The sequence below is a fragment of the Demequina sp. genome (genome assembly GCF_049841215.1).
Lineage (GTDB): Bacteria > Actinomycetota > Actinomycetes > Actinomycetales > Demequinaceae > Demequina.
Genome location: NZ_JASGEO010000016.1, coordinates 1 through 91,350 on the forward strand (window position 1 = coordinate 1; position 91,350 = coordinate 91,350).

General features: G+C 67.0%; 109 protein-coding genes and 2 tRNA genes. 50 read left to right on the top strand and 61 right to left on the bottom strand.

The features are described 5' to 3' along the window. Nucleotides 1-1,398, bottom strand: a 1,398-nt coding sequence (locus QM618_RS08915; RefSeq protein WP_428097296.1) for a tyrosine-type recombinase/integrase, incomplete at its 3' end; no start/stop codon positions are given. Nucleotides 1,399-1,669: 271 nt separating this feature from the next. Then, nucleotides 1,670-1,743 (bottom strand) — tRNA-Gly (locus tag QM618_RS08920). A 64-nt stretch (nt 1,744-1,807) separates the two neighbouring features. On the opposite strand from QM618_RS08920, the gene QM618_RS08925 reads away from it, so the two are divergent. Next, nucleotides 1,808-2,725: a hypothetical protein gene (locus QM618_RS08925; RefSeq protein WP_428097299.1), complete on the top strand. Its 918-nt coding sequence runs from the start codon at nt 1,808-1,810 to the stop codon at nt 2,723-2,725. Here QM618_RS08925 and QM618_RS08930 read toward each other — a convergent pair. Together QM618_RS08930 and QM618_RS08935 are read right to left on the bottom strand one after the other, a co-directional pair. Further along, a complete protein-coding gene (locus QM618_RS08930; protein WP_428097302.1) occupies nt 2,659-4,695 on the bottom strand; it encodes an alkaline phosphatase family protein in 2,037 nt (678 codons plus the stop codon). The genes QM618_RS08925 and QM618_RS08930 overlap by 67 nt on opposite strands. A 3-nt stretch (nt 4,696-4,698) precedes the next feature. After that, on the bottom strand, nt 4,699-5,613 hold the full coding sequence (locus QM618_RS08935; RefSeq protein WP_428097305.1) for a hypothetical protein: 915 nt from the start codon (nt 5,611-5,613) through the stop codon (nt 4,699-4,701). A 94-nt stretch (nt 5,614-5,707) separates the two neighbouring features. Here QM618_RS08935 and QM618_RS08940 point away from each other — a divergent pair, with 94 nt between their 5' ends. Together QM618_RS08940 and QM618_RS08945 are read left to right on the top strand one after the other, a co-directional pair. Then, entirely contained in the window at nt 5,708-6,511 is an 804-nt protein-coding gene (locus QM618_RS08940; RefSeq protein ID WP_428097309.1) for a DUF4190 domain-containing protein, read from the top strand. A gap of 25 nt (nt 6,512-6,536) precedes the next feature. Then, the gene (locus tag QM618_RS08945; RefSeq protein ID WP_428097312.1) at nt 6,537-7,355 is read left to right on the top strand and encodes a hypothetical protein; all 819 of its coding nucleotides are present in this window, start codon (nt 6,537-6,539) and stop codon (nt 7,353-7,355) included. Between the two features lie 210 nt (nt 7,356-7,565). Here QM618_RS08945 and QM618_RS08950 read toward each other — a convergent pair whose 3' ends face one another. Continuing rightward, entirely contained in the window at nt 7,566-8,030 is a 465-nt protein-coding gene (locus QM618_RS08950) for an SRPBCC family protein (RefSeq protein ID WP_428097315.1), read from the bottom strand. Next, nucleotides 8,027-8,365 carry an ArsR/SmtB family transcription factor gene (locus tag QM618_RS08955; protein ID WP_428097318.1) on the bottom strand — a complete coding sequence of 113 codons (339 nt, stop codon included), beginning with the start codon at nt 8,363-8,365 and terminating at the stop codon, nt 8,027-8,029. The genes QM618_RS08950 and QM618_RS08955 overlap by 4 nt, the downstream gene beginning before the upstream one ends. Nucleotides 8,366-8,453: 88 nt before the next feature. Here QM618_RS08955 and QM618_RS08960 point away from each other — a divergent pair, with 88 nt between their 5' ends. Further along, nucleotides 8,454-9,308 (top strand): MerR family transcriptional regulator, encoded by an 855-nt coding sequence (locus QM618_RS08960; RefSeq protein WP_428097322.1) that lies wholly within the window; start codon nt 8,454-8,456, stop codon nt 9,306-9,308. 184 nt (nt 9,309-9,492) lie between these two features. After that, complete coding sequence (locus tag QM618_RS08965; protein ID WP_428097327.1) at nt 9,493-9,717, top strand: DUF6458 family protein; 225 nt, start codon at nt 9,493-9,495, stop codon at nt 9,715-9,717. 185 nt (nt 9,718-9,902) lie between these two features. On the opposite strand, the gene QM618_RS08970 is transcribed toward QM618_RS08965, so the two are convergent. The 7 genes from QM618_RS08970 to QM618_RS09000 form a co-directional block, all read right to left on the bottom strand. Continuing rightward, nucleotides 9,903-11,243, bottom strand: coding sequence for an MFS transporter (locus QM618_RS08970; protein ID WP_428097330.1), 1,341 nt, complete (start codon nt 11,241-11,243; stop codon nt 9,903-9,905). A 504-nt stretch (nt 11,244-11,747) separates the two neighbouring features. Continuing rightward, nucleotides 11,748-12,710, bottom strand: coding sequence for an NAD(P)-dependent alcohol dehydrogenase (locus QM618_RS08975; protein ID WP_428097333.1), 963 nt, complete (start codon nt 12,708-12,710; stop codon nt 11,748-11,750). Then, nucleotides 12,707-13,339 carry a DUF4386 domain-containing protein gene (locus tag QM618_RS08980; RefSeq protein WP_428097336.1) on the bottom strand — a complete coding sequence of 211 codons (633 nt, stop codon included), beginning with the start codon at nt 13,337-13,339 and terminating at the stop codon, nt 12,707-12,709. The genes QM618_RS08975 and QM618_RS08980 overlap by 4 nt, the downstream gene beginning before the upstream one ends. 120 nt (nt 13,340-13,459) lie before the next feature. Next, nucleotides 13,460-13,690 (bottom strand): helix-turn-helix transcriptional regulator, encoded by a 231-nt coding sequence (locus QM618_RS08985; protein WP_428097339.1) that lies wholly within the window; start codon nt 13,688-13,690, stop codon nt 13,460-13,462. Further along, a complete protein-coding gene (locus QM618_RS08990) occupies nt 13,690-14,193 on the bottom strand; it encodes a hypothetical protein (protein ID WP_428097341.1) in 504 nt (167 codons plus the stop codon). The genes QM618_RS08985 and QM618_RS08990 overlap by 1 nt, the downstream gene beginning before the upstream one ends. Then, nucleotides 14,190-14,618, bottom strand: coding sequence for a hypothetical protein (locus QM618_RS08995; RefSeq protein ID WP_428097344.1), 429 nt, complete (start codon nt 14,616-14,618; stop codon nt 14,190-14,192). The genes QM618_RS08990 and QM618_RS08995 overlap by 4 nt, the downstream gene beginning before the upstream one ends. Nucleotides 14,619-14,722: 104 nt before the next feature. After that, on the bottom strand, nt 14,723-15,568 hold the full coding sequence (locus QM618_RS09000) for a TetR/AcrR family transcriptional regulator (RefSeq protein ID WP_428097347.1): 846 nt from the start codon (nt 15,566-15,568) through the stop codon (nt 14,723-14,725). A 135-nt stretch (nt 15,569-15,703) separates the two neighbouring features. Between QM618_RS09000 and QM618_RS09005 the strand changes: the two genes are divergently transcribed. From QM618_RS09005 to QM618_RS09030, 6 genes are all read left to right on the top strand, one after another. Next, on the top strand, nt 15,704-16,684 hold the full coding sequence (locus QM618_RS09005; protein ID WP_428097351.1) for an ATP-binding cassette domain-containing protein: 981 nt from the start codon (nt 15,704-15,706) through the stop codon (nt 16,682-16,684). Next, nucleotides 16,681-17,493: an ABC transporter permease gene (locus QM618_RS09010; protein WP_428097355.1), complete on the top strand. Its 813-nt coding sequence runs from the start codon at nt 16,681-16,683 to the stop codon at nt 17,491-17,493. The genes QM618_RS09005 and QM618_RS09010 overlap by 4 nt, the downstream gene beginning before the upstream one ends. A gap of 181 nt (nt 17,494-17,674) precedes the next feature. Then, nucleotides 17,675-19,288 (top strand): ABC-F family ATP-binding cassette domain-containing protein, encoded by a 1,614-nt coding sequence (locus QM618_RS09015; protein ID WP_428097358.1) that lies wholly within the window; start codon nt 17,675-17,677, stop codon nt 19,286-19,288. A 9-nt stretch (nt 19,289-19,297) separates the two neighbouring features. Further along, on the top strand, nt 19,298-20,041 hold the full coding sequence (locus QM618_RS09020; protein WP_428097362.1) for a class I SAM-dependent DNA methyltransferase: 744 nt from the start codon (nt 19,298-19,300) through the stop codon (nt 20,039-20,041). Next, nucleotides 20,041-20,364, top strand: coding sequence for a TfoX/Sxy family protein (locus QM618_RS09025; RefSeq protein WP_428097366.1), 324 nt, complete (start codon nt 20,041-20,043; stop codon nt 20,362-20,364). The genes QM618_RS09020 and QM618_RS09025 overlap by 1 nt, the downstream gene beginning before the upstream one ends. Before the next feature lie 66 nt (nt 20,365-20,430). Further along, nucleotides 20,431-21,381, top strand: coding sequence for a hypothetical protein (locus QM618_RS09030; protein ID WP_428097370.1), 951 nt, complete (start codon nt 20,431-20,433; stop codon nt 21,379-21,381). A 10-nt stretch (nt 21,382-21,391) separates the two neighbouring features. Here the strand turns inward: QM618_RS09030 and QM618_RS09035 are convergent, their stop codons facing one another. The 5 genes from QM618_RS09035 to QM618_RS09055 all read right to left on the bottom strand — a co-directional run bounded on the left by QM618_RS09035 (nt 21,392) and on the right by QM618_RS09055 (nt 25,780). After that, nucleotides 21,392-22,120 (bottom strand): hypothetical protein, encoded by a 729-nt coding sequence (locus tag QM618_RS09035; RefSeq protein WP_428097373.1) that lies wholly within the window; start codon nt 22,118-22,120, stop codon nt 21,392-21,394. A 187-nt stretch (nt 22,121-22,307) separates the two neighbouring features. Then, nucleotides 22,308-22,901: a DUF6518 family protein gene (locus QM618_RS09040; protein WP_428097376.1), complete on the bottom strand. Its 594-nt coding sequence runs from the start codon at nt 22,899-22,901 to the stop codon at nt 22,308-22,310. 4 nt (nt 22,902-22,905) lie between these two features. Beyond that, entirely contained in the window at nt 22,906-23,838 is a 933-nt protein-coding gene (locus QM618_RS09045; RefSeq protein WP_428097379.1) for an NAD-dependent epimerase/dehydratase family protein, read from the bottom strand. A 74-nt stretch (nt 23,839-23,912) separates the two neighbouring features. After that, complete coding sequence (locus QM618_RS09050; protein WP_428097382.1) at nt 23,913-24,509, bottom strand: TetR/AcrR family transcriptional regulator; 597 nt, start codon at nt 24,507-24,509, stop codon at nt 23,913-23,915. 230 nt (nt 24,510-24,739) lie between these two features. Next, a complete protein-coding gene (locus tag QM618_RS09055; protein WP_428097385.1) occupies nt 24,740-25,780 on the bottom strand; it encodes an aldo/keto reductase in 1,041 nt (346 codons plus the stop codon). Nucleotides 25,781-25,835: 55 nt separating this feature from the next. Between QM618_RS09055 and QM618_RS09060 the strand changes: the two genes are divergently transcribed. Further along, nucleotides 25,836-26,243 (top strand): MerR family transcriptional regulator, encoded by a 408-nt coding sequence (locus QM618_RS09060; protein ID WP_428097390.1) that lies wholly within the window; start codon nt 25,836-25,838, stop codon nt 26,241-26,243. Between the two features lie 2 nt (nt 26,244-26,245). On the opposite strand, the gene QM618_RS09065 is transcribed toward QM618_RS09060, so the two are convergent. The 3 genes from QM618_RS09065 to QM618_RS09075 all read right to left on the bottom strand — a co-directional run bounded on the left by QM618_RS09065 (nt 26,246) and on the right by QM618_RS09075 (nt 28,242). Further along, entirely contained in the window at nt 26,246-27,001 is a 756-nt protein-coding gene (locus QM618_RS09065; RefSeq protein ID WP_428097395.1) for a hypothetical protein, read from the bottom strand. 40 nt (nt 27,002-27,041) lie between these two features. Further along, nucleotides 27,042-27,788 (bottom strand): hypothetical protein, encoded by a 747-nt coding sequence (locus tag QM618_RS09070; RefSeq protein ID WP_428097398.1) that lies wholly within the window; start codon nt 27,786-27,788, stop codon nt 27,042-27,044. Nucleotides 27,789-27,885: 97 nt separating this feature from the next. After that, a complete protein-coding gene (locus tag QM618_RS09075) occupies nt 27,886-28,242 on the bottom strand; it encodes a YciI family protein (protein WP_428097401.1) in 357 nt (118 codons plus the stop codon). Nucleotides 28,243-28,326: 84 nt separating this feature from the next. Between QM618_RS09075 and QM618_RS09080 the strand changes: the two genes are divergently transcribed. The 3 genes from QM618_RS09080 (at nt 28,327) to QM618_RS09090 (ending at nt 29,675) form a co-directional block, all read left to right on the top strand. Next, nucleotides 28,327-28,971: a DsbA family oxidoreductase gene (locus tag QM618_RS09080; protein ID WP_428097404.1), complete on the top strand. Its 645-nt coding sequence runs from the start codon at nt 28,327-28,329 to the stop codon at nt 28,969-28,971. Nucleotides 28,972-29,092: 121 nt separating this feature from the next. Further along, complete coding sequence (locus QM618_RS09085) at nt 29,093-29,440, top strand: YciI family protein (RefSeq protein ID WP_428097407.1); 348 nt, start codon at nt 29,093-29,095, stop codon at nt 29,438-29,440. After that, entirely contained in the window at nt 29,427-29,675 is a 249-nt protein-coding gene (locus tag QM618_RS09090; protein WP_428097409.1) for a DUF4287 domain-containing protein, read from the top strand. Before QM618_RS09085 ends, QM618_RS09090 begins: the two co-directional genes overlap by 14 nt. Before the next feature lie 25 nt (nt 29,676-29,700). Here QM618_RS09090 and QM618_RS09095 read toward each other — a convergent pair whose 3' ends face one another. After that, nucleotides 29,701-30,108, bottom strand: a complete 408-nt coding sequence (locus QM618_RS09095; RefSeq protein ID WP_428097412.1) for a DUF1801 domain-containing protein — start codon at nt 30,106-30,108, stop codon at nt 29,701-29,703. 28 nt (nt 30,109-30,136) lie between these two features. Beyond that, nucleotides 30,137-30,790, bottom strand: a complete 654-nt coding sequence (locus QM618_RS09100) for a hypothetical protein (protein WP_428097415.1) — start codon at nt 30,788-30,790, stop codon at nt 30,137-30,139. A 59-nt stretch (nt 30,791-30,849) separates the two neighbouring features. On the opposite strand from QM618_RS09100, the gene QM618_RS09105 reads away from it, so the two are divergent. Together QM618_RS09105 and QM618_RS09110 are read left to right on the top strand one after the other, a co-directional pair. Then, the gene (locus tag QM618_RS09105) at nt 30,850-31,200 is read left to right on the top strand and encodes an ArsR/SmtB family transcription factor (RefSeq protein WP_428097419.1); all 351 of its coding nucleotides are present in this window, start codon (nt 30,850-30,852) and stop codon (nt 31,198-31,200) included. A gap of 11 nt (nt 31,201-31,211) precedes the next feature. Next, nucleotides 31,212-32,180 carry an SRPBCC family protein gene (locus QM618_RS09110; RefSeq protein WP_428097422.1) on the top strand — a complete coding sequence of 323 codons (969 nt, stop codon included), beginning with the start codon at nt 31,212-31,214 and terminating at the stop codon, nt 32,178-32,180. On the opposite strand, the gene QM618_RS09115 is transcribed toward QM618_RS09110, so the two are convergent. Genes QM618_RS09115 through QM618_RS09135 form a run of 5 tightly spaced genes read right to left on the bottom strand, consistent with a single transcriptional unit; the run spans nt 32,177 to nt 35,332 of the window. Continuing rightward, nucleotides 32,177-32,497 (bottom strand): TfoX/Sxy family protein, encoded by a 321-nt coding sequence (locus QM618_RS09115; RefSeq protein ID WP_428097425.1) that lies wholly within the window; start codon nt 32,495-32,497, stop codon nt 32,177-32,179. The genes QM618_RS09110 and QM618_RS09115 overlap by 4 nt on opposite strands. Before the next feature lie 9 nt (nt 32,498-32,506). Further along, entirely contained in the window at nt 32,507-33,256 is a 750-nt protein-coding gene (locus QM618_RS09120) for a putative protein N(5)-glutamine methyltransferase (RefSeq protein WP_428097428.1), read from the bottom strand. Nucleotides 33,257-33,276: 20 nt separating this feature from the next. After that, complete coding sequence (locus QM618_RS09125; RefSeq protein ID WP_428097431.1) at nt 33,277-34,047, bottom strand: ABC transporter permease; 771 nt, start codon at nt 34,045-34,047, stop codon at nt 33,277-33,279. After that, nucleotides 34,044-34,769 (bottom strand): ABC transporter ATP-binding protein, encoded by a 726-nt coding sequence (locus QM618_RS09130; protein WP_428097435.1) that lies wholly within the window; start codon nt 34,767-34,769, stop codon nt 34,044-34,046. Before QM618_RS09130 ends, QM618_RS09125 begins: the two co-directional genes overlap by 4 nt. Next, nucleotides 34,766-35,332: a TetR/AcrR family transcriptional regulator gene (locus QM618_RS09135; RefSeq protein ID WP_428097440.1), complete on the bottom strand. Its 567-nt coding sequence runs from the start codon at nt 35,330-35,332 to the stop codon at nt 34,766-34,768. The genes QM618_RS09130 and QM618_RS09135 overlap by 4 nt, the downstream gene beginning before the upstream one ends. Nucleotides 35,333-35,390: 58 nt before the next feature. Between QM618_RS09135 and QM618_RS09140 the strand changes: the two genes are divergently transcribed. Further along, on the top strand, nt 35,391-35,819 hold the full coding sequence (locus QM618_RS09140; protein WP_428097443.1) for a cupin domain-containing protein: 429 nt from the start codon (nt 35,391-35,393) through the stop codon (nt 35,817-35,819). A 3-nt stretch (nt 35,820-35,822) separates the two neighbouring features. Further along, the gene (locus QM618_RS09145) at nt 35,823-36,038 is read left to right on the top strand and encodes a hypothetical protein (protein ID WP_428097446.1); all 216 of its coding nucleotides are present in this window, start codon (nt 35,823-35,825) and stop codon (nt 36,036-36,038) included. A 12-nt stretch (nt 36,039-36,050) separates the two neighbouring features. On the opposite strand, the gene QM618_RS09150 is transcribed toward QM618_RS09145, so the two are convergent. The 3 genes from QM618_RS09150 to QM618_RS09160 form a co-directional block, all read right to left on the bottom strand. Beyond that, nucleotides 36,051-36,392 (bottom strand): hypothetical protein, encoded by a 342-nt coding sequence (locus QM618_RS09150; protein WP_428097449.1) that lies wholly within the window; start codon nt 36,390-36,392, stop codon nt 36,051-36,053. Nucleotides 36,393-36,445: 53 nt separating this feature from the next. Then, nucleotides 36,446-36,814 (bottom strand): hypothetical protein, encoded by a 369-nt coding sequence (locus tag QM618_RS09155; RefSeq protein ID WP_428097452.1) that lies wholly within the window; start codon nt 36,812-36,814, stop codon nt 36,446-36,448. Between the two features lie 114 nt (nt 36,815-36,928). Further along, nucleotides 36,929-38,356, bottom strand: coding sequence for a DHA2 family efflux MFS transporter permease subunit (locus tag QM618_RS09160; RefSeq protein ID WP_428097455.1), 1,428 nt, complete (start codon nt 38,354-38,356; stop codon nt 36,929-36,931). 80 nt (nt 38,357-38,436) lie between these two features. On the opposite strand from QM618_RS09160, the gene QM618_RS09165 reads away from it, so the two are divergent. From QM618_RS09165 to QM618_RS09190, 6 genes are all read left to right on the top strand, one after another. Beyond that, the gene (locus QM618_RS09165) at nt 38,437-39,057 is read left to right on the top strand and encodes a TetR/AcrR family transcriptional regulator (protein ID WP_428097459.1); all 621 of its coding nucleotides are present in this window, start codon (nt 38,437-38,439) and stop codon (nt 39,055-39,057) included. 9 nt (nt 39,058-39,066) lie between these two features. Next, nucleotides 39,067-39,393 (top strand): YciI family protein, encoded by a 327-nt coding sequence (locus QM618_RS09170; protein WP_428097464.1) that lies wholly within the window; start codon nt 39,067-39,069, stop codon nt 39,391-39,393. 230 nt (nt 39,394-39,623) lie between these two features. Then, nucleotides 39,624-39,956, top strand: coding sequence for a PadR family transcriptional regulator (locus QM618_RS09175; protein WP_428097467.1), 333 nt, complete (start codon nt 39,624-39,626; stop codon nt 39,954-39,956). Beyond that, complete coding sequence (locus QM618_RS09180) at nt 39,953-40,324, top strand: DUF1048 domain-containing protein (RefSeq protein WP_428097470.1); 372 nt, start codon at nt 39,953-39,955, stop codon at nt 40,322-40,324. The genes QM618_RS09175 and QM618_RS09180 overlap by 4 nt, the downstream gene beginning before the upstream one ends. Continuing rightward, nucleotides 40,321-41,094 carry an ABC transporter ATP-binding protein gene (locus QM618_RS09185; RefSeq protein WP_428097474.1) on the top strand — a complete coding sequence of 258 codons (774 nt, stop codon included), beginning with the start codon at nt 40,321-40,323 and terminating at the stop codon, nt 41,092-41,094. Before QM618_RS09180 ends, QM618_RS09185 begins: the two co-directional genes overlap by 4 nt. Next, nucleotides 41,091-41,852, top strand: a complete 762-nt coding sequence (locus QM618_RS09190; RefSeq protein WP_428097478.1) for an ABC transporter permease — start codon at nt 41,091-41,093, stop codon at nt 41,850-41,852. Before QM618_RS09185 ends, QM618_RS09190 begins: the two co-directional genes overlap by 4 nt. Nucleotides 41,853-42,041: 189 nt before the next feature. Here QM618_RS09190 and QM618_RS09195 read toward each other — a convergent pair whose 3' ends face one another. The 3 genes from QM618_RS09195 to QM618_RS09205 all read right to left on the bottom strand — a co-directional run bounded on the left by QM618_RS09195 (nt 42,042) and on the right by QM618_RS09205 (nt 44,653). Beyond that, nucleotides 42,042-42,290, bottom strand: a complete 249-nt coding sequence (locus QM618_RS09195) for a hypothetical protein (RefSeq protein WP_428097482.1) — start codon at nt 42,288-42,290, stop codon at nt 42,042-42,044. 264 nt (nt 42,291-42,554) lie between these two features. Beyond that, the gene (locus QM618_RS09200; protein WP_428097486.1) at nt 42,555-43,943 is read right to left on the bottom strand and encodes a sensor histidine kinase; all 1,389 of its coding nucleotides are present in this window, start codon (nt 43,941-43,943) and stop codon (nt 42,555-42,557) included. A 26-nt stretch (nt 43,944-43,969) separates the two neighbouring features. Then, nucleotides 43,970-44,653, bottom strand: coding sequence for a response regulator transcription factor (locus QM618_RS09205; protein ID WP_428097489.1), 684 nt, complete (start codon nt 44,651-44,653; stop codon nt 43,970-43,972). 181 nt (nt 44,654-44,834) lie between these two features. Between QM618_RS09205 and QM618_RS09210 the strand changes: the two genes are divergently transcribed. The 3 genes from QM618_RS09210 to QM618_RS09220 are packed head-to-tail and all read left to right on the top strand — an operon-like array spanning nt 44,835 to nt 47,943. Next, nucleotides 44,835-45,434, top strand: coding sequence for a DUF4956 domain-containing protein (locus tag QM618_RS09210; protein WP_428097492.1), 600 nt, complete (start codon nt 44,835-44,837; stop codon nt 45,432-45,434). Then, on the top strand, nt 45,431-46,192 hold the full coding sequence (locus tag QM618_RS09215; RefSeq protein ID WP_428097497.1) for a VTC domain-containing protein: 762 nt from the start codon (nt 45,431-45,433) through the stop codon (nt 46,190-46,192). The genes QM618_RS09210 and QM618_RS09215 overlap by 4 nt, the downstream gene beginning before the upstream one ends. Nucleotides 46,193-46,209: 17 nt before the next feature. Then, nucleotides 46,210-47,943 carry a carbohydrate-binding domain-containing protein gene (locus tag QM618_RS09220; RefSeq protein ID WP_428097504.1) on the top strand — a complete coding sequence of 578 codons (1,734 nt, stop codon included), beginning with the start codon at nt 46,210-46,212 and terminating at the stop codon, nt 47,941-47,943. 182 nt (nt 47,944-48,125) lie between these two features. On the opposite strand, the gene QM618_RS09225 is transcribed toward QM618_RS09220, so the two are convergent. Beyond that, nucleotides 48,126-48,590: an Lrp/AsnC family transcriptional regulator gene (locus QM618_RS09225; protein WP_428097509.1), complete on the bottom strand. Its 465-nt coding sequence runs from the start codon at nt 48,588-48,590 to the stop codon at nt 48,126-48,128. Between the two features lie 126 nt (nt 48,591-48,716). Between QM618_RS09225 and QM618_RS09230 the strand changes: the two genes are divergently transcribed. From QM618_RS09230 to QM618_RS09240, 3 genes are read left to right on the top strand one after another with little or no spacing between them, the layout of a single operon-like run. Further along, nucleotides 48,717-50,141, top strand: coding sequence for a DUF6421 family protein (locus tag QM618_RS09230; protein WP_428097512.1), 1,425 nt, complete (start codon nt 48,717-48,719; stop codon nt 50,139-50,141). Between the two features lie 7 nt (nt 50,142-50,148). Further along, nucleotides 50,149-50,868 (top strand): SDR family NAD(P)-dependent oxidoreductase, encoded by a 720-nt coding sequence (locus QM618_RS09235; RefSeq protein WP_428097517.1) that lies wholly within the window; start codon nt 50,149-50,151, stop codon nt 50,866-50,868. Further along, the gene (locus tag QM618_RS09240) at nt 50,865-51,935 is read left to right on the top strand and encodes a threonine aldolase family protein (RefSeq protein WP_428097521.1); all 1,071 of its coding nucleotides are present in this window, start codon (nt 50,865-50,867) and stop codon (nt 51,933-51,935) included. Before QM618_RS09235 ends, QM618_RS09240 begins: the two co-directional genes overlap by 4 nt. A 150-nt stretch (nt 51,936-52,085) precedes the next feature. Here QM618_RS09240 and QM618_RS09245 read toward each other — a convergent pair whose 3' ends face one another. Next, nucleotides 52,086-53,876, bottom strand: coding sequence for a cation:proton antiporter (locus tag QM618_RS09245; protein WP_428097526.1), 1,791 nt, complete (start codon nt 53,874-53,876; stop codon nt 52,086-52,088). Nucleotides 53,877-53,913: 37 nt separating this feature from the next. On the opposite strand from QM618_RS09245, the gene QM618_RS09250 reads away from it, so the two are divergent. After that, nucleotides 53,914-54,720, top strand: a complete 807-nt coding sequence (locus QM618_RS09250; protein WP_428097531.1) for an HAD family hydrolase — start codon at nt 53,914-53,916, stop codon at nt 54,718-54,720. On the opposite strand, the gene QM618_RS09255 is transcribed toward QM618_RS09250, so the two are convergent. Next, nucleotides 54,710-55,534 carry a lysostaphin resistance A-like protein gene (locus QM618_RS09255; protein ID WP_428097533.1) on the bottom strand — a complete coding sequence of 275 codons (825 nt, stop codon included), beginning with the start codon at nt 55,532-55,534 and terminating at the stop codon, nt 54,710-54,712. The genes QM618_RS09250 and QM618_RS09255 overlap by 11 nt on opposite strands. 148 nt (nt 55,535-55,682) lie before the next feature. Between QM618_RS09255 and QM618_RS09260 the strand changes: the two genes are divergently transcribed. Continuing rightward, nucleotides 55,683-56,171, top strand: a complete 489-nt coding sequence (locus QM618_RS09260) for a YdeI/OmpD-associated family protein (RefSeq protein WP_428097536.1) — start codon at nt 55,683-55,685, stop codon at nt 56,169-56,171. On the opposite strand, the gene QM618_RS09265 is transcribed toward QM618_RS09260, so the two are convergent. Continuing rightward, nucleotides 56,168-57,064 (bottom strand): LysR family transcriptional regulator, encoded by an 897-nt coding sequence (locus QM618_RS09265; RefSeq protein WP_428097541.1) that lies wholly within the window; start codon nt 57,062-57,064, stop codon nt 56,168-56,170. The genes QM618_RS09260 and QM618_RS09265 overlap by 4 nt on opposite strands. 78 nt (nt 57,065-57,142) lie before the next feature. Here QM618_RS09265 and QM618_RS09270 point away from each other — a divergent pair, with 78 nt between their 5' ends. Then, nucleotides 57,143-58,195, top strand: coding sequence for an aminotransferase class V-fold PLP-dependent enzyme (locus QM618_RS09270; protein ID WP_428097545.1), 1,053 nt, complete (start codon nt 57,143-57,145; stop codon nt 58,193-58,195). On the opposite strand, the gene QM618_RS09275 is transcribed toward QM618_RS09270, so the two are convergent. Then, the gene (locus tag QM618_RS09275) at nt 58,188-59,159 is read right to left on the bottom strand and encodes an NAD(P)-dependent alcohol dehydrogenase (protein ID WP_428097548.1); all 972 of its coding nucleotides are present in this window, start codon (nt 59,157-59,159) and stop codon (nt 58,188-58,190) included. The genes QM618_RS09270 and QM618_RS09275 overlap by 8 nt on opposite strands. Nucleotides 59,160-59,259: 100 nt before the next feature. Between QM618_RS09275 and QM618_RS09280 the strand changes: the two genes are divergently transcribed. Both QM618_RS09280 and QM618_RS09285 read left to right on the top strand, forming a co-directional pair. Further along, nucleotides 59,260-60,381 carry a methylated-DNA--[protein]-cysteine S-methyltransferase gene (locus tag QM618_RS09280; RefSeq protein WP_428097552.1) on the top strand — a complete coding sequence of 374 codons (1,122 nt, stop codon included), beginning with the start codon at nt 59,260-59,262 and terminating at the stop codon, nt 60,379-60,381. Then, the gene (locus tag QM618_RS09285) at nt 60,374-60,631 is read left to right on the top strand and encodes a DUF1905 domain-containing protein (protein WP_428097556.1); all 258 of its coding nucleotides are present in this window, start codon (nt 60,374-60,376) and stop codon (nt 60,629-60,631) included. Before QM618_RS09280 ends, QM618_RS09285 begins: the two co-directional genes overlap by 8 nt. Here QM618_RS09285 and QM618_RS09290 read toward each other — a convergent pair. Beyond that, nucleotides 60,621-61,250: a LysE family translocator gene (locus QM618_RS09290; protein WP_428097559.1), complete on the bottom strand. Its 630-nt coding sequence runs from the start codon at nt 61,248-61,250 to the stop codon at nt 60,621-60,623. The two genes, QM618_RS09285 and QM618_RS09290, sit on opposite strands and share 11 nt — an antisense overlap. A 28-nt stretch (nt 61,251-61,278) precedes the next feature. On the opposite strand from QM618_RS09290, the gene QM618_RS09295 reads away from it, so the two are divergent. Then, nucleotides 61,279-61,680, top strand: coding sequence for an FKBP-type peptidyl-prolyl cis-trans isomerase (locus QM618_RS09295; protein ID WP_428097562.1), 402 nt, complete (start codon nt 61,279-61,281; stop codon nt 61,678-61,680). Between the two features lie 70 nt (nt 61,681-61,750). On the opposite strand, the gene QM618_RS09300 is transcribed toward QM618_RS09295, so the two are convergent. From QM618_RS09300 to QM618_RS09320, 5 genes are all read right to left on the bottom strand, one after another. Continuing rightward, a complete protein-coding gene (locus tag QM618_RS09300) occupies nt 61,751-64,204 on the bottom strand; it encodes a GH36-type glycosyl hydrolase domain-containing protein (protein WP_428097565.1) in 2,454 nt (817 codons plus the stop codon). 70 nt (nt 64,205-64,274) lie between these two features. Next, complete coding sequence (locus tag QM618_RS09305; protein ID WP_428097569.1) at nt 64,275-65,051, bottom strand: ABC transporter ATP-binding protein; 777 nt, start codon at nt 65,049-65,051, stop codon at nt 64,275-64,277. Further along, nucleotides 65,038-65,919, bottom strand: a complete 882-nt coding sequence (locus tag QM618_RS09310) for an ABC transporter permease (RefSeq protein ID WP_428097574.1) — start codon at nt 65,917-65,919, stop codon at nt 65,038-65,040. Before QM618_RS09310 ends, QM618_RS09305 begins: the two co-directional genes overlap by 14 nt. Before the next feature lie 58 nt (nt 65,920-65,977). Beyond that, complete coding sequence (gene proC / locus QM618_RS09315) at nt 65,978-66,835, bottom strand: pyrroline-5-carboxylate reductase (protein ID WP_428097578.1); 858 nt, start codon at nt 66,833-66,835, stop codon at nt 65,978-65,980. Nucleotides 66,836-66,844: 9 nt separating this feature from the next. Beyond that, on the bottom strand, nt 66,845-68,071 hold the full coding sequence (locus tag QM618_RS09320) for a hypothetical protein (RefSeq protein WP_428097583.1): 1,227 nt from the start codon (nt 68,069-68,071) through the stop codon (nt 66,845-66,847). Nucleotides 68,072-68,147: 76 nt separating this feature from the next. Between QM618_RS09320 and radA the strand changes: the two genes are divergently transcribed. Beyond that, on the top strand, nt 68,148-69,539 hold the full coding sequence (gene radA / locus QM618_RS09325) for a DNA repair protein RadA (RefSeq protein WP_428097587.1): 1,392 nt from the start codon (nt 68,148-68,150) through the stop codon (nt 69,537-69,539). Between the two features lie 9 nt (nt 69,540-69,548). On the opposite strand, the gene QM618_RS09330 is transcribed toward radA, so the two are convergent. Next, nucleotides 69,549-70,145: a hypothetical protein gene (locus QM618_RS09330; protein WP_428097590.1), complete on the bottom strand. Its 597-nt coding sequence runs from the start codon at nt 70,143-70,145 to the stop codon at nt 69,549-69,551. Between the two features lie 57 nt (nt 70,146-70,202). Between QM618_RS09330 and QM618_RS09335 the strand changes: the two genes are divergently transcribed. Both QM618_RS09335 and QM618_RS09340 read left to right on the top strand, forming a co-directional pair. Further along, complete coding sequence (locus QM618_RS09335; protein WP_428097592.1) at nt 70,203-71,078, top strand: A/G-specific adenine glycosylase; 876 nt, start codon at nt 70,203-70,205, stop codon at nt 71,076-71,078. Between the two features lie 21 nt (nt 71,079-71,099). Further along, nucleotides 71,100-71,249, top strand: a complete 150-nt coding sequence (locus QM618_RS09340) for a hypothetical protein (protein ID WP_428097595.1) — start codon at nt 71,100-71,102, stop codon at nt 71,247-71,249. Here QM618_RS09340 and QM618_RS09345 read toward each other — a convergent pair. Then, a complete protein-coding gene (locus tag QM618_RS09345) occupies nt 71,246-72,259 on the bottom strand; it encodes an aldo/keto reductase (RefSeq protein ID WP_428097598.1) in 1,014 nt (337 codons plus the stop codon). The two genes, QM618_RS09340 and QM618_RS09345, sit on opposite strands and share 4 nt — an antisense overlap. 86 nt (nt 72,260-72,345) lie before the next feature. Here QM618_RS09345 and QM618_RS09350 point away from each other — a divergent pair, with 86 nt between their 5' ends. Next, nucleotides 72,346-73,566 carry a hypothetical protein gene (locus QM618_RS09350; protein WP_428097601.1) on the top strand — a complete coding sequence of 407 codons (1,221 nt, stop codon included), beginning with the start codon at nt 72,346-72,348 and terminating at the stop codon, nt 73,564-73,566. Between the two features lie 77 nt (nt 73,567-73,643). Here the strand turns inward: QM618_RS09350 and QM618_RS09355 are convergent, their stop codons facing one another. After that, nucleotides 73,644-76,202, bottom strand: a complete 2,559-nt coding sequence (locus QM618_RS09355; RefSeq protein ID WP_428097604.1) for an ATP-dependent Clp protease ATP-binding subunit — start codon at nt 76,200-76,202, stop codon at nt 73,644-73,646. A gap of 265 nt (nt 76,203-76,467) precedes the next feature. Here QM618_RS09355 and QM618_RS09360 point away from each other — a divergent pair, with 265 nt between their 5' ends. Both QM618_RS09360 and QM618_RS09365 read left to right on the top strand, forming a co-directional pair. Beyond that, nucleotides 76,468-77,076, top strand: a complete 609-nt coding sequence (locus QM618_RS09360; protein WP_428097609.1) for a hypothetical protein — start codon at nt 76,468-76,470, stop codon at nt 77,074-77,076. Continuing rightward, nucleotides 77,073-77,303 (top strand): helix-turn-helix domain-containing protein, encoded by a 231-nt coding sequence (locus tag QM618_RS09365; protein WP_428097613.1) that lies wholly within the window; start codon nt 77,073-77,075, stop codon nt 77,301-77,303. The genes QM618_RS09360 and QM618_RS09365 overlap by 4 nt, the downstream gene beginning before the upstream one ends. A 101-nt stretch (nt 77,304-77,404) precedes the next feature. Here the strand turns inward: QM618_RS09365 and dtd are convergent, their stop codons facing one another. The 10 genes from dtd to QM618_RS09415 form a co-directional block, all read right to left on the bottom strand. After that, nucleotides 77,405-77,830: a D-aminoacyl-tRNA deacylase gene (dtd, locus tag QM618_RS09370; RefSeq protein ID WP_428097616.1), complete on the bottom strand. Its 426-nt coding sequence runs from the start codon at nt 77,828-77,830 to the stop codon at nt 77,405-77,407. Between the two features lie 17 nt (nt 77,831-77,847). Beyond that, complete coding sequence (locus tag QM618_RS09375) at nt 77,848-78,186, bottom strand: DUF2516 family protein (protein WP_428097621.1); 339 nt, start codon at nt 78,184-78,186, stop codon at nt 77,848-77,850. An 18-nt stretch (nt 78,187-78,204) separates the two neighbouring features. Further along, a complete protein-coding gene (locus QM618_RS09380; protein WP_428097625.1) occupies nt 78,205-78,636 on the bottom strand; it encodes a type II toxin-antitoxin system VapC family toxin in 432 nt (143 codons plus the stop codon). Nucleotides 78,637-78,638: 2 nt separating this feature from the next. Then, the gene (locus QM618_RS09385) at nt 78,639-78,899 is read right to left on the bottom strand and encodes a type II toxin-antitoxin system prevent-host-death family antitoxin (RefSeq protein WP_428097628.1); all 261 of its coding nucleotides are present in this window, start codon (nt 78,897-78,899) and stop codon (nt 78,639-78,641) included. Nucleotides 78,900-78,927: 28 nt separating this feature from the next. Beyond that, the gene (locus QM618_RS09390; RefSeq protein ID WP_428097689.1) at nt 78,928-80,058 is read right to left on the bottom strand and encodes a YgfZ/GcvT domain-containing protein; all 1,131 of its coding nucleotides are present in this window, start codon (nt 80,056-80,058) and stop codon (nt 78,928-78,930) included. 33 nt (nt 80,059-80,091) lie between these two features. Next, nucleotides 80,092-80,625: an FABP family protein gene (locus tag QM618_RS09395; protein WP_428097633.1), complete on the bottom strand. Its 534-nt coding sequence runs from the start codon at nt 80,623-80,625 to the stop codon at nt 80,092-80,094. 132 nt (nt 80,626-80,757) lie between these two features. Next, complete coding sequence (locus QM618_RS09400; protein WP_428097639.1) at nt 80,758-81,114, bottom strand: DsrE family protein; 357 nt, start codon at nt 81,112-81,114, stop codon at nt 80,758-80,760. Between the two features lie 9 nt (nt 81,115-81,123). Next, nucleotides 81,124-81,585: a DUF4395 domain-containing protein gene (locus QM618_RS09405; protein ID WP_428097644.1), complete on the bottom strand. Its 462-nt coding sequence runs from the start codon at nt 81,583-81,585 to the stop codon at nt 81,124-81,126. 20 nt (nt 81,586-81,605) lie between these two features. Further along, nucleotides 81,606-82,037, bottom strand: a complete 432-nt coding sequence (locus QM618_RS09410) for a thioredoxin family protein (RefSeq protein WP_428097648.1) — start codon at nt 82,035-82,037, stop codon at nt 81,606-81,608. Nucleotides 82,038-82,048: 11 nt separating this feature from the next. Further along, nucleotides 82,049-82,786 (bottom strand): hypothetical protein, encoded by a 738-nt coding sequence (locus QM618_RS09415; protein WP_428097652.1) that lies wholly within the window; start codon nt 82,784-82,786, stop codon nt 82,049-82,051. A gap of 56 nt (nt 82,787-82,842) precedes the next feature. On the opposite strand from QM618_RS09415, the gene QM618_RS09420 reads away from it, so the two are divergent. Both QM618_RS09420 and nhaA read left to right on the top strand, forming a co-directional pair. After that, nucleotides 82,843-83,550, top strand: coding sequence for a winged helix-turn-helix transcriptional regulator (locus QM618_RS09420; RefSeq protein ID WP_428097655.1), 708 nt, complete (start codon nt 82,843-82,845; stop codon nt 83,548-83,550). A gap of 4 nt (nt 83,551-83,554) precedes the next feature. Further along, on the top strand, nt 83,555-84,772 hold the full coding sequence (gene nhaA / locus QM618_RS09425; RefSeq protein ID WP_428097658.1) for a Na+/H+ antiporter NhaA: 1,218 nt from the start codon (nt 83,555-83,557) through the stop codon (nt 84,770-84,772). 98 nt (nt 84,773-84,870) lie between these two features. On the opposite strand, the gene nth is transcribed toward nhaA, so the two are convergent. After that, nucleotides 84,871-85,542: an endonuclease III gene (gene nth, locus QM618_RS09430; protein ID WP_428097662.1), complete on the bottom strand. Its 672-nt coding sequence runs from the start codon at nt 85,540-85,542 to the stop codon at nt 84,871-84,873. Nucleotides 85,543-85,620: 78 nt separating this feature from the next. Here nth and QM618_RS09435 point away from each other — a divergent pair, with 78 nt between their 5' ends. Both QM618_RS09435 and QM618_RS09440 read left to right on the top strand, forming a co-directional pair. Continuing rightward, nucleotides 85,621-86,004: a hypothetical protein gene (locus QM618_RS09435; RefSeq protein ID WP_428097666.1), complete on the top strand. Its 384-nt coding sequence runs from the start codon at nt 85,621-85,623 to the stop codon at nt 86,002-86,004. Between the two features lie 14 nt (nt 86,005-86,018). Further along, nucleotides 86,019-86,735 (top strand): Crp/Fnr family transcriptional regulator, encoded by a 717-nt coding sequence (locus tag QM618_RS09440; protein ID WP_428097669.1) that lies wholly within the window; start codon nt 86,019-86,021, stop codon nt 86,733-86,735. 167 nt (nt 86,736-86,902) lie between these two features. On the opposite strand, the gene QM618_RS09445 is transcribed toward QM618_RS09440, so the two are convergent. Together QM618_RS09445 and QM618_RS09450 are read right to left on the bottom strand one after the other, a co-directional pair. Next, nucleotides 86,903-87,373, bottom strand: coding sequence for a RidA family protein (locus QM618_RS09445; RefSeq protein ID WP_428097672.1), 471 nt, complete (start codon nt 87,371-87,373; stop codon nt 86,903-86,905). Further along, complete coding sequence (locus tag QM618_RS09450; protein ID WP_428097677.1) at nt 87,370-87,531, bottom strand: hypothetical protein; 162 nt, start codon at nt 87,529-87,531, stop codon at nt 87,370-87,372. The genes QM618_RS09445 and QM618_RS09450 overlap by 4 nt, the downstream gene beginning before the upstream one ends. A 92-nt stretch (nt 87,532-87,623) precedes the next feature. On the opposite strand from QM618_RS09450, the gene QM618_RS09455 reads away from it, so the two are divergent. From QM618_RS09455 to QM618_RS09465, 3 genes are all read left to right on the top strand, one after another. Further along, entirely contained in the window at nt 87,624-90,221 is a 2,598-nt protein-coding gene (locus tag QM618_RS09455) for a penicillin-binding protein (protein ID WP_428097680.1), read from the top strand. Further along, nucleotides 90,221-91,105 carry a metallophosphoesterase gene (locus tag QM618_RS09460; protein WP_428097684.1) on the top strand — a complete coding sequence of 295 codons (885 nt, stop codon included), beginning with the start codon at nt 90,221-90,223 and terminating at the stop codon, nt 91,103-91,105. Before QM618_RS09455 ends, QM618_RS09460 begins: the two co-directional genes overlap by 1 nt. A 41-nt stretch (nt 91,106-91,146) precedes the next feature. Beyond that, nucleotides 91,147-91,220: transfer RNA gene (locus QM618_RS09465), tRNA-Pro, on the top strand. The last annotated feature ends 130 nt before the right edge of the window (nt 91,221-91,350 follow it).

Here is a 91,350-nt window from a genome sequence, read left to right on the forward strand (position 1 = left end):
GTTGAGTGCGGTGGCGATGAGGTGGTCGCGGGTGAGGGATGCGTGTTGGTAGAGGTTGGCGGCGCGGGCGGTGGAGTGGCCGATGCGGCGTTGGAGTTCTGCGGGGGTGGCTCCTGCTTGGGCGGCTAGGGTCGCGCCGGTGTGGCGGAGGTGGTGCCAGGTCAGGTCTGGTCTGCCGATCGCTTTGCGGGGTGTTCTGAGGGCGTGGGAGCGGGCTTGTGCGGTCACGGGTTGGCCGGTGGTGGTGGTGAAGATCAGGGCGTCGTGTCCGGTGTCGGTGTGGCGGGCGAGGTGGGCGCGGAGGGCGTCGAGGACGGTCGCGGGCAGGGCGACGGTGCGAAGGCCCGCGGCTGACTTGGGTGGTCCAAAGGTGACCGGTTGGCCGGGCAGCTCGACCAGGGCGCGGCGGACGGTGAGTTGACCGGTGGCGAAGTCAACATCGCCGCGGCGCAGCGCGAATACCTCGCCGGGGCGAAGGCCGGACCACGCGGCGACCAGGACCGCGGCGCGGTATCGGTCGGGCATGGCGGCGGCAAGGGCCGCGACTTCGGCGGGGTTCAGGGGAATGCGTTCGGCGTGGGCGACGTGACCGGCGCCGGGGATGCGGGCCGGGTTGGTGGCCAGGAGCCCATCGTTGACGGCCTCGGCCAAGATCGCGTGCACCAGGCGGTAAGCCTGCGCGGCGGCGGTCGCTCCCGCGCCAGGCCGGGCGGGCGTGGGTGTGGGTGTCGTGACGGTGGGCGAGCCAGCGGCCCGCCAGGCCGCCACAATGGCCGGGGACAAGCGCCCCGTGGCCTTCACATCGAGACCCTGACTAAGGGCCCACGCGCGCACCTGCCCGGCCTCAGTTGACGGGCGCGCCTCGACGTGTTGCCGGGGCGTAGCGCTCGGCGTAAAGGGCGCTCCCGCCCGCTTCCACGCGTCGAGGACGTGCCGGGGAATCTGTCCGCGCGTGCCTATGTCGATTCCGTTGGCGAGTGCCCACGCTCGAGGCGGGGCGATGCGGGCATGGCGCATACGAACCCGTGGCCGTGCCGGGTTTGACGGTGTGGTGCGGTAGCCCGCACTTACTCGGGCCTCGGTGGTGACGGCGGCGAACCATTCGCGCACGAGGGCGGCGGAGATTGCGGGCAGGGGAACGGGTCCGAGCTCGACGGCATGGCGACCGGTCCCGACCGGGGCCAGTAGCCACCGCTCGGCGAGGCGGACGTAGAGGTCGAGGGTGCGAGGTCGCAAGTGGGCGGCGCGGTGGCGTAGCCAGGTCTCGACGTAGTCGGCGAAGATCACACGGGCTCTTTCGGGTGGTGCCCATTGGCCGCGCAGCATGTCCGCACGGACCGTCACCAACCACGCCTCGGCCTCGGCCTTGGTCGCAAACGTCACGGGCGCGGACCGCATCCGCCGATCGGGACCGGTGTACCGGGCACGCCACCTACCGGACGCCAACCGCTCCACCGCACCGAAATCGCGGCGGGCTGGCCCTCGCTTTCGGGCGGTCATGAGGCGCCGCCTGGGGCGCAAAATGCGGCGAGACACGCCGAACGGGTCAAAAAACGTCGAGCACTCATCGCGGGGCCCTACTTCCACGTTATTCCACGGTGGCCCGGTTAAGTGCCCTGGCGGGCGGGGCCGGCTATTGCCGAACCCTGCCGATACCAGGGGTAATGCGTGGAGCGGATGACGGGAATCGAACCCGCGCTATCAGCTTGGGAAGCTGAAGTTCTGCCATTGAACTACATCCGCGATGTGGGTTCCATCCTAACCAAGTCCGGCAAAGGTCCCGTCCCTGCGGCGAGACAATGAAGACGTGACGGCTTCAGCAAACACCCGCGAGTTCGACCTCTTTGGTCCCTGGGTCGACGAGGTCGCATCGCCCGAGGACATCCCCAGGCTCTACCGCGGCCACCCGATCAACCTCGCCACCACCCGGCTCGTCCTCAAGGTCCCGCGCAACATTCCGCGCCGCGAGGCGCATGCAGGCATGGACCTCTACGACCACATGCTGATCGCACACGAGTACGACCTCGAGATCCTGAGCAGGCGCGCTCAGCACTCGGGATTCGACGCCACGCAGATCGCCTACGCAGACATCGCCGCCATCAAGGACGCGGTGAACCTGCTCGACGGCAGCCTCACCATCACCACCCGGCGCGGCTCGCACGTGGCAATCCCCTACAACGGCTCTGGGGGCAAGCAGATCACGGCCCTGGTCAACGTGCTGCGCGATCAGTTCCCGCGCTCCGCCAACGACAGCGAACGCCACACTCGCATGGTCGACGCGCACCTTCCGGGCCGCGACGGCGCGCTCATGGTGGACTTCAAGACCGCCGCTCGCGCCAACCCCAACCTCACGCCATGGGCGTGGCACGAGCGCCAGGCCGTCACCCCGTCCGCAGGAGGCATCGCGGGCGCCGCCTCCCGCCTCCTCCATCGCTTCTCACCCATGACACTGCACGGCGCGGTCATCGCCGGCGACGACGCGGCGATGGAGATCTTCTCCCGCCGCGACTTCCTTATCCGCGGGCGCGTCCCGGAGCTATCGTCGGGAAGGCTTGTGGTGCCGTTCGCCGCGGTTGACCAACTGGCGACCGCGCCCCACCCCGCCTACGCGGGCGTCACCGAACTCACCCTGACCGCAGGCGCCGCCGCGGTGAACATTCACGTCCCGGAGGGCTCCTCGGCGGAGCGCGCCATCGCGTCCGCGTTCTCCACGTCCGCGCGGTGACCTAGCGCCTCAAGCCAGCGCACCAGTTGCCGGTGCACGCTCTCGGCACCCTCCAGCAGGCCCGACGCTCCGCTCAAGTCCGCGTCCACGGTCCAGTCTGCGGGGTGCACCAGCAGCGGCCGGGTCTGCCAGCCGCCGAGGCCGCCGTGGCAGCCGACGAGCTCCTCAAATGCCGCCACCTCGCCAAGCGCGGGATCGAACACCGAGTTCACGTAGATGTCTGGCGCGGACGCGAACTCGCACACCCGCGCAAAGTCCGCCCGCGCGGCAGGGAAGTCCGCGAGCGGGTCCTCTCCGGTCACCGCTCCAGAGTCCAGCTGCACGGCCCCGTGCGCTCCCACGGCCACCGGGCCGGTGGCTCCCTGCACCACCACGAACGCCACGCCCGGATGGGTGGCGAGCGCCTCGATGAGACCTGGATGTACCGACTCAAGTTGGGCGAGCGACAGCCGCGATGAGGAATCCGTGAACCAGATTCCCCCCAGGTTGCCCGAGCCAACCACCGCAATACCAGGGGCGTCAGCGCTCCCTGCCGCAGCGTCGGGCACCGTGGGCGGCACCGCGCGGGCAACGACGCGCGCGGGAAGGGACTCACCAAGCCCCTCGATGAGCGAGCGCACGCGACCGCGCGCCTCGCCCTCCTGCTCGTCAACGGCCACGGCGCCGCCTCCCACGTGGGACGACACGAAGTCCGCCAAGGACACCCCGTAGCGCTGCAGGAACGTGGCGCCTTGCGACTGCCCGTGGTCGCTCACGAGCACGATGCGGTACCGCCGCGGCAGCTCCGCCCGCGCCGCGAGCGCCTCAAGCGAACCCACCACGCGGTCAAGCCCGTAGAGCGAGGCGAGCGACTCCGGCCGGGTGACTCCGGCATGGTGCGCGATCTCGTCGTAGTCCACAAAGTCCGCGTAGATGACCTTGCGCCCGCTCAGCATCGCGTCCGCAACGAGCGCGATGTTGAGGTCGCGCAGCAGCACATTCGTCACGCCGCGCAGCGCCACATACGGTCCGCCGCGGTGGATGCGCGGCTCCACGCCTTGCCGCCGCTGCCGCCGCGCCTGGAACAGTTCCTTGATCATCTCGCCAAGCGTGAGCGTCACCGCGCGCGCGAGCCCGGTTGGGTGCGTAAGGAAGGCGGCATAGCTGCCCGACGGCCCCAAGGCTCTCCCCTTGTTCTCCAGCGAGCTCATGGTGAGTTGGGCATGGGGCGCGTCGCCGTCGAAGAGGTTGGAGATCGAGATTCCGTCGTCGGCCAGGAGGCCGCGGCCGTTGCTCAGCCGCTCCTCGATCACGGCGGCGTCGGCGGGCTTGTTGGCCACGAGCATGCGGCCCAGTTCGCGGTCGTACCAGCGGAAGGCGGGGAGGTTCTCCGTGGTGCCGTGCAGGATTCCCGCCTGGCTTACGGGGGTGGTGGAGGGGACTCGCGCGGTCCACTCTGTCCACGAGTGGGTGCCGTCGCGAAGCCAGCGGGCGATCGTTGGGAGGTTGCCTGCGCGGAGCTCGTACTCGAGCACCGGAGCGGGGACGCCGTCGAGTTGCAGAATCAGCACGCCCTCGGCGTCATCCACCTCCGGCGCCGGTCGCCGCCGTGCCAGCCGCACAGCGTGGTCGATGAGGTAGTCGTCGCTACTCGCGCCCACCACCCAGAACAGCGCGGCCGCCACCGCTCCGTAGATCCACGACGCGAGGATCAGTTGCCACAGTGTCTCCACGTGCATGCCCGGCGTGAACGCCAGCGCCAGCCCAAGGATGACCGCCTCGGCGAAGAGCGCGGTGACGGCCGCGCCCGCCCAGCCAAAGCGTCGGGCAAATGCGGCGAGCAAGGGGCGCAGCGCCCACGAGACAGCGAGCACTAGGGCCGTCGCGGTGACATAGGACCACCAGTGATCGGCGCGCACGCCGGGCGACAGCCACACCGTGATCGCGATGGCGAGCAGCTGCGCGAGCGCCTCCGCGATGCGCCTGCGCATGGTCTAGGCCAGCGGCTTGGCGATGAGCGAGAAGCTCGCGGTGACCGTCTGGCCCGGCTGCACCAGCAGCAGGTTGGCGGAATGGATTCCGCGCTCTGCCAGGTTGAACGCGTCGTTCGCGTTGCTCACCGGCTCCACCGCGAAGAACGACTTGCCTTCGGGGATGTAGACAACGGCGTGGCTCAGCAGGTCGTCGGCCTCGATGTCGAGGTCAAGCACGCCGGGCCACGTGATGGTGGCGAGGGTGGGCGAGGTGCGCGCCGTGTAGCAATCGTCAACGAAGGCCCCGCCGATCTCGCGAGAGGCCCGGAAGTCAGCGTCGGGCCGTATGGCGCCGGCCTCACCGAAGGGGATGCAGCCCTCCGCGTCATAGGCCTGGTCCGTGTTGAGCTGGAGGTGCGCGGTGCGGCTGCCGGCCACCGAGCGCTCAAAGTACGGGTGGTGCCCAAAGCCCGCGGGGAACGTCTCGTGGTCGCTGTTCACGATGCCGTACGTCCAGGTGAAACGATCGCCGTCGAGCCGGTAGGTGAAGCGGGCCGTGAACGTCCACGGGAAGTTCACGCCGTAGACCTCGCGGGAGGCGAACTCGAGCACCGCGTGAGTGGCGTCTGCCTCCACGATGGTCCAGGGGTACTCGCTCGCCGTGCCGTGGATGGCGGTGCCGTCGCTGTGGTTGACGCGCAACTGGTACGTCTTGCCCGCCCACCGTAGTTTGCCGCCCGCGATGCGGTTGGACCACGGCACTAGGGGGTACGAGGCGGTGTCGGGGACGCTCGTGAGCGACTCCAGGGGGGTGGGGCGCAAGACGTCGTGCCACGCTCCGCCAACGTTGACGCGGCCATACGCGACCGAGCCGCCCGTGGTGGGCAACAGCCCAACCTGCCAATGGTCATTCGCGAGTTCGAGAATCTGGGTCATGGGGCCATTGTGGCGCACTCGAGAGCGGTGGCGCGTGACGCGCGACGGGGCCGATGGCTAGGGTTTAGGTAACTCACCTTCCTAGGGGGAAGCGATGTCAGACAACACGCCCAACGAGCCCGTCGAGCCCATCACGAGCGACACCACCATCCAGCCGGTGCCAGAGGTTCCCGCATCGATGGCCTCAGACCTAACGCCCCAGCCGGTTACCGACCAGCCGATGCCCGCCCAGCCGTCTCCCAACTTGCTCGCCGACTACCAGCACCCGGTTGGCTCCGCCTACGACCCCATGCCGCTGCAGGGAGAGATCGACGACTCCCGCAACTGGCTTGGCGTGGTCTCCCTCATCTTCGGCATCATCGGCGGCTCCATCATCGCGATCGTGTTCGGCATCATCGGCCTGAGCGCGGTCAAGAAGGGCAAGGCCACCAACCGCAGCATGAACGTGTGGGGCATCGCGCTCGGCGTGTTCTGGCTGATCGTGAGCATCGTGGCCACGATCGCCTTCGTTGTGTGGGTGGTGAACGAGTCCGACGAGATCTCGGCCGCCAGTGTTGAGGTGGGCGACTGCTACGTGAGCACCATCGAGTCCACCGGCACCCTCGAGGACGTGGACCCCGTGTTCGGCGAGTGCACCACCGCCACCAACGCCGAGGTCTACTTCATCACCACGTACGACGGCACGGCCACTCCTGGCGATGCGGATTTCGCCTCGGATGTGCAGGGCCTGTGCACCTCGGATGCCGCGATCGTCAATGTGGACGTTGACCTCGCCTCCGAGTACTACGTCGAGTACTACCTGCCCACGATCAACGAGTGGGACACGGCGGATCGCACGGTGGTGTGTGCGTTGTCGCTCGAGTCCGGCCCGGTAGATGAAGGCGTCATCGACGAGTAGCCGCGCACTCCTTGCCCTGGGGTGCGTGCTCGCGCTCGCGGGCTGCACCGCCGCCCAGGTGACGGAGAGCGCGGAGCCCACCGTAGCGTCGGGCCGCCTCACGGTGCCCGACGCTGTGGTGACGTTTCCGCGCACGCTTCAGGCCGCGCGGCTTGTGGAGGCGCAAGTGGTCACGTCGCGCGAGGCCGACGCGCTCGTGACGAGCGCGCGCCTGGAGTCGCCGCTGTTCGTTGACTCGCCCGCGCGCGACGGCGAGGTGCGGCTGTTCCCCGAGTGGAAGAACCGCGTGCGGGTGCCGCTCGGTACTGCCGTGTGCCCGGCGCCGCAGGGGGAGTCCGTGGTGGTGCTGCGTCTTGTTGTGGATGGGCGTGCTGTGACTGAGGATCTTGAGTTCGACGACTCGGTGCTGCGCGCGATCAACGCCGAGGAATGCGCGCAGGCGGCCGTGCTTGACGTGGCGACGCCGTCGTTTGGGCCCGTTACCAGGCAGGATGCGGCGTCGCTGGACACGACGATCGTGTTGACGCGGGGTGGCTCTGAGGAGGCCGCGCCGGTGTCGCTCACGTCGATGACGGGGAACATCGTCTACATCGTGACGTTGGATCAGGATGCTGACCGGATTCTTGCTGGCGGCGAGGCCTCGCTGGCGGTGCCCGCCGTGATCTCCGTGGGCCGGTGCGATCCGCATGTGTTTGCGGAGAGCAAGAAGACGTTTGTGTTTCCGGTGCGCCTTTCAGTGAGCGATCGCGATCCCTCATACGTCGAGATCCAGCCGGACGAGGTCACGCGTTCCGCGCTCCAGCAACTCTTCGACGACTGCGGCGAGGCCGAGCGCGGCGACTAGCGCCTTATGTGTGTCTCAGCACCACTTCTGAGCCTCCCTCCGCTCCCAGGTGTGCGTGAGCGCGAGGTGACGCGCTTACAGAACCCAGCCCGAGCGTCGGCCGGCCGAGATCCGTTACCCCGCGAGAGTGGTGCTGACGCGCACACAGGAGCCTTCAGAACCCGGAAAGTGGTTCTGACGCACACATAGGGCCGGAGGTGAACGCGGGGACTAGCTGGAAGCGGCGAGTTCGTCGAGTGCCTTCCCTATGTTCTCCACGAGCCACCCGGTGCCCTCTTCTCGCTTCTCGCCACCTTCCGCACCATCGAGGTGAATTCCGTGCTCGGTGAAGGTCATGAGGGTGCCGCCCTCGACGGGCTCAAAGGTGATGGACGTGGCGGAACCGGAGAGCGGCTCGTCGTTGAGCGTCATCACGTAGGTGTAGACGATGCGCTGGCCGGGCACGATGTCCGCGTAGGTTGCGTCGAACGTGGTGGTGATCCCGTTGCCGTGATCGGACCACGCGCGCTCGCGGCCGCCAACGCGGAAGTCCCACTCGTTGCTACCGGTGGTGAAGTTGTCGTGGTTGCCGAACCACATCGCCTTCTTCTTGGGGTCAGAGAACATCTCGAAGACCGCTTGCGGCGAGTGGGGGTAGGTGCGCGCAATCGTGAAGCTGTGGTGGGCGATGGTCATTGTTCTTCCTCCGGGGTTGGGTTGAGAGCGTCAAGCGCGGCGCCCAAGCGATCAAAGCGGGAGTGCCACGCGGCCTCGTGCGCGGCGATCCACTCGCGCACGTCTCTGAGACCATCGACAGACGGCTCCACAACTCGCGTGCGCCCCTCCTTGCGCGTGGTCACCAGCCCGGTGTCCTCGAGATAGTTCACGTGCTGCAGCACCGCGCTGAGGGTCATGTGGAGCGGCTCTGCGAGTTCGCTCACCGTCGCCGGCCCTGCACTGAGGCGGGTAAGCATCGCCCGTCGTCCAGGATCGGCGAGGGCTTGGAAGGTGCGGTCAAGCTGAGTGAGCATGGAAACCATGGTGCCCACAGCGTCGGGCAATAGTCAAGTGAATACTTAAGTATTCCCCGTTGACCCTCCCCTTGCGGGAGACTGCAATGTGGCTGTTGTGAACGAGGAAGAGCTTCTCAGCATCGGCGAGTTCGCCGCCCTGACCCGCCTGTCGATCAAGGCCCTGCGCCTGTACGACGACAACGGACTGCTCTCCCCCGCCCACGTGGACCCGGCGTCGAGCTACCGCTACTACCGGCGGAACCAGCGCAACCGGGCCATCCTCATCGGAGACTTGCGGCGCGTCGATGTGCCGCTGGCTCTCATCGCCCAGATCCTCGACGGCGACGCAGCCCTTCCCACCTTCCAGAACTGGTGGATCACCGAAGAAGAGCGTCACGTGAACCGTCGCGGCTTGGGCCTCTATATCAAAGCGCGATTGCGCAGAGAGGGGCAGCCGCCCATGGACATCCAGACCCGCACCGTTCCCGAGCGCAAGCTCGCCGTCATCTCCAAGGAGCTGTTCCAGCCCCAGCTCGAGGAGTTCATCATGAGCGCTTTCCACGAGCTGTTCTCGTGGGCAGAGCGCAACCCCGGCCTGCGATCGCTGCAGACCACTCGCGAGGACCCCACGTACGCGATCTTCCATGGCCCCGTGACGGCGGACGCCTCCGCGCTCGTCGAGGTCTGCATCGTGATCGACGGTCCCGCAGAGCCCGAGGGCCGCATCACCCTCAAGCGTGAGCCCGAGCACGAGGAGGCCTTCACCACCCTCACCCGCGAGGGGATCGAGTTCCCCAACATTCTCGCCGCGTATGACGCGGTGGCGATGTGGGTGGTTCAGAACGGCTCTCCCATCGAGGCGCTCCCGTCCCGCGAGGTTTACTTCGCGGACGTCATCAACGAGCCGATGGACGCCGAGGTCTGCGACATCGCCTACCCCTACGTGCCGAACGCCAAGTAGCGGCACCAGCGGTACCCGACCACAGCGTCGGGCCTGGTATTCGGGTGTTATCCCCTTCACTCGGAATACCGCGGCCCGACGCTGTGGTTGCCTTAGCGACCGGCCGTTGCCCCACCCGGGGGGCACGCCCGCGCTTGCCGCAAGGGTGCCGAGTGCCGGTGGGAATGGCTGAAAGGGAACCCTCATGATTCTCGGAGGCGGATTTTTCCTCATTGTTGTTGGTGCGATCCTGGCGTTTGCCGTCAAGGACTCGTGGGATGCAATCGACCTGACGATGGTCGGCTACATCTGCTTGGCCGCCGGTGTGCTCGCGGTCATCATCTCGCTGGTGGTCAACGGGCAGAACCGCAAGACCACGCATGTTGTTGACCAGCACGTGGACGAGCACCGGATCGACCCCAGCGCGTAGGTCGCCTGTAGCGACCGCGCGACCGCGCAACCCTGAAACCACAGGGATAGCATGTCGATCCGTCCCTCTGGAAGGTGAATATTCACCTTCCAGAGGGACGCTTTCGCGATCGGTCCCTCTGGTTCGCGCAACCGTTTGGCCGCCCGGGCGAGGGGCGCGCCCAACCCAGCCACAGCGTCGGGCAGCTAGCCCTGGCCGCGGGCGTTCTCTGCCTGCTGCTCGCTGATCTTGAGCTTGGCCTCTTCTCGCTGAGCGGCGAACGCCTCCGAGGTGGTGCGGCCGTACGCCACCCGCAGGAACGGCCGGTGCATCGCGTACGAGAGCTCAAGGTTCCAGTAGCGCTTTGACCACCACGCGGCGGCGAGCGCAACGATGACGGCGGCGATCGCGCCCACGCCGATGGCCCAGCGCGGGCCTAGCACCTCGCCGATCCAGCCCACGAGCGGCGAGCCCAGGGGAGTGGCGCCCATCAGCACCATCATGTACAGGCTCATGACGCGGCCGCGCATGGTGGGTGCGGTGGTGGTCTGCACCCACGCGTTGCACGTGGTGAGCAGCGTGATGCCGAAGAATCCTGCGGGGATCGTCAGGAGTGCGTACGCGCCGTAGGTGGGAGCGAGGGCCATGAGGCCAGTGCTCACGCCAAACATGCCGGCCGCGCCCACGATGTACCGGAGCCGTGGCCGGCCCCTTCGCGCGGCGAGCAGGGCGCCAACCAAGGAGCCGATGGCCATGATCGAGCCGAGGATGCCGTACTCGCCGGCGCCCTTGTCGAACTCGACGCGCGCCATGAGCGCGCTCGTCATCTGGAAGTTGAGGCCCAGGGCGCTCACCACGGCCACGATGACCATGATCACGATGATGTCCGCGCGTCTTCTGACGTAGCGCACGCCCTCGCGCACCTGGCCCTTGTGGCGGGCAACGCGCTCGTGCGGGATGAGCTCGCGGATGCGCATCACCATGAGCGCAACGATCGTCGCCACGAACGTGAGCCCGTTGATCATGAACACCCAGCCGGTGCCTACGGCCGCGATCAGCACACCCGCGATACCAGGGCCGATGAGCCGTGCCGCGTTGAAGCTCGCCGAGTTGAGGCCCACCGCATTGGGCAGGTTGGGCGCCTCGACCAGTTGCGTGACGAAGGTTTGGCGGGCGGGGTTATCGAAGGCGGAGACCACGCCGAGCAGGAACGCGAACGCGTACACGTGCCACAGCTGCACCGCGTCGGTGAGCACGAGCGTGCCGAGCGCCACACCGAGCGCGCCCGCGATGGCTTGGGTGACGATGAGGAGTTTGCGAGAGTCGAACCGGTCAACGATCACGCCCGCGTAGGGGCTGAACAGCAGGAATGGCAAGAACTGCAGGCCGGTGACGATGCCCACCGCGGTGCCGGACTCGTGGGTGAGGACCGTGAGTACCAGCCAGTCTTGGGCTACGCGCTGCATCCACGTCCCTATGTTCGACACCAGCCCGCCAGCGAGCCACAGGCGGAAGTTGAAGAACTTAAGGGAGGCGAATGTCTGCATCCCTTCCATTCTCTCCCCGTTCGCGCGGACCAGGTGACCACTCGGTCAGGAGGTGGGGTGGTTAGCGGGCCCGCGGTGCGGGCGGCGGGGCTCGGCAGGTGTGGACCCCGCTCCAAGCTGCGGCCCAATGCGTCCCTGCGGCCTTGAGCGCGTCGCATGGCGCGCATGCGACGCGCTGGGTGCCGCCAGGGCGCACCGGCGCGGTGGGGTTGGGGTTCGGCACGACGGCGCTGGGTTCGGCGCGGTGAGGTTGGGGGGTCGGCACAGTGACAGGCCCGACGCTGGGGCTGGGTTCGGAGGTAGGTGCACGGGGTGTGGGTGGTGACGCGCGGCGGGGCTCGGCAGGTGTGGACCCTGCTCCGAGCCGCGGTCCAGTGCGTCCCTGCGGCCTTGAGCGCGTCGCATGGCGCGCATGCGACGCGCTGGGTGCCGCCAGGGCGCACCGGGGTGCCCGGGGGAGGACGCACTGAGGTGCCCTGGGACGAGCGCACCGGGGCAAGTCCTCTAACCCATCGTCACGATGACCTTCCCGCGCGCGTGATGGGTACCCACTCGCGCGAGCGCCTCCGGCGCGTGCTCGAGCGTGAACATCGTGTCGATGAGCGGCGCGATGCGGCCGGCAGCCGCGTGGTCGCCAAGTTCCTCGAGCGCCGCTGGGGTGACGGAGGCGTAGAAGGTCAACACCCGTTGGGGCGCCACGATGCGGTGCCATTGCGCCTTGGCGACGCGCATGAGCGCGCCGCCGTCCGGCCCCTGCGTGCCGGCGTTGGGCAGAATCACGCCACCCTTGGGCACAACCCGCCGCCAGTCCTTGATCCGCACCCCGCCCGCATTGTCGAAGACGATGTCGTAGGGACCAGCAACCAACGGGTCTTCCGTCTCGTAGTCGATGACCCGGTCAGCGCCCAGTTGGCGCACCCGTTCCACATTGCGGCCAGAGCACACCGCAGTCACGTGCGCGCCGTGAACCTTTGCGAGTTGCACTGCGAACTGCCCGACGCCGCCAGCGGCTCCCGCGACAAGCACCCGTTGGCCTTCGCGCACCTTCGCTTTGGCGAGACCTCGCAGAGCCGTCACCGCCGCTACCCCAAGAGTCGACGCATGCTCAAAGCTCACCGAATCCGGAAGCGCCGCGAGCTGGTCCTCGGCGGCGAGCGCCACCTCGGCGAGGGTCGCAATGCCGGTGCCGAATACCGCATCGCCAACGGCCCACCGGCTCACGCCGGGGCCAACGCCGCACACCACCCCCGCCACGTCCATGCCCAGCGCCGATCGCCGAGGACGCACAAGCCCTAGCCCCGGGCGCACCATGCGTGGCACGCCTCGCATGTAGAACACATCCGCAGCGTTGATCGAGGCAGCGCGCACGGAAAGAGCCACCTGGCCCTTGCCGGGAGTTGGCACGGCCCCCTCACCAACCGTGAGTCGATCGGCCTCGCCGTAGTGCGAGTGAATCACCGCCCTCACGAGGTCGCCGCCTTGCCGCTGGCTACGGAATCCGGCCGGATTCCCCAGATCAGCAGGTACGCGATCATCCAAAACTCGCCAATCGAGGCAGGGAAGGAAAGCGCCTCGGTGAGCACAGCGTCGGGCAGGAAGATGGTGCTGAACGCGGAGGCGACGTAGCCAAACCCGCCCACCACCAGCACCCACCCGAGCGCTACGGGCATGCGCGCGGACTTCACCACCGCCCAGCCCATGGGGATGAGCCACAGGCCAAAGAAGATCGCGCCGGCGGCCCACGCGGAGGAGGACAGCTCGTGCAGCAGCGGCGTGAACTGGGGGTCATCGAGCGTGATGGCCGCCCAAAGGAACGACGCGCTCGCGAGAATCGCGGCCGCGTTGACGAGGCCGTACGACAGCACCCCAACGGCGGCGGAGCGGTTGATGGGCGCGAAGAGACGGTAGAACCACAGGGCCGCGACGGCCTGGGTGATGACGATGCCAAGCTCGAGCGCGAGCCCGATGCGCGCGAGGTCCAGATCGGGATCGTCGACGACGACCTTGGGGCGGACGATGAGGAAGCCAAGCATGCCGACGACGGCAAGGGCGAGGTACCACGCGCCGGTGGCGCGAGCGGTGCGGACGGTGTCCATGGAGACTCCTTTTTGGGTGAGTGGATTGAGGGTGTAGTTGGTAGAGGTCCGGTGCCGACGGCACGGGCCTTGGGTGTGGTGTCGTGTGGTGCGGAGGGCGCGCGCTAGGCGCGCGTCAAGTCAGTTCGCATCGTCCCCCTTGTACTGAAATACCTGGTCAAGTGGCAGTTGGAGCTCGTGGGCGATCTGGAACGCCATCTCCAGAGACGGCGAGTAGCGCCCCTGCTCGATGGCGATGATCGTCTGGCGGGTAACGCCGAGCCTCATCGCCAACTCCGCTTGCGTGAGGTCGCGCTCCGTGCGCAGATCACGGATGCGGTTGGAGACCCGCGTGGGCTTGGGACCGGCCATTACCAGCCTCGGCGATACGCGCGGATCTTCGTGACCACCTCGACGAGGGCGCCAACGCTGCACGCGAGGAACAGGAAGTTGCCAATCCAGAAGGTGTCCGCGTCGAGCATCGCGAGGGCAAGCGCCCCCACCACGGCCACGGACATCGCGGCGTAGCTGCGGCGATCACCGAGCCGCTTGATGTCGCGATCTCGCTCGTCGCTCGTGAAGTCCGGCTCTTGGAATCGCCCGCGGAACGCCTGCCACACCGCGCCGCCGATCGCGGCCGCGATGGTGCCAACGATGACGCCAACGATCGATGTGCCAATCGTGATGAGCATGGGGACCACCCACGCGATCTCGCTCGCAGGCCGCTGCGCTAGCTGCACACCCAGGTACGTAAAGTACGCGCCAGACGTGATCACCACGGCGATCCCATACGCCCATGCGAGCTTCTCGTCGCCGGTCATGGGGACGTGGTCGTCATCCTGCACGGTGGGCGGCGTCACATGTTCGCGGCTCATGCCGGCATCCCTTCCCGGTAGGCGGCGAGTGTCACGCCGCCGCTCGCTAGCGAGCCGAGGAACGAGCCAACGAACAGCACGTTCGCGGCCCAGAAGGTGGGCGCGTCGAGCGCGAGCATGATGAGCGTGGCCAACACGGCGAGGCCCGTGATGCCCGCACCAGCTGTCTGCGCATAGCGCTCGATTTCCTGATCGCGCATGTCCGTGTGCGCCTCGCGCCGCACGCGCAGCCACAGCGCGAAGAACACGAGCGCGTACAGCCCGCCGCCAATGATCAGGGACCACAGCATCGGCCCTTGCCAGGCGACATCGACCAGCGGGAGGTCGTCAGTGACCGCCCGGAAGATCACCACCGCCCAGTACGCGATGAACGTGATCACGCCGATGGCAGTGCCAGCGGCGGTGTAGCGCTCGGTGAAAGTCATGGCCTCTCCAATGTCAAGAATTGTTGACATGCCCGACGCTAGTGCGGGTTGGGAGGTCGTGTCAAGAATTCTTTACATGGGTGTGGGCGGCGGGCCAGCCTCGCCTAGACGGTCCCCGGCTCGTTGGACGTGGCAATGCCCGTAAGCAGCGCATCCACACCCCACGCGAACCGCGAGGTCTCACTTCCCAAGAACAGCTCGTCCTGAACCGCAGCAAGGTGCGGGTAACGCTCTGCGTCGCCAACCGCCTCGCGGAAGGCCTTGATGGTGGCGTCGGGAGCGGAGTTGCCGGCCGCGTCGGCCGCGTGCTCCGCCGCACCGGCCATGGTCCACAGCATGAGCATGTCGAGGCCGTGCGCGCGGCGCTTAGCGTCGATGCCGCCCTCGGCGAGCAGTCCCATCAGGTGATCGGCGAAGCGCAGGGTGTTGTCGCCAATCGGCCTGACCTCAAGCGCGGACCGCGCGAGGTCTGGGTACTTGAGGAGTTCCTCGGACAGATCGCGAAGCAACAAGGCGATGCGTTCGCGCCACGTCCCTTCCGAGACCGTGAGATCGATGTCGCCGACGATGCGGTCAAGCATGTGGCCATGGAGTTCCGCCATCGACCCCACGTGTGCGTAGAGAGACGCCGGGCCGGTGTTGAGCTCATGGGCCACCGCGCGCATCGTGACCTTGTCCAGCCCGCGACGCTGCATGATGCGCATCGCCACGTCCACGATCGCGTCTCGCGACAGGTTGCCGCGCGGGCGTCCGGGGCCGCGCCGCGCGCCGCCCCCAAACTCGCGCTCGCGCTCCTCGCGTTGAGCCTGCATCTGCGCTTGCTGCTTGGCCATCTCCTTGACCCATTCTTCGCGCAGTTCCTCGCGAAGGGCCCGGGCCTGCTCGCGGAACTCGCGGCGCAACTGGGCCGCCTCTGGCCCGTTTCGCCAGCTGTCTCTACCGTCCGCCATGCCCCAACCCTACGCGAAAGTGAGCACAAAATCGAACGCGTTCGAAAATAACTTGCACTTAACGAACATGTTCGCTTACGATCATGTTCGTGCCCATGGCGACCACGCCGTCGGGCCGTATCGAAAGGAGCGCCCATGTCGACTGAATGGGCTATCGAGGCGCACGGCCTCGTCAAAGACTTCGGCGAGCAGCGCGCGGTGGACCACGTGGATCTACAGGTGGCGCCCGGCATCGTCTACGGCGTGCTCGGCCCCAACGGCGCCGGCAAGACCACCACCATCCGCATGCTCGCCACCCTGCTGGGCCTCGACGGCGGCAAGGCCACGATCTTTGGCCACGACGTCGTCAAGGACGCCCACCGCGTGCGCCAGCTGATCGGCGTCACCGGCCAGTACGCGTCCGTGGACGAGACCCTCACGGCCATGGAGAACCTCGACATCTTCTGTCGCCTGCAAGGCCTCAAGGGCAAGGCGGTCAAGGCGAAGAGCGACGAGCTGCTCGCGTCCTTTGGCCTCACCGATGCCGCAAACAAGCCGCTGCAGAACTTCTCCGGCGGCATGCGCCGCCGCCTGGACCTGGCCGCGAGCCTCATCGCACGGCCGCCGCTCATCTTCCTCGACGAGCCCACCACGGGCCTGGACCCGCGCACGCGCGCCCAGATGTGGGACACAATTCGCGAGCTCATCAAGGCCGGTTCCACCGTGCTGCTCACCACGCAGTACCTCGACGAGGCGGACCAACTCGCGGACCGCATCGCGGTTATCGACACGGGCCGCGTGGTCGCCGAAGGCACCTCAGATGACCTAAAGGCCCTGGTAGGCAAGGCAGCGCTGCAGCTCACCCTCGGCGAGAGGGCCGACGCTGAGGCGGCTTCCGCGCTCGTGGCCAGGGTGACCGGCACGGCTCCCACGCTCTCGCCAGAGAGCCGCCGCGTCAACGCGCCGCTCACCGACACAGCCGTGGTCACCGACGTTCTCGTCGCCTTGCGCGACGCCGGCATCGAGGTCACCGAGATGTCTCTGCAAAAACCGAGCCTCGACGAGGTCTTCCTCACCATCACGGGCCATGTCGCCGAGCCCACGTCAGACACCGACCTCGAGGAGGCCCGCGCATGACCGCCGTCGTCACCTCCGGCTTTGACCGGACCCTTCCCAAGCACGTTCCGCTCGCGCAGACCTGGCGTGACACCCTGATCATGGCCAAGCGCTCGCTCGTCAAGATGCGCCGCACGCCCGAGCAGCTCATTGACGTCACGCTGCAGCCCATCATCTTCACGGTGATGTTCACCTACATCTTCGGCGGCGCGATCGCCGGCGACGTGAAGAGCTACCTCCCGCTGTTCATCCCCGGCATCCTGGTCCAGACGGTGCTCACGGGCGCCGCGGCCGCGGGCACCACACTGCGTGACGACATGGACAAGGGCATCTTCGATCGCTTCAAGTCCCTGCCGATGGCGCGCATCGCCCCGCTCGCGGGAGCGCTCGTGGGAGATTTGGTGAGGTACCTGATCGCGGCAACGATCACGTTCGTCATGGCGTACATCATGGGCTACCGCCCCGGCGGCGGACTCGTTGGAGTCGCCGCCACCACACTGCTGGTCATGGCGTGCGCATGGGCGCTGTCGTGGATCTTCGCGCTCATTGGCGTCTCCATGAAGTCGTCCCGCGGAGTGCAGGGCATCTCGTTCCTGATCCTGTTCCCGCTGACGTTCCTCTCGAACGCCTTTGTGCCCACCGAGACCATGCCCGGTTGGCTGCAGGCGTTCGTGCACATCAACCCGGTGACCCACATCATCAATGCGGCCCGCGATCTGTGCAACGAGGGCACGTTCGGTGTGGACGGCTGGTACGCGCTGGCCGGGGCGGCAACGGTGATCCTCATCTTCGCGCCGCTCGCGGTGCGCAAGTACCGAACGCACACGTAGCTCCTGCCAGCACCCAGACGGCGGCCGCCCTGTCGAGAGACACGCGGCCGCCGTTGACGTTTCCGCTACCCTTGAACCCGGAGGCGCCGCGAACGACGGCGAATACGTCATGACAGAGCTCTAGGTCGCCAGACCTCGCGTCTGGCAACGGTCCATCCCGTCCAGACCCCTCGGAGCACTCATGCACGCCCTTTCCCTTTCTCACGTTTCCTTTTCGTGGCCCGACGGCCGCCCCCTCTTCAACGACCTCACCTTCGCCCTTTCCCCAGGCCTGTCCGGGATCGTTGGGCGCAATGGCATCGGCAAGTCGTCTTTGTTGCGCCTTGCCGTTGGCTTGCTCCGCCCGACGGCGGGGCACGTCGAGCGCCCTGCTCGCCTCGCGTACGTCCCCCAGTCGGTGACGCTCGCGGTCGGTGACACCGTTGCCTCGGTGCTCGGCGTTGCCGAACGCCTTGCCGCGCTGCGAGCAATCGAGGCGGGCTCTAGTGACGCCGCCCACTACGAGATCCTCGCCGACGACTGGCTTGTGGAGGATCGGGCGCTCACCGTGCTGCGCTCGTTGGGTCTCGGTACATTGACGCTCGATCGCGCCGTTGGGGAGGTGAGCGGCGGCGAGGCGACCCTGCTCGCAATCGGCGCCGCGCTGATCGCCGAGCCCGAGGTGTTGCTCCTCGACGAGCCCACGAACAACCTCGATGCTCACGCTCGCGACCTGCTCGCGGCCGCACTCGCCACGCGCTCCGGGGCAACCGCTGTCGTCACCCACGACCGCGCGCTGCTCGCTGCAGTGGATCGCATCGGCGAGCTGAGAGAGCGCGATGACCGCACCACGGAATTGCGTTGGTTCGGCGGCGCGCTCCACGAGTTCGAGGCCTCCCTCGCGGCGGAGCGTGCGGCCGCCGAGCAGGCGGTCGTGACCGCGAGTGCCGACGTCTCCCGTCAGCACCGCGACCTTCGCGCCCGCGTCGAGGGCGACGGCAAGCGGCGCCAACGGGCGGCGAAGGCCAAGGCCAACGCCGAGGTCACCCGCGGCGGCGTCAAGGCCAAGCAGGACCAGGCCGCCAAGACCGAGGCACGGGTGTCCAAGGTGCACGAGGCCCGGCTCGAACGCGCGCGCGAGGCGCTCGCGACCGCCCGAGCAGCCATCCCACGGGATCGGAGCATCAAACTGGACCTACCAGGCACAACGGTGCCACAGCGTCGGGCAGTAACGGAGATACGTGGACTGGTGACGAGAACTGAAACCCCGCTCACCGCCCTTATCCAGGGGCCCGAGCGGATCCACGTGACCGGGCGGAATGGGAGTGGCAAGACCACGCTCATCGAGACGCTGCTGGGTGCTGTTGCGCCGGTATCGGGGGAGTTCGCGGTGCACGTTCCCGTTGGGTACCTGCCGCAGCGGCTCGATGTGCTGGACGACGCGGCATCGGTGCTGGAGAACGTGCGCCGGCGCGCGCCAGGGGCAACGCCTCAAGAGATCCGCGACCAGCTAGGAAAGTTCCAGTTCAGGGGTGCTGCGGCCGAGGCGCTCGCCGGGACCTTGAGCGGGGGGGAGCGATTCAGAGCGGCACTCGCGAGCGTGCTGCTTGCGCGGCCGGAGCCGCAACTGCTGATCCTCGATGAGCCAACCAACAACCTCGACTTCGAGAGCCAATCGCAACTGGTACAGGCGCTCGAGGGGTACGGCGGCGCGCTGCTGGTGGTGAGTCACGACCAGGCGTTCGTCGACGCGATTTCGCCGACGCGGCGGTGGTCGCTCGAGAACGGGGCGGTGCGCGATGAGCAGCTTTCGTAAGGTGGAGTCATGACCGATTACGACGACGGGCACTTCGACGAGGCGATTGCCGCGGAGTATGACGAAGGCGCCGCGTACATGTTCGCGCCCCAGGTGTTGGGGCCGACGGTGGACCTCCTCGAGCGGCTCGCTGGCGGCGGGCGCGTGCTTGAGTTCGCGATTGGCACCGGGCGCGTGGCGCTGCCTCTCGCCGCACGCGGCGTGGAGGTGCACGGGATCGAGATGTCGCGCCCCATGGTGGCCGCGATGCGAGCCAAGCTGGGGGGCGCGGACCTGCCGGTCGCGATTGGCGACATGACGTACGAGCGCGTCGAGGGGGAGTTCTCGCTCGTTTACCTCGTCTACAACACCATCGGCAACGTCCTCACGCAGGACGGTCAGGTTGCGGTGTTTGAGAACGCGGCGCGGCACCTGGTGCCGGGCGGGAGGTTCCTGATCGAGATTGAGGTGCCGGCGCTGCGGCGCCTCCCCCAGGGCGAGCGCTACGTCGCGTTCAACCTGCTGCCGGGCTATGCGGGCGTGGACGAGTACGACACTGTGAGCCAGTCGTTGCTGTCGCACCACATCTCGGTGCGCGCCGACGGAACGGGCACGGAGAACGTCACTCCGCAGCGCTATGTGTGGCCGTCCGAGCTGGACCTGATGGCGCGCATAGCAGGCATGACGCTTGAGAATCGCTGGGAGGATTTCGAGGGGACACCGTTCACCTCGGAGTCCCAGAAGCACGTGTCCGTGTGGGTCAAGGAGGACTGATGGCAGCAGATCCTGAACTCGTAGAGCGCCTCCACGCGCTCCTCGCCGCGGAGCCCGCGCTCGAGCTCAAGAAGATGTTCGGCGGCGTCGGCTTCATGGTGGACGGGCACCTCACGGTATGTGCCCTCAGCGGTGGGGGCCTGATCGCGCGCGTGGGCCGAGAGGCGGTCTCCGGCTTGCTTGGACCTGCCGTGGAGCAGATGGTCAATGGCGAGCGGCCGATGACCGGCTGGGTGCGCGTCTCGCAGGAGGCGTGCGAAGACGACGATGAACTCTCCGCGTGGGTCCGACGCTGCCTGGAGTTCGTGCGAACCCTCGACTAGGTGAAGCCCTAAGGTGGTAGCGATGGATTCGCGCGACGCGCGCTAGAAGACCGTTGGGGGCATGTGGTGGACGCGGGAACACTCACAGCGGGCATTGTGGGACGACGCTTTCTCCTCGAACTCGCCTCCAGGATGTGTGAGGGAGGCGCCGACCTCTCGAGCACACTGGCCGCAGCTCCCGCGCCTACGCACGTGCGCCAACTGCGCGAGGCCCTCTACGAGTCGTTCCAAACCGCTATCTACTGGGGCCCGCGGGACGATCGAGACGAGCTTTCTGACTCGCCAGGTCTCGCCGACGCGATCAGCGCATACGCGAGGCGCGTGGAACAGACTCAATTGCTGGAAGCGGCCTTCGCCGTCACCGGCGAGCAGGTGCAGGTCACCCTCTCGCGTCCGCAAGAGGTGAGCCTAGGCGAGCAGACTCTCACGGCGCACGAATGGCGACGTCAGCTCATTGAGTCGGTCGATTCATTCGCGGCCGCGCGTAGGGGACGCGTTGGAAGTCGTGTCAGCCGGGTGCCCTTAAGTGGAGCCTGGTGGTCGGCGCCCGTGGGGCTTCCGCAAACGTCAGATGTGTGGCTAGGCGGCGTGCCGGTGCAGTTGTTCGGCGTAGAAGACGACAGGGGACACGAGCTCGCGCGGGTGACGCACATCGCGAACCTGCCAGGCAAGATCCTCGAGATTTCGGGGCCCGAGGTGTGGGTTGGGCTAGTGCGCGAATTCCCCTTGGACGTGACCGAGCTCATGGCGGATACCTGGGGTAAGGCATTCCCGGGCCGCGGCGTGTGGCATTTGCCAGATTGGGACGCTATATCTCGGCGGTGGGACGCTGTGTACCTGCCATTGAGTGGCTCCCTGACGACGGCCGGGATGGCGCTGCCTGTGGGCGACCAGGTTTGGACGGTCTTGGCAGGATTCGATGCTGGTACAACCTTTTGGCTCTCCAACGAGCCACAGAGCACTGGGGACTCTGTGCTGTGGCGCAGACCATCTGATAGCGCCCAGTGGAGCGAGTAGCGCCTAGCGACTACGTTCCGCAGTTGAGGCGTGCGTCCGGGCTTCGAGTGACGAGCGCGTAAGGACAATCGTTCCACAGCAACACGATGTGAGTGTGAAGTGCCACCCAAGTCGTCGCTTTGGTGTTCGTACACTTCACTTCTCTGTTGGTAGGGCGGTACGCCGCCTGCTGGGCGTTTCCGTTGTCCCAATATTCGACAAGGCTGCTGCCCGTGCCGGGAATCATGCGATATTTCCGTAAGGCCGTTTCTATCGACAGCGCCTGCTTCCACGTGCCGCACACTGTCGTGGGCTTGACTCCCACCACCCCATAGTTGCCACTCTTTCGTAGATGAATGTTGCTGGGCTTTGCCTCACAGTCGGTCTTAGGGATGTTCGGCTTCAGAGCAGACTGCGCGCTCGCCTTCGGCGAAAGAGCGGCCAGTGCGCCCGCCTCGGCGGATGACGTGTCTGCGTCACGAATGGGCACGAACACAGTCTGGCCCGGCTCAATAGACCGCGCGAGCACTTCGAACTCGTTGTCCGAGAGTCCTCGCAGGCCGACTTGGGTCATGTGATCTAGGATCTGCGCTGTCTCCAATGAGACGTCACACACCTGGAGTACGGTGCTGGGCGAGTTCGCGGTACCTGGCTCTACTTCCGGCACGTCGGGCGCGCTCGCGGGTGTCGCGGCAGCCGATGCGGCACTGGTGAGGACGATCGCTAGAGCGCTCGCAAGCGCGAAATGAACTGCTTTCATTCTGACCCCCCGATGAACCGCGCGGCGCGGTGGATTCACCATTGCGCATCTTGCGAGCCCACGCAAGGGTTTCGGCCGAGATTACCCGTCTGCCCGCACCGTGCACACTCGGAAGACCTCACTTCCAGCAGATCGCGTCGCGGCCTTCTAGGTGCTGTGGCACCGGAATCACGCGTGATAGCTGCGCTTAGCGCGCTCCGTACGCCGCGAACACGGCGAGCGCGACGACCGCGGCAAAGCCCAGGCTCATCAACCGCCCTGCCCAGGTGGGCAGGTGGTACCACGCGATCGCGGCGAGGGCTGCCACGCCCAACACGGCCTGCGCCCACCAGTACCCGCCAGGTGTGGTCTCGGCATTTGCGGTGAGCCCGAACGCGGCCTCACCCACGGCAACCCCGGGCCACAGCGAGGCCCCGGCGGCCTTGAGCGGCGTGCTGGACGAGAACCTCAACGCCCACACGCCAAGCCCCATCGCCGCGCCAACGATCACGCCCGCTGTTGACCACAGCGCGATGTAGCTCGCGCTTCCCGGAAACCCGCGAAGCTCACTTGTCACGTAGTACCCGGCCATAACTGCCGGCCCTGCGAAGGCGCCGATCAGTGCCGACAACCACCAGCGTCGGGCAGTGAAGGCGACGAACCCCGCTACGGCTACCACCGGTGCTGCCGAGTTGAAGAACGGGGACAAGGCGTGGGGCGTGTAGGTCTGCCCAAAGCTCATGGCGACGCCCGCAGCGAAGGCGAGCGCGAGTGCCAGGGCTCCGCGGAATGCAGGCTTCACGTGGTCAGGCTAGCCGGGCGCCACCCGTCATGGACTCGCTCGCGGCAGAAATCAGGGATGTCCCTGACCAACCAAACCGCGCCTCGAAGTCGGTGGCGCGCACCTCGTAGGGCTCGTCGAACTCGTACATCATCTCGATGCTGGCCTTGAGCAGGGGGTTCACGAGCGCTAGCGCCCGCAGGCCCGCGCCGCGAATCGCCTGCACCTTCGCCGGGCCGTCGTTGCCGGCCGCAGCCCACAGCGCGTCGCACAGCTGTTGCTGCGTGACCGGCTGCATCGCGGGAGTGATCCACGCGCGGCCGTAGGCGTCGTCCGCTAGGGCGATGTCCGCCATCGCTCGCACCGCGTCTGGAAGGTAGGTGAACGAGTGGGGCTGCTCAAGCGACCCGAGCACCTTCATGGGCTTGCCCGCGCGCGCAGGGTCAAGCAGCAGGCGGCGGCTGAGCTCGTAGCCCGCGCCCACATAGTTGGACGGTCGCGTGAGCGCCACCTGCAGGCGGCCCTGCGTGTGGGCCTCGAGGGCCTCGTCCGCCATGGCCTTGCGCACCTCGCCCTTGACCGAGCACGGGCGCTCGGGCGTGGCGTCCGCGATCACGCCGTTGTCGCCGCGGCCGTACATGTAGAGGTTGTCCGCGAGCACGATCCTTGCGCCAGCTCGCTCCGTGGCCGCGAGGATGCTGCGCTGCAACTGGGGGAATTCCTGGGCCCAGCGGGTGTAGACGGGCTGGCTGGTCTGAATCACGATGTCCGCGCCTTGGATGGCCTTTGTGAGGGCCTCGGTATCGCGCGCATCCGCACGCAGATGCCCGACGCTGCTGGGAAGTTGGCCGTGCGCGTCACCCCTGGAAATGACGCGGGCTTCGTGGCCGCGGGCTGTGAGCTCGTGGGCGAGGGCGGATCCGAGGCTGCCGGCGCCGATGATGGCGATGGTGGTCATGGTGTTCTCCTTCTTTTTGGTTAACAGTGTTAAGTGATTGATGCTGCGACTTCGCGCAGCATGACGGGACGGGACTAGGTAAGTGAGGCGAGCAGGGCATCGGTGACGGCGCGAGCTCTGGCGACCGCAGCGTCGGGCTCAAGGCCGTTGATTTGGCCCTGGAAGACCAAGGTGGACGAGGCAACCCCGTGCATTCCTGACCACAGCAGGGCGGCGGCTTCGCGGGGGTCGCCCTGCCGCAGTTGCCCCGCGCTCATCGCGGCGCCGACGAGCATCGCGAAGGCGTGGAGCGAGTCGGGATCGCCGGGGGCGGGGAGTGCCCACTCCTTGGGCCGCAGGAACATGACGTCGTAGAGCATGGGGTTGTTGAGCGCGAAGCGGACGTACGCGTCGCCGGATGCGCGGATGCCGTCGAGGGGGCTAGCGGCACTGCGCGCCGCGGCCTCGAGCGTGGCGCCGAACTCCTCGAAGCCTGCGCTGCACACGGCGAGCATGAGCGCGTCCTTGTCCTCGAAGTGCAGGTAGATGGTGGTGGCGCTGTAGCCGATCTCGTTCGCGATCTGGCGCATGCTTAGGCCATCGACGCCGCGCTCCTTGAAGAGCGCCGTTGCCGCCCCGAGGATCGCGGCACGCACGTCGGTGGTGCCGGAGTCGGGGCGGCGGGGCGTCATGCGGCCAGGTTAATTAACACCGTTAAGTATGTCAAGCCGACGCGGCGAGAGTCGAGGCCCACCCTCTTCGCCGCGCCAGCCTGCAAGCTCTCCAACAACGACACGCGCGACGCGCCCGTTGGAGAGCGTCCAGTCCCGCGACACGCCGGGCGACACGCCGAAGCGTTGTTGGAGAGCTTGCAGCCAGGCGGGGCTGGCGGAGAGTGCACCGGTTGGCGCGGGTGGCGGGGCTATGCACCTGCCTTGTTGAGGTCCTCGAGCTGCTCCGGCGTGAACTCCACGTCCAGCGCCTCGATGCACTCGAGGTACTGCGCGAACGTGCGCGGACCAATGAGCGGCAGCACCCGCGGTGAGTCCTGGGCGAGCATCCACGCGAGCACCACTTGGTTTCCCGTAGCGCCCGACGCTGCGGCCACCCGGTCTACCGCGGCCAGCTTCGCGTCGGCATCGGGCCCGTAGTACGGGTCGATGGCCCAGAAGTCTCGGGAGCGCTTCGCGGGGTCCGAGTACAGGCCCTTGAGGATGGGCGAATAGGCGACCAGTTGCAGGCTCGGCGTCTGCTCCAGGTAGTCCAACTGCTCCTCGCTCACGATGGAGTTGTGCCGCAGGCCGGCACGTCGTGCCAGGTAGGAGTGCTGTTGCTGCAGCGCAGTGGGTTGTGGCCAGCCATTCGCCTCGGCCACTGCCGCGATCTGCGCCAGTCGCCACGTGGTCACGTTGGACCAGCCGTAGTGCCCAATCCGCCCATCGGCGACGAAGGACGCGAAGGTGCCAACAGCATCGGGCAGGGGGGTGCGGCGATCGTCAACGTGGTTGTAGTAGAGGTCGATGCGATCCGTCTGGAGGCGCTCCAGCGAGCCCCCGATCGCGGCCTTCAGCACCTCAGGTGCCGCGCCAACGAACTTCTTGGAGGCGACGGACCAGTCCGCGCGGCCGTCGGCCGTCCAGACGCCCTCGAAGTCCGTGAGCATGCCCGTGGCCTTGGTCGCGAGGAAGACCTGCTCGCGCGCGCCGGTGTCGGTGAACCAGCGGCCGAGTAGCGACTCGCTGTGGCCGCCGGTCTCGCCGGGAGCCTCCCACCAGCAGTAGCAGTCGGCGGTGTCGATCATGGCTTTGGCGCCCGCGTAGCGGGGGGCGACCTCGCCGACGTAGTGGTCAAGGATGCGGCGGGCCTCCGGTTCTGGGGTGGAGGTGCCGAAGATCATCGCGCCAAGAGCGATGGGGACGACGCTGGTGTCAGTGGTGCCGAATTGGCGGGCTTCGTGTGTCATGCCTTCCACGCTAAGAGTTGGAGCGCACTCCAAGTCAAGGGGTATGTTGACGGGCATGGAGACGTTCACGATCGACGAGGCCGCGACGCGCATGGGCGTGTCCAAGGACACCCTTCGGTACTACGAGAAGGAGGGCCTGCTGCCTCCGATCGCGAAGGGCTCCAACGGCCACCGGCGCTACACCGAGGACGACCTTGGGTGGGTGAAGTTCCTGCAGCTATTGCGCGGAACTGGCATGCCGATTCGCGAGATGAAGGCGTTTGTTGCCTTGACCTGGGCGGGCGATCACACGATCGCGGAGCGGGTTTCTGTGTTGGAGCGGTACCGGGTGGCGCTGCGCGAGCGCATGGCCGCGGACCGCGAGCATCTGAAGTTCTTGGACTACAAGATCGACGTCTACACGGACCTGCTGGCAACCCAGACCGCGACACCAGAGGACATTACCGGCGTCGCGGCAGGCTGACCTCAGTCGTTGAGTGTGATGGTGATCCCGGGGCCATCGTCGGTGTCGACAAACGTGAGAACCGCCGTGCCGCCGGCGCTGGTGGGAACGGTCACGGTGTCACCCGCGAACACGACCCCAGGGATGGGGTCGTAGAACTCGTGCCACTGTTCGGACGTGATGGCGGTCAACAGGGTGGTGATTCCGTCGAGCGACGACGGCGAGGAACCGGTTGGGAAGGGGAAGTAGACCTGGACGCCGCCGTCGCTCGGTGATAGCCACGCGACTTGGGTGGCGACGGTGAAGCTGCTGTTGTCCGTGTCGAATAGGTCAAAGCGGGCGCCTTCGAGGTAGACGTGCCATACGGAGGCGTAGTCGCCTTCCCAATAGGGGCCCGACGCTGCATCGACTCCCTCTGGATGCTGGCTTTGGAACGCGGCGAGCACTTCGTCTTTGTCTCCCGCGTCACGGAACGTGTAGGTGAACGTGCCCGGCGAGGCGGCGAGGTGGTGGTGGAGGTCTACGGAGAACTCGGGGTCGCCGGTGGGGTCTAGGCCTTGGACCGACACTGTGGGCTCCCAACTGCGCGACTCTTGGTAGGAATGCCACGCGGCAGTGCCGCCAAGGGGAATCGCGACCAGCAGTACCCCACCGACGATCATCCACGCGCCACGGCTCTTCTTCCCCCCGCGGAGAAACGAGATGCCGAACGCAACGAGCGTGACCGCGACGATCACTGCCAGCAGCATCGCTGGCACTTGCCAGGTCGCGTCGTCCATACGATCCCCCTATACATCTGGTTGTCGTGACTCTAGCGGCCTAGCGCGATTGATCGCTGATAGTGACCGTGTAGGTGTCGGCGTCCTCGTCGAACGCGATGGTTGCGGTGCCGCCGCGGTTCGTAGGAACCACGATCGCGTCCGTGCCGACTTGCGCCTCTGACATGCCCTCGTAGAACTCGGTCCAGTCAGAAAACTCCCACGGATTCTCTGCGGGAACACCTGCCCACTCCGTGCCGGTACCCACTGCGTACACAGGGAACGGCACGCGAACTCGGCTCGCCGCTCCGTCGGAGGGATTGACCACCGCAGCCTGTGTCTGCAGCGTGAACCAGTCGCCGTCACTTGCCAGCAGGTCGTACCGGATGTCGTCGAGCGAGACATGCCACACGGAGCCAGTTCCGCCGACCACGCCTTCCTCAGGAGTAGCCACACCCGTGGGGTGCTGCTCCTGGAAGATCGCGAGCACCTCGGTCTCGCTTCCGGCGTTGCCAAAGACGTACTCGTCGCCGGTCTGGATGGTCCGATCGTGCTGGATCTCAACCTCGAACCACGGGTCTGATTGCGGCTCGAGCCCCTCGACGCGCATCGAGTCCGCCTTGTCGAAGTAGAGCGACCACGTGAGCCACCCGATGGGCAGGGCGACCATGACCACCCCGGCGCCAAGGAGCGCGAGGCCGGCGCCCACGCGGCGCTTTGCGAGACGCGCGATTCCAAACCCCGCGAGCACCGCGGCTAGCGCGAACCACACAAGCACAAGCACCATCGCCAACGATCCCATTGCCATGGTTACCCCCCTCGTAGACCGGTGTTTTCACCGTAGTGGTGAGACGGGCTGATTGGTAGACGCGGCCGGCCTCAGTTCGGCAACGGATCGGTGTCGCTTACTCCTGTTCGAGGATTGGCCCGCCAAAGCTGTGCACCGGCCGCAGCTCGATCCGCCCCCAGTGGCTTGCGGGATTGCGGCGTGCCAACTCCACGGCCTCCTCGAACGTGTCGGTCTCGATGAGCGCGAACCCGGCGAGCGTCTCGCGGGTCTCGGCGAACGGCCCGTCCGTGACCATCAAGCGGCCGTCGCGTACGCGCACAGTTCTGGCATCGGAGCGCTCCTGCAACCGCACACCTAGGTCGTACTGACCCCTCTCCTCCGCGTAGGTGAACCATTCGTCGATGTCCGGGGCGTTCGCCTCGTCCTCCGCTGAGTGTTCCGGGTCCAGGACGATCATCATCACGTACTTCACGGCTGCCTCCTTAAGGCTCCTAGTGCTGACTCTACGAAGGGGGTGCGCTGGAATCGACAGAACGCCATGCGCGTTGAGTCAACCGTGACCAAAACCAAGACCTCCCTTGCCGTTGACGTCTGGGCGGACATCGTCTGCCCCTGGTGCTATGTGGGCGAGGCGCGGCTCGAGAAGGCCGCCGCCGCGCTCGCGAGCGAAGCGGAGGTGACGATCACCCCCCACGCCTTCGAGCTGGACCCCAACCACTCGCACCCAGAGAAGATCCTCGATCACCTCGCGAAGAAGTACGGAAGAACGCCCGACGCTGTGGCTGAGATGGACTCTCGTGTCGCCACCCTCGCGGCTGAGGAGGGCTTGCCGTACACCGCCGATCGGTTGACGGCCAACACCTTTGACGCGCATCGCCTGGTCGCCGCGGCCGCGGAGTTTGGTGTAGCCCTCGACGTCTTGCGCGCCCTTCAGAAGGGGCACTTCTCCGGGGAACTGGACCTCAGCGATGGCGAGGCTCTCATCGCAACTGTTGCCAGCGTCGGGCTGGATGAAGCGAGGGCGCGAGAGGTGCTCGCGAGCGACGAGTTCGCGGACGCCGTGCGCGCGGACCAGGCCCAAGCCAGGGAGTTTGGCGTGACTGGCGTGCCGTTCACCGTGGTCAACATGCAGTACGCGATCCCGGGCGCGGGCGCCCAGGAGCACTATGAGAAGGTGCTGCGGACCGCGCTAGAAGGGTAGCCGCTGTCACCCTGCGCATGGTCGCGGAGTCGGTTTCGGTGAGAATTGTCGCGCGCGGCATGGCACGCTTCGTAGAGATCCTGAGTGTGGCGAGTGACCGCGCTCAGATACGGAGCTGATCATGAAGTACCTGATGACCGTGCTGGTTGAGCCGGTGATGGAGCCCGCTGACGGCGAGGCTCGCGACATCGAGGAGTGGGTAGCGGACCATGACGCGTCTGGCGCGCGCTTCTTCGGAGACCGCTTAGCGCCCGCGAGCCAGGCCAAGACCGTGCGCATCCGCAAGGGAGGCACGCTGATCACCGACGGCCCGTTCACCGAGGCGCATGAGGCGATCGCTGGCCTCGACATCCTCGAGTGCGAGAACATCGACGAGGCGGTGGCGGTGGCGCTTGATCACCCCATGGCGCGCGAAGGCACCATCGAGGTGCGGCCCTTCTACGACTGGGAGTCCGATGAGCAATCCTGACGGAATCGAGGCGCCGGTGCTGCCCGCGGGGAAACTCGCGGGCCCGGTCTCGTACTTTCCCTCAATCGAGAAGACGTACGGCCAGCCCATGCAGCATTGGATCGACATTGCCGATGTGGCTTTGGCGTCGGGGGAGGCCCACATGAAGGTCGTCGAGCTACTCAAGTCCGAGCACGGCATGGGGCACGGCCACGCCAACGCCGTGGTGGGCTGGGTCAAGAAACAGCGGGGCTAGCGGCCCGACGCTGCGGCTGGGTTGGTCAGTTTGGCAAGCCGAGCAATGGCACCAGCCCGCGATTGGTGCGGATGTCGCGGTAGTTCCACTGGATGTCCCGGGCGTCCGCGAGCCACGCGGTGAGGGCGGCGACGTCCACCTGATCGGGCGACGTGTACCTCGCCTCCGCGGCCTTGAAGCTGCCTTCAGGGCTCAGGCCAGCGGTCTTGAACGACTGCCCGCTCCAGAACAGCAACCGCACGCTCGCCTTGAGCCGGTCGTAGCCCACCACGGGGTTGCCGTCGAAGAACCACACTGGATGGGCGTGCCAGATCTTGCTCTCGGCATCGGGAAGTTCGCGCTCGATCACCTCGCGTAGTAGATCGCAGACGGGCTTCGACTCGGCGTCGAGGCGATCGTTGTACTCGTGGATGGTGTCGCGGAACTCAACCATGGGGCGAGCCTAGCCGCGACTCGCGAATCTACAGTTGGATCTTGCGTCCACGGTAAGTGGTCCCATTCTTTGCGAGCGTCCATCGGGTCCAGTGTTTGGTGGACAACGTGAACGGGAGGTTCGCCTGGAGCCACGGGATGATGGTGGACAGTTCATCGTCGGTCGCGCGCGGAAAGTTCAGCGACACGGACATGCTCCGCCGGCCTTCGAGTATCAGCGCCGAACGGCTGGAGCCGAGGCGGACGCCTCCTGGAGTCTCAAAGTCGAAAGCCGCGCTGTCCTGGCCGGGCCACACGTTGCCGCTGGGACCCAGAACGCTGAAGTCCGCCGTGTGCCACAGCCACACGGGTGACATCCCCCATTGGTTCTTGGGCTGCGGCTCGATCGAGGTGAGGAGGTCGAGGGCCTCCTCGAACCGGTCGGCCGGAACGGGGTGGCGGTGCCATGCCGCGTCCTCTGGGAAGGCCGAGGCGATGCGCGCACGGACGGCAGGATCCACGGTGAGGCTCGGCGTCTGGGGAAATGTGAAGTGGCTGGAGCGCGAGTGCACCGTCGTGCACGCGCTCAGGAAGTGCTCCCAACGGGACAGTGCCTCGCGGCTCGAGACTCTGCCAAGTCCGTGCGAACTGCCTGATGTCAGGGCCAATCCGTCGTACACCACTACCGACTCGGGTTTCGCCATGGTGAGGAGGCTACCCAAACCCTTGACAGCGTCGGGCATCCCACGTAACGTACAACCAAATGGTTGTAGATAACGAACTCTCCGAAGCCGCCGTGGACCGCATCTTCCACGCTCTGGCCGATGCGACGCGCCGCGACATCGTGCGCCGCACGCTCACGCAGGAGGCGAGCGTCAGCGAACTCGCCGCCGCGTACCTGATGTCCTTCGCTGCCGTGCAGAAGCACGTGGCCGTGCTGGAAGGAGCTGGCCTCGTGACCAAAGACAAGAGGGGCCGCGAGCGGATCGTGCGCGGCAACCCGGAACAGATCCAGCGCGCACAGGCGCTCTTGGACCAATACGAACAACTATGGCGCAGCCGCATCGACCGCCTCGACGCGCTGCTCGCCGACGACCCGCAAGTCCCCAACTGAAAGGCAGCATCATGCCCATCACGTCCGTCACCAAGGATCCGGAAGCGCTCACGATGACCGTGGTCGCCGAGTTCCCCGTCCCCGTGCAACGCCTCTGGGACGCCTACGCGGACCCGCGCCAACTCGAGAAGTTCTGGGGGCCTGTTGAGTGGCCCGCGACCTTCGCCCGCCACGACTTCGCCGAGGGCGGCCGCAGCGACTACTACATGACCGGCCCCGACGGCGAGCATTCCGCCGGGTATTGGAAGTGGCTGGCCATGGATCCAGGCAAGAGCTTCGAGGTTGAGGACGGCTTCGCCACTGAGCCCGGCGTGGAGAACACCGAGATGCCAAGCATGCGCATGGTCTTCACGTTCTCGGAAACCCCCACCGGCTCACAGGTCTCGACCACCACCCACTTCCCGTCCGCCGAGGCCCTGGAGCAGCTGCTCGGCATGGGCATGGAGGAGGGCATGACCTCCGCCATGGGCCAGATGGACCAGGTCATCACGGACCTCGCCTCCTACTCGCAAGGCATCGGCACCAACGCGCAGATCCTCAGCGACACCAAGATCCGCGTCGCGCGCATCATCCGCGGCACCGTGGATCAGGTGTGGGAGGCCCACCACAACGCGGATCTCATGAAGCAATGGCTGCTCGGCCCGGACGGCTGGACCATGCCCGTGTGCGACCTCGCCGTGAACGTGGGCGACCGCTACGTCTACGAGTGGGAGCAGGAGGGCGGCGGCAACCGGTTCGGCTTCGTTGGCGAACTGCTCGAGACCAACCCTAAGTACCGCGAGGTCACCACCGAGATGATGATCGGGATGGAGGGCGAGCCCGCGCGCAACGAGCTCACGCTCACGCCAGTTGACGGCGGCACGCTGCTCTCGCTCGTCATCACCTACCCCAGCGCCGAGGTGCGGGACATTGTGCTCGCCACCGGCATGACCGAAGGCATGGAGACCTCGTACGCGCGGCTCGAGGAGTCTCTGGTCTAGCTCTTCCTCTTCGCTGGCTTGGGTTTGGGCGGCGGCAGCGAGTCTGCCGTCGCCCTAACCATGTCCCGCAGCGCATCCGCATCCTCGAGCAGGTCCGCGCCCACGATCGCGTAGTCCTTGGAACCGGGGTACGCGGGGCCTAGTGCCAACCCGGCCGTAGCGTCGGACGGTTTGAGGAAGATGGTGTCGTCGCAGACAAAGCCCACCACCTTGTCCTCGCAGTACAGCCCGTACTCGCCGAACATGGCGCGGGCGCGCACTGGCAGGGGCTCCAACTGCTCGAGGATGAAGGCCATCGTGTCCTTAGAGGTGCTCATGCCGCCACGCTACGCGCGGGCGGCGACAATTACCGTGGCGCCAAGTGCCTCATCCTGCGCGACGGTGGGGTTGAGTCCCGCTTCCACGGCCCGTTGGGCGGTGCGTTCGGCCTGTGCGTGGCTGGTCTCCACGATCGCCACGCCTCCTGGCGAGAGGCGACGCGCGGCCGCCGCGAAGACCGCCGCCTGCAGATCGGTGCCGTCGGGGCCGCCGTCGAGGGCGGTGCGCGGTTCGTGGTCGCGAGCCTCGCTGGGCATGAACGGAATCTCGCCCGTGGGGACGTACGGCGGGCAGGCCGTGATGACATCGATAGGCACCGAGATGTTTGAGTCCATGTCGGATACCAGGGCCGTTGCGCCATAGGGCGCCAAGTTTCGCTGCGCAACGGCCACCGCGCGGGGGTCGAAGTCCGCGGCGATCACGGTCGCGTCCGGGCGTGCGTGCGCAACCGCTGCCGCGATCGCGCCCACTCCGCAACACAGGTCAACAAGGGTGCCGTCTTGCGGGAGCGCGTCGATCGCGAGCCGCGCCACCAGCTCGGTCCGCCGCCTTGGCACAAACACCCCGGGCGCTACCGCCAGCCGCAACCCACCAAACAGCACCCAACCCAGCACCGTCTCCAAAGGCTCGCCCGCAATTCGGCGGGCGACGAGCGCCTCCCTGGCCACAGCGTCGGGCTCATGGGCTATCAGCAATGCGGCCTCGTCCTCGGCGAAGACGCAGCCGGCGGCGCGCAGGCGAGCTGCTAGTTGCTCCACCCGCCCGACGTTACCCGGACTCAGTCCAGCCGTGCCCGCGCGAAGGCGCGCACTCCGGCCCAGGCGCCGAACGCCGCGAAGGCGATCGCAAGCAAAAGTGACACGGGTGAGATCGCTTCCGCAGCGTCGGGCCCAGCAGCACCCGACCACAGCGCGGGCGCCACATACGGGACCCAGGCGCCCACGCCGAGACTCGCCAGGATCTGGCTTGCCGCGGTGGCCGCGATGGTCGCGCCAACGGCCCCGAGGTAGCCGCGGAAGCGCACGGCCACCCAGCCGAAGGGAGCGGCGAGAGCGCACATGACGAGCCCTGCAACCCACACCTTTACCAGGGATGTCGCTACGTCGCCGGTAAATGTGCCGTTCCCGAATATTGCCGAGCCGGCGCCCACCAGGCCAACGGCGAGCGTCACGCATGCGACCGCCCATGCAAGCGCCACTGTGACCTTCGCCCAGGCCAGCGAGGTTCGCGTCTCCGATAGCGCAAAGAGCGAGCCCAGAGTGTGATCAGCCCACTCGCGGCCAACGAGCCACGAGATCGCGAAGCCTACGGTGATCAGCGACACCACCGGCACAATCTGCCCCGCGAGCGAGGCCGTGGCCTCGCTGAAAGTGCCCTCTCGGTAGGGCGCGAGCTTGGCTCCGGAAGGGCCGCCCGCACTTGAGGAGCGCGCCACGGCGACCATGCCTATCGCGAAGAACGCCGGCAGCATCACGAGCAGGACGGTGCCGAGCCGCGCCGTGAGCGAACGAGCAAACGTGGCGACTTGCAAGGCGAGGGCGGTTCTCATGCTGCGACCCCCGCGTGGCTCGCGTCCCAGTCTCGGACGAGCGCGAAGAATCGTCGCTCGAGGTCTACCTGGCCGGGCTCAAGCGTGCCGACCACGCGCCCCGCATGGATCATCGTGATGCGATGCGCGATGCGTGAGACCTCGTCCAGGTGGTGGCTTGAGACGAGCACGCCGGCGCCACGATCCGCGGCATCCACGATGACGTCCCGCAGCAGCAGCACTCCCGCCGGGTCCAAGGCGTTGGTTGGCTCGTCGAGGATGAGCAGTTCCGGCGCGTGAGCAGCAGCGCACCCTAGGCCCAGGCGCTGCCGGTTTCCCAGCGATAGCCCCCGTGCGCGACGCTGGCTCCAGCGGGTGAGTTCCAGCTGGGTTATCCAGTGGCTGGCTGCTTGGTGCGCGCCTGTTGCGTCCATGCCGTGGAGGCGGGCGGCGAACGCGACGTTGTCGTGGACGGTGAGCTCGGGGTAGCCGAAGGGCTGGTCGATGACGAAGCCCAGCCGGGCGAACTCGGCCGGACCTGGGGAGGTCGAGCCGAGGATCGCGACCTCGCCTGAGTTCAGTTGGGTGTGGCCCACCATTGCCTTCATCGCCGTGGTCTTGCCCGCACCGTTGAGGCCAATGATCGCGTGAATCTCGCCTGGCTCCACTGTGAGGCTCAGGCCGTCGAGCGCGCGCAGCTCGCCGTAGGTGCGCACCGCGCCCGTAAGGGCGAGCGCGCTCATGCCGACACGCCCGCAAGCGAGGGGACCATCGTGATCGCGGCCTCGGTGACGAGGTCGCCGAGAGTTCGCGAGTCGCGGGTGGTCGCCCAGTCCAGCAGTGCGGCGCCCACCGCCGCGAGGCACGCCGCGGCTGCGATGCGCATTTCGCGCTCGCGGCCCGGCAGTGCCGCCGCGCGGACGATTGCGGCTTCGGTGGCCGACATATTGGCGGCCATTTCGCCAGCGAGGGATGGCTCGGCCGCGACGATGGCGATCCCGCGCCTCGCGTCGGCGGTGATCTCCTCGTTCAGCATCGGGACCAGGGACAGCAGGCCACGCGTCACGCGGTCTATCGACGGCAGGTCGTGGGCCTGCCTCGCCACCGACTCGGCGATCACTGGATCGAAGGGATCGTCGAGCAGCACTCGCTCCTTGGTGGGGAAGTGGCGGAAGAACGTCATGTGGCTGACGCCTGCTGCGGCCGCGATGTCCTCCACGGTGACGGCCTTATAGCCGCGAGCCTCAAAGAGGGCGAGCGCCGCGGCCTGAAGGCGGGCTTTGGTCTGTGCCGAACGGGTGGTCATGTACTGAACGTTAGTCACTAACATTTGGTGAGCGCAAGCCCCGCGTTACGGTTGGGCCATGGCGAAGTACGAAGTAACCAACATTGGCGCGCTCGACGAGTGGCGGGACTTCTACGGCGGATTCCGCCCGGAGAGTTCGCGCGATGGGCGCCGCGTGGTGGACCACGAGCTCACCATGCAGTTCATCGGGATGACCGCCAACGCGCTCGAGCCCGGCGAGGAGGCCGGCTACTGGCACATTCACCACGCGATCGAGGAGGTCTACGTCTTCCTCGAGGGCCGCGGCCAGATGGGACTCGACGATTCAGTGGTGGATGTGGGACCAGGCTCGGTGGTGAGGGTTGGCCAGGAGGTGTGGCGCACGTGGCGCGCTGCGCCGGACAGCCCGGGTCAGCTGCGCTGGCTGTGCATCCGCGCCGGCGGCCAAGAACTGCCGCACTTCCCAGACGACGCCGAACGCGGTCCCGACCGGCCCATGCCCTGGTAGATCGTGGCCTTCGAGAACTTCCGTCCGGGTGCGCGAGTGGTGGTGCGCTACCTGCTGCCCACCGGCCAGGCGACCGACGCTCTCGGCGTGCTCGTTTCGGCCGATGCCGAGACGCTCGTCGTGGACGGCAAGCGCGGCATCGAGACGATCGCGGTCGCGGACGTCATCGCGGCGAAGACCGTTCCGCCGCCGCCGGAGCCTCGCTCCGGAGGTCTTTGACGCCGCGACCGCTCACTGCGACGGATCCGCGGTCTCCTTGCCCTGTTCTCTGTAGGTGAGCGACCCGTCCTCGTTGATGATGAGCTCCCAATGCGGGCACGCAGGCTCGGCAATCTTGCCGAGTAACTCTCCCGATGCGGTCCGGATCGAGAGTCCAGTGCCTATGCAGTTGTTCATCCCCTCTATGGTGTAGTCGCCGGGCGGCACCATCGATTCCCTTTCAAGTTCAGTGCCCTCGTACGTGACCACGACAGTTTCGTCGTAGTCGTTGACGAATCGAGCGGCAGGCACCGCAGCGTCGTAGTTGATGATGCAGCCTCCCAGACTCGCGGCGGCCACGAGGCTGAGCACCATGCCGGTGAACGTTCGTCGCGCTCCGGAACGGGCGCATCGCGGGCCTGAGCGCATCAGTCGTTCTCGTCTACGTAGCTCAGCTCCCCTTCCGGGCCTACTCGCACTCGCCAGCCGGGACACGCGGGCCGGTCGATTTCGCCTAGTACTTCGCCATCTAGCGTTTCGACGCGGATCGAGTCTCCCCGGCACTCTCTGAGCGCGTAGGCCACGCTGGAGTTCGCCCACACCTCGGTGTCGATCTGCCCCTCGGGATCTACGATGGCGAAGTTCAGGGACTCAGAGTAGGCATTCGAGAAAATCACCTCACTCCCGAAGTCGTCCACTGCGATCTGGCATCCGGAGATGCCGACGACGACCACGATAATGAGCGCGACGCCGGGCACCGCTCGCCGCGCTCCGGAACGTCTGAGACTTGCTGCCACGACAACCGCTCCCCTCCGCCAGCCCGCTCGCGCTACAACCGATGACGGGCTGCCACCGCCAAGCATCGCAGACGCGAGCGGCCCATGCCCCGATTGCACGGGCCGCTCGCCCACCTAGCCCGACGCTAGGGCCGGCTCTCGTACGCCACTCGCCACAGCGTCGGGCCGGGGGGAGCGACCGGACGGCAGCGCCAACCCAGCAAGGGATGCCGCGACCAGGAACGCGACTCCCGTCCAGATCGCGGGGATGGCCGCGTCCGTGTAGCCCGTGGGGGTGAGCGAGCCGCCCGCGCCGGTGAACACCGCGGTGAGGATCGCGATGCCGAGCGCAACGCCGATCTCCCGCAGCGTCGAATTGGTGCCCGACGCTTTGGCGTGGTCCTCGTCGCGGACGTTCGCCAGAATTGCGGTGGCCGACGGCGCGAAGACCAGGCCCATGCCCACGCCGGCGAGGATGAAGGCAGGGACCATCGTGGCATAGGCGACGTCCGGGGTCATGGTGAGCGCGATCCACGCGAGGCCCGCCGCCTGAAGTGAGGTGCCGGCGACGATCAGGGTGCGCGTGCCGACCCGGGGCGCGATCGCACCCGCGATGGGCGCCACGATGAGCGGCGCCATGGTCCACGGCATCGTCATCACCCCGGCTTCGAGGGGCGAGCGCCCCTGCACCACCTGCATGAACTGGATGAGGATGAAGATCGCTCCGAAGATGCCGATCGAGAACAGCATGCCCGCGGCGTTGGCGGCGGAGAAGCTGCGATCGCGGAAGAGGCGCAGCGGCAGCAGGGGGTCGGCGGTGCGGTTCTCCCAGAGCAGGAACGCGACGAGCAACGCCGTGCCGCCCGCGAGCGCGGTCACGACCTGAGGCGAGTCCCAACCCGCGTCATTGCCGCGGATGATGCCGAATACCAGGCCGAACACCGCGCTTGCGGCAAGTGCCAGGCCGGTCCAGTCAAGGCGCACCTTCCTGCCGAACGCCTCCGCGAGCGAGAAGTAGACGAGAGCGATCGCTACCGCGCCTACGGGAACGTTGAGCCAGAAGATGGCGTGCCAGGTGAGGCCCTCGACCACGGCGCCGCCGATGACGGGGCCGAGCGCGACGCCAAGTCCGGACACCCCTCCCCACACGCCGATCGCGAGCGGACGCATCGCCGTGGGCACGGCTCCGGCGAGCAGAGCGAGCGACAGCGGCATGACTGCGGCGGCCCCTGCTCCCTGGAGGGCCCTGGCAGCGATGAGGAGGCCGGGGTCTGGTGCGACGGCCGCAAGGGCCGACGCTGCGGTGAAGACCGCGATGCCGGCCACGAAGACGCGGCGGCGGCCCAGGCGGTCGCCGAGGGCGACGGCCATGAGGATGAGGCTCGCGAACGCGAGCGAGTAGGCGTTGACGATCCACTGGAGCTGCTCCAGTGACGCGCCAAGATCCTGCGCGATGACGGGCAATGCGTTGGTGACGACGAGGTTGTCGAGCGTCGCCATGAACGTCGGCACCGCCGCGGCAACGATGACGAGCCACAGCGGGCTCTTGCGATTGGTGGCCATGATGGTCCTCCCCTTGGTTGTTGTAATCAACTGATTACCAAACAAGAGCCACCATAGTAATCAACTGATAACATGTCAACATGAACGCCTCACCCGATCGAATGAGCGCCGAAGACAGGCGTGAGCAGATCATCCTCGCGGCCGCGGCAGTGTTCGGCGAGAGGGGGTACGCGGGCGGCACCACGGATGCGATCGCGAAGCAGGCGGGGATCTCCCAGGCCTATGTAGTGCGCATGTTCGGCACCAAGGAGAAGCTGTTCTCCGCCGTGGGACAGATGGCCAACGACCGCATCGTCGGGGCATTCCGCGCGGCAATCGCAACGTTCCCGCCGGGTGCGAGCGACCAGCAGAAGCAGCAGGCGATGGGAGACGCCTACGCGAGCCTCATGCAGGATCGCGGACTGCTCTTGTCCCTGCTCCAACTGTTTTCGCAGGGCCACGATCCGGTGCTTGGCGTGCAGGCGCGGCAGTGCTTCCTCGATGTGTTCCGGGTGGTGCGCGACGAGGCCGGGCTGGGGCCGCAGGTGGCCGTCGAGTTCTTCGCTCGCGGCATGCTCATGATGATCCTCATGGCTATGCGCATGCAGGACGCCACCTCGGATCTTGATGCGGCGCAGTTCCTGTCCGTAGTGCTTGGGCCGCTCGAGGCTCAGGTGGTGCCGCTGCTGGCTCAGCCGCCACTCGGCGACGCGCGGCGCTAACGTGGGTCTATGACCCAATACGTGATCACCTTCCCCGCTCGCACCATGGTCCTCACTGACGAGGAGTTCGCGCAGGCTGGCATCGACGCCAATGCCGTGGTCGAGGAGATGAAGGCCGCGGGTGTCTACGTGGCCGCGGGCGGCATCGATCCCGAGGCGCCCGCCTACCTCGTGTCCGAAGACGGCTCATCGGTCCCCGCCAACTATCCCGACACCGCAGGATTCAACGGCGGCGTCACGATCATCGAGGTTGACTCGCTCGAGGATGCCCAGGCGTGGGCCGCGCGCATCGCGAAGGCCTGCCGCTGCCCGCAAGAGGTGCGCGGCCTGTTCTAGGCCGTAGTTTCACCCGCCGCACGCGCCCTGGCGGCGCTTTCGGGTTGCCAAGCGGCGTTTGACAGCACTTTGTCGCCGCTAGCGAGCATCCGCACTGCCAGCCCGACGCTCCGCTCGCCTTTCGCAAGCTACCCGGGCCCCAGCGTCGGGCCGCGAAACCAACCCCTGCACCGCCACTACTTAGTGCTACTATCTACTAGTACCTAGTAACACCAAGTAGGAGGCAACCGGTGCCAAAGCAAATCACCGAGATGCTCAAGGGCACGCTCGAGGGGATTGTCCTGGCGATCCTCGCGCGGCGCCCCGCATACGGCTACGAGATCACCTCGTGGCTGCGCGACAACGGCTTCGCCGAGATCGCCGAGGGCACCGTCTACGCGCTGCTGATCCGCATCGAGCAGCGCGGGCTCGTGGACATCGAGAAGGTCCCGAGCGAGAAGGGCCCGCCCCGCAAGGTCTACTCGCTCAACGCCGCCGGCCGCGAGTACCTCGACGAGTTCTGGGCCAACTGGGCCTTCCTCGCCACACGACTAGAAGCACTCCACGAAGGGACACCATCATGAGCGACGAACAGAACTGGCTGACCGCAAAGATCATCGGCCCCAAGAAGGAATGGCGCGAGTACAAGAAGCGCGTCAAGGCGCTGCCCTCGCCGTACCAAGAGGCGGTCGCCGGCGTTGAGCGCTACCTCATGCACTTCGGCGCCATCAGCAACCCGGACTCGCTCAACCACCTCTTTGGCGACGTCCTCGACATCTTCGAGCGTGCCGCCGCGGACAACACCCCCATCCGCGACATCGTGGGCGACGACCCTGTGGAGTTCGCCGACGCCCTCATCCGCAACTACCAGCAGACCGGCTACGTGGCCAAGGAGCAGCAGCGGCTGCGCAACTCGATCGCCAAGGCCGAGGCGGAGCAGGCTCAGCCATGACCGCCGCTGCCGTGCGCGTGACCGGTGTGCGCAAGTCGTTTGGGGACCTGCACGTCCTCCGCGGCGTTGACCTGGACGTCGCGCCCGGCAGCATCCACGCCCTCCTCGGCTCCAACGGCGCGGGCAAAACCACCCTCATCCGCATCCTCGCAACCCTCCTCCGGCCCGACGCCGGTTCGGCTTTCGTTGCCGGGCACGACGTTGCCCGGTCCCCGGCTTTGGTGCGTGGGGCCTTGTCGTGGACGGGCCAGTTCGCGGCCGTCGACGGGATCCTCACCGGAAGGGAGAACCTCGAACTGGTGGGGCGACTGCGGCACGTTCGCGAGAGGGCGACCACAGCGTCGGGCCTGCTTGAAAGGTTTGGTCTCGCTGAGGCCGGCGACCGGCGCGCGGGCGAGTACTCCGGTGGCATGGCTAGGCGGCTCGATATCGCGATGAGCCTGGTAGGTGCGCCACAGGTGGTGTTCCTTGATGAGCCCACCACCGGCCTTGACCCCGAGGCGCGCCTCGAGGTGTGGGCCGCGATCCGCGAGCTCGCCGCGGGCGGGACCACGGTGTTCCTGACCACCCAGTACCTGGATGAGGCCGAGCAGCTCGCTGACCGGATCTCGATCCTTCACGAGGGCCGGATCATCGTCGACGGCACGCTTGCCGAGCTCAAGGCGCTGCTCCCGCCCGCGAAGGTGGAGTACGTGGAGAAGCAGCCCACGCTTGAAGAGGTGTTCCTGGCCGTGATCGGCCACGGGACCAAGGAAGGGAGGGCGGCATGACCCCGCACGCAGTGTCAGACACCGCGGCGCTCACCGGCCGCTCGCTCAAGCACATCACGCGCAGCCTCGACACAATCATCACCACCACGATCATGCCGATCGCGTTCCTGCTGCTGTTCGTGTTTGTCTTTGGCGGCGCGATCGATGTTGGCACCGCGGAGTACGTCGACTACCTGCTGCCGGGGATCCTCGTGATCACGGTCGCGTCGGGGGTCTCGTACACGGCGTACCGGCTCTTCATGGACCTCAAGGGCGGCATGGTGGAGCGCTTCCAGTCGATGCCGATCGCGCGCTCCGCGGTGCTGTGGGCGCACGTGCTGACGTCGATGGTCGCGCTCGCGATCTCGCTGTTCGTGGTGCTCGTGGCGGCGTTCGCGATGGGATTCCGGCCGCACGCCTCGCTTGCCGGATGGCTGGGGGTGACGGGGATTCTCGCCGTGTTCTCCCTGGCAATGACGTGGCTCGCGATCATCCCTGGACTGCTTGCGTCTACGCCTGACGGGGCCAGCGCCTTCGCCTACCCGCTGATCCTGCTGCCGTTCATCTCGTCGGCGTTTGTGCCTACCGAGACGATGCCTACGCCCGTGCGCGTGTTCGCCGAGAACCAGCCGGTGACGTCGATCGTGGATGCGCTGCGGTCGCTGCTCGCGGGCCAGCCGGTGGGTGGCGACATCTGGGTGGCGCTTGCGTGGTGCGTTGGACTGCTGGTGGTCGCGTACGTGGCGGCGACCGCGGCCTACCGACGCGAGCTCAGCTAGGACCTCCGCGCACCTCTTCGCCGCGCACCTCTTCGCCGCGCACGCTGGCGGCCTTCTACGCGTCGCAAATGCCGTTTGCGACGCCAGGGTTGCCGCCAGGACGCATTCGCCCACAAGGCCCGACGCTCCGCGAACCTTTCGCACTCAGCCCAGCCTCAGCGTCGGGCCGCCGCCCCGCCGCGAGCTCGGCTAGGAGCTTTCCCGGGGCGCTCGTAGCGCCCGGAATCCCCACACGAGCGCCACCACTGCCCCCACCGTCAACACCACAGCTGGCCAGCGACTGGGCGGTGGCGGAGCCACGCCCGTGTCCATTGCGGGGAACATCGGTCCGTACCACTCGGCAGCCGCGAGGGCGCTCAGGATCAGACCCGCGAGCAACAGCCCCACTGGTAGCGCGAAGCTCCGCTGTTCCACGTCTTCGCCAGCACTCTTGACCACTCAGCCACCTTAATCTGCGCCTGTGCGCGGACAAAGGGCCAAATAGTGGTCAGGGCTGTTGGCGCCGCGAGCCAGTTGGCGGCAGCGCCGGTCTCGGACGCGTGGTCGCGGTGGGCGCGTGGCGGCCTGGGCCGCGGGGGGAGTTGATGGGCTCCACGCACGCTGGCGGCCTTCTACGCGTCGCATACGCCGCATGCGACGCCTGGGTTGCCGCCAGGACGCAAGCGCCCAGCGGTTTCGAGTCAGAAGCCACGGACTCGCGCTCTACGGCCGCGGCAGCACCAGCGTCACAGTCGTGCCCTCACCGGGCGTCGAGTCCACCGCGATCACACCGCGATGCGCGTCCACGATCGCCGCCGTGATCGCCAGACCAAGCCCCGCACCCCCGTGCGCGCGAGACCGCGACTCATCCCCGCGCACAAAGCGCTCGGTAGCGCGCGCGGCGAGTTCGGGCGGCATGCCGGGTCCGTCGTCGGAGACGGCAACCCGTGCGTGCCCCTCAGCTGAGGCAACGGAGATCGTCACCGAGCCGCCTCCGTGCAGGAGCGCGTTGTTGACCACGTTGATGACGGCCTGGCGCAGCTTGTCGGGGTCGCCGGTCACGCTGACCGCCTCCCCAGCAACCGTCACAGAAGCACCCGCGTGCGCCGCCAACGCATCCCCCGCGATCTCGTCGCACAGCGACCTCAGCTCAACATCCACAGCACCGAGCGCAGGCTCCGCGTCGTACTTGGCAAGCTCCAACATGTCGCTAACCAGGCGCTTCATGCGCGACGCCTCAGCCTCGGTCCGGGTCCAGGCGTCGGCGACGTCAGCCTTGCGCGTCAGCGCCCCGCGCCGGTACAACTCCGCGTAACCCAACACCGTGGTGAGGGGCGTACGGAGCTCGTGTGAAGCGTCGGCCACAAACTCGCGAAGCCGCGCCTCCGAGCGTTCGCGCTCCCTCAACGACGTAGTGAGTGTCTCGATCATGGTGTTGAGCGAGGCCGCGAGCTCGGCGCTCTCCGAGCCGTGCCCCGCGCCCTCCAGCCGCACGGACAGGTCGCCTTCCGCGATGCGCCCCGACGCGTCCACCATGCGCCGCATGGGGTTGACCCCAAGCCGGATCACCCACGCGGCCACGAGCCCAAGGCCCAGCAGCATCGTGAGAATGCCAATCGCCTCGATGAGGATCAGCCGCTGCGTCGTGGATTGCACGTCATCGAGCGGCAGCGCCGTGACGTCCCAGCCCTCGTCGTACGTGCGCACGTACACGCGGTATCCGGCGCCGCCCTCGGTGGACGGCACGGAGAACGTCGCGCTGCCCTCGGCCGGTAGCTGGCTCACCGCCACGTCGGGCTCTCCCGTGTTGCCGCCCACGTTGGGTTCAATGACGATTTTGAGGGTGCCGTCCGCAGTGATGAAGCCACGGAATACGTCCGACGGTCGGTCGCCTCCCGGAAACCCGTCGCCTTGGTCGTCGGTGCCGGTTTGGTTGGTCGGGCGGCTGTTCATCCACGATTCGCTTGGCGGTCCCCCAGCGAACTGGGTGAGCCGCTGATCAAGCTGGTTGATGAGGTACGAGTGGGTCGAGGCGACCACCACAACCGCGATCGCAATCGCGACGGTTGCGATGACAGCGAACGCCACGAGCACGCGGTCGCGGAGGGACATCCCGCCACGTACGGCCACCACGCGGCTCACGGCAACCTCAACGTGTAGCCAACGCCGCGGATGGTCTGAATGAGCTTGGGGTCAACGGTGTCCACCTTGCGGCGCACGTAGCCGATGTACGTCTCCACGACTCCGGAGTCGTCGTCGGGGGAGTACCCCCACACGTTTTCCAGCAACTGCCCGCGGGATAGCACACGGCCGGTATTGCGCATGAGGTAGCGCAGCAGGTTGTACTCGGTGGGCGAGAGCTGCACCTCGGCACCATCGCGCGTCACGCGATGGGCGACGTCGTCCATGACGAGGTCCGCAACCGTGTACGTCTCGCGAGCGGACGGCTCGCGCTCATAACGCCGCGACACCGCCTCCACGCGCGCCACGAGTTCCTCCAACGAGAACGGCTTTGGCAGGTAGTCGTCGCCGCCAAGGTTGAGCCCCGTGACGCGGTCCTCTGACGCGTCGCGCGCGGTCAGGAAGATGACGGGCGTGCGGTCGCCTGCCTCGCGCAGGCGCTTCACCACGGCGAAGCCGTCGAGCTGCGGCATCATCACGTCGAGCACGATGAGATCCGGCTTGGTCTCGCGCGCGGCGCGCAAGCCCGCCGCGCCGTCGGACGCCTGCACCACGTCGTAGCCCTCGTATTTGAGGGCGGCAACGAGCATGGAGCGCAGGTTGTCTTCGTCATCCACAACAAGGATTCGGCGTTCGGGCATGAGACAACTGTCCCAAACAAACCTGTGCGTTTGCTGAGAGGCGCCGGAGAAAGCTCTGAGCCGCCTCTGAGCCAAATCTGCGCGCGTTGTGCCGCCCTTCACAGCCAGTTCTCAGCAACCGCCGGTGTCATGGATACATCAACGGCTCGCCCAGAGCCTCCTGACACTGAAGAAGGAAGCCATGTCCGTATTCGCATTCATCGCCGCAGATCTCATCGCGATCGCGGTGCTTGTCTTTGGCCTGTACTTCCCGCGTCACCGCCGCCGCGACATGATCGTGGCCTTCCTCAGCGTGAACGTTGGCGTCATGGGCGTCACGTACGCCATGACCAACGCGGACATCTCGCTGGGCTTTGGCCTTGGCATCTTCGCGGTGCTCTCGATCATTCGCCTCCGCTCCACTGAGCTGGATCAGGCGGAAATCGCCTATTACTTCACGGCCATCGCCCTTGGTCTGCTTGGCGGCTTCCCCGCCATGAGCCCCACAGTCTCCTTCACGCTCATGGCTGTGCTGCTCGGTGTCATCGCGATCGGCGACAGCCCGCGCCTCCTTGGGCGCGCTCGCCAACAGACCGTCAACCTCGACCAGGCGGTCGCGTCGGAAGCGGACGCCAAGGCGCTCGTGGAGGTGCTGCTCCACGCCGAGGTCACGCGCCTCACCATCCGCAAGGTGGACTTCGTCAACGACACCACCTTGTGCGACGTTCGCTACACACTGCTCGACAAGCCAGCCACAGCGTCGGGCATGCCTAGTGAAGAAATGCTTGAGGTGACGCGATGACTTGGGACCTCGTGATCGCGCCGTGGCGCGGCATCGCCCTGGAGCAGCTGGACGCCGCGAGCGAACTGCAGACCCGCACGGACCGCAAGTACATCGTGGACGAGGTCACGCTGGCTTCGGCTCTCTCGTCGGTAGCCCCCGGCGCCGTGCTCGAGGTTGCCGGCAGCCGCGAGCAGGCCTACTCGTCGACGTACTTCGACACCCCGGAACTCACCTCGTACAGGGCCGCGGCACACCGCAGGCCACGCCGCTACAAGGTGCGCACGCGCAGCTACATCGGCAGCGATCAGCACGCCGTGGAGCTCAAGCTCCGCGATGCGCGCGGCACCACGGTCAAGCACCGTGAGTGGCTTGACGGTGCGGTTACGGCCACGTTGGGTGAGGATGCCCGACGCTTCCTCACCTCATTCCCAGATGTCGCCGGTGCGGTGGATCAGTTGGTTCCCTCTCTCACCACCACCTACCGGCGCACCACCCTTGTCACACCCAACGGGCGCGTGACGATCGACGCCGACGTCACGGCGACGATGCACGGCTCGAGCATTTCGTTTGCGCCAGAGCTCATCGTCGAGACCAAGGCCGCGCGGCACGCCGGCGAGGTGGACAGGGCGCTGTGGGCGCTCGGTGTGCGCCCCTCACGCGTCAGCAAGTACTGCACGTCGCTCGCCGCGCTCAACCCCCAACTCCCTTCCAACCGGTGGTCGCGGACCCTCCGCCGTCACCTTGACTCCCCTGCATCGGTCGCGTTTGCGGCCTGATCGAAAGGATCCCCATCATGCGACGCAAGCCCTCATTGATTTTCGCCGGGCTCACGCTCGGCGCCCTCGCCCTCGCTGGCTGCACCTCGACTACCGGAACCACCGCGAGCGGTGAGACGGCAACGGACGCCCAGGTAACGTCGGACATGTCTAGTGACTACGCCGAGCTGGCATACAGCGATCTGGGCATTGACGAGGCCGACGCGGTGGACGCCTCCGCGGCCACCGACATCGCGCTTTCTGGTTCAGAGGACGTCACGATCTCAGAGGCCGGCACGTACCGCTTGAGCGGCACGCTCAAGGATGCGTCCGTAGTGGTGGACGTGGCCGAGGGTCAGGTCAACTTGATCCTCGACGGCGTCTCGATTACTGCGGATGAGACCGCCGCCATCAACGTGGTTAACGCCGATTCGGTGGTGATCTCCCTGGCAGATGGCACAACGAACGCGCTGAGCGACTCCGCGACTGCGGCGGTGAGCGAGGAGGAGGATGCGCCGAATGCGGTGCTGTTCTCCACCGCCGATCTGTACATCGAGGGCAGCGGGTCGCTGACGGTGTCCGCAACCATCAACGACGGCATCACGTCCAAGGACTCGCTCATCATCTCCGGCGGGAGCATCACCGTTGACTCGGTGGACGACGGTGTGCGCGGCAAGGACCACATCGTGGTGCTGGATGGCGTGCTCACCATCAATGCAGGCGGTGACGGCATCAAGGCCGACAACGATGAGGTGCTCACGGACGCGTCCTCGACGAAGGGCGTGGCGTGGTTCACCGGGGGCACCGTGGCGATCACCGCTGGCGACGACGGCGTGAGCGCAGAGCGTCAAGTGACGGTGGATGGCGGCTCCGTGAGCGTATCGGCTGTTGACGACGGCATTCACACGGAGGGTGTCCTCAGCATCTCTGACGGCAGCGTCAACGTGACGCAGTCCAACGAGGGGCTCGAGGGCGCGGTGGTGCTGCTGAGTGGTGGCACGGGGTCGGTGGTGGCGAGCGATGACGGCATCAATGTGGCCGGTGGGTATCTCGAGGAGACCACGACCACCTCTGCCGAGGGCGGGACTGACGCCCAGACTGATTCCCAGACGGATACCCGAGCTCAAGGCGGGGGTCCTGGGGGAGGCGAGCCACCGTCGGGCGATATGGGTGGTGAGCGCCCCGCAGGCGGCGGCGCGCGGCCCTCCGATGGCGCCGACCGGCAGATGCAGGGCGGCGGCATGGGCGGCGACGCCAGTGTCACTGACCCGTCCTCGCTGACGGTCAGCTCCGGTTCCGGTGGTGGCATGGGCGCGATGCCGGGTGAGAGCAACGACGGCTCTGGCCGGTACCTGCTGATCTCTGGCGGCACGTGGAACGTGGATGCGCAGGGCGATGGGCTGGACGCCAACGGCACCATGTCAATCACGGGAGGCACCACCACGGTGCAGGGTCCGTCGACTAACGGCAATGGCCCCACGGATGCCGATTCCTACTCGGTCACTGGTGGGACGCTGCTTGCGGTGGGCTCTAGCGGGATGCTCGTGACCCCGGGTGAGGGCTCTCAGGGCAACGTCGTGGCGGTGTTCAGCGGCGGTGTCGCCGCCGGATCCGAGGTGACGCTGACCGATGCGTCCGGGACCGTGGTGGCCAGCGTCACCACCGAGCGGGTGTCGCAGGCGCTGATCTTCTCGTCGCCGGACATCGAATCCGGGGCTTCGTACACGGTGAGTGTCGCAGGGGTTGAGGTTGGCGAGGTCACGGCGGCGTAAGTCCGCCACCTCGTCTCCCACCACCTCTTCTCCCGCCACCCCCGCCCGCGGCCGCGGCCGCCAACCCAAACTCACTTACGTCCGAACCGCTCAGAGGCGGTTTTGGGTGCCGGGGGGCCAAAAACCCCGCCTGAGTGGTTCAGACGTATGGCGGCGGGGGACTGGACGCGCAGAGCGCTCGCCTAAGCCGGCAGGATGGGCCGGTTTTCGTAGAAGGTCTGCAGCACCACCGTGGTGCGCGTATTCACCTGCGCCGCGGCCCGGATATCGCGAATGAGCGCCTCGAGGTGCCGCGGGGACGCCACCCGCACCAGCAGGATGTAGGCGGCATCGCCCGCGATGGAGTGGCACGCCTCGATCTCGCTCAGGTGCTCCAGGAGCTCGGGGGCGTTGTCCGGCTGCGCGGGATCCAGTGGCGTGATCTCCACGAAGGCGGCGAGCGGCTTGCCCACCGCCTCTGCGTCCACGAGCGCGCGGTAGCCCGTGATGACGCCGCGCTTCTCGAGCCGCTTGAGGCGGGTCTGCACAGCGGAAACCGAAAGCCCCACTGCAGTAGAGAGGTCCGCGAGCGTCGCTCGCGCGTCCTGCGACACCGCGCGCACGATGCCAAGGTCGATGTCGTCGTCGAGGGGCCCAGCAGAGCTCATGCACCGACACTACCAGCGCTTCAACCCCGAAACAGGAAAACTTCCTGCCCCGCCCGTGACGGGCCGGAACATCTCCCGTACACTGGAGCCTCCAGGTCAGCGACGACCCAACGATCGGAGGTCCCCATGTCCATCCAGTCTCCTGAAGCAAAGTCGGTCATCGGCGAACCCGAGGTCGTCGAAGACGCCCGCACCGCGGAAACCAGCGACGCCTGGCTGCGCCTCAAGGCCGCGGCCACCGCGATCCAGGCGCTGCAGGTCCAGGACGGCTCCGTCCCAGAGCACAAGGGCGAGGCACGTGCCCTCGTCGCGGAGATCACCGCCTGCATCCGCGCGCTCACCCCCGCATTCCCGCACGACGCCGCTTACCTTGAGACATCGGCGAAGGACTTCGAGCGCTGGGCCAACGAGGGCCTCGAGGTCCCAGATTTCCTCGACTCGCTCAAGGAGTTCCAGCCGCAGCAACACCGCATCGACGGCATTCGTCACCTCGTGGTGTTCCCCATGTACACGCAGAACGGCTCGCGAGACCGCCACGTCGAGGCCGTGATCGTTGAGGCCATTTGGCCAGAGTTCATCGCGGAACTCGAGGCCACCGACTACGGCAACAAGCTCTTCGTTTCACTGCGCTTCGTGGACTTCACCCCGGGCTACGACACCAATTCCGCCGTCCTCTTCCCCGAGACCATCGCGATGCGTGAAATCCCCACGTTCACGTGGGGCGCCATCTTTGAGGACCGCGAAGCCGCGCGCTACCGCCGAGTGGTGCGCGCAGCGTCGGACATCACCAAACTGGACCTCCCCCAAGACGCCGCCCGCATGCTCGACGACCAAGAGCTCACCGAGAAGACCTTCGTGATGTGGGACATGATCCACGACCGCACCCACATGCGCGGCGACCTCCCGTTTGACCCGTTCATGATCAAGCAGCGCATGCCGTACTTCCTGTACTCGCTCGAGGAGCTGCGCTGCGACCTCACTGCGTTCCGCGAGTGCGTGGCGATCGAACGCCGCCTCTCGCGCCGCCTTGACGAAGGCGACAGCCTCGACCGCATAGAAAAGGAGACGCTCGAGCACGCCAAGCTGGTGCAGTACGCGGTGATCTTTGACCGCATCTTCCGCTTCCCCATCACCGGAAATCGGGTGCGCAATTACGACGGACTCGGCGGCCAGCTGCTCTTCGCGTGGCTCCACCAGCGCGGCGTGCTGCATTGGACGGATACCGCGCTCGCGTTCGATTGGGAGCACGTGCCCGACGCTGTTGTCGCCTTGAGCGACCAGATCAACGAGCTCTACTGGCGCTCCATTGACCGGCCAAAGACCGCTCACTGGCTTGCGGCATATGACCTGGTACGGGCCACGTTGGAGCCCAACCCGGCGTCCCTTTGGGCTCGCGGCCTCCCCGACGAGATCCTCGCAGGCATTCCCAAGGGCTACACCGACGCCGTGCTCGACGACGAGTTCCCGCTGTCGATGTTCTTCGAGGCGCTCGACAAAAAGATGAAGCCCGTGATCGAGTCCACGGCGGGCATCACCGGCCGCGATCTGTGAGCGCCGCTTGAGCGTCGCAGGCAAACTCGTCGTCATCGCGGGGGCAACAAGCGCTGCGGGAATCGCGACGGCGCGGGCCTTGGCTGAGGCAGGCGCCCGCGTCGTCGCGGTTGGCAGGGACGCTCCAAAGCTCGTCACCCTGCGCGAGTCATGCTGCGCGAAGTCGCAGTACGCAGGGCCGACGCTGGCCACCGAAGTCTGCGACCTCACCGATGAGACGGCCGTGCGAGCACTCGCGGACCACGTCCGCGACACGCATGGCCAGCCCGACGGTCTGCTCCACTTGGTAGGTGGCTGGCGAGGCGGTGGCGGCTTGGCCGGGCAGAGCGACGAGGACTACCAATTCCTCGAGGCTTCTTTCACCGCGCTGCGGCATGTGAGCCGCGCGTTCTACGAGGACCTGAGCGCGTCGGAGGCCGGCAGGCTCGCCGTGGTCTCGTCCACCACCGTGGTGCGGCCGCTCGCGGGCGGCGCCAACTATGCCGCGGTGAAGGCTGCAACGGAAGCGTGGGCGCGCGCCATTGCCCAGGGGTTTGCCAAGGATGCGAGGTCCCGCGACGCCGCCCGGGATGACGGCGGCGAACTGGCCGCAGCGTCGGTCATCTTCAGGGTGAAAAGCCTTGCCGGGCACGAGGACGAACTCGCCACAGCGTTTGTCCACTTGTGGGACCAACCGGCCGCGGAACTCAACGACACCACCATCGACCTAACAGAATGGGACTCATGACCACGATTCACGACCCCAAGGTGCGCGGCTTCGCGTCGGACAACTACTCGGGAATTCACCCGGACGTGCTCGCCGCGATCGAGGCGGCCAACGGCGGCCACCAGGTGGCGTACGGCGAGGACGTCTACACCGCGCGGCTGCAGGAGGTCATGGCGCATCACTTTGGCGACGGAGTGGAGGCGTTCCCCATGTTCAACGGCACGGGCGCCAATGTGGTGGGGCTGCAGAGCATGCTCCCGCGCTGGGGTGCCGTGATCGCCGCGGATACCGCGCACATCCACGTGGATGAGGCGGGCGCGCCCGAGCGCGTGGCAGGCATCAAGTTGCTCACCGTTCCCACGGACGACGGCAAGCTCACCCCCGAGCTCATCGACCGTGAGGCCTGGGGCTGGGGCGACGAGCACAGGGCGCAGCCGCTCGTGGTCTCGATCACCCAGTCAACGGAGCTCGGCACGGTGTACTCGGTCGAGGAGGTGCGCGCGATCGCCTCGCACGTGCATGAGAAGGGAATGCGGCTGCACATGGACGGCGCGCGCGTATCGAATGCCGCCGCGTCGCTTGGGGTGCCGCTGCGTGCCTTCACCAAGGATGCGGGCGTGGACGTGCTGAGCTTTGGCGGCACCAAGAACGGCGCGATGCTCGGCGAGGCCGTTGTGGTGCTGAACCCAGATGCCTCAGAGGGGCTCATCTACCTGCGCAAACTCAACATGCAGCTCGCATCAAAGATGCGCTTCGTCTCCGCCCAACTGCTCGCGCTCCTGGATGGGGACCTGTGGCTGCGCAACGCGAGCCACTCCAACGCGATGGCACAGCGCCTCCGTGCCGGGGTGGAAGCTGGCATCGCGGACGGCTCCATCAAGGGGGTCGCCTTCACTCAGGCGACCCAGTCCAACGGCGTGTTCGCCACCCTCCCCGACGGCGTGGCTGATCGCCTGCGCAAGGACTTCCGCTTCTACGACTGGGATGCGTCGAAGAATGAGGTGCGGTGGATGTGCAGCTTCGACACCTCGGAGGAGGACATCGACGCGTTCGTCGCCGCGATCGCCCGGGAGACCGCCCAAGGCTGACTCTCACCGCCAGGCCCCGTCACCTACGTCTGAACCACTCAAACGTGGTTTTGGGGGCAGGCCACCACAAAAGTGCCGATGAGTGGTTCAGACGTGTGTGGCGCTTACTCGAGTGTGAGGCGACGCTGGGCTTACTCGAGTGTGTGGCGCTTACTCGAGTGTGAGGCGACGTGGCGCAAAGTAGATGAGCCGCGAGTCGCGCTTGGGGCGGAACGGCTGATCGGGGGAGTACACGCGCAACAGACCCTGGGTGTCAATCGCCCCAATCGGCACCGCGCCCGCCTCGGTCACCGCTGCCTCGAACCGCTCGCGCGGAAACTCACGCCCCGCTTTGGTGACGTGGAAGCGCCAACCTGCGTCGTAGCGTCGGGCCATTTCAGCAAAGTCAACGAGGCCGTCAAAGGCGAACGAGCCCCTCTTCCCAAAACCCAACTGGCGGCCCGCGTTGTGGGAGTGCACGTGGGTCGCCAACTGGAAGGTGCGGTGGTACTCGAAGTCGCGGCCAAGCTCTCGCGCCACGAGCGCGTTGTAGTAGTCGTTGTCGGAGGCAGCGAGGACGTAGCTCAGCTGGGCCAGATCCATTTCTTCCTCCGCCTTGTCGGAGAGCACCTCGCCAAAGTAGGTGGGCACGTTGTCCATGCGCGCGGGCTGGAGTTTTGCGTACGCGTTGTCCGCGATCAGAGCCCCAAGAGAGTTCTCTCGCAGCTTGGCGGCGAGCGCCGTGGCCCACGCCGAGCCGCCAACGATGAGCAGGCCGTTCTTCACGCCAGCCAAGAGCCCAAGTGCGCGCGCCCATGGCTTGAGGGTGATGCTGTGCACCACCACGGTCACCAGGATGACGAAGAACACGGTGGGAAGCAGCATGCGGCCGTCTTCGAAACCCGCACTCACCATCGCGGGTCCAAAGACACCCGCCGTGGCGGCGGCCACGATGCCGCGCGGTGCGATCCACGCCATGAGCAACCGGTCGCTGCGAGGTATCTTGGCGCCGATGGTCACGAGCAGCACTGTCACTGGCCGCACCACAAACATCAGCACCAGCACGAACGCGACCACGCGCCAGTCCAGCAGCTTGATGTCCGCGAGCGACAACTCCGCGGGAATGATGATGAACAGCGCGGAGAGCAGCACCACCGTGAGGCTCTCCTTGAAGCTGAGCAGCGCCTCGCGGTCGCTCAACACGGCGTTGCCGAGCACCACGCCCATCGCGGTCACCACCAGCAGGCCGGCCTCGTCCTGCACCATGTTTGCCAGCGAGAAGACCACGAGCACCAGCGCCAACAGCGTTGGGGACTTGAGGTGGGTGGGGATCCAGCCATGCTGGAAGGCCTTGGCCGTGATCCAGCCAACGCCACCGCCAAGTACCACAGCCATCAGAATGGCGAGGCCAAAGCCCTTCCACAGCCCGCCGTTCGTGCCGCTGCTCAAGGTGACGGCCTGGAACATGATGGTCGCGAGCAGCACGCCGATGGGGTCGTTGACGATGCCCTCCCACTTGAGCAGCGACGCGACATCGCGCTTCAGGTTGGCTTGGCGAAGCATCGGGATGATCACCGTGGGGCCGGTGACCACCAGGATCGCGCCAAGCACCACGGAGGTCTGCGCGGAGAAGCCGCCTACCGCAGCCGCAGCGAAGGTGCCGAGCACGAAGGCAACCGGCGGGCCCAGGATCGTCAAGCGCCCAACGCCGTGGCCCACGCGCCGCAGCTCGGTGAGCTTGAGCCCCATCGCGCCCTCGAAGAGGATGACGGCCACGCCTAGGCCAACCACCTCGGACACCTCCGCGGGCGCGGCCGGGATCTTCACCAGCCCCGTGATGGGTCCCAGCGTCAGGCCAACCACGATGAGCACCACGATCGCCGGAACGCGGATGCGCGCGGCGATCACTTGGCTCGCGAGGCCAGCGGCGAGGATGACGACCAGGGTGGTGGCGATTCCCATGGTCAGAGCGTAGGGCCGCACTCGCTAGGGTGGGCGCATGGCGCACGCACTCACCCCGCCAGCGGGGTTGCGACTCGTTGCGCTCGACATCGACGACACCCTCATCCCGTGGCGGGGCACGCTCGCGCGCGAGACCGTTGACGCCATCCGCACCGTGCGCGCGGCAGGGATAGAAGTGGTGCTCGCGAGCGGTCGCAGCGTGCGCTCCGTGCTCCCCGTAGCCCTCGAGTTGGGCATCGATGAGGCGTGGGCGCTGTGCAGCAACGGCGCTATCACGGTTCGTATTGCCGGCGGCGAGGCCGCCGAGCACGGCCGCCGCACCTTTGACCCGCGCGGCATCATGGCGGCGATCCGGGAGTTGGATCCGCTCGCGCCTGCCGCCGTCGAGATGTCCGGCCTCAGTTTCATGTACGACGGCGACCCTTACGCCTTTGAGCAGCTTCCGGTGAGCCAGGCGGCCGACTTCCCTGAGGCGGTGGCCTTCCTGTCCGTCTCGTCGCGCGTCATAGACGCGGCCACCTTCGCGGCCATCACGGCCGCCCACCCCGTGCACTCCGTGCCGTACCCGCACGAGGAGTGGGCATCGATAGACGTCGTCTCGTCCGACGCTGGCAAGGGGGCGGCGCTCGCCGCACTGGCGGCGGCACACGGCTTTGCCCCACACGAGTGCGCGGCCGTTGGCGACTATCTCAACGACATCCCGATGCTCGAGTGGGCGGGCTGGGCGGTAGCGATGGGTCAGGCTCCGCCTGAGGTGCGCGCTGTGGCCGACGCCGTGGTCGCCCGAGTGGAGGACCACGGCGCCGCACAGGCACTGTTGGCAATCGCTGCTGCTAGCTCGTGATCACCCCGGCGATCGCGAGCGGGAACAGCACCAGCAGGAACATGGCATCGAGGCCGTGGAACAGCACGCTCATCCAGTACGAGCGGTAGCGCTTGGTGAGGTACGCGTAGATCCAGTCGGTGACGAGCATCGCGGGCACGGCCCACAGCAGGTGCACGTGGTACAGCGCGAACAGCACGCCATTGGCCAGCACGTCCCAGCGCCCAAAGGCACCGCGCATCTTCGGTAACAGGATGCCGCGGAAGATGAGTTCCTCGCCCACCACGTAGTTGCACGCGATCAACACCACGAGCAGGCCCATGAGCCACCACTGGCCCTGCACCTCGGGAACGGCGAGGTTCTGGATGAGTCCCCACTCAGGGGCGGCCACGGCGGGGAAGGCACTCACGAGCGCGTTGTTGAGCGGCTCCAGTACTCCGCTCATCCCGATGGCGAGGTAGATGACCGCCACGACCACGGCCCACCACAGGTAACGCCAGCGCGCCCTGCCGGTGCGCGGGCTCATGGGCGCCTGCAGCCACAGCCGTCGCTTCACGCCGTCCCACGTGAGCGGCCTCACCTCGCGGCGCAGCAGCCAGAACGCGAGCAGCGTCTGCCACACGAGGCCCGCGGTGGCGAGCGCGAGGTAGCCGATCCCCGGCACCTCCATCCAGCCAAGGAACGTGGGCGTGATCCACCACAGGCTGAGGCCCATGGGGATGGCGCTCGCGGCCCAGACGGCGAGGATCTTCCCCAGTGAGTATTGCTCCGAATCGGGCAGATCGCGGTGGTGCAGCCCGGTTCTTGGAGGCTTCTCGTACGTGGTGATGGACATGGTCTTCTCCTTTGGTTGAGGCGGGGCTCACCCGCCACAACCACGCTAGAAACCAGGGGCGATGGCTCGCATCGCTCGTCCGGCCACACGTGCTCCCTCGCTCGCGTGAACTCGCGCCGCGCAAACTGGGGGACGCCCCTTAGGGGACGTGCGCACCCAAGTTGCCGTAGCGTCGGGCCGTATGGGAGACAGCCAGACGTACACCACCACCATCGAGGGCATTGGCAACAACGCGGGAATCCCCGTGCCCGCCGAGGTGCTCGAGGCGCTTGGCGCGGGCAAGCGGCCGGGCGTGCACATCAACGTCAACGGCTACGAGTACCAGAACACCGTGGGCATCATGGGTGGTCATGCGCTGTTGCCGCTTGCCGCGGCGCATCGCAAGGCCTCGGGGCTCGCGGCTGGCGACGACGTGACGGTGACGCTCACCGTGGCCGACGCTCCCCGCGCCGTGGACATGCCCGAGGACTTCGCGGCTGCTCTCGATGCCGCCGGGATTCGCGGGTTCTTCGACGGGCTGTCCAACTCGCTGCAGCGCATGCACGTGGGGCTCGTGACGGATGCCAAGGCGCCCGAGACGCGCGCTCGGCGCATCGAGAAGGCCGTTGGGCTCTTCGCGGAGGGCAAGCAGCGCTAGGCGCCTTTTCCACGGCCCGACGCTGGGGCCAGGAGGCCCGCGAAGGTGAGGGCCGCTGGGGCCGGCTGGGGAGGCAGTGCCAGGAAGACGTCGCGGTGGGAGCGCGGCTTGGTGCGGACGGTGACCGTGCCCGCCACTTGGGGGCTTGCCTCGATCGCCATGCGGGGAAGGATCGCGACGCCGAGGTGTTCCGCGACGAGCTTGAGCACCGTGACATAGTCCTCGGTGAGGAAGGCGATCTCTGGGGTGAAGCCGGCGTCGTTTGCGAGGGCCACGAGGTGGTTCTGGCAGCGCGCGCAGCCGCTGATCCAGCGCTCGCCCGCGAGGTCCGTGAAGCTCGCGGCCTTGCCGCGCGCGAGCGCGTGGCTCGTGGGGAGCACCAGGAGGTACTCGTCGCGGGCGAGTGGCGTGACCGGTTGGTGCTCAGGGACGGGAGTGGCGTCATCGGCGAAGCCGATGACGAGATCCGCCTCACCGGCATTCAGGAGCGCTAGGGAGTCGACGGTCTCGGCCTCGATGAGCCCCACCTCGATGCCCGGGTAGTCGCGCGCGAACTGCGCGAGGGGTGCTGCGAGTTGGGAGGCGCAATAGGACTGAAAGCTGGCGATGTGGAGGCGGCCAACTTGGAGGTCCGCGTGGTGGTGAAGCGTGCGTTCCGCGGATTCGAGGCTCGTAGCGATCGCGTCCGCGTGTTCCACGAGGGCCTGGCCCGCGGGCGTGAGCTTGGTGACCCTTCCTGCTCGCGTGGTGAGGGCAACGCCTGCGCCGCGCTCGAGCGCGGCGAGGTGGTGGGCGATCGTTGGTTCGCTGAGCCTCAGTGAGCGCGCGGCGGCGGCCTTCGAGCCGTGGCGGGCAACCTCGCGCAAGATCATGAGGCGGTCAACGTCGATCACCAGACCATGATGACATCGAGGTGTCACATAAGAAAGTGCAATATTGTCGCCTCCTTGAAGTGACCGCACCATGGAGGCATGGCCCGTCCCCTGCCTATTAGGCCGTTCTCAGACACCGCGTTCCCCAACGCCGCGTTCCACGTGAACACGGCCTCCGTTGGCATCCCGCCCCTCGCCGCCGTCGCCGCGCTGCACCGGTATGCGGACAACATGACGCGCGGTGTGTGCGACACCGCTACCTATGCCGTACACGTGGAGCGCTGCCGCGCGGCCTTCGGGTCTCTCGTGGGCGTGCGTTCGCGGGATGTCGCGATCGCGGGCACCGTGTCCCACGTGGTGGGCATGGCGGCGGCCTCGTTGCCCGCAGGCTCGCGGGTGCTGTGCGTCGAGGACGACTTCACGTCCGTGACGGGACCGTTCCTCAGCGACCCGCGCTTGCGCGTGACCCTGGTGCCCTTCGAGGCGCTCCTTGAGTCCATTCGCCCCGGCATTGACCTTGTTGCCGTGTCCGCTGTGCGCTCCAACGACGGTCGCGTGCTGGATTTGAGCGCGCTCGCGGCCGCCTCGCAGGCCGTTGGCGCCCTCACCGTGGTGGACGCGACGCACGGCACAGGCTGGCTCACCATTGACGCCAAGCCCTTCGACATCGTGGTCTCCGCCGGCTACAAATGGCTGCTCACTCCGCGTGGCATCAGCTTCGCGGCCATCAACCCCAGCGCCACGTGGCTGCGGCCCATCTACGCGAACTGGTCTGGCACCGACGACCCCTGGAACTCGCTCTACGGCCCTTCGCTGCGGCTAAGCGCTGACGCCCGCCGCTTCGACTCCTCCCCCCCGTGGCCGCTGCTCGAAGCCGCCGCGATCTCTCTCGAAACCGTGGCGAGCGCTCAGGGCCTTGGTGAGTGGAGCGTCGGGCTGGCGAATGCCTTCCGCGCGGAACTGGGCCTTGCCGCCTCCAACTCGCCCATCATCTCGCTGCCCGGCGACCCCGCCCCCCTGGCCGACGCTGGGGTTGCGGTGGCCGCGAGGGCCGGCAGGGTGCGGCTTTCGTTCTACGGCTACAACGATGAGGTGGCCGTTGAGCGGGCAGCGCGAGCGGTCCGCGAGAGCAGCATGGCTCTCGCTAGCTGACGTGCAGCACCAGCTTTCCGGCCACGTGGCCGTCCTCGAGAACTCGGCACGCGTCCGCGATCTCTTCCAGCGCGAAGGTGCGCTGGATGACGGGGGTGAGGGAGCCGTCGGCCAGGCGTGATGCCAGCCATTCGAGGTCCTTGGCGTTGATGTTTGCGAGCATTTTCTCGTGACGAACGCCCACCAGCTTCGCCCAGATGATGCGGCCGAGGATGTCGCGGCCGGGGCCAAGGATCTTGCCGTTCGCGAGGCCGCCTAGGGTCACCACGCGGCCGCGCTCGCTGAGCAGCGGCTTGAGGTGGCGCAGGCCGCGCGTGCTGACGGTGTCGATGATGACGTCGTAGGGGCCGGTGGGGAGGGCGGTGCTCGCGTAGTCGAAGGCGGTGTCCGCGCCGATGTCGCGCAGCATCTGCGCGTTGCGTGCCGAGGCCACGGCGTCCACCCGCGCCGCGCCAAGGATCCGCGCGATCTGCACCGCGAGGTGGCCCACGCCTCCAGAAGCGCCCCACACGAGCACGCGCTCGCCGGGCTCGACCTTGGCGAAGTCGCGAAGCGCCTGTAGTGCGGTGAGGCCGGCCATGGGGATGGCGGCCGCGGCGTCGAAGGGGACGTCGGGCGCGATGGGGGCGAACTGGGAAGCGGAGGCGATCGCGTACTCGGCGAAGCCGCCAAGGCTGATCTCCGCGAGCACGCGGTCTCCGGGAGCCACGTGGGTGACGTCTGCGCCCACGGCGTCCACGGTCCCGGCAATGTCAGCACCCAGAATGCGCGGCTCCTTGACGCTCCAGTTGCCGCCCATGCGCACCAGGTAGGGGAGGCCGCGGTACTGATGCCAGTCAAAGGCGTTGAGTGATGCGGCGGCGACGTGAATACGGACCTGGCCGGGGCCGGGTTCTGGGAGGGGAGCGTCGGCGATCTGCAGGTGCTCCGGGCCGCCATAGGCGGCGAAGGTGACGGCTTTCATGATTCCCCTTGAGTGTGCCTTGCTTCGCCGCGACTTACGGCGTAAGGTTTGAGGCGACGGTACACTTACGCCGTAAGTTCGGTCAAGTGATGGAGGCAAGATGGCCCGCGGAACGCTCACCAAGGACGCGATCCTCGATGCGGCCGTGGCTCTGGCGGACGCCGAGGGACTCGAGGCGCTGTCGATGCGCCGCCTCGGCACGCAACTGGGCGTCGAGGCGATGAGCCTCTACAACCACGTGGCCAACAAGGATGAGCTGCTGCGAGGAATCGTGGACCGTGTGTGGGCTGCGCTGGATCTCGCCCTCGACGAGCCGGACTGGCGCGTGGCGCTCCACCGGCTTTGCGGCTCCGGCCACCGCGCGATGCTCGCGCACCGGTGGTTCTTCCAGCTGCCGGTTGCCATGGGCGGCCCCGCGCGCATGCGGGTTATCGACGCAACGCTCGCCCACCTCGACCACGGCCGCATCCCGGACGAGCTCGCCTTCCACGCGCTCCACGTGCTCGACGGTCACGTCTTTGGCTACACGTGGCAAGACCTCGGCTTCACGGGGGTTCCCACATCGGGTCCCGCGGTCGAGGAGGCCGTCGCGCAGCTCGACGCCGCGAACCTGCCGCACCTCGTAGCCCATGCGATGCAGCACGTCTCCAATCACCCCCCGGGCGACGGCTTCGTCGTTGGCCTCGACCTCCTCCTCGACGGCCTCGCCCGCTCCCAGAATGGTGCTCCCATGTACGTGACCCAAACTCTCGAGACGCCCGACGGGCCGTTCACGATCATCGAGAGGGGCGGCGTTGTGGTGGGCGCTGGGTGGACCGGTTCGGTTGACGAGGTTGCCACTCGATCCGGTATCCAGCCCGACGCTGTGGCCGCGGGCTCTTGCACCTCGGCTTCGGCGGTGCTCGCCTACTACGCGGGTGATTCTGGTGCCGTGGCCTCGGTGCCCGTCGCTCCCCAAGGAACGGAGTTCCGGGAGCGCGTGTGGGAGGTTCTCCGCACTATCCCCGCCGGCGAGACTCGCACCTATGGCGAGGTGGCCGCGGAACTGGGCACGCCGTCGGCCTCGCGGGCCGTTGGTGCCGCGTGCGGAGCCAACGTGGTGGCGCTGTTTGTACCGTGCCATCGCGTGATGGGGGCGAGCGGGGCGCTCACGGGGTTCGCGTGGGGCGTGGAGACCAAGAAGTCGCTGCTGGGGCGCGAGGGGTCGCTCGCTCGTGTCTGAGTCGTTCACCACGGTGATGTGGGGCAACGCGAGCAATGCGGCGATCCCGGTGCCGCGGTCTGTAGTTGAGGCGTTGGGTGGAGGCGGGCGCGCCCGTGTTCACGTGGTGGTGAACGGGTTCGAGTTCACGAGCGTGTTGGCGTCCAACTTGGGGGAGCCCGCGATCGGGTTCAGCCAGGTGAGACGGCGGGAGTCCGGGATACAACCGGGCGACGCGCTCGACGTGACACTGACCCTCGTCAGTGCGTGAATGCCAACTTAATGCCGAATCCGGTGATGACCGTGCCCACGCCGGCATCGATTCCTCTCGTCACACGCGGTCGCTGCAGCCACGGCCTGATGCGCCCCGCAAACAGCGACAGAGCCCCCAGCCACACAATCCCCAGCACCGCATGGACGGCCGCGAGCGTGATGCCCCATGTCACGTGGTTCGCTTCCGGCGGGATGAACTGGGGCAGCAGCGCCACGTAGAACGCGCCCACCTTGGGGTTGAGCAGGTTGGTCAGGAACCCTTGCCCCGCTCCGGCGAGGAAGGTGTTGCCAGGGGTGGCAGCGTCGGGCAGTGCGGTGTGTCCTTTGATCGCTGCCACGATGAGCCGCACGCCCATCCACACCATGTAGGCCGCGCCCGCGAGCTTGAGGACGGTGAAGGCGGTCTGCGATGCGGCGAGCAATGCAGCCACGCCCACCGCGGCAAGCACGCCCCACACCAGGCAGCCGGAGACGACGCCGATGATCGCGCCCCACGCCCTGCGCTGCCCGGCGACGGCGGCCGATCGCAGCACCAGCGCGGTATCAAGCCCCGGAGTGATCGTCAGCAGGGCAACCACCAGGCCAAATGCCCACAGCACGTGCAGCGACGGGAACATGCCCTGATGCTACGCGTAGGCTCGCCTCATGACCGAAACGAATCTGCCCCAGATCACGCGCGACGCCGCGGGCGCGCCCATCCCTGACTTTGACGGCGTCCAGCTCCCTGACAACCTCCACGTTGAGGTTCTCGAGGCTGGCGACGGCGCTCCGGTCGTAGAGGGCCAGTCCATCACCGTTCACTACTCGGGGTGGCTGCCCAACGGCAGCACGTTCGACTCCTCGTGGGGTCGGGGCGAGCCGATCTCTTTCGTCATCGCGCGCGGCTCGCTCATTGATGGCTGGGTGGACGGCATCGTCGGCCAGCCGGTGGGCTCGAAGCTGCTGCTGAGCGTTCCACCGGAGAAGGGCTACGGCGCCCGCGCCGTGGGGCCGATCCCGCCGAACTCCACGCTCGTGTTCGCAGTGGACGTCCTCGACGCGCGCTAACTGCACGTCTTCAGTACCTGAGTGTCATCTTCGGCACACATCCAGCACTCAGTAACTCAGGGGACACCAGCTACCCCATCGTGACGGTGAGCACCGCTCCATCGCTCAACGCCTCAACGGGCACCAGCGCGCCGCGCCGCGAGTCACCAGCCAGGTCAACCTCGTGCTTGCCGATCATCACCGACTGCACGCCCGTGGCCACACCAAGCGGGTTCACCACGTTGATGGTCAGCGACATGCCGCGGAACACCCGCTCAACCTGGAACCCGTCCCACCCCTCGGGCAGGCACGGGTCGATCCGCAGCCCATCAAGCTCCGGCCGGATCCCCAGGATGTACTGCGTCACGCCCACGTAGGACCACGACGCCGTGCCCGTCAGCCACGGGTTGCGCGCCTGCCCAAAGCGCGGGCTCTCGGGCCCGTGCGTGAACTGGCAGTACACGTACGGCTCCACCTGGTGGATTTCGGCCGAGTCGTTGTAGCGCGCCGGCAGGTACGAGCGGTAGTAGTCGTACGCCCTGTCGCCGCGCCCAAGGATGCCCTCCGCGACGATGGTCCACGAGTTGGCGTGGCAGAAGATGCCACCGTTCTCCTTGTGGCCGACGGGGAATACCAGCAGCGATAGCCCAACTCCCGGCACCTCTTTGGTGTGGGCAGGGGCGCACAAGGCCACGCCATGCTCGGTAGCAAGCCGACGCTGCACGGAGTCCATCGCTCCGATCGCCCTCTCCTCTGGCACGGTTTGGGAGATGGCCGCCCACACGTTGGGCTCGAGGTAGATCTTGCCTTCGTCGAGAGCGTCGGAGCCCAGCTTGGCGCCCGTGGCCGAGATGCCGCGGATGTACCAGCCGCCGTCCCACGCGCCCTCAAGCACCGGCTGAAGTTCCTCAAGAACCGCCCGCGCCCACGCGGCGTCCTCGTCGCGTCCCGTTTGCTCCGCGAGCTCAGCAACCACGCGCGCGCCGTTTGCCATGAGGAAGGTCGAGAACATCGACTCTCCCGTGGTGCCGAACTGGATGCAGTCGTTCCAGTCCGCCTGGAGGCCCTGGACGAGGCCGTTGTTGCCGCGGTGGTCCAGCGAGAACTGGATCGCCTGGCGCAAGTGCTCAAACACGGTCGCAGAGCCGTGGTCGGCATACGGCAGCTCAACGTCCAGATAGGAAACATCGCCCGTCTCGTAGACAAAGTTCGCCACCGTGATCGGCAACCACAAGGGGTCATCAGAGCGGTACTTCTCCAAAGACGGTGTCTCCTCGTGACCCGGGTTGTGCGTCAGCGGCTTGACCAAGGGCATGGCCCCGCCCTCCGCCGTCTGCCCCGTCAGGATGAGCGACAGGCGCTCGCGCACCGCCTCGGGAATTGCGTGCGTCACCGCGAGCATGTCCTGCACGGTGTCGCGATACCCAAGCCCATCGCGGTCACCGGCCTCGATGAGCGACACCCCGCGAGACCAGTTGAACGTCATGTGCGTCTGGTACGCGTGCCACACGTTGATCATCGAGTTCATCTCGCCATCGGGCGTGGCCACCTGCAGCGGAGCCAAGAAGTCGCGCCATTCCTCGCGAATCGCGGCCAGCTCCGCGTCCACTCGCGAAGGCGTCCCAAACTCCGCGATGATCTCGCGCCCTGGCCGGTGGATGATCCCGTCGCGGTCGTCCCACGGCGCATCCGGCGAGCCCATGCCCAGCATGAAGATCACCTGGCGCGTCTCGCCAGGCGCCAGGTTCAGCACCGAGTGCAGTGACGCGCACGAGTTGTCGCCAACGGTCTCGGACCCGGAGCAGCGCCCGCGCTCCACGGCAAAAGGAGCGCTCTGCGTCCGATACGAACCCAAGAACACATCGCGGTCCGTGTCAAAAGACTCAACGTCAGCCCCCGCCTGCCCAAACCACAACTCGCTGAACGCCGTCCGCGTGGAGTTCTTCCTGGAAATCATCCCGTCCGCGTACTTCGCCACCACCACGTACTGCGAGTACTGAAGGTTCTCGAGGTCCTGCCGGTAATTCCACTCGTTCGCGAGCTCGGCGTAACTGAACAGCGAAACCTGCCGCGCCGTCGGGCCGTTGTTGGTGACCTTGATGGACCAGTATTCAAACGCCTGGTCCTTGGGCACAAAGAAGGTGGCCTCCGAGCGAATCCCGCGGTACTCGCTCTCGAAGATCGAGTAGCCAAGGCCATGGCGAACGGCCGACGCTTGGGTTGGCCGGCCGTCGGCCGTTACGTCATCGCCGTCCCGGCCACGCAGCGGCTTGCCAACCGGCTGCCAGGAGGCGCTCCAGAAGTCGCCATCGGCGTCGTCGCGCAGGTAGAGGAAGCGGCCGGGTTCGTCTTGCGGCACGCCGTTGAAGCGGAAGCGCAGTACACGCCCCGTGCCGCCGGACTTGTAGAACGAGTACCCGCCCGCGCCTTGCGTGATGATGCCGCCGTACAGGCGAGACCCCAGGTAGTTAGACCACGAGCGGGGCGTGTCTGGGCGGGTGATGACGTATTCGCGCGCTTCGTCGTCGAAGTGGCCGTACTGCATGGGGCGTCCTCTCAGCTGAGGACACCGAGCCTACCGAGCGGCGGCGCATGACGCGAAACGATTCGCAGCGCTACTTGAGCGATTCCTTGTAGCGCTCCATGATCTCTTCCACGGGACCGTCGGCAACGACAAGGCCCTGCTCCATCCAGATGGCGCGGTTGCAGAAGGACGTAATGGTCTGTGCGTTGTGGCTCACGAGGAATACGGTGCCCGCGTGCTCGCGCACCTCTTCCATCTTCTTCATGGACTTGGCGCGGAACTTGGCGTCGCCGGTGGCGAGGGCCTCGTCGATCATGAGGATGTCTGACGTTGCCGCCGTGGAGACGGCGAAGCGCAGCCGCGCCGCCATGCCAGAGGAGTAGGCGCGCATAGGCAGGTCGATGGCGTCACCAAGGCCGGAGAACTCGACGATGTCGTCGTACTTCTCCTTCACCTGCTGAGGCGTCATACCCATCGCGAGGCAGCCCAACTCAATGTTCTGCGCGCCGGTGAGGGAGGACGAGAGCGCGGCGTTGACGCCAAGCAACGACGTGGTGCCGCCCGTGTACACGGCACCTCCACTGAGCGGAAGCAGGCCCGCAAGCGCGCGCAGCAGCGTGGACTTGCCAGCGCCGTTGTGGCCGATGATGCCGATGCGTTCGCCATGATTGGCGACGAAGCTCACGCCCTTCACGGCCACGAGCGTGCGGCGGCCAGAGGTGGGGATGAGCGAGGGCCCAAGGAGCGTCTTGAGGGAGCGCTTGTTGGGGTCCTTGGTGGTGCGCCTGCCGCCCGTGATGTGATACGTGACCTTGACGCCGTCGGCGATGAGTACGGGGGTGCCGTTGAGGTCATCAGTTGACGCCATACTTGCCCTCCGATCGCCAGAAGTAGATGAGGCCGCCAAACGCGAGGCCGAAGGCCCACAGGCACATCACGGCGAGCTCGAGCGCGGAGGTGTTGAACTCCTGCAACAGCGCGCCGCGCACCATCTCAATGCTCAGCGCATACGGCTGGTAGGTGAGTACCGCGCCCAAGCCGGGGAAGTTCTGCGTGTAGTGCGCGATCGAGAAGAACAGGCCGGACATGTAGCGCAGCAGTTGCACCACGAACGGGATCAGGTTCTTGACGTCGCGCGAGTGCGTGACAACCCGCGACATCACGAGCGCAACGCCTGCGTTGAATAGCGCGATGAGCGCGAACGCCGGGACCACAAGGAACCACGACCACTGCGGGTGCTCGCCGGTGAGGTTCACGATGATGAGCATGACCACGATGGCGGGCAGCAGGGTGAGGAACTCGGTGACCACCACGGCGATGGGTAGCGCCGCGCGCGGAAAGCGCAGCGAGCGAATCATCGAGATATTGCCCACCACGGCGTTGGCGCCTTGAGACAGAGCTGACGAGCAGAACTGGAAGATGAACACACCGATGACGAGGAAGCCGATGTAGTTCTCGACTCCGCGGTCCGTTTGCAGCACCACGCCAAAGATGAGGCCGTACACGGCCGCGTAGAGCAACGGCGTGAGGATGGACCACAGCTGGCCAAGATAGGTGTTCTCGTTGCGCGCATACGCGCGCGTGCGCGCGAGCGCCCAGATGAAGCTGCGGCTGCGCCAAAGGTCTTTGAGGTACTTGCCCAAAGGTGGGCGGCCCACTTGCAGTGGGAGCCCGTACTGTTCGGCGAGTTGCGCGTACTCGGACGGCGCGCCGCCAGCAGCCTGCTCAGAACTCAACGCATTTCCTTTCGGCGCCGACCTGCGCGGGCCACCTACAACCTCACCAGGGTAACGGCTAGGCCTGGTCTTCCGTTGCCGTGAGCTCGTGGCTCAGTTCGCGAGCGCGTGCAACCGCCGCGTTCACGCCCGCCGCGACAACGCCCTGCAGGCCTGCGTTCTCCATCGCGGACAGTGCGGCAAGTGTGGTTCCGCCCTTGGAGCTCACGCCCTGACGCAAGTGCTGCGGCGACTCGCCAGAGTGCTGCAAGAGGAACGCGGACCCCACGAGCGTCTGCGCCGCGAGCTGGGTGGCAAGAATGCGGTCGAGGCCCTGGGCAACGCCGGCTTCGGTGAGCGCCTCAACGAACGCGTAGAAGTACGCGGGGCCAGATCCGGAGATCGCCGCGACCGCGTCAATCTGCGCCTCGTCCACCGCAACGACCAAGCCGGTGGCGCGCAGCATGCCGGCGGCCAACTGCAGGTGGCTTGGCGTGGCATTGGCGCCCGCCGCGATGCCGGTGGCGCCGCGCGCCACGATCGACGGCGTATTGGGCATGGCCCGTACTACTGGGGTGCCCTCAGGGAGCCGCTCCTCGTAGAACGAGGTGGGCAGAGCGGCGGCCACGGTGATGACGAGCGCGCCCTCCTTGACCTTGTCCGCGATCTGGCCAAGCGCGGTGGCCATGTCTTGCGGCTTCACCGCAAGGATCACCGCGTCTGCGCCGTCTACCGCCGCCGCAGCGTCCAGCTCAACGACGATGCCGTGGTTCTCACGCACGGACTTGGCGTTGCCTTCGGAGCGCGCGGCGGCCGTGATGCGGTCTTGCGGCCAGCCCGCAACGCGAAGCGCCGTGAGGATCGTGGAGCCCATGACACCCGTGCCGATGATGGCGATGCGGGGTGCGTCGGGAAGGGGGGTTGGCGCGGTGTTCATGCGTTGAGGCTACAACCCAAATTGGTCGTAGAACGCGGTGAGTTGTAGCGCAGGTCCTTCGAGGATGAATACGGAGGTGCCGTTGCGCCACACCAGTCCGGGACGCGGCGTAGTGACGATCGCGCGCTCGCCAACGGTGGTGCCCCCAGCCTCGACGGGAGTGGTGGCGGTGTCTTCGCCAACGAACTCCGTGAACATCGTGGTGGCGTCGTCCTCGTTGTAGTACTGCAGCGCACGCACAGTCATGGTGTCGTCGCCAGAGCGATAGGTGAGGTCAACGCCGTCGGCCACCCTGCCAGCCGTGAGCGCAATCTCGGCGGGATCCAGCACCGTTGCCTCGACAAGCGAGTAGGTGCCTACCGTGGTGGGCAGCGCTGACTGGAAGTCCGTACCCGTTGGCGCGGCGATCGGCTCGATGGTGGGGCTCGGTGCCGGTTCGGTGACCGTCACTCCTGGTACCACCTTGGAATCGGACTTCTGGGTGGCGGCGTAGATCGCGATTCCGGCGCCGATCACCACGATCGCGATGAGCGCCCACAGCCACCACTTCCGCTTTTTCTGGTCCGACGGCGGGGAGGGCTCCGCGGGCTCCTCACCGATGGGCGCTGGCTGGGTCTTGCGGCTGGGGACGGCCTCTTCTGATGTGGCGCCGAAGGCCATGGGGGTGTAGGCGGCGCCCGCGTCGAGCGCAGCGCTTTGGCTTGCGAGCCGCTCTTGCTCTTGGGCGACGATGCCCGCCGCGAGTGCATCCGCGCGCGCCTGCATCGTCTCGGGAGCCGCCTCTTCCTGGGCGTCGACACCATCCGCGAAGGCGGGCACGAACATCGGTGCTGGATCAAAGTCTGGGGGCGTGATGGGCGCTCCCGCGGGGACGGTGGGAACCCCGCCCAGCGGCGTAGGGGCGCCGGCCGCGCTCAGCGTTGCGGCCTCGACGGCCGAGTTGCCGAGCCGCTGCACGGCACCGTCCGGACGGTCCTTCGCGGGGAACTCTGGCGCCGTGATTGGCTTTGCGTCAGCCGAAGGCAGCAGCTCTTCCGCGGGAGGTGGAGTGACGGGCGCCACCACGGTGGCGTCGTCGTCCTCAACCGGCACGGGCTCGTCGTTGCGCTGGATCCACGCGGGAACGATTGGCTTGGTTGGCGTGCGCTCGTCCACGGGCGCGGGGTCGCGAACAGCGTCCCCCTCACTTACCGGAAGCCAGGGGATGCGCGGCGTTGGCTCGCTGTCTGGCGCCATGGTGTCCAGCGTAGGGCCCAGCGCTGGAATCCACGGGCAGCCCGTGCGTGTCTGAGGGTGCGACTACCTTGGGGACATGGCAACAGCGACGCGAAAGGCCGCCCCCGGGTACCGGTGCACGGAATGCGGATGGACCGCCGTCAAGTGGGTGGGCCGCTGCGGAGAGTGCCAAGAGTGGGGCACGCTCGTGGAGGTCAACGCCACCGCAGGGCCGGCCACGCGTGCCACGGCCGCCACGTCGCCAGCGGTGCCGCTACCGGAGGTCCTGGCCACAGCGTCGGCCAGGCGGTCAACCGGCGTTGACGAGTTCGATCGCGTGCTCGGGGGCGGCGTTGTCGCCGGAGCGGCGGTGCTGCTTGCCGGGGAACCCGGCGTGGGAAAGTCCACGCTGCTGCTGGACGTCGCGGCGCGCACCGCGCGCACGGGCGCCACGGTCCTGTACGTGTCCGGCGAGGAGTCTGCTGGCCAGATTCGGCTGCGTGCGGAGCGCATCGGGGCGCTCGAGCAGGGGGTGTTGCTTGCCGCGGAGACGGACCTTGGCGCGGTGCTTGCGCATCTTGACTCGGCGTCGCCCGCGTTTGTGATCGTGGATTCCATCCAGACCATCGCGTCTGCCGAGGTGGAGGGAACCCCTGGCGGCGTGAGCCAGGTGCGGGAGGTGGCCCAAGCGCTGATTCAGGCGGCGAAGAAGCGCGGCGTGCCCATGGTGCTCGTTGGCCACGTAACCAAAGACGGCTCCGTAGCGGGCCCCCGCATTGTGGAGCACCTCGTGGATGTGGTGTGTCAGTTTGAGGGGGACTCGCACTCGCAATTGCGCCTCTTGCGCGCCACCAAGAACCGCTTTGGGTCGGTGGACGAGGTGGGGTGCTTCCAGCTCGTGGACGCCGGAATCGAGTCCGTTGCGGATCCTTCTGGGTTGTTCCTGTCGCGGGAGGGAGCGCACGTGCCGGGCACGTGCGCCACCATCACCATTGACGGCAAGCGGCCTCTACCAGCAGAGATTCAGGCGCTCGTGGCGCCGAGCGTGCTGAGCAATCCTCGGCGCGCAACGTCGGGAATCGACTCCGCTCGCGTTGCCATGATCCTCGCGGTGCTGCACCGGCGTGTGGGAGTGGCCGTCGCGGCCGACGATGTCTACGTCGCTACCATTGGCGGCGCCAAGGTGCTGGAGCCCGCGGCGGACGTGGCGCTGGCGCTTGCCCTAGCGTCGGCCCGCGCGGACCGGCCCGTGCGCGAACGCTGGTGTGCGGTGGGGGAGGTGGCGCTGTCGGGCGCCATCCGGCCCGTCAACGGCCTCACCCAGCGCGTGGCGGAGGCGGCGCGGCTTGGCTTCACGGACGTGGTGGTGCCGGCGGCGGGCAAGCCAGCAACGGCACCCGCTGGGGTAACGCTGCACCCCGTGGAGCAGCTGGGAGACGCCGTGCGGATTGCGCTCGCGCCCAAGGACCAGGGCCAGCCGGAGTTCTAGCGCAGCGCCCTACTTCACCGCGAAGGTCGACTCGTCTGCCTTGACGCCCGCAACGGTCACGGTGGCCTTGTAGGTTCCGGACTTCGCGGTCTGTAGATCGGCGACGCAGCCCTTCTCGTCGCGGCCGTAGTTCCAGCTGGTCTTGAGGTCTCGCGTCTTGCCGGAGTCGAGCATGAACTTCTCGGAATCGAAGAGCGCAAAGTCAGCGGGGCAGTCCGAGGAATCGAACCAGGCGTCGCTCCCGGAGCGGACGGTGAGCTTGGAGTCCACCGTGGGATCGATGATGCAGGGGGTGTCGGCTGTCGAGGTAACGGTGGCGGTGAAGGAAACCTTCTTGCTGCCGGAGACCTCAGCGGGAACGTCAACGACCACGGTGTAGTCGTTGCCGGTGCACGCGCGGTCAAGATCCGGGGCTGCGGAGGTGGTCACCGTGGGGGAGGTCGTGACCTCCGGAGTGGTCTTTGGATCGCTCGAGCCGCCAGACAGCATGCTGATCACCCACCACACGAAAAGGGCCAGCACCACGATCGCGACAACGACGAAAACCCGCCGCCGCCAGTAAATGTTCGCGGGCTGATTGCCCACCGGGTGCCTGATTCCGTCCATCGTCACCTCCCTGGGACCACTCCACGGTATCCACGCTCGCGCTGGAACAATGGAGCGGTGCCCCGCGAGTCGCCAGATGATGCCGTCGTCAACGACGTGCTCGAGTGGTACGCACGCGAGGGTCGCGACCTTCCGTGGCGCGACGGCAGGGCCACCCCGTGGGGCGTGCTCGTGAGCGAGGTCATGCTTCAACAGACGCCCGTCGCTCGCGTCGAGCCGGTCTGGCGCGAGTGGATGGAACGCTGGCCCACCCCCTCTGCGCTTGCCGGCTCGAGCCAGGCCGACGCTGTGCGCGCCTGGGGAAGGCTCGGTTACCCTCGGCGCGCCGCCCGATTGTGGGAGTGTGCTCGCGTTCTCGTGGAGAGGCACGCGGGGGAGGTGCCCCAGACCCGCGAGGAACTGCTCTCTCTGCCCGGAGTGGGCGACTACACCTCGGCGGCCGTGATGTCGTTTGCGTATGGCGGGCGCGCCGCCGTTCTCGACACCAATGTAAAGCGCGTTTTCGCGCGCATCTGGGAGGGCGAGCAGTTCCCCCCGCCAGGCGTCACGGCCGCGGAGAGGGCGCTAGCGGAACGAGTGCTTCCCGCAGAGCCATCGCGCGCCTCCGAGTGGGCCGTTGCCTCAATGGAACTTGGAGCGCTTGTATGCACCGCCCGCGCACCCAAGTGCGATGCCTGCCCAGTGTGCGCCCACTGTGCGTGGCGAGCGGCCGGTTACCCAGCGTCGGGCCTGGTAGCCAAGCCGAGCCAAGCGTGGCATGGCACCGATCGCCAAGTGCGCGGCCGCATCCTTGCCCAACTTCGCGACGCGCTGGGGCCGGTGCCGCTCACGGCGATCGAGGGCGTTGACGGCGAGCAGTTTGAGCGCGCGCTCGCCTCCCTACTGGCCGACGGCCTGGTCACCGAGGCCGGAAACGGCACTTACGCGCTGTGAGGGTCTGCGAGGATTGCGGGCATGGAGAACAGCACGGTGCGGCGCGCGATTGTGCTCGTGGTGCTGATCACGTGCTCGATCCTGCTGTTGTCGTGGGTGGTTGACCGGGCCGCCGAGAACGCGCCCGACCCCACGCCCACGGCCTCGGTTACTGCAACCGCATCCGCTTAAGAGTGGTGGGTGCCTTCCACGGCGTGCGGCTCGATCGCTGCGATGTCCTCGTCTGAGAGATCCGGGAAGTACAGCGAGCCCACCGTGTCCTTGAGCTGCGCTACCGAGCTCGCGCCCACGATCGCGGACGTGGTGCGACCCTTGCGGAGCACCCACTGCACGGCGAGTTGCGCGAGGCTCTGCCCGCGGCCCTCCGCGATCGCGTTGAGGGCGCGTGTGCGCTCGAGGTACGTCTCGGTGATCTGCTTTTCGTTGAGGAAGGGCGAGTGGGTGGCGCGGCTGCCTTCCGGGACGCCGTCCAAGTACCGCGCGGTGAGCATGCCCTGCGCGAGCGGAGAGAACACGGTGGAGCCCACGCCGAACTCGTCGAGGGTGTCCAGCAGGCCATTCTCTGGAGAGCGCTGGTACATGTTGTACGGGAACTGGTGCACCAGCAGCGGGGTGCCCAGATCGCGGAGGATCTGCGCGGCTTCGCGAGTTTCTTGGGGACCGTAATTCGAGATGCCCGCGTAGAGCGCCTTTCCTGACCGCACGGCCTGGTCCAGGGCCATCATCGACTCCTCGATGGGCGTATCCGGGTCCGGGCGGTGGTGGTAGAAGATGTCGACGTAGTCGACGCCCATGCGCTTGAGGGAGGCGTCGAGCGAGTTGAGCAGGTACTTGCGGCTGCCCCACTCGCCGTAGGGGCCGGGGTACATGTAGTAGCCGGCCTTGGATGCGATGACGATCTCGTCGCGGTAGGGCGCGAGGTCGCTCGCGAGGATGCGGCCAAAGTTCTCCTCAGCGCTTCCGGGGGGCGGGCCGTAGTTATTGGCGAGGTCAAAGTGGGTGATCCCCATATCGAACGCCGCGCGGATGATCTCGCGCTGGGTGTCGAGCGGGTTGGGACCGCCAAAGTTCTGCCACAGGCCAAGGCTCACGCCGGGAAGGCGCAGGCCGCTGCGGCCGAGGCGGCGGTACTGCATCTCGTCGTAGCGGGAGCTGCTCGCGATGTAGGGGTCATTAACCATGTGGTCAGCCTACGCGGGCGGGGGTGGTGTCGAGGTGCCGTGCGGGCAACAGGTAGCCTGCCTCGCGTGGAGAAGATGAGCGGGCCATGTGGTTTGTAGTCCTCGTGGCCCTTGTGGTGCTGGGGTTCATCGTGCTGAGGGCCGTCCACTTCGTGCGCTATCTCCCCAAAGGCGAGCGGTTGCGGCACTTCCCCGGGGTGCTCGGTGCCACCGCGCGCTCCAACTCTCTTGGTGAGGTCGACGTCTCCACTGAGAATGACTGGCTCGCGCCCCAGGCCCAGACCAACGGCACCATCAAGTGGGCCGCGATGGAGGTGCGCGAGGATCTCGTTTCCCACCCGCAGCAGGTGTGCACCGAGGGAAACGCCATCGAGCTCCACGATCTCGACGTCGACGGCACGGCACTGCTGTTCAAGATTGGCGCGGGAGGCGACGGCTACGAGGGATACCTGCAGGCGCGTGACGGCAGCGGCGTGGTGTTCGCCCGCGGCGGCGCCCATGGCACGGGCGAGCTCCTTGGCGGAAGCGTTGACCACGGCCGGGTTGGGTGGCTGCGCAAGGACCCCGTGAGTCACCAGATTCAGGTATGGCGCTGGGACGCCGCGTCCGGCGATCGCCTCATTCACACCTTTGACTACCAGGTGGCGAAGGGCCGCGACTATGCGTTCGCGTGGGTGCTCATCGCAGGCGACGTCACGGCCGTCACGTTCCTGCCGGGCCAGCACGGCAGCGTGGTGGTCCACCACCCAGACCACGGCGTGGTGCACCTGGCATCGACCTCGTTCCCCACGTTGCATCGCGACCTGGTTGCGGAGGCCCGCGGTCTGAGGCGAGCGGCGGTCAATGTGCTGCTGCCCGGCCACCCGCAGGGCGTTGCCGCCCAACTGGACCTCGACTCATGGCCGCCAACGCTCACCTCCGTGGCCAATGAGTTCTTTCCCGGCGCGAGCCTGCAGATGGGCCAGATCCTTGGCTACCTGCGCAGGCAACGCGTGTTGAGGATCCCCAACGCGCCGCAAGTCTCGCTCAGCCAGGGCCTCATCACGGACCCGGTTGGCGACGGCCAGTTCGTCGCAGCGGGTTACTTTGACCCGCCAGGGCAGTCTGCGCACAGCCGGGAGAGCGATGCCGTGCTCATCGACTCCGTAGCCGGCCGCCGTCAAACTCTCACCAAGCACCTGAAGGCCCGCATGTACCTGCGCGGCGACTTCGTTGCGTGGGGCCAGGCGGCACCACGCTGGCCCACCGAGGGGCCCGAGCCCCGCACGGGCGTCACCGGCTGGGTCGCTCAGTTGGTGCGCGACTAGGTTGCCCAGGGTGCGAAAAGGCCCCCGGGAGGTCCCAGGGGCCCTTTCGCTAGCGTCGGGCATGCCCGACGCTGTTGCTAACTCTCCGTGCCCGTCGCCTCGGGTGCGGGCTCGGCTGCGGCGGGCGCGGCCGAGGGCGCGACGCTCGCGGTAACCGGCTCGTCAACGACGTCGTCCTTGTCCACGCCCTCGAAGGTGAAGGTGGCGTTCTCGCCCTCGCCCTCGGCGTCGACGCGGATGATCTGGCCCGCGTTGAGCTCGCCGAAGAGGATCTTCTCGGATAGCGGGTCCTCGATCTCGCGCTGCAAGGCGCGACGTAGCGGCCGCGCACCGAGCACGGGGTCGTAGCCCTTGTCCGCGAGAGCGCGCTTGGCGGCAAGAGTGAGCTCGATGCCCATGTCCTTGTCCTTCATGCGCTCGTCGAGGCGGGCAACCATGAGGTCCACGATCTGGACGATCTCCTCCTGCGTGAGCTGCGGGAAGACCACCACGTTGTCCACGCGGTTGAGGAACTCCGGCTTGAAGTGCTCCTTCAGCTTGGTGTTCACCAGCTTGACCATCTCGTCATAGGTCTGCGCGAGCTCGGTCGTGAGCGCGAAGCCCGTTGCCTGGCGGCGCGAGATCGCGTCGGCACCCAGGTTGGTGGTCATGATGATGATGGTGTTCTTGAAGTTCACCTCACGGCCCTGGGCGTCGGTGAGCTTGCCGTCCTCGAGGATCTGCAACAGCGAGTTGAAGATGTCGGGGTGGGCTTTCTCGACCTCGTCGAAGAGCACAACGGAGAACGGCTTGCGGCGCACCTTCTCGGTGAGCTGGCCGCCCTCCTCGAAGCCCACGTAGCCGGGAGGGGCACCGAAGAGGCGAGCAACGGTGTGCTTCTCGCCGTACTCGGACATGTCCAGGCTGATGAGCGCGTCTTCGTCGCCGAAGAGGAACTCTGCCAGGGCCTTCGCGAGCTCGGTCTTTCCCACACCGGTGGGGCCGGCGAAGATGAACGAGCCACCGGGGCGCTTGGGGTCCTTGAGGCCGGCGCGCGTGCGGCGGATGGCCTGGGACAGCACCTTGATGGCCTGCTCCTGGCCAATGATCCGCTTGTGCAGCTCGGACTCCATCGAGAGGAGGCGCGAGGACTCGTCGCTCGACACGCGGGCCACGGGAACGCCGGTGGACATCGACAGCACCTCGGCGATGAGCTCCTCATCGACAACGGCGGCAACGTCGAGGTCGCCGGACTTCCAGGCTTCCTCGGCCTTGGAGCGCTCGTCGCTGAGGCGACGCTCCACGTCGCGCAGCGACGCGGCCTTCTCGAAGTCCTGGCCGTCGATCGCGGACTCCTTCTCGCGGCGAACCGAGGAGATCTTGTCGTCGAGGTCGCGCAGCTCCGGCGGCGACGTCATGCGGCGGATGCGCAGGCGCGCTCCCGCCTCGTCGATGAGGTCGATCGCCTTGTCCGGGAGGAAGCGATCACTGATATAGCGGTCAGCCATCTGGGCCGCGGCCACGATGGCCTCGTCCGTGATGGTGACGCGGTGGAACGCCTCGTAACGGTCGCGGAGGCCCTTGAGGATCTCGATGGTGTGGCTCAGCTCCGGCTCCGGCACCTGGATGGGCTGGAAGCGGCGCTCGAGAGCGGGGTCCTTCTCAACGTGCTTGCGGTACTCGTCGAGAGTGGTGGCGCCGATGGTCTGCAGCTCGCCGCGGGCCAGCATGGGCTTGAGGATGCTGGCAGCGTCGATGGCGCCCTCGGCGGCACCCGCACCCACGAGGGTGTGGATCTCGTCGATGAACAGGATGATGTCGCCGCGCGTGCGGATCTCCTTGAGCACCTTCTTGAGGCGCTCCTCGAAGTCACCGCGGTAGCGGGAGCCGGCAACCAGCGAGCCAAGGTCAAGCGTGTAGAGGTGCTTGTCTTTGAGCGTCTCGGGAACGTCGCCGCGCACGATCGCCTGGGCGAGTCCTTCGACGACGGCGGTCTTGCCCACGCCGGGCTCGCCGATGAGGACGGGGTTGTTCTTGGTGCGGCGGCTCAGCACCTGCATCACGCGCTCCATGATGAGCTCGCGGCCCACGACGGGGTCCAGCTTGCCCTCGCGAGCGGCCTGCGTGTAGTTGCGGCCAAACTGATCAAGGACCGTGGAACCGGCGGGCGTGCCCTCCTGGGGGCCGCCGTTGCCGCCGCCACCGGACGGCTCCTTATTCTCGTAGCCGGACAGCAGCTGGATGACTTGCTGGCGCACGGATGACAGGTCCGCGCCGAGCTTGCCGAGCACCTGCGCGGCAACGCCCTCGCCCTCGCGGATGAGGCCAAGCAAGATGTGCTCCGTGCCGATGTAGTTGTGGCCAAGCTGCAGCGCCTCGCGCAACGACAGCTCAAGCACCTTCTTGGCGCGCGGGGTGAACGGGATGTGGCCGGACGGGGCGTGCGAGCCCTCGCCGATGATCTCCTGCACCTGCTCGCGCACGGCGTTGAGGGAGATGTCCATCGACTCGAGGGCCTTGGCGGCAACGCCTTCGCCCTCGCGCACTAGACCCAGCAGGATGTGCTCCGTGCCGATGTAGTTGTGGTTGAGCATGCGCGCCTCTTCTTGCGCGAGCACCACAACTCGACGAGCCCTGTCGGTGAACCGTTCGAACATCTCAAAACCTCCCAGCAGCCGCGATAGTCCGGGCGACTGCACCCAGGCTAACCAGGGCCCCGCACCCCTCATGCCCGTGTTCGCCGCAGGCGTGACAAGTGTTACAAGCCCGACACACGCTTGGTATCGGCTACGTGCGAGCCCAACCACAGCGTCGGCCCGACGCTGCGGCCGGCCTGAAGTCCCGTCTCGCCCGCCCCTTGACACAACGATTATCGATACGTATCGTTTATCGATAACAACGGTAATCGTTAAGGAGGGGCTCATGTCCGACACCATCGTTCCAACCCCCAGTGATCGCGCTGCGCTGTATCTGTCCATCGGAGTGGCCGCGATTGGCGCGGTCGCCACGATCGCCACAACCATCGCTCGGCTCGTCGAGGTGGCTCCCGGCAAAGACGTCCCCGTGACCGTCCAGCTCGAGGAGCAGACCGTTGGCCTCCCGCTGGGACCGAACGGCGCCCTCGTCGACGCGAGCGTCGATACCGCCACCATCGTTGTCCCGCATGCGGAGGGCGCGACCCTCTTCGCGCTGTGGGCCCAGCCCATCTGGCTGTGCTTGTGCGTATTGGCGGGATTGGCGCTCGCGGCGATGTTCTTCCTGCGAGTGGCGCGCGGCCAGATCTTCACCAAGCGCGCCTCACGGCTGGCGCTGTACGGCGCGCTCGTGGTGGGTGCGGCGTGGCTCGGCTCTGGCATCTTTACCGCAATGGCCATGAACGGTGCGCTTGCCACAGTGAGCGATGGAACGTGGGACTCGGGCTTCATCGTGGTGTCGTTCACGCCGTTCCTCGCGATTCTGTTGCTGGGCGGTCTTGGCGGCGCGCTCGACATCGGCGAGCGGCTGCAGCGCGACAACGAGGGCCTCGTATGAGCCCCGCGGACGACGAGCCCACCGGCATCCACTGCCGCCTCGACGAACTACTCGCGGAGCGCAATATGACCCTGGCGGCGCTCAGCGATGCGGTGGGGGTGTCGGTGGTGAACCTTTCGGTGCTCAAGAACGACCGCGCGCGCGCGATCCGCTACTCGACGCTCTCCGCCATCTGCCGCGCCCTCGACTGTGAGGTGGGAGACCTCCTCGTCACCGCAGACGCCTGACCCACACCTACGTCCGAACCACTCATCGTCGCTTTTCCTCCCAGGCGCAGCGAAAAGCCCGGGAAAGTGGTTCGGACGTAGGTGGTGGTGGTGGAGGGTGGCTACGTCTCAAGCAGGATCGTGATGGGCCCGTCATTGACGAGCTCCACGTCCATGTGGGCCCCGAACACCCCTGTCCCCACCTCAACCCCCCGCTCGCGCAAGGAAGCAACCACGGCATCTACCAGCGGCGACGCAACCGGCCCGGGCGCCGCCTGATTCCACGTAGGCCTGCGCCCCTTGCGCGTATCCGCATAGAGCGTGAACTGGGACACCACAATCACGGGCGCGCCGGCATCCAGAACGGATAGCTCCCCAGACAGGATCCGCAGGTCCGCAATCTTCCGCGCAATCAGCTCGGCCTCCGCCACGCCATCGGAGTGCGTCACCCCAACAAGCGCCACAAGGCCCTGCCGCGAGAACGACGCAACAACCGATCCGTCAACCGTCACCGATGCTCGCGACGCGCGCTGCAGCACCGCCCTCATCAGCGAACGCCGAACATCTACCAGCCGCCGCGGTTGTCATCCCGTCGCCGGGATTGGCCGGGCCGGTGCACCTCGCGCAGTCGCGGCAGCACATCCACAAAGAAGATCAGCGCCCCGGCCGCGGACGCGGTCCAGAAGATGAACCCCATCCCAAAGCCGTAGCTCGGCGGCAGCCCAAGGAACGACAGCGCCGTGGCGCCGCCAGTGATCGCGAGCCAAAAGTTCTTGGTGCGCTTGCCCGCCGCCACATACGCCTCGGGCGGGAAGCGGAAGGCCTGAATCAGCGCCCACACGGCCACCACAAAGATGGCCACGGAAATGGTGAGCAGCAGTAGCCCCTGAAGATTGCCGATCATGGCGCTACTTTACGTAACTCACGCCATCGCGGGCGGGAGCACGGTGAGCCCCTCCGCCCGCCCGGCGGCAGTGAGCCGGCGATCCCACGCCGCCAGGATCACGCCGGCATCCTTGAGCAGCAGGGCCGACGCTAGGTGCAGGGCGTCTCCGGCACGCAGGGGGCGGCGGTCGGCAAGGTCGGCGGCGCGATCCGTGAGCGCCTCCGTCACCTCCACCTTGGCAAGGCCCGGCCACAGTTCCTTCCACCGGTCTCGAGCCGCCGCCGCAGGAAAAGCGTCGATACGGCCAATGCGTTCGGCCGCGGCCAAAACCGATTTGACCTCAACGTCGGCGATACGGGAGGTGACCACAGCGTCGGCCCGTTCCCACAGGGCCACAGCCAAAGGTGAGCCGGTCTCCAGGACCAGCAGCTTCACCAGCGCCGAGGTGTCGAAGTAGACGATCGCCATCGTTACCTGCGCAGCCGGCCGAGCAGGCTGGACAGGGCGTCCTTTGCGGCCTCCGCCTGGGGAAGGCGCGGAACGGCGCGGTCCTCTGCGGGAGGAGTGATGAGCCCGTCCTGAATGAGGGAGGAGATGAGGTCGCTGCCCTCGACGGACGTGAGGCGCGCTACAGGGGCGCCTTTCTGAGTGATGATCACGTCGGTGCCGTCCTTCACGGAGCCGACGTGACTCGCGAGGGACGCCTTGAACTCGGTGAAGGTGACTTCCATGGGGCCACGCTACCCCGTGGGGTGCGCGTCAGGCGGGAATGTCGCCACCGTCGGCGGCGCAGCCCTTGCCCATCAGGAGGCCCTTCATGGTGGGCCCCGGCGGCGGCGGGCGGTCAACGGAGAAGCCGCTCGGATCCACGATGGGTTCCTGGGACGCAGAGATAGGCCCGGCGTCGGAGGCGGCGAGCAGCGTCGCCGAGGGGTCCACCGATCGCTTGATGACGGCGAGCGCGATGGGTCCGTCCTCGCGGTCGCGCGCCACCGTGGTGATGCGCCCCGCGGGTGCGCCGGTGGCCTCAAGCGTCAGTTCAGCGCCCGCCTCGGGAAGCACGTGAGACGAGCCATCGAGAAACAAGAACGTGAGCCGGCGCGGCGGGCGGCCAACGTTGTGAACCTTGGCGACCGTCTCTTGGCCGCGGTAGCAGCCCTTGTGCAGGTGCACGGCGGTGCGGAGCCAGTCGTATTCGTGGGGCAGGGAGTGGTCGTCCACCTCGGTCGCGGCGCGGGGCCTGTGCGCCGCCACGCGCTCCGCCTCCGCGGCCCACGTTCCGGCAAGGGTCCAGCCGGCCTCGAGGCGCGCGTCGGCCTCGGCGCCCAAAGACGCGCGCGGCACCAGCACCAAGCGCCATGGCCGCGCACGCCCAAGAGAGCCGACGCTGTACGACGTTCCGCCCGACGTCACCCCTGGCCACGGGTCCACCCAGGTCACGGGCTCGCCCTCGGCCGCGGGGCGGGACACGCTCTCGCCAAGCGCCGTCCATTCGGAGGTGACGTCCGCGACCTCCACGCGCAGCATGAAGCGCATGCGGTCAAGGAAGGCGGCCAACCCGGCGGCGGTCTCCGTGATGAGCCAGGCGGTAGAACCGTCATCCACGAGCGCGGCCACATGCTCGATGCGGCCCTGCGGGGACAGGATCATGAACTCCGCGCTCTCGCCCGGAGCCAACGAGCCCACCTCTTGGGTGGACAGCGAGTTGAGCCACGACAACCGGTCCGGCCCGGTCACCGTCACCACGCCAAGGTGAGATTGGTCAACAAAGCCGCGCCCCTCAGCCAAGGCGCGCTGCTCGCCAACGGGATCGCCGTAGTGCCAGGCGACCCCAGCGTCGGGCCCGGAGGCCTCAACGGCGCCGTGGCGCGAAAGGAGGGGAGAGGTCATGGCAAGAGAACCGTCGGCGGTCACAAACGATTCCTAAGGCTCAATACGAGACAAGCGCCCCGACGCATACGACTGCAGTTCGTTGCCAAACGCCGCAAGATCCTGTGCCCACATGAGTTCGCCGTTGACGAGCCCGTAGAGGCGGGTGGCGCCGGCCACCTCGGGGGCGGATGCGGTGCGCGCCATGAGGTCCGTGCCGAGGTCGATGCGGCCATTGCCCACGGCGCCCACATACACGGCGACAAAGCCCGCGGCGTCCGTCAGCACCACCTCAAGCGGGTGCTGGAAGTCCTTGAGCTCGTACCCCTCGGGTACTGACGGGGCAACCCTCCAGAAACCAGACTCGACTGCCCAGACCTGCCCGGTCTCGCCGTCGGGCCCCATGAGCGTGATCGCCGAGCGGTACTCGAGGTAGGGCCCGCCGTCGTGCGTGAAGTCGATGGTCTGGCGGAAGTCGGTAGCAGGAATGCCCGGGTAATCCACCACGCCGTGCCCCTCCCACGAGCCCACGAGCCACGCGAGTGGATAGACCTCCGGAGCGAGGTCGTCAGGGAGAACGAAGGTCACCGCTTGGGGCCTTTGACGAGGCGCCACACGACGATTCCGCACACCCACGCTGTGGCGAGGAACGCGACGATCGCGAGGATGGTGAAGGTGAGGTCTACGGCGGTCATGATGCCTCGATTGTAGGCGCGCGCTTCAGTAAACGAGTGCGGTGGCGCCCGGGCTGAGCGACTCTTCCACGAACGCCGCGGCCCCCGCGATGCGCGCGCCAGGGATGAGATCGGCTTCCGTGAGCGAGCGACGCGCGGCACATTGCGCGCACACCGAAATACGGCCCGACGCTAGGACGGTTTCGCGAAGCACGGACAGGTTGGGAGAGTGGTCAAGGGTGGCATCGGGGGTGGCGGCGACGGCGTGCCACACGGCGTCTCCCGTGAGCCACAGGCTCACCTCGTTGCCCGCGCTCGCGGCCGTGGCTGCGACCGTGAACGCTTGGAAGAGCGTCTCCGGACGCTCGAGGCCCCACGTGCACTTGATGACGAGCGCGGACATGCTGCTGGCCTAGGCGGCGCGGGTGGTGGCGCGCTTGGCGAGCAGATATATCTCGCAGCCGAGGCAGAAACCGAAGACCGAGTTCAGGAAGCTCGCCGCCACGACAAAGCCCGTGAAGATGTAGAAGCCGAGGGCGATGTCGAGCGCGCCGAAGATCACGGCAAGCACAGAGAACCCAAGGCCCATCTGCTGCGCGAAGCGCGGGGGGCGGAAGGATTCCGTCTCCGTGGGGGCGCCAAGGCGCGGGCGAATCGCGCGCTTGAAGATCCAACTCTGGAGGGTGGCCTGCGGGCCAATCGTGGCTCCGGGAAGAAAGAGCAAGGCGAGGATTGCCATCGTGATGGTGCCCGCGATGTTCGCTCCGATCACGAGCGCGACGATCGACACCAGCAAGGTGACGGACGCGCCAAAGCGGTACCCGCGGGGGTCAATCTGGATGTCCTTGGCCGTGGTGGCCGCGTCGTTAGTCATACCGCCTCCATAGGAATTCACTAGATAGCGTACTCGGGAGGCAGCGGCGCCGCCTCCAGTGCCTCGCGAGCCTGCTCCACGGTGGGGGCGCCATCCATGCGCGCCACGACCATCCCGTCAGAATCCAGCACCAGCGTGGTGGGGGTGCGCATGATGTTCAACTCGCGCGCGAGGTCCAGGCGCTCTGACGCATCGATCTCGAGGTGCGTGACGTGCGGCTGCTCGTCCGCGACTCGCTTGAGCAACACCGCGGTGCCAGGGCACTTGGCGCACATGGGAGTCGAGAACTGCACGAACGTAGCCCGCGCGCCCCTAGGTGACCCAAGGACGGCGGGAGTGAGGGCACCCGGCCGCTCCACGCGTCGGACTTTGCCTTGGCGAGACTGCCACCACCAATAGAAGAGCGCCGCTGCGCCAAGGAGCGCCGCAAGGGCGAGGAGGCGAAGCAGCATGGGTGGTCCGATCAGCCGACGAGCAGGCGCCCGGCGATGTACACGAGCGTTCCAGCGACCAGAACGGGCGCGATGCCCGCGGCTATTCCCGGCCACCAGCCACGCGGCCGCGGCTCGCGGCGATAGAGCTCTTGGATGAGCACCGCAGCCACGGCGCACACGAGGCCAATAAGCAGGCCCGCGTACCAGGGAAGATCGGGGAAGAAGTAGCCCATGGCGGCGCCCGTCGCCGTGCCAAGCAGCAGGGCGCCGATCGTGTTCACCGTGGGATGCGTGGAGATCACCGAAGCAATCGCGGCCACGGCAAGGGCGGCGCCTCCACACACCACGAGGTCCTCGGCGCCGCTAGTCCGGGCAACGGCCACCCACGCGGCACCGGAAGCAACGATTGCACCGCCCGACGCTGTGGCGGCTACGTAGGTAACGGCACGTCCGCCGCCGCGGGGTGGGAAGAAGACGACCGCGGCGAGCGCGGCAACGGTGACCGCGGCAACCGCCACGGTCATGTAGCGCAAGTACGGTGCCGTGCGGCCAAGCACCACGGCGACGAGCGCGAGCACGCCGCCGCCGATGATGATGGCTGTGGCGACGCGCGGGCGCGAGACGCGCATGAGGTGGGGATAGCCGATGGCCGCGGCGACGATGCACGCGAGGATGCCAACGGCGAGATACCGGGTTCCCAGGTATCCGGTGACGGCGACGACCGCAGCGGCGACAGCGGTGATCGTCGCTCTGGTCGACGGAATCATGGGGGTTAGTCTCCCACGGGCTGCGCCGGTACAGTAAAGCCCATCCGGAGGTGCCGATGGCAGATCTGCTCGTGCTGACCCCCGCTCAGGCTGGGGCGGCTGACGTGTTGCCCGCGCTCGCCCTGTTGTCCCACCGAACCAGGGTGGTGGCGCCCGTCCCTTCCGCGATGCTCGACGCCATGGACGCTGACGTGCTCATTGTCGACGCCCGCGTGGACCTCGCGGAGGCGCGAAACAACTGCCGTCTTGTCCAGGTCACCGGCGTCACGGTTCCCCTTCTGCTGGTTCTTCGCGATGGTGGAATGTCGATCGTCAACTCCGACTGGGGCGCCGACGACGTGGTGATCGCCGACGCATCGCCCGCCGAGGTAGAGGCGCGGATTCGCCTGCTGATGGCGCGGGCGAGGGCTGAGGACCCGCTCGACAAGCTCTCCGAGTTCTCGTCCGGCGACCTCACCGTTGACGTTGGTGGCTACACGGCCCGGCTCAAAGGCGTGCCTTTGGACCTGACGTACAAGGAGTTTGAGCTCCTCAAATACCTCATGCAGCACCCCGGCCGCGTCTACACGCGTGACCAGCTGCTCCAAGAGGTGTGGGGCTTTGACTACTACGGCGGCACGCGCACCGTTGATGTGCACGTGCGCCGCCTGCGCGCCAAGCTCGGCGCCGAGTACGAGCAGCTCATCGGCACAGTCCGCAATGTTGGCTACCGCTTTGACCCGCCCGCCCAGCGTGCGGCCGCGCCGCAGGCAGTAGACGCCTAGGGCTATGGCCCGCGTCCTCTTTGGCAAGCCGAGCGACTCCACCGAACGCACGCTCGTCAGCGTGCTGCGCACGGAGCGCGCCGGCGGCGTCATGCTCTTGCTTGGCGCGGTCGTGGCGCTGCTGTGGGCCAACTCACGGTGGGCCTCCTCCTATGAGTCGGTGAGCGCCTTCGAGTTTGGGCCCGCGTCGCTTCATCTGCACTTGTCCGTCGAGACCTGGGCGGCCGACGGCCTGCTGGCCATCTTCTTCTTCGTGATTGGCCTGGAACTCAAGCGCGAACTCGTGGTGGGCGAGCTACGCAGCCCGGCCACCGCCGTCGTCCCTGCTGTTGCCGCTGTTGGCGGGATGGTGGCGCCTATCGCGATCTACGTGGGGATCAACCTTGCTCGAGGTGGGTCGCTCGACGGGTGGGCGGTGCCGACGGCCACGGATATCGCGTTCGCAGTGGCGGTGCTCGCGATTGTGGGACGCGGCCTGCCTTCGGCATTGAGGGCGTTTCTGCTGACGCTCGCCGTTGTCGACGACTTGCTGGCCATCCTCATCATCGCGATCTTCTTCACGGACGAGGTGTCGCTGCCGTGGCTCGCGGCCTCCGCGGCGTGCATCTTTGTGTTTGGGCTGCTTGCGCGGCGCGGGTTCACCAAGTGGTGGGCGCTGCTGCCGCTCGCCCTCGTGGCGTGGGCGACCATGCACGCTTCAGGGGTGCACGCGACGATCGCCGGTGTGGCGCTTGGTCTTGTGGTGCCCGCAGTGGCGCTGAAGGGCCACAAGGAGCCGCTCACCGAGAAATGGGAGCACCTGTGGCGGCCCGTGTCGTCTGGGTTCGCGGTGCCGGTGTTTGCGCTATTCGCGGCGGGCATCCCCATCACGGTCGCGGCACTGAACGAGGCTCTGCACGATCCGGTGGCTCAGGGCGTGGCGCTTGGCCTTGTGATCGGCAAGCCGCTTGGCATCGTGCTCGCGACGTTCCTGGTGGCGACGTTCACGAAGGCCGCGCTGGATCCGGGGCTGTCGTGGTGGGACATCATGTCCGTTGGGGCCTTGGCCGGAATTGGGTTCACCGTGTCGCTGCTTATCGCGGAGCTGGCACTCGATGAGCACATGACGGACGTTGCGACGATGGCGATCCTGATTGCGTCCGTTGTGGCCGCGGTGATCGGTGCGGCGCTACTTGCGTGGCGAGCGCGGGTCTATCGCCGAGGCGCCGCCACCAACGTCTGAACCACTATCTGGCACTTCTTGCTCTCCTCGGCGCCAGAAATGCTGAATAGTGGTTCGGACGTCGCGTGTGGGTGGGCAGCGCGGGGCGGTGGGAGCGCCTAGACCCCAACCCGCGGGCACATTGCCACGAGCTCGCAGTTGGCACAGTCGGGCTTCCGGGCCGTGCACCGCCGCCGCCCGTGGAAGATCACGCGATGCGACCAAAGCGTCCACTCACGCCGCTCGATGAGCGCCATCAGGTCCCGCTCCACCACCACGGGGTCCTCGTTGACCGTCAGTCCCAGCCGCCGCGACAGCCGCCCCATGTGCGTGTCCACCGTGATGCCCGGCACCCCAAACGCGTTTCCGAGCACTACGTTTGCCGTCTTGCGGCCCACGCCACGCAGTTTCACCAGGTCCTCGAGCCGCCCCGGCACCTGCCCGCCGTGTTTCTCCACCAAGTCCGCGCTCAACTCAAGGATCGAGCGTGCCTTGGCCCGGAAGAAGCCGGTTGACCGGATGACCTCCTCCAAAGCCGCCGGTTCTGCGCCCGACATAGCCACAGCGTCGGGCCACAGGGCAAACAAACCGGGCGTCACCTGGTTGACGCGCACGTCCGTGCACTGCGCGGAAAGCACCGTGGCGACGAGCAGTTGGTACGGGGTTTCGAAGTCCAGTTCGCAGTGGGCGTCTGGATAGACCTCGGCGAGGCGGCGGTTGATAGCGCGGGCCCCGCGCACCAGCCCGACGCTGGGGGCGCCTTCTCCTGTAGCAACAGTGAGCGGGGCCATAGGTTGAGGCTACAGAACCCGGGCACGCGGGCCGATACATCCCTTAGCGGTGAGGGCCGCTGAACGGAAGGAGACCGCGTGAACGCCACGGCTGCGGCTGACGAGGTTGCCGACCTCCGTCACCAGCGTCGTGACCTGCGTCGTGAGCTTGCCCGCGTCAAGTGGTGGCGCAGGCTCGTGGCGGCACGGCGCGATCTGACGCTCGCGTCGCTCACCGCACCCGACACCATCGCGCAGGATGCGACGGAGTCCGCATGGGTGGCGCTCGCGGCTGACGCGCCCACCGCACTCGAGCTCACGAGCGCGGTGTGGCCGGATGTTCACGACGTGTCTTTGGCCGATCTGGACGCGCTCGACGCGCTAGATGGGCGTCTTGACCGGTACGAGAGGCGCCTTAGTGCCACTCTTGATAGCGTGACGGCGCACATGGTTGAAGCCATGGGCAAGGTCCACCGCGCGTAAGTGAGGGAGGCGAGATGGCAGAAGCGACGCGAGAAGTGACGCGTGACACGACGCGTGAAGAGCAGTTGCTGCGCTCCGCCCCGCTCTTTGGCGGCATGGATGTGGCGAGCGCGCGCTCCCTCATGGAGAAGATGACGCGCTCTGACGTCTCCAAGGGCGACACCATCTTCAACGAAGGTGACGACGGTCAGGCGCTGTACATCATCGTGCGTGGGAAGGTGAAGCTTGCGCGCACCGCCCGTGACGGTCGCGAGAACCTCCTGGCGCTGCTCGGTGTTGGCGACATGCTTGGCGAACTGTCGGTGTTTGACCCTGGCCCGCGGTTGGCGCGCGCCCACGCCGTGGAGGATTCCACGGTCTACGAGCTTCCCAAAGACGTGCTCGACGAGTGGCTCGACACGCACCTGGAGATGTCGCGGCCCATCATGCGCGCGCTTGCGCAGCGGATTCGCCGCGCCTCCAACACCATGGCGGACCTGGTTTTCTCCGATGTTCCCGGCCGTGTGGCGAAGGCGATCCTTGACCTTGGCCACCGCTTTGGGCGCATGGAACGTGGGCACATCATGGTGCGTCACGGGCTCACGCAAGAGGAGCTGGCGCAGCTCGTTGGGGCATCGCGCGAAACAGTGAACAAGGCGCTCGCGGACTTTGCGTCTCGCGGGTGGATCGATGTGCACATCGGGTCCGTTGAGGTCTACGAGCCCGAGCGCCTGCGCGCCCGCTCGCGCTGAGTCCCGCCGTGCCGCGTGGCGCGTGGCGCCCACTGCGTGGCACCCAGCGCGAGACGCGCGGTGAGGCGTGGCACCTCAGTCCCCGCCGGTCACGTCCTGTGAGTGCGTGAGTGTCGGTTTGCGCGCCGGATCCGGCACTCAGGCACTCAGGGCGCGCTGTGGTGTCGCTAGCTGCGGACGATCGCGACTACTTCGATCTCCACGGGTGCTCCAAGTGGCAGGCTCGCGACACCAACGGCGGATCGCGCGTGACGCCCGCTCTCGCCAAAGACATCCGCGATGAGGCCGCTCGCTCCGTTGACCACGGCCGGCTGCGCGGTGAAGCCCGGAGACGATGCCACGTAGCCCGTGACTCGCAGGATCCCCTCGATGTTGTCGAGCCCGCCGGCGGCCTGCGCGGCCGCCGCGAGCGCGTTGAGCGCCGCGATGCGCGCGCACTCGAGCGCACGCTCGGGCGTGACGTCGCCCTCGCGCTGCCCCACATTGCCCTGCGCCAGCAGGGCACCATCAACGAGCGGCAACTGCCCTGACGTGTAGATGAGGTCGCCGTGGCGCTTCGCGGGAACGTAGGTCCCCACGGGGCTGGCGACCTCTGGCAGCACAAGCCCGAGCGCTGCGAGGCGCTCGCTCGCGGTCATGACTGGTCCTTAGGCCGCTTCAAGTACGCAACCAGCCCACCCGTCGGGCCTACTACGACTTGGACGAGCTCCCACCCGTCATCGCCCCACTGGTCCAAAATCTGCTTGGTAACATGGTCGATGAGCGGCACGGTCGCGTATTCCCACGTGGTCTTCATAATCAGAGCGTATCTCCCGTGCCGGGCAACTTTTCAAGGGCGCCGTTCGTTGTTTTGGCCGACGCACTCGACAGGCAAGTGAGGACTGGCAGATGGCACGACCCCCTAGGCCGCGCACGCGCGTGACCCTGGTGCAGTTCGCGACCGCTCTTCTGATGTTCGCCGTGCTGTCCGTGCTCGGTGGCATTCTCGCCGCGGGCCTTGTTCTTCCTGTCGCGTCCGTGGCGACGGATGCCGCCATCGAGACCTCTGACCTCTTCGAGGACCTGCCTACGGACATCGTGCCAACGGAGCTTCCTCAGCAGTCGAACATCTACGACCGCAGCGGCAAGCACCTGCTCGCGACGTTCTACTCGCAAAACCGCGTGGTGGTGCCGCTTGAGGAGATTTCCCCCTGGATCCAGAAGGCCGTGGTGGCCGTCGAGGACAAGCGCTTCTGGGACCACAACGGCGTTGACGGGCAGGGCATTGTGCGCGCTGTCTACATCAACATGACGTCTGACCACAGCCCTGGTGGCTCCACGCTCACCCAGCAGCTGATCAAGAACATCCTGCTGCAGAACGCCATCGCCAAGGAAGACACGAAGGCGCAGAAAGAGGCCACCGAGGTCTCCATGACGCGCAAGATCCGTGAATGGCGGCTCGCGCTGGGCTACGAAGAGCGGCTCAACACCGAGTACGGCACGGACTGCACGTCCGATCCCAAGGTGGACTGTGGCAAGGACCAGGTGCTGCAGCAGTACCTGAACATCGCCCAGTTTGGCTCCAACATTTACGGCGTTGAGGCCGCGGCCCAGGTGTACTTTGGCAAGTCCGCTGCGGAGCTCGACGCGATGGAAGCCGCAACGATCGCGGGTATCACGCAGAACCCCTCCAAGTGGGACCCGTTGCGCCACCCGCTCGCCGCGCAGAAGCGCCGCAACGTGGTGCTGTTCACCATGTACGAGCAGGACATGATCACGAAGGCCGAGTACTACCAGTACCGCGCCACCTCGATCGATCAGACCCTTGACCCCCACGAGCCCAAGTACTCGTGCGCGGCGGCCGAGGAGGCACCGTTCTTCTGCGACTACGTGACGAAGATCATCGCGAAGGACCCTGTCTTCAACTCCAACGGCGTTGACGGTGAGGAGCTGCTGAAGAAGGGCGGGCTCAAGATCATCACCACGCTCGACTTCAAGAAGCAGAAGATCGCGAACCAAGAGCTCACGAAGTCGATGAAGTCCACGGACAAGAGCGGCTGGGCGATGGCGCTTGTGGCGCTGAACCCCAAGAACGGCCAGATTCTGGCGATGTCGCAGAACCGCACCTATGACCCCAGCGGCAAGGAAAAGGGCTCGACGACCATCAACTATTCGGTGGACCGCGCATGGGGCGGTTCCCGCGGCTTCTCGCCGGGCTCAACGTTCAAGCCGATCGTGCTTGCCGCGTGGCTCAACTCTGGGCGCTCGCTGATGCAGGTGATCAACGCGTCCGGGCGCTCGTACAAGCCCAGCTCGTGGACAGCGTCGTGCCTTGGTTCCGATCCCTTCAAGTACGACAAGAAGGAATGGAAGCCCGGCAACGCAGAGGGCGCCGGTGCCGGTCAGATGACCGTGCTCAACGCCTCCAAGAACTCCGTCAACACCGCCTACGTGGCGATGGCCAACGAGATTGACCTGTGTGACATCGAGTCCACCGGTGCGGACATGGGCTTCCACCGTGCCGATGGCGTGGACTACCAGGTGGTGCCGTCGGCAACTCTTGGCACGCAGAACGCGTCGCCGCTGACGATGGCCTCTGTGGCACAGACGATCGACAACGAGGGCGTCTACTGCCCGCCCACCGCGATTCTCAAGGTCACGGACGTCAACGGCAAGAGCTACGACGTTCCCGAAAGCGAGTGCTCGCGCGCCCTGTCCGCCGACGTGGCTGCCGGTGTTGCGTATGCGATGCAGCAAGTGGTCAAGGACGGCACGGGCGTCAAGGCTCAGCTTGATGGCGGACGCCCCGCCGCCGGCAAGACGGGCACCTCGCAGAACAACGCTCACCTGTGGTTCATGGGCTTCACGCCGCAGCTGGTTGCCACCGTGTGGATGGGCAACCCCACGCACGACGAGCCGGGCAAGAACATTCGCATCAACGGAACGCCGTATCCGATCCTCTGGGGCTCCTCTATCAGCGCGCCCACGTGGAAGCGCTTCATGGATCGCTCTCTCAAGGGCAAGGACGTGCTGCAGTTCCCGCAGGTGTCCAACGACATCCTCTACGGCGTGCCGCGCGAGGTTCCGAACGTCATCGGCATGACGGAGTCTGAGGCGAAGGCCGCGATCAACGAGGCCGGCTTCCGGTACGCCAAGTCGACGCAGCTCATCTTTGACCCCAACTACGTCAAGGGCACAGTTGCTGGCCAGAACCCTGGCGGCGGCGGCAAGGCGCTTCCAGGCTCGGTTATCACGTACGTCATCGGCACGGACAAGCTGCCCAAGTGGTGGACCAAATGGCCCGCTGGTTGGGACCCCAACGTGGCGCCTGATGACTACTGGGGCAACGTGTGGCCTCCGCCGGAGTTCGCCACGAACCCGCCCGCCGGGTGGCCGGGAACCGGCCCCACCGAGGAACCAGGCGGCCCTGGCGACGATGATGACGACGACTGGGGTGGCGGCGGCGGAGGCGGCGGAGGCGGCGGCGGAGGCGGCGGCAACCACTAATGGTTCGTCGCGCGCTTGGCGCCGTGGCTGTTGCCGGCGCCGCTACTCTGGCCTGGGCTCTCGTTGAGGCGCACGCATTCACCTTGCGCCGCGTCACCGTGCCCGTGCTGCCACGTGGAGCCGATCCCATCCGGATCCTGCACCTGAGCGACCTCCACCTCACGCCCGGCCAGCGAGACAAGATCGCCTGGGTTCGCTCGCTCGCCTCCGAGCCCGTTGACCTCGTCGTCACCACGGGTGACAACCTCGCGCACCCGCTCGCCGTGCCGCCCTTACTGGGCGCCTACGAGCCCCTCATGTCCCGCCCGGGGCTGTTCGTGTTCGGCTCCAATGACTACTTTGGGCCGCGCCCCAAGAACCCGCTCGCGTACTTTGGCGGGCCGTCGCTGCTGCACCGCGAGGCGGTGGAACTCCCCTCCGAGGACCTGCGTGCACGCCTCACCGCCGGTGGCTGGAAGGACGTCAACAACGCGCGTACCTCTCTCGAGGTCAACGGCACGCGCATTCGCGTGGTGGGGCTCGACGACCCCCACATCGGCCGCGACAAACTCCCGTCTGGGAGGCGACCCCGCGCGGACTTGACGCTCGGAATCGTGCACGCGCCATACCGTCGGGCCTTGGAAGCCCTTGCCGACGACGGCGCCCAACTCATCCTCGCCGGGCACACCCACGGCGGCCAGGTGTGCATTCCGGGGGTAGGCGCGCTGGTCACCAATTGCGACCTCGATACGGCTCGCGTCAAAGGGCTCAGCACATGGCCCGACGCTGACGGGGCTTGGTTGCACGTCTCGGCTGGGCTGGGCACCAGTCCTTACGCGCCCATCCGTTTTGCGTGCCGGCCGGAGGCGACGGTGCTGACGCTTGTGGAGCGTGGAGACGATTAGTTTGCGGGCCCGCTGACCAGGTATCCTAGGCAGGCTCATCACGGGGTGTGGCGCAGTTTGGTAGCGCGCGTCGTTCGGGACGACGAGGTCGCAGGTTCAAATCCTGTCACCCCGACGTATGTGATGTCTCAAGACATCGTTCCGCGGTGTCTCGAGACATCGTTCACTGGGGCCCTTCCGTCAGGAAGGGCCTTTGGTGTTTTTGGGTTGGTAGTCCTTGTCGGTGTTGATGGTGTGTTCGGCGA

What these genes read in the sequence shown, in the direction of transcription:
- QM618_RS08930 (WP_428097302.1), bottom strand. Translation starts at nt 4,695, where the DNA reads ATGCGCAGGCGCATCGCGGAGGCGCTCGCGCAGCTGCTCGCCATCGCG.
- QM618_RS08935 (WP_428097305.1), bottom strand. Translation starts at nt 5,613, where the DNA reads ATGACCCAGATTCTCGAACTCGCGAATGACCATTGGCAGGTTGGGCTG.
- QM618_RS08940 (WP_428097309.1), top strand. Translation starts at nt 5,708, where the DNA reads ATGTCAGACAACACGCCCAACGAGCCCGTCGAGCCCATCACGAGCGAC.
- QM618_RS08950 (WP_428097315.1), bottom strand. Translation starts at nt 8,030, where the DNA reads ATGACCATCGCCCACCACAGCTTCACGATTGCGCGCACCTACCCCCAC.
- QM618_RS08955 (WP_428097318.1), bottom strand. Translation starts at nt 8,365, where the DNA reads ATGCTCACTCAGCTTGACCGCACCTTCCAAGCCCTCGCCGATCCTGGA.
- QM618_RS08965 (WP_428097327.1), top strand. Translation starts at nt 9,493, where the DNA reads ATGATTCTCGGAGGCGGATTTTTCCTCATTGTTGTTGGTGCGATCCTG.
- QM618_RS08970 (WP_428097330.1), bottom strand. Translation starts at nt 11,243, where the DNA reads ATGCAGACATTCGCCTCCCTTAAGTTCTTCAACTTCCGCCTGTGGCTC.
- QM618_RS08980 (WP_428097336.1), bottom strand. Translation starts at nt 13,339, where the DNA reads ATGGACACCGTCCGCACCGCTCGCGCCACCGGCGCGTGGTACCTCGCC.
- QM618_RS08985 (WP_428097339.1), bottom strand. Translation starts at nt 13,690, where the DNA reads ATGGCCGGTCCCAAGCCCACGCGGGTCTCCAACCGCATCCGTGATCTG.
- QM618_RS08990 (WP_428097341.1), bottom strand. Translation starts at nt 14,193, where the DNA reads ATGAGCCGCGAACATGTGACGCCGCCCACCGTGCAGGATGACGACCAC.
- QM618_RS08995 (WP_428097344.1), bottom strand. Translation starts at nt 14,618, where the DNA reads ATGACTTTCACCGAGCGCTACACCGCCGCTGGCACTGCCATCGGCGTG.
- QM618_RS09000 (WP_428097347.1), bottom strand. Translation starts at nt 15,568, where the DNA reads ATGGCGGACGGTAGAGACAGCTGGCGAAACGGGCCAGAGGCGGCCCAG.
- QM618_RS09005 (WP_428097351.1), top strand. Translation starts at nt 15,704, where the DNA reads ATGTCGACTGAATGGGCTATCGAGGCGCACGGCCTCGTCAAAGACTTC.
- QM618_RS09010 (WP_428097355.1), top strand. Translation starts at nt 16,681, where the DNA reads ATGACCGCCGTCGTCACCTCCGGCTTTGACCGGACCCTTCCCAAGCAC.
- QM618_RS09015 (WP_428097358.1), top strand. Translation starts at nt 17,675, where the DNA reads ATGCACGCCCTTTCCCTTTCTCACGTTTCCTTTTCGTGGCCCGACGGC.
- QM618_RS09020 (WP_428097362.1), top strand. Translation starts at nt 19,298, where the DNA reads ATGACCGATTACGACGACGGGCACTTCGACGAGGCGATTGCCGCGGAG.
- QM618_RS09025 (WP_428097366.1), top strand. Translation starts at nt 20,041, where the DNA reads ATGGCAGCAGATCCTGAACTCGTAGAGCGCCTCCACGCGCTCCTCGCC.
- QM618_RS09035 (WP_428097373.1), bottom strand. Translation starts at nt 22,120, where the DNA reads ATGAAAGCAGTTCATTTCGCGCTTGCGAGCGCTCTAGCGATCGTCCTC.
- QM618_RS09045 (WP_428097379.1), bottom strand. Translation starts at nt 23,838, where the DNA reads ATGACCACCATCGCCATCATCGGCGCCGGCAGCCTCGGATCCGCCCTC.
- QM618_RS09050 (WP_428097382.1), bottom strand. Translation starts at nt 24,509, where the DNA reads ATGACGCCCCGCCGCCCCGACTCCGGCACCACCGACGTGCGTGCCGCG.
- QM618_RS09055 (WP_428097385.1), bottom strand. Translation starts at nt 25,780, where the DNA reads ATGACACACGAAGCCCGCCAATTCGGCACCACTGACACCAGCGTCGTC.
- QM618_RS09060 (WP_428097390.1), top strand. Translation starts at nt 25,836, where the DNA reads ATGGAGACGTTCACGATCGACGAGGCCGCGACGCGCATGGGCGTGTCC.
- QM618_RS09065 (WP_428097395.1), bottom strand. Translation starts at nt 27,001, where the DNA reads ATGGACGACGCGACCTGGCAAGTGCCAGCGATGCTGCTGGCAGTGATC.
- QM618_RS09070 (WP_428097398.1), bottom strand. Translation starts at nt 27,788, where the DNA reads ATGGCAATGGGATCGTTGGCGATGGTGCTTGTGCTTGTGTGGTTCGCG.
- QM618_RS09085 (WP_428097407.1), top strand. Translation starts at nt 29,093, where the DNA reads ATGAAGTACCTGATGACCGTGCTGGTTGAGCCGGTGATGGAGCCCGCT.
- QM618_RS09090 (WP_428097409.1), top strand. Translation starts at nt 29,427, where the DNA reads ATGAGCAATCCTGACGGAATCGAGGCGCCGGTGCTGCCCGCGGGGAAA.
- QM618_RS09095 (WP_428097412.1), bottom strand. Translation starts at nt 30,108, where the DNA reads ATGGTTGAGTTCCGCGACACCATCCACGAGTACAACGATCGCCTCGAC.
- QM618_RS09100 (WP_428097415.1), bottom strand. Translation starts at nt 30,790, where the DNA reads ATGGCGAAACCCGAGTCGGTAGTGGTGTACGACGGATTGGCCCTGACA.
- QM618_RS09105 (WP_428097419.1), top strand. Translation starts at nt 30,850, where the DNA reads ATGGTTGTAGATAACGAACTCTCCGAAGCCGCCGTGGACCGCATCTTC.
- QM618_RS09110 (WP_428097422.1), top strand. Translation starts at nt 31,212, where the DNA reads ATGCCCATCACGTCCGTCACCAAGGATCCGGAAGCGCTCACGATGACC.
- QM618_RS09115 (WP_428097425.1), bottom strand. Translation starts at nt 32,497, where the DNA reads ATGAGCACCTCTAAGGACACGATGGCCTTCATCCTCGAGCAGTTGGAG.
- QM618_RS09125 (WP_428097431.1), bottom strand. Translation starts at nt 34,047, where the DNA reads ATGAGAACCGCCCTCGCCTTGCAAGTCGCCACGTTTGCTCGTTCGCTC.
- QM618_RS09130 (WP_428097435.1), bottom strand. Translation starts at nt 34,769, where the DNA reads ATGAGCGCGCTCGCCCTTACGGGCGCGGTGCGCACCTACGGCGAGCTG.
- QM618_RS09135 (WP_428097440.1), bottom strand. Translation starts at nt 35,332, where the DNA reads ATGACCACCCGTTCGGCACAGACCAAAGCCCGCCTTCAGGCCGCGGCG.
- QM618_RS09140 (WP_428097443.1), top strand. Translation starts at nt 35,391, where the DNA reads ATGGCGAAGTACGAAGTAACCAACATTGGCGCGCTCGACGAGTGGCGG.
- QM618_RS09150 (WP_428097449.1), bottom strand. Translation starts at nt 36,392, where the DNA reads ATGGTGCTCAGCCTCGTGGCCGCCGCGAGTCTGGGAGGCTGCATCATC.
- QM618_RS09160 (WP_428097455.1), bottom strand. Translation starts at nt 38,356, where the DNA reads ATGGCCACCAATCGCAAGAGCCCGCTGTGGCTCGTCATCGTTGCCGCG.
- QM618_RS09165 (WP_428097459.1), top strand. Translation starts at nt 38,437, where the DNA reads ATGAACGCCTCACCCGATCGAATGAGCGCCGAAGACAGGCGTGAGCAG.
- QM618_RS09170 (WP_428097464.1), top strand. Translation starts at nt 39,067, where the DNA reads ATGACCCAATACGTGATCACCTTCCCCGCTCGCACCATGGTCCTCACT.
- QM618_RS09180 (WP_428097470.1), top strand. Translation starts at nt 39,953, where the DNA reads ATGAGCGACGAACAGAACTGGCTGACCGCAAAGATCATCGGCCCCAAG.
- QM618_RS09185 (WP_428097474.1), top strand. Translation starts at nt 40,321, where the DNA reads ATGACCGCCGCTGCCGTGCGCGTGACCGGTGTGCGCAAGTCGTTTGGG.
- QM618_RS09190 (WP_428097478.1), top strand. Translation starts at nt 41,091, where the DNA reads ATGACCCCGCACGCAGTGTCAGACACCGCGGCGCTCACCGGCCGCTCG.
- QM618_RS09200 (WP_428097486.1), bottom strand. Translation starts at nt 43,943, where the DNA reads ATGTCCCTCCGCGACCGCGTGCTCGTGGCGTTCGCTGTCATCGCAACC.
- QM618_RS09205 (WP_428097489.1), bottom strand. Translation starts at nt 44,653, where the DNA reads ATGCCCGAACGCCGAATCCTTGTTGTGGATGACGAAGACAACCTGCGC.
- QM618_RS09210 (WP_428097492.1), top strand. Translation starts at nt 44,835, where the DNA reads ATGTCCGTATTCGCATTCATCGCCGCAGATCTCATCGCGATCGCGGTG.
- QM618_RS09215 (WP_428097497.1), top strand. Translation starts at nt 45,431, where the DNA reads ATGACTTGGGACCTCGTGATCGCGCCGTGGCGCGGCATCGCCCTGGAG.
- QM618_RS09220 (WP_428097504.1), top strand. Translation starts at nt 46,210, where the DNA reads ATGCGACGCAAGCCCTCATTGATTTTCGCCGGGCTCACGCTCGGCGCC.
- QM618_RS09225 (WP_428097509.1), bottom strand. Translation starts at nt 48,590, where the DNA reads ATGAGCTCTGCTGGGCCCCTCGACGACGACATCGACCTTGGCATCGTG.
- QM618_RS09230 (WP_428097512.1), top strand. Translation starts at nt 48,717, where the DNA reads ATGTCCATCCAGTCTCCTGAAGCAAAGTCGGTCATCGGCGAACCCGAG.
- QM618_RS09240 (WP_428097521.1), top strand. Translation starts at nt 50,865, where the DNA reads ATGACCACGATTCACGACCCCAAGGTGCGCGGCTTCGCGTCGGACAAC.
- QM618_RS09245 (WP_428097526.1), bottom strand. Translation starts at nt 53,876, where the DNA reads ATGGGAATCGCCACCACCCTGGTCGTCATCCTCGCCGCTGGCCTCGCG.
- QM618_RS09250 (WP_428097531.1), top strand. Translation starts at nt 53,914, where the DNA reads ATGGCGCACGCACTCACCCCGCCAGCGGGGTTGCGACTCGTTGCGCTC.
- QM618_RS09255 (WP_428097533.1), bottom strand. Translation starts at nt 55,534, where the DNA reads ATGTCCATCACCACGTACGAGAAGCCTCCAAGAACCGGGCTGCACCAC.
- QM618_RS09270 (WP_428097545.1), top strand. Translation starts at nt 57,143, where the DNA reads ATGGCCCGTCCCCTGCCTATTAGGCCGTTCTCAGACACCGCGTTCCCC.
- QM618_RS09275 (WP_428097548.1), bottom strand. Translation starts at nt 59,159, where the DNA reads ATGAAAGCCGTCACCTTCGCCGCCTATGGCGGCCCGGAGCACCTGCAG.
- QM618_RS09280 (WP_428097552.1), top strand. Translation starts at nt 59,260, where the DNA reads ATGGCCCGCGGAACGCTCACCAAGGACGCGATCCTCGATGCGGCCGTG.
- QM618_RS09290 (WP_428097559.1), bottom strand. Translation starts at nt 61,250, where the DNA reads ATGTTCCCGTCGCTGCACGTGCTGTGGGCATTTGGCCTGGTGGTTGCC.
- QM618_RS09295 (WP_428097562.1), top strand. Translation starts at nt 61,279, where the DNA reads ATGACCGAAACGAATCTGCCCCAGATCACGCGCGACGCCGCGGGCGCG.
- QM618_RS09300 (WP_428097565.1), bottom strand. Translation starts at nt 64,204, where the DNA reads ATGCAGTACGGCCACTTCGACGACGAAGCGCGCGAATACGTCATCACC.
- QM618_RS09305 (WP_428097569.1), bottom strand. Translation starts at nt 65,051, where the DNA reads ATGGCGTCAACTGATGACCTCAACGGCACCCCCGTACTCATCGCCGAC.
- proC (WP_428097578.1), bottom strand. Translation starts at nt 66,835, where the DNA reads ATGAACACCGCGCCAACCCCCCTTCCCGACGCACCCCGCATCGCCATC.
- QM618_RS09320 (WP_428097583.1), bottom strand. Translation starts at nt 68,071, where the DNA reads ATGGCGCCAGACAGCGAGCCAACGCCGCGCATCCCCTGGCTTCCGGTA.
- radA (WP_428097587.1), top strand. Translation starts at nt 68,148, where the DNA reads ATGGCAACAGCGACGCGAAAGGCCGCCCCCGGGTACCGGTGCACGGAA.
- QM618_RS09330 (WP_428097590.1), bottom strand. Translation starts at nt 70,145, where the DNA reads ATGGACGGAATCAGGCACCCGGTGGGCAATCAGCCCGCGAACATTTAC.
- QM618_RS09340 (WP_428097595.1), top strand. Translation starts at nt 71,100, where the DNA reads ATGGAGAACAGCACGGTGCGGCGCGCGATTGTGCTCGTGGTGCTGATC.
- QM618_RS09345 (WP_428097598.1), bottom strand. Translation starts at nt 72,259, where the DNA reads ATGGTTAATGACCCCTACATCGCGAGCAGCTCCCGCTACGACGAGATG.
- QM618_RS09350 (WP_428097601.1), top strand. Translation starts at nt 72,346, where the DNA reads ATGTGGTTTGTAGTCCTCGTGGCCCTTGTGGTGCTGGGGTTCATCGTG.
- QM618_RS09355 (WP_428097604.1), bottom strand. Translation starts at nt 76,202, where the DNA reads ATGTTCGAACGGTTCACCGACAGGGCTCGTCGAGTTGTGGTGCTCGCG.
- QM618_RS09360 (WP_428097609.1), top strand. Translation starts at nt 76,468, where the DNA reads ATGTCCGACACCATCGTTCCAACCCCCAGTGATCGCGCTGCGCTGTAT.
- QM618_RS09365 (WP_428097613.1), top strand. Translation starts at nt 77,073, where the DNA reads ATGAGCCCCGCGGACGACGAGCCCACCGGCATCCACTGCCGCCTCGAC.
- dtd (WP_428097616.1), bottom strand. Translation starts at nt 77,830, where the DNA reads ATGAGGGCGGTGCTGCAGCGCGCGTCGCGAGCATCGGTGACGGTTGAC.
- QM618_RS09375 (WP_428097621.1), bottom strand. Translation starts at nt 78,186, where the DNA reads ATGATCGGCAATCTTCAGGGGCTACTGCTGCTCACCATTTCCGTGGCC.
- QM618_RS09380 (WP_428097625.1), bottom strand. Translation starts at nt 78,636, where the DNA reads ATGGCGATCGTCTACTTCGACACCTCGGCGCTGGTGAAGCTGCTGGTC.
- QM618_RS09385 (WP_428097628.1), bottom strand. Translation starts at nt 78,899, where the DNA reads ATGGAAGTCACCTTCACCGAGTTCAAGGCGTCCCTCGCGAGTCACGTC.
- QM618_RS09390 (WP_428097689.1), bottom strand. Translation starts at nt 80,058, where the DNA reads ATGACCTCTCCCCTCCTTTCGCGCCACGGCGCCGTTGAGGCCTCCGGG.
- QM618_RS09400 (WP_428097639.1), bottom strand. Translation starts at nt 81,114, where the DNA reads ATGTCCGCGCTCGTCATCAAGTGCACGTGGGGCCTCGAGCGTCCGGAG.
- QM618_RS09405 (WP_428097644.1), bottom strand. Translation starts at nt 81,585, where the DNA reads ATGACTAACGACGCGGCCACCACGGCCAAGGACATCCAGATTGACCCC.
- QM618_RS09410 (WP_428097648.1), bottom strand. Translation starts at nt 82,037, where the DNA reads ATGCTGCTTCGCCTCCTCGCCCTTGCGGCGCTCCTTGGCGCAGCGGCG.
- QM618_RS09415 (WP_428097652.1), bottom strand. Translation starts at nt 82,786, where the DNA reads ATGATTCCGTCGACCAGAGCGACGATCACCGCTGTCGCCGCTGCGGTC.
- QM618_RS09420 (WP_428097655.1), top strand. Translation starts at nt 82,843, where the DNA reads ATGGCAGATCTGCTCGTGCTGACCCCCGCTCAGGCTGGGGCGGCTGAC.
- nhaA (WP_428097658.1), top strand. Translation starts at nt 83,555, where the DNA reads ATGGCCCGCGTCCTCTTTGGCAAGCCGAGCGACTCCACCGAACGCACG.
- nth (WP_428097662.1), bottom strand. Translation starts at nt 85,542, where the DNA reads ATGGCCCCGCTCACTGTTGCTACAGGAGAAGGCGCCCCCAGCGTCGGG.
- QM618_RS09440 (WP_428097669.1), top strand. Translation starts at nt 86,019, where the DNA reads ATGGCAGAAGCGACGCGAGAAGTGACGCGTGACACGACGCGTGAAGAG.
- QM618_RS09445 (WP_428097672.1), bottom strand. Translation starts at nt 87,373, where the DNA reads ATGACCGCGAGCGAGCGCCTCGCAGCGCTCGGGCTTGTGCTGCCAGAG.
- QM618_RS09450 (WP_428097677.1), bottom strand. Translation starts at nt 87,531, where the DNA reads ATGAAGACCACGTGGGAATACGCGACCGTGCCGCTCATCGACCATGTT.
- QM618_RS09455 (WP_428097680.1), top strand. Translation starts at nt 87,624, where the DNA reads ATGGCACGACCCCCTAGGCCGCGCACGCGCGTGACCCTGGTGCAGTTC.
- QM618_RS09460 (WP_428097684.1), top strand. Translation starts at nt 90,221, where the DNA reads ATGGTTCGTCGCGCGCTTGGCGCCGTGGCTGTTGCCGGCGCCGCTACT.